Here is a 111,364-nt window from a genome sequence, read left to right on the forward strand (position 1 = left end):
GTCGTCTACAAGGGCGCGCTGCAGGGCCAGGACGCGCACGCCGTCTGGATCGGCGACGTCCTGATCCGAGCGGCGGCCACCGGCACCGACACCTACGAGCTCAACCGCAACCTCGTCCTCACCGACGGCGCGCGGGTGGACTCGGTCCCCAACCTGGAGATCGAGACCGGCGAGATCGTCGGCGCCGGCCACGCCTCGGCGACCGGCCGCTTCGACGACGAGCAGCTGTTCTACCTGATGGCTCGCGGCATCCCGGCCGACGAGGCCCGTCGGCTGGTCGTCCGCGGCTTCTTCGCCGAGCTGGTGCAGCAGATCGGCCTCCCGGACGTCGAAGAGCGTCTGATGAGCAAGATCGAGGCCGAGCTGGAAGCGTCGGCCGCATGACGTACGTACGCGCAGCGGCGCTCAGCGAGCTGGAGGAGGACACCCCCAAGAGGGTGGAACTCGACGGCACGCCGATCTCCCTGGTCCGCACCGAGGGCGAGGTGTTCGCGATCAACGACATCTGCTCGCACGCGAACGTCTCCCTCTCGGAGGGCGAGGTCGAGGACTGCTCGATCGAGTGCTGGCTGCACGGATCGAGCTTCGACCTGCGCACCGGCAAACCGTCCGGCCTTCCCGCGACGCGCCCCGTCCCCGTATACCCCGTAAAGATCGAAGGGGACGACGTGCTCGTCTCCGTCACCCAGGAGTCCTGAGTTCCCCATGGCAACGCTTGAGATCCACGACCTGCACGTCTCCGTCGAGGCCGAGAACGGCCCCCGCGAGATCCTGAAGGGCGTCGACCTGACCGTGAAGCAGGGCGAGACGCACGCCATCATGGGCCCCAACGGCTCCGGCAAGTCGACCCTCGCCTACTCGCTCGCGGGTCACCCCAAGTACACGATCACCGGCGGCACCGTCACCCTCGACGGCGAGGACGTCCTGGAGATGTCCGTCGACGAGCGCGCCCGTGCCGGCGTCTTCCTCGCCATGCAGTACCCGGTCGAGGTGCCCGGCGTCTCCGTCTCCAACTTCCTGCGCACGTCGGCGACGGCGATCCGCGGTGAGGCCCCCAAGCTGCGGCTGTGGGTCAAGGAGGTCAAGGAGGCCATGGAGCGCCTCTCGATGGACCCGGCGTTCGCCGAGCGCAACGTCAACGAGGGCTTCTCCGGCGGTGAGAAGAAGCGCCACGAGATCCTCCAGCTCGAGCTGCTCAAGCCGAAGATCGCGATCCTCGACGAGACCGACTCCGGCCTGGACGTCGACGCGCTGCGCACCGTCTCCGAGGGCGTCAACCGCGTCCGCGAGTCCGGCGAGGTCGGCACCCTGCTGATCACCCACTACACGCGCATCCTGCGCTACATCAAGCCCGACTACGTCCACGTGTTCGCGAACGGTCGCATCGCCGAGTCCGGCGGCGCCGAGCTCGCCGACAAGCTGGAGGCGGAGGGCTACGAGGCCTACACGAAGGGTGGGGCAACCGCGTGACACAGATGCCGGGCCTCCTCGACACAGAGGCGATCCGTAAGGACTTCCCCCTGCTGGATCGTGTGGTCCACGACGGGAAGAAGGTCGTGTACCTGGACAACGCGGCGACTTCGCAGAAGCCGCGCCAGGTCCTCGACGCGCTGAACGAGTACTACGAGCGGCACAACGCCAACGTCCACCGCGGCGTGCACGTGCTCGCGGAGGAGGCCACGGCGCTGTACGAAGGCGCCCGTGACAAGGTCGCCGCGTTCATCAACGCACCGAGCCGCGATGAGGTGATCTTCACCAAGAACGCCTCCGAGTCGCTCAACCTCGTGGCCAACATGCTCGGCTGGGCCGATGAGCCCTACCGCGTGGACCACGAGACCGAGATCGTCATCTCGGAGATGGAGCACCACTCCAACATCGTTCCGTGGCAGCTGCTCTCGCAGCGCACCGGTGCGAAGCTGAAGTGGTTCGGCATCACCGACGACGGCCGCCTCGACCTGTCCAACATCGACGAGATCATCACCGAGAAGACGAAGATCGTCTCCTTCACGCTGGTCTCCAACATCATGGGCACGATCAACCCGGTCGAGACGATCATCCGCCGTGCGCAGGAGGTCGGCGCGCTGGTCTGCATCGACGCCTCGCAGGCCGCCCCGCACATGGTGCTGGACGTCCAGGCGCTGCAGGCCGACTTCGTCGCCTTCACCGGCCACAAGATGTGCGGCCCGACCGGCATCGGTGTGCTGTGGGGCCGCCAGGAGCTGCTGGAGGACCTCCCGCCGTTCCTCGGTGGCGGCGAGATGATCGAGACCGTGTCGATGCACTCCTCGACGTACGCGCCCGCGCCGCACAAGTTCGAGGCCGGTACGCCCCCGATCGCCCAGGCCGTCGGCCTCGGCGCGGCCGTGGACTACCTCGCCTCGATCGGCATGGACAAGATCGCCGCGCATGAGCACGCGATCACCGAGTACGCCGTCAAGCGGCTGCTGGAGGTCCCCGACCTGCGTATCGTCGGGCCCAGCTCGGCCGAGGACCGCGGGGCGACGATCTCCTTCACGCTCGGCGACATCCACCCGCACGACGTCGGCCAGGTCCTCGACGAGCAGGGCATCGCGGTCCGGGTCGGCCACCACTGCGCGCGGCCGGTCTGTCTGCGGTTCGGAATTCCTGCGACCACCCGAGCGTCGTTCTATCTGTACTCCACTCCCGGCGAGGTCGATGCCCTGGTCGAGGGTCTGGAGCACGTCCGCAACTTCTTCGGATGAGGACGAGGACTGACTGAGTCGTGAAGCTGGATTCCATGTACCAGGACGTCATCCTGGACCATTACAAGCACCCGCACGGGCGCGGTCTTCGGGACGGCGACGCCGAGGTGCACCACGTCAATCCCACCTGCGGTGACGAGATCACGCTGCGCGTGCGGCTCGACGGCGCGACCATTGAGGATGTGTCCTACGAGGGGCAGGGCTGCTCCATCAGCCAGGCCAGCGCATCGGTGCTCAACGAGTTGCTGGTGGGCAAGACGCTCGGCGACGCCCAGAAGATCCAGGAGACATTCCTGGAGCTGATGCAGTCCAAGGGCCAGCTCGAACCGGACGACGCGATGGAAGAGGTGCTGGAGGACGCGGTCGCGTTCGCCGGTGTCTCGAAGTACCCGGCGCGTGTGAAGTGCGCCCTGCTCAGCTGGATGGCCTGGAAGGACGCCACGGCCAAGGCTCTCTCCGAGGAGGCGAAGACCGCATGACCGACACCCCCGAGAATACGATCACGACCACCAAGCCGGCCTCGGAGGAAGAGGTCCGCGAGGCGCTCTACGACGTCGTCGACCCCGAGCTGGGCATCGACGTCGTCAACCTGGGGCTGATCTACGGCATCCACGTCGACGACGCCAACATCGCCACCATCGACATGACGCTGACCTCCGCGGCCTGCCCGCTGACCGACGTCATCGAGGACCAGGCGAAGTCCGCCACGGACGGCATCGTCAACGAGCTGAAGATCAACTGGGTCTGGATGCCCCCGTGGGGCCCGGACAAGATCACCGACGACGGCCGCGAGCAGCTGCGCGCGCTGGGCTTCAACGTCTGAAGCGCGGCCCGGGGCATCTTCGCGACACGCCCCGGCCGCGCCGAAACGGCCATACCCGCCAGGCACACTGGCGGTATGGCCGTTTCGCTGTATCAGATCGCCGTGGACGCCCACGACCTCAAGGGGCTCGCCGCGTTCTGGGCCCGGGTCCTCGACTGGCGCGTGGTCTTCGAGGCCGACGACGAAGTCATCATCGGCGCCGACGAGCGCGCCTTGCCGGGGATCGTCTTCCTCCCCGTACCGGAGGAGAAGGCCGGCAAGAACCGTCTCCACCTCGACCTGGCCCCTGACGACCAGGCGGCGGAGGTCGAGCGGATCATCGCCCTCGGCGCCCGCAGGGCGGATGTCGGCCAGGGCGACGAAGTCTCCTGGGTGGTTCTCGCCGACCCCGAGGGCAACGAATTCTGCGTGCTGACGCCCAAGCGGACGTTGGTGGACTGACGGGGCGACTCTCGCGTTATGTACGACCGTACGCAACGTTGTGTACGATAGTACGCATGGTCTATTTGACGCTGGCCGGCGCGATTCTGTCCGAGATTCTGGCGACCACGGCGATGAAATACAGCGAGGGCTTCAGCAAGCTGTGGCCCTCGCTGGGGACCGCGGTGGGGTATCTCATCGCCTTCGCGCTGCTGGCGCAGACGCTCAAGTCGATGAGCGTCGGTACCGCGTACGCGATCTGGTCCGGAGCCGGCACGGCCGTGATCGCGGCGATCGGCATAATGTTCCTGGGGGAGAGCGCGAGTGCGCTGAAGATCCTCGGGGTGGGGCTGGTCATCGCGGGCGTCGTGGTGCTGAATCTTGGAGGGGCACACTGATGGCGCGGCGTTACGACCCTGACCGGCGGCAGCGGATCGTGGACGCGGCCATCGCCATCGTGGGCGAGCGGGGGATCGCGGCGCTCAGCCACCGCAGGGTGGCGGCCGCCGCTGATGTGCCGCTCGGCTCGACGACGTACCACTTCGCGACGCTGGACGATCTGCTGGTCGCCGCGCTGCGCCGGATCAACGCCACCTGCCTGGGCGACTTCGCACGCTGGGTCGACAGCATCGACCCGGCGGTGCCGCTCGTGGACGAGGTCACCCGGCTCGTCGAGGAGTCCCTGGGCGGTGACCGCGCGCGGATGGAGCTGGAGTACGAGCTGTATCTGGCGGCGCTGCGGCACGAAGCGGTGCGGCCGGTCGCCGCCGAGTGTCTGGACGAGATGGTGCGGCTGCTCGGTCGGCGGATCGGAGATCTGCCGACGGCACGCGCCGTCGTCGCGTTCGTCGACGGACTGGTGTTGCAGCATCTGCTCACCGGGCTGCCCTTCGAACGCCACACGGTACGAGCCGGGTTGGCCGGGGTGATGGGCTGAGCGCGGGGGCGGACGAGCGGGCGCTGTGGGGCCGCTCGCCGGACGCGGCGGGATCGCGCGCCCGGACCGATCGCTGAGACCGGTTCGCCTCGGCGGGCACCCTCCGGTTAGGTTTCGAACATGACCGATGCTGCTTCTTCCCGTCTCCAGACCGGCGCCGTTGCCGCCGGGCTCGCCACCGTCACGTCCGACGGCACTGTTCTCGACACCTGGTTCCCGGCCCCCGAGCTGGTCGCCGTGACGGCCGAGGGCCCTGGCCCCGCCGGCACCGAGGTGCTGACCGACGAGCGCGCCACCGAGCTGCTGGGCGCCGCATCGCTGAAGGCGATCGGCCCGGACCCGGTCCGCGACGTGGAGGTCGTGGCCGTCCGCACGGTCATCGCCTCCCTGGACGACAAGCCGCTGGACGCGCACGACGCGTACCTGCGCCTCCACCTGCTCAGCCACCGGCTGGTCAAGCCGCACGGGCAGAACCTCGAAGGCGTCTTCGGCCTGCTGTCGAACGTCGCCTGGACCTCGCTCGGTCCGGTGGCCGTCGACGAGCTGGAGAAGGTGCGCCTGAACGCCCGCGCCGAGGGACTGCACCTTCAGGTCACCAGCGTCGACAAGTTCCCGCGGATGACCGACTACGTCGCGCCCGCGGGTGTGCGCATCGCGGACGCCGACCGGGTGCGGCTGGGCGCGCACCTCGCCGCCGGCACCACCGTCATGCACGAGGGCTTCGTCAACTTCAACGCCGGGACGCTGGGCACCTCCATGGTCGAGGGCCGGATCAGCGCGGGCGTCGTGGTCGGCGACGGCTCCGACGTCGGCGGCGGCGCCTCCACCATGGGCACCCTGTCCGGCGGCGGCAAGCAGATCATCTCGATCGGTGAGCGCTGCCTGCTCGGCGCGGAGTCGGGCATCGGCATCGCGCTGGGCGACGAGTGCGTCGTGGAGGCGGGCCTGTACGTGACCGCCGGCACCCGCGTGACGCTGCCGGACGGCCAGATCGTCAAGGCGCTGGAGCTGTCCGGCGCCGACAACATCCTCTTCCGTCGCAACTCGACCACCGGCGCCGTCGAGGCCCGGCCGAACAAGGCGGTCTGGGGCGGTCTCAACGAGATCCTGCACAGCCACAACTGAGCGGTCACCGCTGCTCGCGCCGGCCTTGTGAACCGGTTGCGGGCGCGGTGCGCGAACGGCCCGGTGGGGAGACCCGCCGGGCCGTTGTCGTTGCCGTGAGCGGTGCGGTGAGCGGTGCGGTGAGCGGCGCCGCGAGGTGCGCGGGCGCGGGCCGGAGTGCGCCCGGGGCGCGGAAGCGGGGGCCGGTTTGCGCTGGTGCCAAGGGTGCTGCCGGTGGGCCACCATGGCGTGGACGGAGTCCAACGCACCGTACCGGGAGGCGTCATGAGGCTGGGCAAACCGCTCGCTGTCGGCATCGCTGAGGAGCGGGAAGCGGTCGGCCCGCCGCGCGAGGCCGGGGCAGCCGGCACGCCGGAACGGAACACGGCGCCGGCAGCGGTCACCGAGGCCGCGGACGCCGCCGATGCTGACGACGGAGCCACCGTCGACGCCGCGCTGCGGCTCGGCGTCGGGGCGGTGGCCGGCCCATGAGGAGGCTGCGGCTGCCGCACGAGCGCCCGGCGGAGCCGCCGCGCGGGTACAAGCTCGCCCACCCGGTGGTGTCCCATGACGACGGCCGGATCGGTTTCGCCGGGGTGTCGATCGGCGGCGCGTTGCCGTACGGCGTGCTGGACGAGGCGCGGTGCGTCTACGGCCGCCGGCACCGCAGCCCCGCTCTGCGCTGCGACTGCGGCTTCCACTGCCTGCACACCCTCTCCGACACCCTCGCCATGACCTGTGCGGGCGCGCACCGACGGGCGACGCTCCTGGAGGTCACGGTGCTCGGCGCGTACATCCGCTTCGAGCGCGGCATGCGCTACGCCCGCCAGCGGGTGCGGGTGGCGCGCGTCGGCCCGTGCGGCTGCGGTCTGCCGCCGGAGGTCTTCGTCGATGCGGGCTGGGGCCGGACCGGATGGCGGGCGCTGACCGGCGCGTGCGGAAGCTGCGCCGTGGGGCGGGGGCAGCTGAGCTTCGCCGAGTTCGCCCGGGTCGGTGGCGGCCGGCTGCGGGTGGTGGCCGGGCACCGCCGGGAGGTGGGCGAAGAGCCCGCTTCCCGCGCGGTGCCCCGTCCGGCCGCGGAGCCCGCCTTGATGCAGGCCAGACTCGACCGGCTCCAGGGGCGCTGGGCGAGGCTGACCGGTGAGCCGTGAGGGGACACCGCAACCTGGCATGGCCGTGTCACCGGCCGTGCCGTGCGCCGCTAGGCTTGGGGCCATGCGTGATCTTGCAGCGGGGCTGCGGTATCTGGGCAAGGGACAGCGGTGGGTCGCCGGACACGGCAGGTGGTGGGGCTTCGGGCTGATCCCCGCACTGATCACCCTGGTCCTCTACGCCGCGGTGCTCACCGCGCTGGCCATCTGGGCGGGTGACATCGCTGCCTGGGCAACGCCGTTCGCCGACGACTGGGGCTCGCCCTGGCAGGGCGTGCTGCGCGGCCTGTTCGTGGTGCTGCTGTTCGCCGGCGGGCTGATGCTGTCCGTCCTCACCTTCACCGCCGTCACCCTGCTGATCGGCGATCCGTTCTACGAGTCGCTGTCGGAGAAGGTCGAGGAGTCCGAGGGGTACTGCCCGCCGAGCCCGGACCGGCCGCTGTGGCAGGAGGTGTGGATCGCCCTGCGCGACAGCGTCCATGTGCTGCTGCGCGCCCTCGGCTTCGGGATCCTGCTCTTCGCCCTCGGGTTCGTGCCGTTCCTCGGGCAGACCGTCATCCCCGTGATCGGCTTCTGCGTCTCCGGCTTCTTCCTCGCCGTGGAGCTGACGTCGGTGGCGATGCAGCGCCGGGACATCCCCGTCCGCGAGCGGCTCCGGATGCTGCGCGGCCGCAAGGCGCTCGCCGTCGGCTTCGGCACCCCGATCGTGCTGCTCTTCCTCGTCCCGTTCGTCGCGGTGCTCCTGATGCCGGGGGCGGTCGCCGGAGCGACGCTGCTGGTCCGGGACTTGCTGCCCGAGGAGCAGCCGCCGGCCGCCGGCCTTGAGGAAGGTGACCGGCCGCAGGCTGCGGGGCCGTACGGGCAGGGCGCTCCGGGACAGGGCGGGTTCGGGCCGCCGCCGGCGCAGTTCCCCGCTACTCCGGGACCGCAGCGGCAGTCGCCGCCGCAGGCCGGCCCAGGGTCGTCCACAGCGCCTCCTTCAACCGGGTGGTGAGCTCCGGGCCGGCGTCCAGGAGCGGCCCGCGGACCGGTCCCGCGGGCAGCTCCAGATGATTCAGCAGCGCCTTCACGGTGACCGAGCCCGGAGCGTCCGAGCTGGTGTCCGCTTCGAAGAGGGGCACCAGTCCCAGATGGCGCCGGGCGGCCTCACCGGTGGCTCCGGCGTCATAGGCGTCCTGCACGGAGCGCACCGCGCGGGCCGCGACGTTGCCGGTGGTGGTGACGCAGCCGGTGCCGCCGATCGCGAGGAGCGGCAGGATCTGCTCGTCGCATCCCGCGTAGTAGGCCAGGTTGGTGGCGGCCAGCACCTTCGCCGACTTCAGCAGGTCGTATCCACAGTCCTTGACCGCCGCGACGCGGGGGTGGTCGGACAGGCGCAGCAGGGTCTGCGTGGTCAGCGCGAGGCCGGTGCGGGCGGGGATGTCGTAGAGCATCACCGGTAGTCCGGTGGCGTCTGCCACCGTGCTCAGGTGGTGCGCGACGGACTCCTGGGTGGGCCGTGAGTAGTACGGGGTCACCACCAACAGCCCGTGGGCGCCCGCCCGTTCGGCGCTGCGGGCGAGGGCCACGCTTTGCCGGGTGTCGCTCGTGCCGACCCCGGCGGTGATGCGCGCCCGGTCGCCGACGGCCTCCACGACGGCCCGGAGCAGCGTTTCCTTCTCGGCGTCAGAGGTGGTCGGGGACTCCCCGGTGGTCCCGCTCAGTACCAACCCGTCGCAGCCGCCGTCATCCACGAGATACGTGGCGAGCCGCTGCGCTCCGTCCGGGTCCAGCGCTCCGTCCGGGGTGAACGGCGTGATCATGGCAACTGCGGTGCGCCCGAAGAGTGGTGGGGCGCCGGGTGCCGCGATGGGCGGGGCTGCGGTGTCCATTCCGGGAGTGTGCTCCCGACCCACATTTCACGTCCACTTAGTTGTGCTCGCTTATCCGTGAAGCAGTGCTACTACCCGCTCGTTGCGGGGACGAGGAGAGGACGACGCGGAGCGGCCGCCGCGTCCAGCAGGGCGCGGCGGCCGCTCGGGCATCACAGGCCCATCACTCGCCGGTCAGGCCTTGCGCGACCGGGGCTTGAGGTCCTGGGTCCGCTCCGAGGCGGACTCCTCGGACCCCTGCGGCTTCCGCTCGCGGTCACTGCGCCGCTCGGCGGCGCGGTCCTTGCCTGGCTTGCGGTTCTGGCCCTTCGGCATGATGACTCCCTTGTCCGAGCCGATGTGCTTACCTGCCCAGTACCGCACTCTCAGGGGGAGTTGGCGATCCGGAGGTGGGCCAGGAGAGTGATGGCCCGGTCACGGCCGGATGCGCAGTACCTGCGGGTCGTGGTCGCTGGCCTGGTCCGCGTACTCGGCGTTGATGTGCACGATGTCGTAGTCGACGCGGGCCAGATGACGGCTGGTGAGCATGTGGTCCAGGACCTGCGAATTGCCGTTGTAGACGTAGCCGTAGCGCTCGGATCGCGGCAGCCGGCCGACGAGGTCGGTGAGGGCTCCGCCGCCCGTCAGCGTCTTCAGCGCGGGCGAGAACTGGTAGTCGTTGAGGTCACCGGCGACCACCACATCGGCTCGGGGGTCCTTGGCCAGCAGATCCTTGACGAAGGTGTTGACGAGTCCGGCCTGCGCGATGCGCTGGGTCTCCGAGCTGCGGGCCGGCGGCTGGAAGCGGCTGTCCAGGCCCTGGTCGCCGCCCTTGGAGTTGAAGTGGTTGGCGACCACGAACACCCGGCTCCCGGGGCGGCCCTTGAGCGAGAACTGGCCGACGAGCGGCTTGCGGCTGTCCTTCCAGGCCGGGTCGGCCGGCGCGATCCGGCCCGGTGAGGCGGAGAGGCCGGCCTTGCCGTGGTCGTCGACCACCTTCACCGGGGTGGTGGCGTCGCCGCCGGCGATGTCGGTGAAGGAGACCCGCTCGGGGTTGAAGAGGAAGGCGACCCGGATGTTGCCGCCGGGCTGCCCGCCGTCCTGGTCGTTCGCGGGGTCGATCTGCCGCCACTCGTACGCCGGGCCGCCCGCCGCCTTGATGGCGTCGGTGAGCTTCTTGAGGGTGGCGCCCGCGGACACCACGCCGTTGTCGGTGGCGCCGCTGTCGTCCTGCACCTCTTCCAGGGCCACGACGTCGGGGGCGGCAAGGTGGTCCACCAGTGCCGCCGCGAGACGGTCGAACTTGGCCTGCGGGGTGGTGGGCGCGAGGTTCTCGACGTTGTAGGTGGCGACCGCCAGCTCGCGGGCCGTCTGCTTGCGGGTGCTCTCGGGCGCCGGCCCGTGATCGGTGAGAGTGCCCAACTCGGTGGCCTGGAGGGAGTACCCGCCGAAGTTGTCGTAGTCCAGCGGGCCCGCGGTGGTGCCCGTCAGCTCGTCGCCGACATCGGCCACCGGGAAGGGCCGCTGCGCGAAGGGGATCAGCGAGGCCACTTTCACCCGGCCGGGGTTGGGGTCCTTGTAGGAGCCGTAGAGGACGCCGCCGCGGGCCGTGCGGTGGTGGCGGGGCTCCGCGGTGACCCACAGCTCGTGATGGGTGTTGGTCGCGCCGACGACCGGGGACCCGGAGACCGAGACGCGCATGCCCTCCAGGGATTCGTAGCGGTCCAGCGCGTACGAACGGGGGCGCAGCGGCAACGTCTCTATGTTCTCGCCGTCCGCGCGGGGCGCGTAACGGCCCGGTATGGAGGCGGGGTTCAGCCGGAAGGCGGCGGGCAGTGCGGCGCCGGAGGAGTCAACTGTCCACGTGGCGCCGGTGATCTCGGTGACGGACTGCAGGCCGGCGTCCTTGCCGCCCGGGTAGTACTCGCTGACCTTGCCGGCGACGGTGACCGTGTCACCGACGGCGACCTTCGGCGTCTGGCCGCCGGTGAAGACGAAGATCGCCTCGCTGGTCGCGGCGTCGTCGTCCGGATGCGGGTCCTGCACCCAGAAGCCGCGCGCGGAGCCGAACGACCGGACCGCGGTGACCGTGCCGGGCACACCGCTGACCTGCTGCCCGGCGAGCGGGGAGAGGCGGGTGCTGCCCTGGATGTCGTGGATCCGGGCACCGGCGGCGACGGCGGACTGGGGCGCGGTGAGCAGCCCGGTGGCGAGGGCGGCGCAGGCCACCGCACTGAGCGTGGCCGGTCTGCGGAGCGAACGGCGGGACGACATGAGGGCCTCCGGGGGTGGGGAAGAGGATGCGGGCGTCAGGCCGGCAGGCAGTGCGTGCGGAGCGGCCCGGCGCTCTCTACGCGCGTCAATCTCTTGTGTGGCCACGGGAGTTGTCAAGGTCCGTCGGGTGATCGGGCGCGGGCGGGTGGGTGAACCGCCCGAGATACGGAGAATTCCGTCTACGCTTGGGCGTCGCACGAGCCGTAGTCCGTTCGAGGAGCTGAGCCCCAGATGTCCGCAGACCGCCCCACCCTGCCGCCGGTGCGGCTGCACTCCGACGCGGAACTGGCCCGGGACGCGCTGAGTGCGCCGCTGATGGCCCGCGCCGCCAAGCTCGCCCGCTGGGCGGAGCGGGGCGTACCGGTCGGCGTCGGCGGCGAGATCCTCCAGGAGTCGCTGGAGGCCGCCACCGAGCACCTCGGCCTGAGCGCCGACGAGGACGGCCCCGGATACACCGCCGAAGCCTGGCAGCTGGCGGTGGACACCGGCCTGGTGGAGATCGAGGAATCGGCGGACGACGCCGAGGAGGCCGACCTCCCGGACGACGCCGCGGTCGGCACCGCCCGCCCCGGTGAGGAGCTGGGCATGCTCACCTCCGGCAGCCCGCAGGACATCCTCGACATCTGGCTCGGCGGCATGGAGACCGTGCTCGCCGACGCGGTCGCCCCCGACCTCTCCGACATCGCCGACCAGCTCGCCGAGGGCGGCGAGCTGGACCTGGACGCGATCGACTGGAACCCGGAGGAGGAGGCCGAGATGCTGGACGGCATCCTCGGCAACCTCTACCTGCTCACGGCCGTGAACGAAGGCGCCGATCAGGACGTCCCGCTCCCCGCCCTCGCCGCGTCCATGATCGTCCCGGACGACATGGAGGAGCCCACCGACGACATCCTCGAAGAGGTCTCCGAGGCGATGATGCGCCTGGACGACCAGTTCCGGGTGCTGGAGCCGATCGGGCTCGTCGCCTACACCCCCGTCGACGAGGCACTCATCGAGGAGCTGGACGAGGACGGCGAGACGGTCCTTCCCCAGGGGCCGGAGGGGACTCCCGGCGCCCAGCCGCCGGCCGACGCCGACGTCTCCCGCTACGGCCTGGTCCGGCTCACCCCGCTCGGTCTCTACGCGGTCCGCGCGCGGATGCTGGACGCCGGTGTCCACGCCCCCGCCGTCGGCGACCTCACGGACAAGGGCGCGGACGTCCTCCTCGAAGCGCTGCCCGAATACCCCGAGACGCTCGCCCAGGCCGAGTCCGAGCAGTGGCTCGCCGCCCGCACCCCCGCGGACGCCGCCCGCGACCTGCTCGCCGCCGCCCGCGGCGACGACGAGCGTGCCCCGCTGCGCCGCCTCGCCGCCCAGCAGACGCTCTCCCTGGTCTCGCCGGACGCCGAGCCCGCGCTCCGCGAGGTCCTCGACGACCGGCAGCTGGGTGGCCTGGCCAGGGTCTGGCTGGCCGAGCGTGCCGCATCCGGCATTCCCGAGCCGTCCCAGGAAATGATCTTCTGGCTGACCGTGGACACCATCGCCGCGCAGCTGGACAGCGCGACGGAGGACGCGGCGAACGAGCTGCGCGAGCTGGTCCGGAGCCTGACCGACCAGCACAGCGGGTTCTTCGACACCGCCTGGCGGGTGGATCACCCGGCCACCGCCGACGTCCTGGAGGCCATGGGCCGGCTGCACCCGGACAAGAAGGCCGCCAAGGAGGCCCGTAAGGCCGCCTTCAAGGCGCGCTCCCGGAAGGCGGACTGAACTCTTCTCTCCGCGGCTCCCGGGCCACCGGCTCGGGGCAGCCGTGGCCCTGCGGCGCGGCGGGGATACGGGCGGGGGCGGGCGCGGGCCGAAGGGCTCGCGCCCGCCCCCGCCCGCTGCATGCGGGCCAACTGCTTCCTGGATGTCGTGCCGCGTTCAACTGGAATTCGAAGGCGAGCGGGAACGTGTGCGGCGCAGGGGAGAAGAAACCGGCCATCCAGGAGATGACAATGCCGCTCACCCGGAGAGACTTCGCCAAGCGTTCCGCCCTCGCCGGCGCGGGGGTGACGCTGGCCGGCAGCGTCGGCGTGCTGGCCACCGCCCCCGGGGCCCTCGCGGGCGAAGCGCCCACCGGTGACGCCGACGGTACGGCGGACGGCACCACGCTCGGCTACGGCCCGCTGATCGCGGACCCGGACGGCATCCTCGCGCTGCCCGCAGGCTTCTCGTACCGGATCATCACGCGGACCGGCGTGACCACGCTCGACAGCGGCGAGTCCACGCCCTCCAACCACGACGGCACCGGCGCCTTCGAAGGCCCCCGGGGCACCACCCTGCTCGTCAACAACCACGAGCTGAAGGGCCCGCGCGCCGACTGGCCGCACCCGGTGCCGCTCGCCGACGGCCTGGTCTACGACCCGGCGGCGGCCGGCGGCTGCACCGTCGTGGAGGTCGCCAAGGACGGCACCCCCGTCGGTGAACGGGTCGGCATCGCCGGTACGTCCACCAACTGCGCCGGCGGGCATACCCCTTGGGGCACCTGGCTCACCTGCGAGGAGAACGAGGACAAGGCCGGCCAGAAGGGCATGACCAAGGACCACGGCTACGTCTTCGAGGTCGACCCGCTCGACACCCGGGCCGGCCGCGACCCCAAGCCCATCAAGGCGCTCGGACGCTACGCGCACGAGGCGGTGGTCGTCGACCCCAAGCGCGGCCACCTCTACCTCACCGAGGACGCGGACACCCCCAACGGCCTGCTCTACCGCTGGACCCCGCCGCACGGCTTCCGGCACGGCCGGGGGCAGCTGCGGACGCTGGCCGACGACGCCGGTGTGCTGGCCGCCCCCAAGTGCTACGACTCCGGCGGCCGGTTCGTCGACGACCTCTCGCGTGCCACGAAGACCGGCACCGTCTACGGCGTCGACTGGGTCGAGGTGCCCGACCGCGACGCCCGCGAGGTGTCGGTGCGGCGGCAGTTCGAGGACGGTGACATCACCCGCGCCCGCAAGCTGGAAGGCATGTGGTGGGCGGACGGCGGCGCGTACCTCGTCTCCTCCTTCGCCCGGGAGGAGAGCCCGGTCCAGCACGACGGACAGGTCTGGTTCTACGACCCGCGGCGGCGCACGCTGACGCTGAAGGTGCTGCTCGGTGTCAATCAGGACCCCGCGAAGGACGGTGCGCTCGACGGTCCCGACAACATCACCGTCTCGCCGTACGGCGGACTGATCATCGCCGAGGACGGCGAGGGCGTGCAGCATCTCTTCGGCGCCACCGAGGACGGCCGCACCTATCCGCTCGCGCGCAACGACCTCAACATCAAGACCGCCGACGAGCCGGAGTTCAGCGAGTTCACCGGGCCGGTCTTCTCCCCGGACGGGCGTACGCTCTTCGCCAACATCCAGGACCCCGGCATCATGCTGGCGATCACCGGGCCGTGGAAGCGGCAGCGCCGGCAGCGGTAGCGGCGGGGCCACCACCGCCGGGCGCCTCGGCGGTGAGGACGTAGTAGTCCAGCAGACCGGTCTCGTACGCCGTCAGGTAGCGGCGCGGCCACTCGTCGCGGAGTGCCGGCTGCTGGGACATGTAGCGGTCGTAGGACTCCCAGACCCGGTCGCCGATCGCCCGGACCCGGACGTCGCGGAGGCCGGCAGCGGCCAGCGTTGCGGCGGCCTCGTCGATGACATGGGGGACGTCCAGGCCGTCGGCGTACGGGGGCAGCAGTTCGGGCAGCGCGCGGGCGGCCTCCGGGCCGCGGGCGAAGAAGGTGGTCAGCGCCAGCCGGCCGTCCGCGCGCAGTACCCGGGCCGCCTCCCGGGCGAAGCCGGCAAGCTCACGGAAGTGCTGCGCGGCCTCGACGGAGTAGAGGCAGTCGACGGAGGCGTCGGGCAGCGGGATGCGGGCAGCCGCGCCGCGCACGAAGGTCAGGGCGCCGGAGGCGGCCGGAGGGGAGCCCGGGGCGGCGGGTGCCGGGCCGTTCGTGAGCAGGGTCGCGTTGGCCTCCCGGGCGCGGGCGATCTGGTCCGGGTGGGCGTCCAGGCCGATCACCGACCCGAGGCCGAATTCGCGCAGCGCCAGCGCACAGCCCAGCCCGCGACCGCAGCCCACCTCCAGCGCCGTACGGCCCGCCGGCCGGTCGAAGGCGCTCAGCACCAGCCGGTAGAGGTCCTCCTCGCTGCGGACCCGGTCGGCCACGGTCAGCGGGCGGTCGGCGCCGGGCGGCTGCGCCCAGTAGCCGAAGTTGATGAACCCGCCGGCGAACGCGGGGACGGTGCTCAGGTCGAAGTCGCCGTAGATCTTCGCGACGCGGTCGGGGAGTTCCGGCACCGCGGCGCCGTCCGGGCTGCCGGGCTGCTCGGGGTGGCCGGCGTCGCCTGCCGGGTGCGGCTGCTGCGTCATCGAACGCTCCTCGTACGTGCCGTGTATGGGCAGTGCGTGCAGTGCGTGCCGCGCGGGGCCGGAGTGGTCGCTCCCTTGCCGGTCGTGGGGTCCTTGCCCGCCGGGCGTGAGCCCATGGAGGTGGCGCGGAATCTTGAGCGGGCGCGGACGTTGAAGCAGAGGTGAGCTCGACGATACGGACGACACCATTCTCGATCCTGGACCGCTCCCGCACCAGAGAGGGTCACCCGGAGGGGGCCGCGCTGCGCGACACCGTGGATCTGGCACGGCAGGCGGAAGGGCTCGGCTACCACCGGTTCTGGGTCTCCGAGCACCACAGCGTGCCCGGGGTCGCCGGCTCCGCGCCGACCGTGCTGGCGGCGGCGGTGGCCTCCGCGACGTCCTCGATCCGGGTCGGCACGGGCGGGGTGATGCTGCCCAACCACCGGCCGCTGGTGGTCGCCGAGCAGTTCGGAGTGCTGGAGTCGCTCTTTCCCGGCCGGATCGACATGGGGCTCGGCCGGTCCGTCGGCTTCACCGGCGGCATCCGGCGGGCCCTGGGCACGGAGAAGGACGCCACCGAGGACTTCAGTGCCCAACTGAGGGAATTGCTCGGCTACTTCACGGGTACCCAGACGACCCATCCGCAGGTGCACGCCCGGCCCGCCGAGGGGCTGCGGGTGCCGGCGTTCGTCCTGGCGACGGGGTCGGGCGCACAGGTCGCCGCGGCTGCCGGCCTCGCGCTGGTCATCGGCGACCTCCGCGGCCGGGCGAAGATGCTCGACGCGATCGAGTCCTACCGCGCACGGTTTCGTCCCTCGCACCTGTGGGACCGGCCGTATGTGGTGATCTCCGGGACGGTCGCCGTCGCCGCCACGACCGAGGCGGCGCGGCGGCTGCTGCTCCCGGAGGCCCGGTCGATGGCGTACTCCCGGACGCACGGGGCCTTCCCGCCGCTGCGGCCCGCGGAGGAGCTGCCGCCGGCCGACGCGGGAGGCGCCGGCGAAGGGGCGGTGTCCGCGCGGGAGCGGGAGTTCTACGAGGAGGCTCTCCGGGGCCACCTCTACGGCACCGAGCAGGAGGTCGCCGAGGCCCTCGACGCCCTGATCGAACACACCGCGGCGGACGAGGTCCTGGTCACCACCAGCTCCTACGACCGGGCGGCGCTGCTGGAGTCCTACGAGCGGCTGGCACGGGTCGCGGGATCGGGCTGAGGCGGATGGGGGAGCGGTTGCCGCGCTCTGCGCCGCCCCCCCCAGGGCCCGCCGGTCACCCCGTCGCCCGCCCCGGCCTTGCGACGACCGGCGGTCACGCCCTGCCTCCCCTACGCCCCGCCGTCCGCCGCCGGCAGCTGTTCGACCTGCGCTCGGTCGTAGCGGTCCAGCGGGCCCGGGCACAGCCCGCTGCGTTCCGCGGTGACCTCGAACCTGCCCGGTGCCCACCCCAGCAGCGCGGCCGCTTCCTTGGCCGTGAGGCTCCGGGCGATCCATTCCTCGCGTTGCCTCACCACCGTGACGATGTGCTCCTCGGGGAGACCGTCGAGGCCGTCCAGGCCGTACATGGGATGGCCCCGGAACTCGCCGACGGGGCGGAGCAGGCCCTGGTCGGCCAGGGTGCGGACATCGGGCCGCTCGACCAGGAGGCCGGTGCGGGCGGCGAGTCGTGTCGCCGCGTCGATCGAACCCAGCCCGGGGTGGTCCCCCAGGACCTCGCAGATCTCCGGCACCCGGTCGTGCAGTGCCTCGACCACCTCGCGCGACCAGCGTGTGCCGTCCACGTCCGGCGGTGGGATCAGCCCGCGCTGCTCCGCCCTGCCGGCCTGCCAGCGCTGCAGACCCAGCTCTTTCGCCAGCTGGTGGGGGCCGAAGCTGTCCCGCTTGGACACCCGGCGCCGGGCGGTCCCCGCGGGTGCCTGGTGCACGGGATAGCGCTCGTCGTCCACGGCGGCCACGATCGTCTCGACGCGGTCCACGAGGGTCCTGGCGACGGATAACGACCACCGCTCGTCCGCCACGTCCGGCGGCGGGATCAGGCCGCGCGTCTCCGCGCGGCGCAGGTGGCGTGGTGCGATGCCGAGCCAGTTCGCCAGTTGCTGTGGGCCGAAGTCTTTCTCCCCTGTCATGATTCCTCCCCGTTCCGTAGCTGCCACCGCCCACCCTACGGGGCGGGTCTGACAATCAACTGTGGTGTGCAGGAGGGGTGTTGGGGGATGGGCGCGGGTTGCTCTCCGGCCACCTCGTGGGGCTTCGGGGCGACACCCGGAGGCGCTTCATCCGGTTGTCCGGGCCCGACTCGCGGTGGCGACGGCGTGCGCGGGAGCGCCCCGCCCGGCCGCATCGGTGACGCGGGCCGGGTGGGGCGGGGCGCCGGAACGGGTCGTCCGTGGGGTGGTCTGTGGGGTCAGAGTGCCTTGGCCGCGGGCTTCACCATGCCGCGCACCGTGCGGGAGTCGACGAACTCGCCCATGGCCGTCATCTCCCACTCGCCGGAGAACTGCCGGATGAGCTTGGCCATCATGACGCCCGTGCGCGGCTCGGCACCGGTGAGGTCGAAGCGGACCAGCTCCTCGCCGGTCTGCGCGTCGGCCAGGCGGCAGTACGCCTTGGCGACGTCCGAGAACTTCTGGCCGGAGAAGGAGTTCACCGTGAACACCAGACCGGTCACCTGCGGGGGCACGCCGCCGAGGTGGACGGTGATGACCTCGTCGTCGCCGGAACCGTCACCGGTGAGGTTGTCGCCGGAGTGCTGGATCGCGCCGTTGAGGATCGACAGCTTGCCGAAGAAGCAGTTGTCGATCTTCTTGCGGTCCGGGCCGTAGGCGATGACGGAGGCGTCCAGGTCGATGCTCTTGCCGCGGAAGGCGGGCTCCCAGCCGAGCCCCATGCGGACCGAGCTGAGCAGCGGCTGACCACCCTTGACCAGCGAGACCGTCTGGTTCTTCTGGAGGCTGACACGGCCCTTGTCGAGGTTGATCTTGCCGGCGCCGGCAGCCGGCGCCGCGGGCGCGGCGGGCTGCGGAGGGGCGGCCGGTGCGGCGGTCGGAGGTGCCGCAGGCGCCTGGGGGGCGGCCTGGGGGGCGGCGGGAGTCGGCGCCTGCGGGGCGGCCGGTTCCTCGACGCTCACGCCGAAGTCGGTCGCGATGCCGGCCAGGCCGTTGGCGTAGCCCTGTCCGACGGCGCGGACCTTCCAGACGCCGTTGCGCCGGTAGATCTCGACGAGCACCAGGGCGGTCTCCGTGCCGAGCTGCGGCGGGGTGAAGGAGGCCAGGACGCTGCCGTCGTCGGCGTTGCGGACCGTGCCGGTCGGTTCGGTGCCCGCGAAGGTGGCGCCGGGGGCGTCCAGGCTCGCGGTGACGACGACCTTCTCGATGCCGTCGGGTACCGCTGCGGTGTCCACCGTGATGGTGTCGCCGCCGCCGGGGGCCGCGGAGTGGGTCACGCCCGGGCCGTTGGGCTGGTTGTAGAAGATGAAGTCGTCGTCCGAGCGCACCTTGCCCTCGGCCGTGAGCAGCAGGCCCGACACATCCAGCCGCACGGGGGCGGTGACGTCCACCGCGACCCGCGCGGAGGTGAGCGGGAGATTCGAGCCAGGAGTCATAGCGGTCATGCCAGCAGTAACGACCGGCCGGCTTTTACGGTTCCATTACCCGCACCCGGTTGGCTGCCCGGCCCGGCGCCGGGCGCCTCCCGCAGCTCCCCGCCGCGTCCGCCGGGCTCAGCGGCGGTCGCGTGAGTTGCCGAAGAGCAGGCGGTAGGCGATCAGCAGGACCAGGGCCCCGGCGACGGCGGCCACCCACATCGACGGGTCGTAGAAGTCCTTCGGTATAGGACGGTCCAGGACGCGGGTGGAGAGCCAGCCGCCGATGAAGGAGCCCGCGATCCCGATCAGGGTCGTCCCGACGAGCCCGCCCGGGTCGCGCCCCGGCAGCAGGACCTTGGCGATGACGCCGGCGATGAGTCCCAGTACGAGCCAGCTGACGATGCCCATGATGCGTTTCCTCGTTCCTGCGGTGTGACAGTGGTGCGGGGCCTCGCCGTGCGTCTCCGCGCTGCTTGTCCGCCCCGCTTCGCTCTCAAGGACGCGAGGGGGCGGTGGCGAGTTCCGTACGGTGGCGGATCGGCCGTGGGAGGGAGCGGGTCCGTGCGCCGGTCAGTGCGGCCAGCGCGGCGGGTCGGTGCAGAACGCGCCGCCGAGATGAGCGTGCTCGGGGTGGTGGGCGTCGAGTTCGCCGTGGGCGGCGATCAGTTCGGCCGCGTAGGGCTCGGAGTCGTCCTGCGGGGCGTAGCCCAGTGCGCGGGCGCCCGAGAGGTCCCACCACAGGCGGGTGTTGGCCGACGAGGCATAGGCGACGGTATGGCCGACGCCCTCGGCGGTCAGTGCGGCGTGCAGCAGCCGGGCGGCGTCCGCGGGACTCAGCCAGATCGACAGCATGCGCACAGAGGTCGGTACGGGGAAGCAGGAGCCGATGCGCAGGGAGACGGTCTCGATGCCGTGCAGGTCCCAGTAGAGCGAGGCGAGGTCCTCGCCGAACCCCTTGGACAGGCCGTAGTAGGTGTCGGGGCGGCGGGGGGTGTCGACGGAGATCGCGCCGGAGCCGTCCGGCGGGCGGGGGGTGAAGCCGACGGCATGGTTGGAGGAGGCGAAGACGACGCGGCGCACGCCCTCTTCGCGGGCGGCCTCGTAGAGCTGGTAGGTGCCTTCGATGTTGGCCCGCAGGATCTGCTCGAACGGGGCTTCCAGGGAGATCCCCGCGAGGTGGATGATCGCGTCGACGCCGCGTACGGCCTCGCGCAGCGCCTCCTTGTCGGCCAGATCGGCGGTGATCGCGTCCGGTTCGCCGTCGATGGGCCGCTGATCGAAGAGCCGCAGGCGGTAGCCGTGGGGCGGCAGCAGCTCGCGCATCAGGGTGCCGAGCCCACCGGCGGCGCCGGTGAGCAGAACGGTGCGGGGTGCGGTCATGTGCGGGGACTCCTCCGGCTGCGCTGTGACGCTGGATGCGTGGACAGCATTCAGATGTGTGGACACGCTAAGGATCGGCCCGCAGGCGGTCAAGGAGGCCGGTGGAAGGGTCGAATCGGCTTGACGCGCCCGGGAATTCGCGCCCTTGACCCGCACGGGAGGGCTGTTCTAGCGTGGTCAAGTTCAGAAATATGGACACTGATCAGAAGCATGCACATGCGTGCCAGGGAGAGCCCGTGACCTCAGCCCCGCCGCTCGCCGACCGCCTCGACGGACTGCTGTTCTTCCCCGTGACCGCGTACGCGCCGGACGGCGCCCTGGACCTGGAGGTCTTTCGGGCGCATGTGCGCGGCGGCATCGACGCGGGCGCGGCCGCCGTCTTCGCCTGCTGCGGCACCGGGGAGTTCCACGCGCTCACCCCCGAGGAGTTCGGTGACTGTGTCGCCGCCGCGGTCGAGGAGGCGGCGGGCCGCGTCCCGGTCGTCGCCGGAGCGGGCTACGGCACCGCGCTCGCCGAACGCTTCGCCCGCATCGCCCACGAAGCCGGCGCCGACGGCCTGCTGGCCATGCCGCCCTATCTCGTCGTCGCGGAACAGGAGGGGCTGCTGCGGCACTACACCGCACTCGCCGAGGCCACCCCGCTTCCCGTCATCGTCTACCAGCGCGACAACGCCGTCTTCACACCCGAAACCGTCGTCCGACTGGCCAGGACCCCGGGCATCATCGGACTCAAGGACGGCCTGGGCGACCTCGACCTGTTGCAGCGCATCATCAGCGCCGTGCGCACCGAGGCCGCCGACGAGAGCTTCCTCTACTTCAACGGGCTGCCCACCGCCGAACTCACCGGCCCCGCCTATCTGGGCCTGGGGGTGCGGCTCTACTCCTCCGCCGTGTTCGCCTTCGCTCCCGAGATCGCCCTGGCCTTCCACCGGGCCCTGAACGCCGGTGACGACGCGACGGTGGCCCGGCTGCTCGACGGCTTCTACCGGCCGCTGGTCGACCTGCGCAACCGGGGCCGCGGTTACGCCGTTTCCCTGGTCAAGGCCGGGGTGCGGTTGCGCGGCCTTGACGTCGGGGAGGTCCGGCCGCCGCTCACAGAACCGGCCCCGGCGCATGTCAAGGAGCTCGCCGAACTGATCGAGCGCGGCCTGGCCCTGGCCGCTGACGCTCCGGAGAACGGTGCCTGATGCACACCGCCGCCTTCCTCTACCCCTGGGACGTCGTCGGTGACCCGGACGCCGCCGCCCGCCTCGCCGACCTCGGAATCCAGCAGGTCACGCTGGCCTCCGCCTACCACTCCACCCGCGCCCTGACCCCGCGCCACCCTCGCCACCGCATCGTCACCGCCCGGCACGCCGCCGTCCTCTACCCTCCGGACGCCAGGCGCTGGGCGGGGCGCACGCTGCGGCCGTACACCCAGGACTGGGTGCCGGGCGCGGACCCCTTCGGTGCGGCCCTGCAGTCGCTGACCGAGGCGGGTCTTGAGGTGCACACCTGGGTGGTGCTGGCGCACAACTCCCGTCTGGGCGACGAGCATCCGTCCGCCGTCGTCCGCAACGCCTACGGCGACGCCTACCCGTGGGCACCGTGCATCGCCCGCGGCGAGGTGCGCGAGTATCTCGTGGACCTCGCCGCGGAGGCGGCGGTACGCCCCGGCGCCCGGGGCACCGAGCTGGAGTCCTGCGGCTGGTACGGACTGGCCCATCTGCACGCCCACGACAAGATCGGCGGGGTGCCGCTCTCCGGCGCCGGGCAGTACCTGATGTCCCTGTGCTTCTGCTCGGTCTGCTCGGACGGATACACCGCGTCGGGGATCCCCGCGGCCGAGGTGCGGGCGGGGGTGCGGCGGGCGCTGGAGCCGCTCTGGGCGGGCCGGGAGGGCGCGGGAGGCCGGCCGGCGGCGGCGCCCTCGGGGGAGCGGGCGGCGGAGCGGGACCGGATCGAGGAACTGCTCGGAAGGGACCTCGCCGGCGTGGTGCGCACCTGGCGGGACCGGGCGGCTCGGTCCCTGCAACGCGCTGCCGTACGCGCCGTACGGGAGGCCGCGGCGGGGGAGTTCCGGGTGCTGTTGCACGCCGACCCGGCCGCGCATCGCTGCGGCGCCAACGCCGGGGTGGATCCGGCGGATGTCCTCGCGCACGCCGACGGGGTGGTCGTGCCGTGCACCGGTGACGACGCGGCCCGCGCCGACGCACTCGGGCCGTTCGCCGGCCGCCCGGCCACCGCCACCGTCGCCGCCAACCTCACCGTCGTCACCGGCATGGGCGGCAGCCCGGGCACCCTCGCCGCCGACGCGGCACACGCCGTCTCACTGGGCGCGAACGCGCTGCGGCTCTACCACGGGGGGCTCGCGAGCGACGGCGACCTGGCGGCCGTGCGGCACGCCCTGCGGACCACGGCGTCGGGCATCGGAGACTGAACACCCCGGATATCGGAGGAAGTTGGCGACGGGCCGCGACGGCGAGGTGTGCGTGTCACGGACCCTTGCTGCCGGTGAGATGGGCGAAGACGACGACATTGCCCAGGTACTCCTGGGTGGCCTCGTCGAAGCCGCCCCCGCAGGTGATCAGGCGGAGTTCGGGCCGGGCGGCCGGGCCGTAGACCTTGTCGTCCGGGAAGTCGTCGCCCTGATAGACCTCAACGGCGTCGACCGTGAAGAGCGCCGTCCGGCCGTCCTCGCGGCGGATCTCGATGGTGTGGTTCTTCTGCACGGAGCCGAGGCGGTAGAAGACGGCCGGCCCCGCGTGGTTGTCGACATGACCCGCGATCAGAGCGGTGCCCCGGGCGCCGGGCGCGGTGCCGGCCGCGTACCAGCCGGCCAGGTTCGTGTCCTTCTCCGGCGGTGCGGCCAGGCTCCCGTTCGCGGCCAGCCCCAGCCCTGTCAGCGGTGCGTCGATGCCGACCGACGGCACCGTGACGCGCACCGGCCCGGAAACCGGCAGCGGACGGGCCGCCGGGCCCGCGGGCGGCCCGGCTCCCGATGACGCCGCGGAGAACCCCTGGGCGGCGGACGGCTGCGGCGGGGCGGTGGTCTCGGCGCCATGGGCGACGAGCCAGATCCCGGTGCCCAGCGCGAGCAGCGTGCCGATGGCTATGACGGTCCTGTCCCCCCGCGCGCGGCTGCTGGTTCCCATGGCGGTGCGCACCCCTCCCGGGAAGCGGTGGATGGCTCCTGCCCCGGCCTCCCGAGCACGGCGGGTGCCCCGGGGAGGCGGGCGGCTCGTGGGTCACCGGCCGCGGCCGGCCCCGATCAGATCCGGTCTCCCGAGCGACGACGGCGCGATGCCCAGGCGCCACCCGCGACCGCGGCCAGCAGCACGGCCGCGCCCGCGGCGATTTCGGTGGTGTTGCTCTTCCCGCTGGTGGAGCCGACACCGGTCTCGACCTTGCCCTTGGGGGCGCCGGTGGGAGCGCTGCCCCGGCCGACGTGGACGGTGCCGGGGACCGTGGCACCGGCACCGGTCTTCACCTTGTCCTCGGGTGGGGAGGTGGCAACGCTCCCCCGGCCGACGTGCACGGTGCCGGTGATCTCCTTGCCGCCGGCGCAGGCGCCGCTGATGCCGTAGTTGCCGGGCCAGGTGCCATGCCGGATCGTCAGCTCGCCGACCAGCGAGCCCCGGGCGGCCCCCTGGGCGAGCTTGATGGTGCCCGTGCCCAGAGTGCTGGTGTCGACGGTCGCGGAACGGCTGTTCCCGCAGCCCGTGACGGCCAGGGAGATCGTGGAGCCGGGCCGGGCCGGGTTGGGTGACACCTCGATCACACCGAAGTCGCCGGCGTACGCCGCGGTGGCGGACAGGCCGAGCGCGGCCAGGGACAGCCCGGCACCGGTGAGAAGTCGAGTGGAACGCATGACACGAACCTCCACGAAGCACGGACGTGGCACACCACTGCGCCTGAGGGGAATCCCGCGCTTCCTGGTTCCGAGATAAGCGGTCCGGCGTCGAGAGAGCCTGCTGACGTGCTGTCAGATCACGGCCCCGCGGGCGCCATGACGCCGAGTCCGTCAGGAAAGGTGCAGGCCAGAGGGTGTTTCCTGCGGGCGCCTCGCGGCGGGACCCTTTGAGGTGAACGGGTGACCGGCCCGACCCGGCGGGAGGGTGACGCTCCGTGGCGGTGGCGGCAAGGTGGACGCGGTCACCCCGTGAGGTGCCCGGTAATGCCGGCCCGCGGTGCCCGCGGCCGGCCGGCCCATCACTTCACAGCCGGCGGGTGGCCAGCGTCAGGCGGTCCCGTGCGTCGAAGAGCGTGTCCTTGATCATCTGCTCGTGGGCCGGGGTCAGCCGGGCCACCGGCACCGAGCAGCTGATCGCGTCCCGCGCCGGCGTGCGGTAGGGGATCGCGATGCCGAAGCAGCGCAGGCCCAGCGTGTTCTCCTCGCGGTCCACGGCGTAGCCCTGCTCGCGCACCGCGTGCAGCTCCTCGATCAGCTTCTCGCGGTCGGTGATGGTGTGCTCGGTCAGCGGCGCGAGGGTCGGCGGCAGCAGCGCGCGCACCTGGTCGTCCGTGTAGGTGGCGAGCAGCGCCTTGCCCAGCGACGTGGAGTGCGCCGGCAGCCGGCGGCCGACGCGGGTGAAGGGGCGCAGGTAGTGCTGCGACTGGCGGGTGGCGAGGTAGACGACGTTGACGCCGTCCAACCGCGCGAGGTGGATGGTCTCGGTGGTGTCGTCGGAGAGCCGGTCCAGGGTGGGCCGGGCGGCGGCCACCACCTCGTCGCCGTCGATGTACGACGTGCCGACCAGCAGGGCGCGGACACCGATGCCGTAGCGCGTGCCGGTGGCGTCCGTCTCGACCCAGCCCAGGTCGACGAGGGTCCGCAGCAGCATGTAGAGACTGGACTTGGGGTAGCCGACGGCTTCCTGGACGGAGGCCAGGCTGTGCATACCGGGGCGGCCCGCGAAGTACTCCAGCAGCTCCACGGTACGCACCGCGGACTTGACCTGCGCTCCACCGGTATCGGCAGCTGACATCGCCCTTGACCCCTCTGTTCGGACACCCATAGAGTCCCAGAGATTCACCATCCGAGACAGTGTTCAGCATACCGAACACGGTCGGGTGTGCGGCAAGACTTCATCCGGAAGGAATGCACGGTGGCAGCAGCGGCAGCAGCACCAGTCTGGAGCGTCGACCCCCGAAGCGGGAAGCAGCGCGAGCAGGTTGCGGTGGAGGCGACAGCGGCCGAGGTGGATGCCGCCGTGAGTGCGGCGCACGCCGCCCGCGCCTCGCTCGCCGACCGGGAAGTGCGCGCGGCCTATCTGCGCCGCGCGGCCGAGGTGCTGGAGGAGGCCGGCGACCGGGTCATCGAGGCCGCCGACGCCGAGACGGCACTCGGCCCCGGCCGCCTCACCGGAGAACTCGGCCGGACCACCTACCAGTTGCGCGCCTTCGCAGACATCGTCGCCGAGGGCGCGTTCCTCGACGTACTGATCGACCACGCCGACCCCGCCCTCGCCCCGCCGCGGCCCGACCTGCGCCGCTACAAGATCCCGCTGGGCGTCGTCGCGGTCTACTCCGCCAGCAACTTCCCGCTCGCCTTCTCGGTGCCCGGCGGCGACACCGCCAGCGCCCTGGCGGCCGGCTGCCCGGTGGTGGTCAAGGCCCACCCCGACCACCCCGCCACCTCCGAGCTGTGCGTCGCGCTGCTGCGCCGGGCCGCCGCCGACGTCGGCCTGCCCGAGGGCGTGGTGAGCCTGGTGCACGGCTTCCAGGCCGGCGTCGACCTGGTACGCCACCCACTCGTCACCGCCGCCGGCTTCACCGGCTCGGTACGCGGCGGCCGGGCCCTCTACGACGCGGCCGCGGCCCGCCCCCGGCCCATCCCCTTCCACGGCGAACTCGGCAGCCTCAACCCCGTCGTGATCACCGAGGCCGCCGCCGCCGAACGCGCCGAGGAGATCGGCGCCGGTCTGGCCGGCTCGGTGACCCTCGGCGTCGGACAGTTCTGCGTCAAGCCCGGCCTGGTCCTCGCCCCCGAGGGGGAGGCCGGCGACCGGCTGCTGAAGTCGCTGACCGCCGCGGTCAGCGACAGCGAGGCAGGCGTCCTGCTGGACCACCGGATGCGTGACGCGTTCGTGGACGGCGTCCGGGCCCGCGCCGAACTCCCCGATGTCCAGGCACCGGTGACCCCCGGCGCGGGCGGTGAGCACAGTGTCAGCGCGGGCTTCCTCGCCGTGCCGGCCACCCGCCTCGCTGCCGAGGGCCCGCACGACCTCCTCCTGGAGGAGTGCTTCGGCCCGGTCACCGTCCTCGCCCGCTACGCCGACGAGTCCGAGATCGGCGCGGTCCTCGGCCGGCTCCCCGGCAACCTCACCGCGACCCTGCAACTCGGCGACGAGGAGGGCGCCGGCACCGACGGCGAGGGACGCGGCGCCCGGCTGCTGGCCGCTCTCACCCCGCTCGCCGGCCGCGTCGTCGTCAACGGCTGGCCGACCGGCGTCGCGGTCGCCCCCGCCCAGCACCACGGCGGGCCCTACCCGGCCACCACCTCCACCTCCACCTCCGTCGGCGGCACCGCCATCGAACGCTGGCTGCGGCCGGTCGCCTACCAGGACTCCCCGCCCGCACTGCTCCCGCCCGAGCTGCGGGAGGACAACCCGCTCGGGCTGCCGCGCCGCGTCGACGGCCGTGCCGAAGGCGCGTAGGGCCAACGGCGCCTTGCGCCCCGACAGCGGGGGACCCGCCCTCCAGGTCCGCGCGGCGCACACCGCGGACCTGGAGGCGATCGCCACCCTGCACAGTCGCGCCCGCGCCGCGTACCACCGCGGCCGGGCGCCCGGCGTGCCCTTCGACCTGCCCGCCGAGCACACCCGCTGCCAGGCGGTCTGGGCACGCGCCCTGGAGCGCGAGGACACGCTCTGCGCCGTGCGGCACGGCACGGTCCTCGGCGCCGCCTCCTACGGGCGCCCCGCCGGACCGGGAGCCCCCGAAGCCGTCACGCTGCACCAGCTCCAGGTCGACCCCGACCACTGGAGGACGGGCGTCGGCCGCGCCCTGCACACCGCCTGCCTGCACGCCTGGCGCACCGCAGGCTTCTCCCGTGCCGCCCTGGACGTCGTCTGGCACAACCGGCGCGCCCGCGCTTTCTACACCGGCCACGGCTGGCGGCCGGACCCGCGCCACCGCCCCGCCCCCGACGCGACCCACCTCACGCTGACACTGTCCCTCGCGGTGACGCCTTTGGGCGGGGACCGCGACGCAGCCGCCGACCGCGCGTGCGGCCCCCGGCGGTCAGGCCGGGACCGAGCCCCGGAATAGCGCGCCGCTCCCGCCTGTTCCTCCTGGTGCCCACCCGCGACAGAAGGAAAGTCAGCCACTCCATGCGCGTCGAAATCTGGTCCGACATCGCCTGCCCCTGGTGCTACATCGGCAAGGCCCGCTTCGCGTCCGGGCTCGCCGCCTTCGCCCACCGCGACGACGTCGAGGTCGTCCACCGCTCCTTCGAACTCGACCCGAACGCCCCGGCCGCCGACGACATCCCCGTGCTGGACATGCTGGCCCGGAAGTACGGCGTCACCCGCGAGCAGGCCGAGGCCATGGAGGCCCGGGTCGCCGGTGCGGCGGCCGAGGAGGGGCTGGACTACCGCTCCGACCGGATCCACGGCAACACCTTCGACCTGCACCGCCTGCTGCACCTCGGCCGGGCGCACGGCGTCCAGGACACCCTGCTGGACGCCTTCTACCGCGCCAACTTCGCCGAGGCCCGGCCGCTGGGCGACCCCGCCGTTCTCGCCGGGATCGCCGTCGGCGCGGGACTGCCCGCCGACGAGGTCGCACGGGTGCTGGCCGACCCGGACGCCTACGCCGACGCCGTCCGCGCCGACGAGCGCGAGGCGGCGGAGCTGGGCGCCACCGGCGTGCCGTTCTTCGTCATCGACCGCCGGTACGGCATCTCCGGCGGACAGCCCGCCGAGGTCTTCCGCCAGGCGCTGGAGCGCGCCCACGCCGACGGCGTCGTCCAGCTCCTGCCGGCAGGCGACGCCGAGGTCTGCGCGGACGACGGCTGCGCCGTGCCCGGGAAGTGATGCTCCGCGCTGGTCGTGCGGCCCGCCCGCACGCACCGCCACCAGCGCGGACGAGTGCCGCTCGCGGACCGGATCGGCACAAACGGCATGGACGTGGCGCGGATCGCCCCGCACAGTGGGGGCATGCAGCGACGAAAGCCACTAGGCGGGGCCGAATTCGCGCCCGAGACGATCTACCTGAACTCCGCGTCCAGCGGACTGCTTCCGGCCCGTAGCGCAGCCGCCCTGCGCGCGGCCCTCGACGAATCCGCCTCCTACGGCACCATGGGCCGCGACTACTTCGCCCCCGCCGCGGCCTCCCGGGCCGCCTTCGGCAGGCTCCTCGACACCTCCCCGGACCGCGTCGCCATCGGCAGCTCGGTCGCGGTGCAGTCCGCGTTCGTCGCCGCCACGCTCCCCGCCGGCTCCGAAGTGCTGGTGCCCGAAGGTGACTTCAGCTCCCTGGTCAACCCGCTCGCCGCACGCCCCGGCATCAAGCTGCGCAGCGTTCCGCTCGCCGACCTCGCCGAGGCGGTACGCCCCGGCACGGCCCTGGTGGCGTTCAGCGCCGTGCAGTCGCTGGACGGCAGGATCGCCGACCTGGAGGCGGTGCGGACCGCCGCCAGGGCCCACGGCGCACGTACCTACCTCGACATCACCCAGGCAGCCGGCTGGCTGCCGCTGCGCGCCGCCGACTTCGACTTCGTCGTCTGCGGGGCCTTCAAGTGGCTGCTGTGCCCGCGCGGCACCACCTTCATGGCGTTCGGCGGTCCGGACCGGGAAGAGGAGGCATGGCCCGCCGCGCTGCACGCCGGCTGGGTGGCCGGTGAGGACACCGGCGCCTCCAGTTACGGACCCGTCGTAGCGCCGGCCGCCACCGCCCGACGCTACGACGAACCGCACGCCCACTACTCCTACGTCGGTGCCGAGCAGTCCCTCGCCCTCATCGAGGAGCTGGGCGTCGCCACCGTCCACGCCCACAACACCGCGCTCGCCGACCACTACCGCGCCGGACTGGCCGCCCGCGGACTCACCCCTCGCCCGGCCCCCGGCTCGGCGATCGTCTCCACCCCCGGGATCGCGGACGCGGAGAGCCGGCTGACCGAGGCCGGCGTGCGGATCTCGGTGCGCGGCGGGCTGCTGCGCGCGGCCTTCCACCTCTACAACTCCACCGACGACGTGGACCGGCTGCTGGCGCTGCTGGCCTAGAGGTCAGGCTGCCGAGGGGAATGCCGGGGCCGTTTCGGCTGCTGAAACCATGGTCAACACCTCAACTCGCCCCCGGGTTGAGGTCCCGTGGCCCAGCAACGGAAAGGCCCTCAGTGACCACCGCCTTCGACCCCGTCGACCTCGCCGGCACCCCGCTCGCCAACCGCATCGTGATGGCGCCGATGACCCGCAACCGCGCCACGCAGGGCGGTGGCGTACCGACCGACTCGATGGTCACGTACTACGCCCAGCGCGCCACCGCCGGCCTCATCGTCACCGAAGCCACCCAGCCCTCCGTCGTCGGCCAGGGCTACCCCTTCACCCCCGGGCTGCACACCGCGGAGCAGGTCGCCGGCTGGCGCCGGGTGACCGACGCCGTGCACGAAGCGGGCGGACGGATCTTCGCGCAGCTGTGGCACGGCGGCCGGATCGGCCACCCGGACGTGCTGCCGGACGGCCTGATACCGGTGGCGCCGTCCCCGGTGGCCGCCGGCAGCCAGGTCTTCACCGAGGACGGCATGAAGGACTGCGTCACCCCGCACGAGCTGACGGACAGCGAGATCCGGGCGACCGTCGCCGACTTCGCGGAAGCCGCGCGCAACGCCATCGAGGCGGGCTTCGACGGCGTGGAGATCCACGGCGCCAACGGCTATCTCCTCCACCAGTTCCTGGCCCCCAACAGCAACTTGCGCACCGACGCGTGGGGCGGCACGACCGAGGGCCGGATCCGCTTCGCGGTGGAGGTGACGCGGGCGGTGGCCGACGCCGTCGGGGCCTACCGCACCGGCCTGCGGCTCTCGCCAGGCAACCCCTTCAACGACATCGCCGAGCCCGCCCCCGAGCCCCTCTACACGGCTCTGCTCCAGGCGGTGGAGCCGTTCGGCCTGGCCTACCTGCACGTCTGCGACGTCCCCGACCACGAGCTGCTCGGCCGGCTGCGCAAGCACTTCACCGGCACCTTCGTCCTCAACCCGGCGGGCGACGGGCGCCCCGCGGGACCCGAGGACCTGGCGCTCATCGAGGACGGCACCGCCGACCTGCTGGCCTTCGGGCGGCAGTTCCTCGCCAATCCCGACCTGCCCCGGCGGCTGGCGCTCGGCGGGCCCTTCAACTCGCCCGACCGCGCCGCCTTCTACGGCGGTGACGACACCGGCTACCTCGACTACCCGGCCCTGCCGGCCTGATCCCGAAACGGCCGCGGCGGGGTGCCATCGACACCCCGCCCGCCGTTCACACCTCGCCGCGCACGGTCCGGATCAGCCGGTCGAGCACCGCGCCGTCGCTCACCCGAAGGCCGTCGTGCTCCCACTCGTTGGTCACCCACACCCGCAGGCCCCGGATGCGTTCCGCGGTCCGCAGCGCCTGCGCGGTGTCGACGTACATGTCGTCGAAGTAGACGGCCGCGGCGGCCGGCACCGTGTTGGCGGCCAGCCGCCCGGCGTCATACAGGTCCGGCCAGTCGGTCCGCTCCGCGAGCGCCTGCGCGGTCTCCTTCAGCGGAACCAGCGCGGGGTCGCTGTCGAACAGCCACGGATACATCATCTCGCCGGTGAAGTGCAGCGGCCCGTCGCCGGCCAGCGCCGCGTCCACATCGAACTCCGGGAAGTCGGGGCGGACGCGCTGTGCCGCCCAGCCGGTGGGGCCCGGGTCGACCGAGCGCTGCCCGTAGATCGTCTCGTGCAGCACCGCGAACAGCGGGGTGGTGGCATGCGAGAGATGGCCCTGCACGGCGTGCAGGAACGCGTCGGCGAGCTCGGAGCCGCCGGGTCCTGTCACCCAGGCCTCGGTGACGAGGTGGTGCAGCGTGTGCGAGCCCGTGCCGCTGCCCAGCATCAGGCCGAGCGCCTGGAACGCCTCGGCCGTCAGCAGCCCCCCGCCCGGCAGCCGTACCGTCCGCTCCCGCAGGTGCGCCGCGATCCGCTTCGCCGCCGCCACGTCCTGCGGATAACGGGCGTAGTGGTCGGCGTTCTTGCGCGCGACCCTCGGATAGGCAGCCCGGTAGACGTCCTCCGCGCTCGCGTCGATCCCGGGCAGCCCGCCGGTGACGTACGCCGCACGCAGACCCTCCGGCGCCCGGGAGAGGTACGCGACGGTGCAGAACCCGCCGAAACTCTGGCCCAGGACGCTCCACGGCGCACCGTCCGCCACCAGCCGGCGCCGGAACAACTCGGCGTCCCGCACGATGGCGTCCGCGCGGAAGTGCGCCAGGTAAGCGGCCTGTTCGGCCGGGCCCCCGCGCAGTGGCAGGGTCTGCCGGTTGGCCGGCGTCGACCGCCCCGTGCCGCGCTGGTCCAGCAGCAGCACGCGGTGGTCCTCAAGTGCCCGGGACAGCCAGGAGTCCCGGCCCAGCGGGCGCGGTGCGGGACAGCCCGGCCCGCCCTGGAGATAGACCAGCCAGGGCAGTGCGTCCCGCTCGCGGCCCGCGGCCACCACCTCGCGTCCGTAGACCGTCAGGTGCTCCCCGTCCGGATCGGCGTGGTCCAGCGGCACCTCCAGCAGATGGTCCGTCAGCACCACCCCGGGCAGCCGGTCGACAGCCATGCGCTCTCCTCGCTCCTCGTCGCCACCATGAAACCGCAGGTCAGGCTAGCGTCGCGAGCCTCGCAGCCCAGCGGGGCCCGGCACGCCCCGTAACGCAGCGCGGCCGCCGCACAGTCGATGCTGTGCGGCGGCCGCGCCACCCGTGCGTGCCGGTGAACCGCGGGAGGAGACCGCAGGCCCGGAGAGATCCGCTACTTCACCGGCGTGAAGTCGCGGGCGCCGATGTAGTCCGGGCGCCGGATCGGAGCCGCGAACGGGTCCACCGCGGCGTTCTCCACGCTGTTGAAGACGATGAAGACGTTGCTGCGCGGGTACGGCGTGATGTTGTCACCGGAGCCGTGCAGGGCGTTGCAGTCGAACCACGTCGCCGAGCCCGCCTTGCCGGTGAACAGCCGGATGCCGTGCTTGTCGGCCATCTTCGTCAGCACCTCGTCCGACGGGATGCCCGCGTCCTGCATCTGCAGCGACTTCTTGTAGTTGTCCTTCGGCGTCTCACCCGCGCAGCCCACGAAGTGCTCGTGGGAGCCCGGCATGATCATCAGGCCGCCGTTGGTGTCGTAGTTCTCGGTCAGCGCGATCGAGACCGACACGGTCCGCATGTTCGGCAGACCGTCCTCTGCGTGCCAGGTCTCGAAGTCCGAGTGCCAGTAGAAGCCCGAGGCACCGAAGCCGGGCTTCACGTTGATCCGCGACTGGTGGACGTAGACGTCCGATCCGAGGATCTGCCGGGCGCGGCCGACCACACGCGGGTCGGCGACCAGCTTGGCGAACACCTCACTGATCTTGTGCACCTCGAAGACGGTCCGTACGTCCTGGGACTTCGGCTCGACGATCGAGCGCGGGTCGGCGCGCATCGTCGGATCCAGGACGAGTCGGTCCAGCTCGGCGCGGTACACCGCGACTTCTTCCGCCGTAAGCAGTTCCCCGATGGCGAAAAAGCCGTCGCGTTCGAAGTCGCTCAGCTCGGACGGCTCGAAAGGTCCGGCCGTTCCGGGCTGCGACCACACCACCGGGTCCCTTCGCGGAGTGATCACCTCAGTGGATCCGCGGGTCGGGTACAGGTCGGCGGTGCGCTCGGGTGCGGTGGTCATGGTGTTGCCTTCCTCTCCTCTCGAAGTGCTCTTGGCTACCTGCTCGTGTGCGTGCCTTCCTCAGCTGCCGGACGGGGCAGGCGGGATACGCCTCAGACCGTCTCAGGTTCGGTGAGCAACGGGTAGACACCGTTCTCGTCGTGGTCCTCGCGGCCGGTCACCGGAGGGTTGAACACACAGACGCAGCGGAAGTCCGTCTTGGGCCGCATCGTGTGCTTCTCGTGGCCGTTGAGCAGGTACATCGTGCCGGGCGCGATCCAGTGCTTCTCGCCGGTCTCGTCGTTCGTGAGCTCGGCCTCGCCCTCTACGCACAGTACGGCCTCGATGTGATTCGCGTACCACATCGACGTCTCGGTTCCGGCGTACAGCGTGGTCTCGTGCAGCGAGAAGCCGACGCGCTCCTTGGCGAGCACGATGCGCTTGCTCTCCCACGTGCCGGACGCGGCCTTGACGTGGCGGTCGGTGCCTTCGATGTCCTTGAAGGATCGGACGATCACGGTGAGTCGGTGCCTTTCTGTGAAACGGTAAGGAGCTCTGGGCTGTTCAGGCGCAGTCGCGGACCGCGCGGGCGAGGGTACGAAGACCCTCGTCCAGCTCCTCGGGGGTGGTCGTCAGTGCGGGGAGCAGCTTGACGACCTCGCTCTCCGGGCCGGAGGTCTCGATGAGCAGACCCAGCTCGTAGGCGCGCTTGGCGATTTTGTTGGCGAGGCTCTTCTCGATGCACTCCAGGCCCCACACCAGGCCGCGGCCGCGGTACTCGGCGATGGCTTCCGGGTGCTCCTCGACGATGGCCTTCAGGTGGGCTTCCACGATCTCACCGCGGGCGAGAGTCTGCTTCTCCATCTGGCCGTCGGCCCAGTAGGTGTCCAGCGCGGCGGCGGCGGTGACGAACGCGGGGTTGTTGCCGCGGAAGGTGCCGTTGTGCTCACCCGGCTCCCAGACGTCCAGCTCAGGCTTGAACAGCGTGAGCGCGAGGGGCAGGCCGTAGCCGCTGATGGACTTCGAGACGGTGACGATGTCCGGCACGATGCCCGCCTCCTCGAAGGAGAAGAAGGCACCCGTACGGCCGCAGCCCATCTGGATGTCGTCGACGATCAGCAGCATGTCGCGGCGCTCGCACAGGTCGGCGAGGGCGCGCAGCCACTCGACGCGGGCGACGTTGATGCCGCCCTCGCCCTGGACGGTCTCGACGATCACCGCGGCGGGGGTGTTGAGGCCCGAACCCTGGTCCTCGAGCAGCCGCTCGAACCACAGGAAGTCGGGGTAGGCGCCGTCGAGGTAGTTGTCGAACGGCATCGGGGTGCCGTGCACCAGCGGTATGCCGGCGCCGGCGCGCTTGAAGGCGTTGCCGGTGACGGCCAGCGAGCCGAGCGACATGCCGTGGAAGGCGTTGGTGAAGGACACGATCGACTCGCGGCCCTTGACCTTGCGCGCCAGCTTCAGCGCGGCCTCGACGGCGTTGGTGCCCGTCGGGCCGGGGAACATGACCTTGTAGGGCAGGTCACGCGGCCGCAGGATGATGTTCTGGAAGGACTCCAGGAACGCCCGCTTGGCCGTGGTGGACATGTCCAGGCCGTGGGTGACGCCGTCGCGCTCGATGTAGTCGATCAGCGCGCGTTTGAGGACCGGGTTGTTGTGGCCGTAGTTCAGTGACCCGGCACCGGCGAAGAAGTCCAGGTAGGTGTGGCCGTCCTCGTCGAACATGCGGCTGCCCTGCGCACGGTCGAACACGGTCGGCCAACCGCGGCAGTAGCTCCGCACCTCGGACTCAACGGTTTCGAAGACGCTCAGATCGGGCTGGGAGATGGTCACAGCATGCTCCTGGGAGATGAGTGGCGAAAGGGGGAGAAGTCTTGGTGGCTGGGGCGGGAACGGCGATTTCAGGGGGTGTGCCGGACCCGCGTGGCGCACGCGGCACAGGGGCCGCGCCGTGGCCCGGAGGCCGTCAGCGCCCGGAACCCGGTGGAGGGTCGAACGGGCCGATGAGGTGCAGGACCTCCGGCTCGTGGCCCTGCTCCGGGAACAGCCCCGCGTCGAAGAGCACCTCGCGCTTCAACGGCACCTGGTGGCGCTCGGCGAACGAGGAGAACAGACGGTTCGACGCGGCGTTGTCGGGCGTGATGGTCGTCTCTACGAGGCGGATGCCCAGCTCACGTGTGGCGCGGGCGGTCAGCCCGTCCAGGAGTGCGGCGGCCAGCCCCTGGCCCCGGTGCGCGTCGTCGACGGCGACCTGCCAGACGACGAGCGTGTCGGGGCGATCGGGGCGGATGTAGCCGGTGACGAAGGCGGCCGGCTCGCCCTCCGCGTCACGTGCGACGACGGAGGTGGCGGCGAAGTCGCGACACCACAGGAGGTAGCTGTACGAGGAGTTCAGGTCCAGTGCCTTGGAGTCGCGAGCGATACGCCAGATCGCGGCCCCGTCCTCTACGCGTGGGGTGTCGAGCTTGAAGCCCTCCGGCAATTCTCTGATATCGCTGCGGGCACCTGCATGGTCTGCTTGTGCGGCGGTCATAGAAATTAAATTTACCCAGTGAAAAAGGAAATTGCATCGCGAGGAGGGGTTACGGAACGGATCGTTTTATGGTATCGCGCGGGGGTGCCCGAGCGCGCGATCCAGCCGAGGGATGTCCCGATTTGACCAGGAAGTTCGGGGCGAAACGGACACGGTGTGTAGTCGGTCACAGGTCCGTAACGTCCATGAGACGGGTCCGAATTACGGTACTTGCCGCTTGCAGAATCGTGGCGTTTGAGGAGCGGAAAAGCGGGCAGAAGAATACGGAAAGCTGTGTTGCCGAGGAATTGGGAATTCGCCGGTAGAAGGTGTACCGAGCGTACGCGGGCGCCTCACCGCGCGACACACGAGAAGATGTGCGAGATGATGGGCGAGAACGCCCGCGAAGGAATGCGTAACGCGCAGTCACGTTTCCGTGATGGGGCGCGGAAAAATGCCTTCGAGCGCGAGCGGAGACCGCCCGCGCATCCGCCGTGGCACGCCGCTTAAAGTGCCGCTATGACGTCCATGAGCGAAGGTGCGGCGCTGCACCTCAAGGGGAGGGTCCTGGCGGGCCCGGACGACGTGCGTGACGAGCTCTGGGTCGTCGGCGGGCGTGTGACGTTCCAGCCGCCGACCGGGACACGGGACATCACCACCGTCGAGGGCTGGGTCCTTCCGGGTCTGGTCGACGCGCACTGCCATGTCGGTCTCGACGCCCACGGCCCGGTCGACGCCGGGACCGCGGAGAAGCAGGCGCTCACCGACCGGGATGCCGGCACCCTGCTGATCCGCGACGCCGGGTCACCCTCGGACACCCGCTGGATCGACGACCGCGCGGACCTGCCGCGGATCATCCGCGCCGGCCGCCACATCGCGCGCACCCGCCGCTACATCCGCAACTACGCCCACGAGATCGAGTCCGAGGACCTGGTCGCCTACGTCGCCCAGGAGGCCAGGCGGGGCGACGGCTGGGTCAAGCTCGTCGGTGACTGGATCGACCGCTCGACCGGCGATCTGGAGTCCTGCTGGCCGCGCGGCGCCGTCGAGGCGGCCATCGCCGAGGCACACCGGCTGGGTGCCCGGGTGACCGCCCACTGCTTCGCGGAGGACTCCCTCGCGCCGCTCGTCGAGGCCGGAATCGACTGCGTCGAGCACGCCACGGGCCTCACCGAGGACACCATCCCGCTGTTCGCGGAGCGCGGTGTCGCCATCGTGCCGACCCTCGTCAACATCGGGACGTTCCCACGCCTCGCCGCCGGCGGGGAGTCGAAGTTCCCGCGCTGGGCGGACCACATGCGGCGACTGCACGCGCGCCGCTACGACACCGTGCGGGCCGCGTACGACGCCGGCGTGCCGATCTTCGCCGGCACGGACGCGGGCGGCTCACTGGCGCACGGTCTGATCGCCGAGGAGGTCGCGGAGCTGCGGAAGGCCGGGCTGCCCGCCGTGGCCGCGCTCTCCGCGACGACCTGGGGCGCCAGGGACTGGCTCGGCTGTCCCGGCCTCACCGAGGGCGCTCCGGCGGACCTGGTCGTCTACGAGGCCGATCCGCGCGCGGATGTGCGGGTGCTCGCGGCGCCGCGCCGGGTGGTGCTGCGCGGGCGGGTGATCGGCTGAGGCCCGCCCCTGGGTTCTGATCGTGGCCGGGAGGGCGGCCGTACGCGGCTCTCCCGGCCTGTGGGGCCATGTGGGTGACTCGGGGGCCCGGTGGCCGCCGGGAGCCCGCCACGCCGCCTGTCCGGCTCGCGAGAGCCCGGACGGTGCCGCGCCGGGCCGTGTGGACCGGTGCCGGACGCGGCCTAGCCCTGCCGGCGTGCGGACCGTGCCATCCAGGCGGCGACCACCGCGCCCGAGACGTTGTGCCAGACGGAGAAGACCGCGGCGGGCAGTGCCGCGGCCGGGCTGAAGTGGGCGGTGGCCAGGGACGCCGCGAGCCCGGAGTTCTGCATGCCGACCTCGAAGGCCATCGCCCGGCTCGCCGGGCGGCCCAGCCGGGCCAGCTTGCCGGACGCGTAGCCGAGCGCGAGGCCCAGCCCGTTGTGCAGGACCACCGCGAGCATGACCAGGGCCGCCGCGTCCTTGATCGCCGCGGCGCTGCCGGACACCACGGCCAGCACGATGGCCGCGATGGTGACGGCGGAGAGCCAGGGCAGGGCGCCGAGCACCTTGTCGACCCAGCGGCCGGCGACCACCCGCACCACCAGCCCCGCGATCACCGGGAGCAGCACCGTCTTGAGGATGTCGGTGACCATGACCCCGGCGTCCACGTCGAGGAACTGCCCGGCGAGCAGCAGTGTCAGCGGGGGCGTGATCAGCGGCGCGAGCACCGTGGAGACCGTGGCCACCGAGACCGAGAGGGCGACATCGCCACGCGCCAGGTAGGTCACGACGTTCGAGGCCGTACCGCTCGGGGCGCAGCCGACGAGGATCACGCCGGCCGCGAGCTGCGGCGGCAGGTCGAGCACGGTAGCGATCAGCCAGCCAAGACCCGGCATGATCACGTAGTGCGCGACCAGGCCGAGCCCGACCGCCCACGGCCGCTTGGCGACCGCCGCGAAGTCGGGCGGGGTAAGCGTCAGGCCCATCGAGAACATCACCACGCCGAGCATCCACGGCACGGCGGGCGCCCAGCCGGTGAAGTGTGCGGGCCACAGGAGGCCGACCGCCCCGGCGGCGAGCACCAGCAGGGGGAAGACCGTGACCGCCCGGCGGGCCGCGCGGTCGGACGCGGGAAGGTCGCCGGTGGGCGCGGGCGGCTCCGGTATGCCGGATTCCGCGGCCGGTTCGGGGCTCTGGTTCGTCTGCTCGGTTGACACGGCGGCACCCTAGCTCCCGCATGCGTGTACGAGGCACCGGATTCCGGATGGTGGACGTCGGGGCTCCGCGAGGCCGCGTCAGGGCCTCGTGTGTGTGGGGGGAGCCGATCCCCGTGTGTCACCCGTGAAGTGGGACGGCTGGGGCACCGGAAGCGCGCTGCGTCGCAGAAATTCGAATACAGACGCGGAAACCACCCATTGGGATGAACTCACCTCGCGTGGCTGCCCGTTCACCCTCGGTGCGTCCACGATGTGCGGGTCGAGGTCGTCGGCCCGCGTGATGTCCCCCATTGGCGCGGCCGGCGGCTCCACTTCTCTTGTGGGGGTTCCACACACGTGTCCACCAGACCCACCAGCTTCTTCGGCGTGCCCGTACGCGGCGGAGCGGCCGGTCCCGCCGTCCCGCTGCCGGCCCGCCGGCCCGGCCGCCGGCTCGCGGCGACCTTCGTCGCCACCGCCTTCGCCGCCGGCCCCGCCGTCCTGCTCGGCGCCGTCCCGGCGCACGCCACCGGTGACCACGGTGGCGGCGGCACCTCCGGCGCGGCCGTGCTGCGCACCGGCCTGGACGTCGGGCTGCTCAACAAGACGGTCAAGGTGCCGCTGCGGGCCACGCTCAACGAGGTGCGTGCGCCGGCCTCCGCGGACAAGACCGCGCTGACCGTCAACCTGGACGGCATCAACAACGGCAGGCCGTTCAGCGTGCTGCGGGCGGACGTCGCCACCGCGCGGGCCACCGCCGACCGCCGCAGGACCGAGGGCTACGCCAACGTCGCGCACGCGAAGGTGCATGTCCCCGGCCTTCCGCTGCTCTCCCTGATCGAGGTCCAGCAGGTCACCTCCAAGGCCGTCTGCGAGGCGGGGAAGCGGCCCCGGGCCGAGTCGAACGTGCTGGGCACGGTGCGCGTCCTGGGCAAGAAGGTCACGCTGAGTTCGAGCGGCACGACCGACGTCAAGGTGCCGGGCGTGGGGGAGGTGCGGCTGGACCTGTCGAAGAAGAGCGTCACGTCCAGGTCCGCCGCGGCCACCGCCCTCGACCTCAAGGTCTCGGTCAACCCGCTGAAGCTGAACGTCGCCGAGGTCAACGGCCGGGTCACGCTCGCCGAGGCCACCTGCACCGCGCCGCGGCCCACCCCGCCCGAGGACGGCTCGGGCGGCACCGGCACCAGCGGTGGCGAGGGCTCCGGGGCGAGCACCCAGACCGGCTCCCGGCCGAGCACCCAGAACCTCGCGGAGACCGGCGGGAGTTCCACCACGCCTTACCTCGTCGGCGGCGCGGCCCTGCTGCTCGCCGCGGGTGCCGGATCGCTCGGCTTCGTCCGCCGACGCCGGAGCGCCGCGCCGCAGGGCGGCCGCGGCTGACAGCCCCGTACACCGCGCTCGGTGCCGTGGGGGCGCCGGGCGCGGTGTACGGCCCGAGGTGTGCCGCGCGTGGCCGGTGACGGCCCGCGCGGTACGCCTCACCCCGTCGGGGTCCCCGTAGAAGCGTGGTTCACGGGGAACCCGACGGGCCCCCGGTCAGCCGGCGTGGCCGGCCGCCGGGCCGGTGGCGAGTACCTCCGCGAGGGCCGTCACGAAGCGGTCCGTCGTGGCCCGGTCGCGGACCGCGAGCCGGAGCCAGTCCGGCCCGAGGCCCGGGAAGGTGTCGCCACGGCGCGCCGCGAAGCCGCGCTCGCGCAGGCCGGCCCGTACCGCCGCCGCACGCGGCAGCCGGATCAGCACGAACGACCCTTCGGCCGGGCCGACGGCTCGTATCCCGGGGAACTCGCCCAGCCTGGCCAGCAGATGGTCCCGGTCGGCGGCGATCCCGACCGCCGCCGCGGCCGCCTCGTCGAGCGCGGCGGGCTCGCAGCACGCCTCGGCCGCGGCCAGCGCCGGGCTGGAGACCGGCCACAGCGGCTGGGCCCGCTCCAGGGCGGCGATGGTGTCGGGATCGGCCAGCACATAGCCGACGCGCAGCCCCGCGAGCCCCCACGTCTTGGTGAGGCTGCGCAGCACCACCAGGCCCGGCAGGTCCGTGCGCCCGGCCAGCGACGCCCGTTCACCGGGCACCGCGTCCATGAACGCCTCGTCCACGACCAGCGTGCGGCCGGGACGCGCCAACCGGGCCAGGACGTCCGCGGGATGGAGCACCGAGGTCGGGTTGGTCGGGTTGCCGACGACCACCAGATCGGCGTCGTCGGGCACCGCCGCGCCCGCCAGCCGGAAGCCGTCGTCCTCGCTGAGCAGTACCCGCTCCACCGTGTGCCCGGCGTCCCGCAGGGCCGCCTCCGGCTCGGTGAACTGCGGGTGCACCACGACCGGCCTGCGGGCTCCCACCGCACGGGCGATCAGTACGAACGCCTCGGCGGCCCCCGACGTCAGCAGCACCCGTTCGACGGGCAGGCCGTGCCGCGCCGCGACCGCCCGGCGCGCCGCCCGGCCGTCCGGGTACGCGGCGAGACCGTCGAGCGACGCTGCGATCCTGGCCTTGAGCCAGGCCGGGGGAGTGCCGGCCCGGACGTTGACCGCCAGGTCGGTCAGTCCGCCCTCGGCGCCCCGCACTTCGGCGTCGCCGTGGTGGCGCAGATCGGGCTCCTGCGATGGCGGGGAGGACGGCCGCGCCACCTGCCGCCGCACGGACTCAGCCGGCGCTGACATGGCCACCCCGCTCCCCGGTCGCCGGAACTCCCGGGCCCGCCCGGTCCGGTGCGCACGCCGTCCCCCGGCCGTCCTCCGCCGCCACCGGGCACGCGGGGTCCCCGTCCCGCAGCAGCGGATCGCCGGCCACCGTCTCGCGGTAGCGCTCCATGACGACGTCGGCCAGTTCCGGCTCGGGACCGATCACGCCGGCGCCGAGCACCTCGGTGCGCGGGTGCGCGGCGGCCCAGCCCTCGGTCTGCATCCGCAGCCGCTCCAACAGGTCACCGCGGAACAGGAAGTAGGGCAGCACCACGATGCGGGACGGGCCGCCGAACCCCGGGGCCGCGGCGGCCAGCACGTTGCACCGCTCCAGTCCGGCCGGCACATCGGGTGCCGCGTGCGAGACGAACGCGGTCTCCACCCCGGCGAAGCCGCGGCCCTCCCACAGCAGGCGCGCGGCCCGCGCCACCTCGGCGTTGGCGTGCGGGTCGGCGGCGCCCCGGCCCACCAGCAGCACCGTCGTACGGGCCCGGTCCTCGGGCCTGCGGGCGCTGCCGCCCAGCGCCTCGTCCAGCCGCCGCTCCAGCACCGCGAGCAGCTTGGGGTGCGGCCCGAGTTCGGCGCCGCAGGCGTAGCCGAGACCCGGGTGGCCCTCCACGGCCCGCGCCAGCGAGACGGGAAGCGCGTCGGGCACCGGTCCGCTCGGGTCGAGCAGCAGGGGTACGGCGGCGATCCGGGTAGCGCCCCGCTCGACTAGTTCCTCGACCGCGTCGCCCAGCGGCCGGGCCGGCGAGGAGCCGAAGAAGCCGCCGGCGACGGGCACGTCGGGGTGGCGCTCGTCGAGCGTCCGCACCAGGGCACGCAGGGCCTCGGCCCCGCTGGCGTCCCGGGTGCCGTGACCGGCGATGAGCAGAGCGGGAGGGGTGGTCACAACGTCTCCTTGGAGCCGGGGTTTCGCTGTCGTGCGCGGCGGTGCGGACGCCGGCCGCTGCGGGGCGTGGGGGGAGGTCATGACGATATCCGCCGGGCGCAAGGGGGCGGCGGGCACTCCCCGCGTACTGTCGGTAAGGACCGAGGTGATCGCTCCGGCCCCGACGGCGAGCGCACAGGTCGCCCGCGCCGGTCGGCCCTGCGGCGCCGACTTCCGCTTGCCCGTGACCAGTTCGGCCCCCGGCCCGGCGGCCAGCAGTGCGGCGGCCTCGGCGACGCTCGGAGTCCCCACGGCGGCCGCCACGGCCGCGGACGGCGCCGGCACCCGCACGGCCGCCAGAACATGTGCCGGGAAGGCTCGCAGGGGCACCCCGAGCCGCCGTGCCGCTCCGACCAGCCCCGGCTCCGCGGCCTTGGCCGTCACCGTCGCCAGCGCGGTCAGCGCATCGGCCGGCCGTCCCGCGGACGCGAGGGCGGCCGCGATGAGTTCCAGCACCTCCGCCACCGGCACGCCCCGGCTCGCTCCGACACCGACGACCAGCGACGCGGCGGGCGGCCGTGACACTTCGCTCTCCGGCGCCGGCGGACCTGTGGCACTTCCCTGGCCGGTCCGCGGTGCCTCACCGGTGCCGTCGCGCGGCCCGTTTTCCGCCCGGTCCGTCATACCGCGACGGCTCCTCGGCCGAAGGCCACCGGCCCCTGCCGGCCTGCCAGGACGGCGGTGAGCCCGCCGGGCCCGGCGGCGAGCGGGAGCCCCGGCCACCGGACGCCGAGCGCCGCCAGCCGTACGGCGAGGGCTTCGGGCTCGGGGTCGCTCGCGGTGAGCGAGATCAGCGGCAGCTCGGGGAGGGCGGCGCCGGAAGGGTGCGGTGTGTCGCCCCAGTCGAGCAGGAACGGCGTGCGGCCGCCGCCCGCGCCCGGTGGCGTCAACTGCCAGGCGATCCGGCCGCCGTCCGGGGCCCGGCGGCTCATCGCGACCGCGTCGCCGGGGTCGTAGCCGTGGGCCCGCGCGCGGGCGACGGACGCCGCGACGTCGGTGACCCGGACCGCCCAGGTGACCAGCTCCGGTCCGGACAGCGCATCGATGCCGAACCACCGCGGCCCGTCCGGCGCGGGCTGCTCCGGATCCGGCCCGATGATCTCGAAGTAGGCCCCACCGCCCAGCCCCAGCAGGTGATTGCGGGTGCCCCGGCCCGGATGGCTGCCGCCCGGAGCCGGGCGCACACCGGTCAGCTCCGCCACCTCGGCGACCGTACGGTCCAGGTCCGGGGTGGCGTAGACGAGATGGTCGAGGACGGCGGCCGGACCGCCGGTGCCCCGGCCGCCGGTCACCCGGCACCGCCCGGCACGGCGGACGGCGTGCTCCGCGCGGCGCTCTCGACCAGGCGGCCGGCCAGCGAGGGCTCGGCAGCCCAGTGCACATGCAGATACGAGGCGTGCACGCCGCCGCTGACGAAGCCCTCGACCCGGCGCTCCGGGTGGGTCAGGCCCCACGCGGGCGACGCCCCGGCGCCCGGCTCCAGCGCCGTGCGGTGGAACTCGTGGCCGCGCACCCGCGTCCCGGCGGTCGCCAGCGCGTTGTCCTGGAGTGCCACCGCCTCCCGGTAGCCCAGGGTGAGCCGCTCGGTCATCCGGGCGTCGGCGGGCAGCACCCCGCACATCGGCTTGCCGTCTATGGAGCGAGAGAGATAGAGCAGCCCGGCGCACTCGGCGGACACCGGGGCCCCGGAGGCGGCCAGCGCGGCCACCGCCGCCCGCAGCGGCGCGTTCGCCGACAGGTCCGGCGCGTAGACCTCGGGGAAGCCGCCGCCGATCACCAACCCCTGGGTGCCGGGCGGCAGTTGCTCGTCGTGCAGTGGATCGAAGGGCGCCACCTCGGCGCCCGCGGCGGCCAGCAGCTCGGCGTGCTCCGCGTACGAGAAGGTGAAGGCGGCGCCTCCCGCGACGGCGATCAGCGGCTTTCCGGCGCCCGCGGGAGCCGCAGGAGCCGGGGGAGCCGGGGGAGCCGGGGGAGCCGGGGGAGCCGCCACAGCCGGTTCGCCGGCGACGGGCGTCACCTCGACGGCCGGATCCCAGGGGGCGTCCGTCAGCTCCGGCACGTCGTGCGCCAGGGCCAGCAGCGCCTTGAGGTCGCAGCCCTCGCGTACCCGCGCGGCGAGTTCGCGCACCGACTCCACCGCGTCGGTCCGGCGCTCGGCGACCGGCACCAGGCCCAGATGCCGCGACGGGGTACGGGCCTGCTGGGTACGCCGCAGGGCGCCCAGCACCGGCACCCCGGAGGAGTCCATCGCCTCGCGGAGCAGCTCCTCGTGGCGGTCCGAGCCGACCTTGTTGAGGATCACCCCGGCCAGCCGGACCTCCGGGTCCCAGGAGGCGAAGCCGTGCACCAGCGCGGCCACCGACCGCGATTGCGAGGACGCGTCCACGACCAGCACGACCGGCGCCCGCAGCACCTTCGCCACCTGCGCCGTCGACGACAGCTCACCCTGGCCCGACGCCCCGTCGAACAGGCCCATCACGCCCTCGACGACCGCGAGGTCCGCGCCCGCCGCGCCGTGCAGGAACAGCGGGGCGATCCGGCCGGTCCCGCAGAGGTAGGCGTCCAGGTTGCGGCCGGGACGGCCGGTGGCCAGGGAGTGGTAGCCGGGATCGATGTAGTCGGGGCCGACCTTGTGCGGGGAGACCGCGAGGCCCGCCTCGGCGAACGCCGCCATCAGGCCGGTGGCCACCGTCGTCTTGCCCGCCCCGGAGGCGGGCGCGGCGATGACCAGCCGCGGGATCGTCACTGCGCTCACGCCGCACTCACCATTCGATGCCCCGCTGGCCCTTCTGGCCCTCGTCCATCGGGTGCTTGACCTTGGACATGTCCGTCACCAGATCGGCGAAGTCCACCAGGGGCTGAGGGGCGTTGCGGCCCGTGATGACGACGTGCTGCGTACCCGGGCGGTCGCGCAGCACCGACACGACCTCCTCGGTGTCGATCCAGCCCCAGTGCATCGGGTAGGCGAACTCGTCCAGCACCAGCAGCTTGTAGGTCTCGGCGGCGAGGTCCCGCTTGACCTGCTCCCAGCCCTCGCGCGCCGCGTCCTCGCTGGAGGCGATGTCGCGCTGCACCCAGGACCAGCCCTCGCCCATCTTGTGCCAGGCGACGCTGCCGCCCTCGCCGGTCGCGCCGAGCACCTTCAGCGCGCGCTCCTCGCCGACCTTCCACTTCGCCGACTTCACGAACTGGAACACCCCGACCGGCCAGCCCTGGTTCCAGGCGCGCAGCGCCAGACCGAAGGCGGCGGTGGACTTGCCCTTGCCGACGCCCGTGTGGACGAAGACCAGTGGCCGATTGCGGCGCTGGCGGGTGGTGAGTCCGTCGTTCGGTACGACGGACGGCTGTCCCTGCGGCATTACGCGACCCTCCGGGATCCTTGAGTGTGATCAGTGGTGCGGGCGGTCCTGCCGCCGGTCACTTCCTGCATACCGGCCCGGCCGCGGCTGCCCGGGCCCGACCGCGCGGCGTGCCCGCCATGGCTTCCCTGCACCTCGCGGACGAGCGCCGAGACGCTGTCCGCGCGCAGCTCGTCGAGGGTGACCGCGGTGCCCTGGAGTGCCCGGGCCAGCTCGCCCGCCAACCCCAGCCGGACCGGCCCCGACTCGCAGTCCACGACGACCGACGCGACGCCCTCCGAGGCCAGCAGCCGGCCCGCGCGGGTGGCCCGCGGCAAGGGCTGGTCGCCACCGGTGGCGCGGCCGTCCGTGACGACCACGAGCAGCGGCCGGCGCGAGGCGTCCCGCATCCGCTCCACCCGCAGCACGTCATGGGCCTTGAGCAGACCCTCCGACAGCGGCGTACGGCCGCCGGTGGGCAGCTGCTCAAGCCGCGCCGCGCCCGCCTCCACCGAGGAGGTCGGCGGCAGCGCCAGCTCTGCGCCCTTCCCGCGGAACGTGATCATGCCGATCTTGTCGCGGCGCTGGTAGGCGTCGAGCAGCAGCGAGAGGACCGCGCCCTTGACCGCGCTCATCCGCTGCCGGGCCGCCATCGAACCGGACGCGTCCACGACGAACAGCACGAGATTGCCCTCCCGGCCCTCGCGCACCGCCTCGCGCAGATCGTCCCGGCGCACCACCAGGCCCCGCCCGCTGCGCCCGCGGGCACGCTGGTGCGGCGCCGCGGCCTGCACGGTCGCGGCCAGGTGCAGCTTGCTCAACGACCCCTGCGGGCGCCGGGCGCCGGTGGTCCGGCCGTGCGCGGTACGGGCCCGGGACCTGCGGCCGTCCGCGCCCTCGCCCAGTCCGGGAACGTCCAGCCGCCGCGTGGTGAACGGCTCGGCCGCCCCCACCGCCGCGCGCTGCGCGCCGGGGCTAGTGGGGGGCTGTTCGGCGGACTGCTCGGGGGCCGGGGCGCCGGTGTCGGCCGGGTCCGCCGCGCCCGACTCCGGCTCCGGGCCGGCGGGGGGCGTCCGATCGTCGCGGCCGTCGGGCCCGCCGTCCTGCGGCGGCTGCCCACCGGGGCCGTCCGGGCCGCCGTCAGGGCCGCCCTCCGGGCCGTCGGGTCCGCCGTCGGGCCCGTCGTCCGGACCGTCCGGCTCCGGGTCGTCGTCGCCGTCCGACCCGCCGAACTCCTCCAGCGTCTCGTCCAGTTTGTCCTCGTCCAGGCCCGGCGCGTCGAAGGGGTTACGGCGCCGGCGGTGCGGCAGCGCCAGGAGCGCGGCCTGCCGGACGTCCTCGGCCAGTACGTCGGTCCGCCCCGCCCAGGCCGCCAGCGCGGTCGCGGTGCGCGCCATCACGATGTCCGCGCGCATCCCGTCCACCTCGAACGCGGCGCAGGTCGCGGCGATCTGCCGGAGCGCCGCGTCCCCGAGTGTCACGGCGGGCAGCAACTCCCGTGCCGCCGTGATGCGCAGGCGCAGCTCGTCCTCCTCGTCCGCCCAGCGCGCCGCGAAGCCCGCCGGGTCCGCGTCGTACGCCAGCCGGCGCCGGACGACCTCGACGCGCCGCTCCGGCTCACGGGAGGCCGCGACCTCGACGGTCAGGCCGAAGCGGTCCAGCAACTGCGGCCGCAGCTCGCCCTCTTCGGGGTTCATGGTGCCCACGAGCAGGAAGCGCGCCGCGTGCCGTACCGAGACGCCCTCGCGCTCCACGTAAGAGGCGCCCATCGCCGCCGCGTCCAGCAGCAGGTCCACGAGGTGGTCGTGGAGCAGGTTGACCTCGTCGACGTAGAGCACGCCGCGGTGCGCGTCGGCCAGCAGTCCGGGCTCGAAAGCCTTGACGCCCTCCGACAGCGCCCGTTCGATGTCCAGCGCGCCCACCAGCCGGTCCTCCGAGGCGCCGACGGGCAGTTCGACCATCCGCGTCGGCCGGTCCTCACCCGCACCCGTCTCGTGCGGCCCGTCCGGGCAGGCCGGGTCCGGTGAGACCGGGGCGCAGGAGAAGCGGCAGCCGGTGATCACGTCCACGGGCGGCATCAGCGACGACAGGGCGCGCACCGCCGTGCTCTTGGCGGTGCCCTTCTCGCCACGCACCAGCACACCGCCGACCGCGGGGCTGACCGCGTTCAGCAGCAGCGCCAGCCGGAGATCGTCCATGCCGACTACCGCGGTGAAGGGATAGTTGGGGGTCGTGGTCATGCGTTGATGCCTCCTGCGGGCGCAATACGCCCGCGCACGTGATCTGCCACCGCGGCCCCGGCCGCCATGGCGCTGTGGCCCCCGCTTCCACGGGGGTGGTACGTCCTTGTCCGCCGGCTCCTCACGGCGCGCCCGGAGGGACGAACGGCAGCCCCTGCGGCACCCCCTCCTCGATCAGCCGCAGCAGCGCGTCGGTGTCCGCGTGCTCCTCGATCAGATCGCCGAGCCGGTCCAGCTGCTCCTCGCGCAACGTGCCGAAGCTGGTGTCCGGGGCCGGCACGAAGGCCCGGCCCGCGTCCGCCGCGACCTGCCGCAGAAAGGCCCGCCGGAACGCGTCGCTCTCCAGCGAGCCGTGCCAGTGGGTGCCCCACACCGAGCCGACCCGGCACCCGTCCAGACTCTGCCCTCGGCCATCGGAGATGAACGTCTGCCCGCCGTTGACTTCGGCCACCCCGTGGTGGATCTCGTACCCCTCCACGGGCTCGCCCAGCGCCTGCCCGACCGGGCGTGCCAGCGTCTTCTCCACGGCGAAGCGCACCCGGACGGGCAGCAGCCCGAGGCCGGGCACCGCGCCCGCCCGCGACTCGACCTCGTCGTCGATGTGCTCACCGAGCATCTGGAACCCGCCGCAGATGCCCAGCACCGGACGGCCCTCGGCGGCCCGGCGTGCGATCGCGTCCGCCAGACCTCGCTCGCGCAGCCACGCAAGTGCCCGGACCGTGCCCCGGGTGCCGGGCAGCACCACCAGGTCCGCGTCGGCCAGCTCCTCGGCCCGGTCCACGAAGCGGACCACCACGCCCGGTTCGGCGGCCAGCGCGTCCACGTCCGTGAAGTTGGACATCAGCGGCACCGCGGCGACCGCGACCCGCAGGACGTCGGCGCCGTGCGGCGGCGCCACCACGCTCTCGCGGACCGCGCCGCGCAGCGAGACCCGCAGACCGTCCTCCTCGTCGATGCCGAGCCCGTGGGCGAAGGGCAGCACGCCCAGCGTCGGCCGGCCGGTGAGGCCGCGCAGCATCTCCAACCCCGGCTCCAGCAGCGTCACATCGCCGCGGAACTTGTTGACGACATAGCCGGCGATCAGCGCCTGGTCCTCCTTCGACAGCAGCGCCGTGGTGCCGAAGAAGGAGGCGAACACCCCGCCCCTGTCGATGTCCCCGACCACGACGACGGGCAGCCGGCCGGCGCGCGCGATGCCCATGTTGACGATGTCGGTCCGCCGCAGATTGATCTCAGCGGGGCTGCCCGCGCCCTCGCAGATCACCGCGTCATGGGTGCGCCGCAGCTCCTGGAGGCAGTCCGTGACCGTGCCCAGCAGCGCTTCGCGCCGCCCCGCGTACGGTCCCTCGCCGCCCGGCGTCCCGCCGTCGGTCGTCCGCCCGCCGGCCGGGGCCCCGGGGTGGCCGAAGTATCCCGTGGCGCTCAGCTCGCCGACCGGCTTGCCCAGCAGCACCACCTGGCTGCTGCGGTCGCTGCCGGGCTTGAGCAGCACCGGATTCATCAGCGCCGTCGGCTCGACCCGGGCGGCCGCCGCCTGCATCGCCTGCGCCCGCCCGATCTCCGCGCCCTCGCGCGTCACGAACGAGTTCAGCGACATGTTCTGCGCCTTGAACGGCGCCACCCGGACGCCCTGGCGGACCAGCCACCGGCAGATGCCGGCCGTGACCACGCTCTTGCCCGCGTCGGACGTCGTACCGGCCACCAGCAGGCCACCGCCGATGGCGCCGCCGGACACCTCGAACCGTCCCGTCACCGGGTCCTCCTCATCTGCCGGGGCATCGCTGTGCCGTGAGCCGTGCCCTACCCGCCGCCCGGCCGCGCGCCCGCGCCGCCCGGACCGCGCCCACCGCGAGCCGGCCCGCGACCGTCGTCGCCAGCGCCAGCACGCTCACCCGGCGCGAGAGCCGGACCGCCCGCTCGATGTCGGGCACGCCCACCGGGCGCGCCGCACCGTTGAGCACCGGACGGTGCTCCACCCGCCCGCCGTACGCCAGCGTGCCGCCCAGCCGGACTCCCAGCGCGCCCGCGAACGACGCCTCCACCGGGCCCGCGTTGGGGCTCGGGTGCGCGCCGCCGTCGGCCCGCCAGGCGTTCAGCGCGCCGCGCCGGTCGGGGCCCGCGAGCACCGTGAGGGCGGCGGTCAGCCGGGCCCCGGGCCAGCCGGCCACGTCGTCGAGCCGGGCCGATGCCCAGCCGAACCGACGGTAGCGGGGCGATTTATGACCCACCATCGCGTCCAGGGTGTTCACCGCCCGGAACGCCACCAGGCCGGGCACACCGCCCAGCGCACCCCATACCAGGGCGCCCACCACCGCGTCCGACGTGTTCTCCGCGACCGACTCGACCACCGCGCGCGCCATCTGCGGCTCGTCCAGAGCCTGCGGGTCGCGCCCGCACAGATGCGGCAGACGCTCCCGCGCCAGGTCCGGATCGCCCGCGGTCAGCGCGCCGCCGATGGCCCGCGCCTCCCGGCCCAGCGAGGTGCCGCCCAGCACGGCCCAGACCGTCGCCGCGGTGAGTGCCACGCCCGCGGCGGTACGGGCGCGGACGCCACCGGCGGGAGGAGCTGAGGCGGAAGGAGGCGATGACAGGGGGCCGCGTACGGCGCGCTGCAAGAGCGCGGCGCCGACGGCCGTGCCGCCCGCGCACAGCAGGGCGTGGGCCGCTCCGTTGCCACGGTGGTCGCGCCACAGCCGGCGCTCGACGGCACCCGCGGCCCGGCCGAACGCGGCCACCGGATGGCCGCGCCGGGGATCCGCCGCGATCAGGTCGCCGAGAAAGCCGAGGGCCGCGCCGCACGCGTACGTGGCGTGTTCGGCACGCATCGGATCAGGCCGCCGTCAGTCCTCGAAGGGATGCTGCGGCGTAGCTCAACGGGGATCTCGAACTGCGGCCGGGCATGGCGGTATGTCCTCACTCAGGGTCCGCGCCCTGGCTCGACGTGACGGCGACGAGAGTCTCCTGGCTCCCGGATCGGCGTCTCCCCCGGCCTTCCAGCCCGTACGCACGCGACCTGACGGGTCTGCGCGTGACGGGCCGTGACCTCTCCTGGAGGAACGCTCCCCGGTGACAGTGGCGGGACCGCGCCGGATTCTCACCGGACTTCCTCATCTGTCGCCGAATGGCTCCGGCAGTCCACCACGCCCCACGAATGCCCGTCAACTCACTCTTGACCTGCGACGCAGCCCTGTGGCAGGCACTGTGGCACACACCACAGGGTGCTCCGGGGGTCACGGACGGTTGCCCCCGCACCTGATCCCACGTCACTATCTGGTGGCACGGCGGGCGATGGCGCCGCCGGAAGGGGGTCGGGGGATGCCGGACAAGGCTGACCGTCACGAGATCCGCATCAGGGTCACGGGCACGAACAACGCACATCAGGACATCGAGGATCTCAAGGCGTGGCTGGAGCGTGAGCCGTGGCTGGCGCACCAGCGACACGACTGGACGCTGCGGCCGCGCCCGACCGACGGCGACGGCGCCGCGGACGAACGCGACCTCGGGGACATGGCCATCGGCATCGACGATCTGGTCCTGGTCCTCATCGGCACGGTCGCCGCCGAGGTCACCAAGAGCCTCAGCATCGCCCTGCGGGAGTGGCTGCGGCGCCGCAGGGAGGAACGGGCGGCGGGGGAGCAGCCGGCCGTGGCCGTCGGCGGTGACGGCGGGCTGGCACCGGTCGGTGACCCGGGCCCGCGCGGCACGGCCCCCGAACGCCCCGACCCCGCAAGCCGGTCGACCGAGGGCGGCAGCGCCGGCGAGGACTGAGCCGGATGTCCCTCTACGACGCGCGGGGCAAGATCAACCGGGCGCTGCTGATCTGTGTCAGCGACTACAAGAATTTATCCGCACTCCCCGCAGTGGAGGCGAACGCAGAGGAGCTCAAGCGTGTCCTGATCGACCCGGGCACCGACCTGTTCACCGACGAGGAAGTCGTCATCTGCCGCCCGCAGGAGCCCTGGGAGCTGGAGCAGGCCCTGGACGCCGTCACCGACGAGGCGCGCGGCCTGCTGCTGGTGCACTTCTCCGGCCACGGGTGGGTCGGTCGCGACGGCGGCGACCTGCAGCTCATGGTCGGTATGTCGGACACCCGCCAGCGTCACAAGGCGGTGTCCTGGCAGGACATGGTGCTGTCCTACCTCGACAGCGCACGCGCCGACCGGATCGTGATCCTGCTGGAGTGCTGCTACTCCGGCAACGCCGACGAGACCTTCCACTCCCGTCGCAAACCCATGTCCCTGCTGATGGCCGCGCAGCCCAACCGCCGGATCTTCAGCGGCGACGAACCGGCCGGCGGCTCCCTCTTCACCCGCGCCGTCGTGCAGATCCTCGAACGCGGCATACCCGGCGAGCGCTTCGTCACCTTCGAGGACCTCGTCCGGACACTGCGCGAGCGGCTCGCCCACGAGCGGACACCGATGGGCGACGTCTGGGAGCCCCGCTCGGCCAAGCAGAACACCGTCGACGACGTCATCCTCTCCTTCGCCACCCCCGAGGTCCGGCCCCCTACCCCGCTGCGCATCCGATGGCGCAGGTGGCTGAAGCAGCGTCTCAGCCGCTGGCTGCGGGTCATCGTCGCCCTGGTGGCCGTCCTCGGACTCTCCGCGGCCGGTCTCGTCGCCTTCCAGCTCCTGCGGACGGACCCGGCCTGCCCGCCCGCCCTCGAACTGCGCCTGCTCACCGCCCCCGAATCGGAACCGGCCCTGCGCCAGGCGGCCTTCGCCTACGAGATGTCCGACCTCAACACCCGTCCGCTGCACGGCGAGGACGACGTCCCAGACGGCTGCCGGCGCGCCCAGATCACCGTCTACTCCGCGGCCAAGGATCAGGTCGACCAGGGCTTCGCCGCCGCCGACCGCTGGCAGGGCGCGGCTCACGGAACCGGCAAGGGCAAGCCGTCCACCAAGGGCACCGACCCCCTCAACAGGCCGGGGCCGCAGCCGGACCTGTGGATCCCCGAATCCAGCGCCGACTACGAGGAGGTCCGCCGCGGCATGCCCGCCACCGGTTCGCCCGTGACCCTGCACCACACCGGCCCGGTGGCCTACACCCCGCTCGTCGTCGGCATCCCGGCGAACCAGCGGCTCGACGACGTCGAACAGGTCGGTGCGTCCTGGCAGGACATCCTCACCGGCACCGACAGCGACCACCGCGACCTTCGACTGCTGCGCCCCAGCCCCGTCCTGTCCGGCACCGGCCTGCTGCACACCATCGGCCTCTATCTCGCCAACGACGGCTCTCGGATCGGTCCCGCGGGTGGCCCCGACCCCACCCTCGCCCGCGACGCCGAGCGCCGGCTCTCCGCCCCGGGCAGCCAGTACGCGGGCAGCACCGAGCTGCTGTGCTCCCTGCGGCCCACCGGTCAGGACGGCCGCCCCGGCACCGGCCGTGGAAAGGGGGCGGCACCCCTGGTCTCGGAGAAGTCCCTCGCCGACTTCAACCTCGGCCGCGCCGTCGGCAGCTGTCCCGCCCTGGGGAACGCGCTCGCCCCCGGTGACCGGTACGCCGCCTACTACCCCAAGAACGTCCCGGCGCTCGACCACCCGCTGATCCGGGTGGACTGGCAGGGCGCCGCCGACGCCGCGCCACGCCAGGACGCCGTCGGCCGCTTCGGCGACTGGCTCCGGGACCCCGAGGGCGGCCGGCGCATCCTCAGCAGGCAGGGTTACCGCGCGGTGCCCGGCAAGGACGGCAAGGCGCCGGACCCGGTACCGGACTCGCCGCTGACCGACCACCGCGCGGACGCCGACCTCGACGCGCCGGTCACCCCTTTCACCGCGGGCGGCGATCAGGTGACACGGGTGCTGGACGGCTACGACAAGGCGCAGAAGTCCAGCCGGCTGCTGATTCTCATGGACACCTCCACCTCGATGGCGGAGGGCGGAAAACTCCCGGTCGCCCTCAGCGCGGCCGGCCGCGCCCTGGAGATGGTGGGCACCCACCACACCTACGGGCTGTGGACCTTCCCCGACGGCGCGCACCCCACCGATCCCGGCGCGGTACGCCGGACCGTCCCGCTGGGCACCGCCGACCCCGCCCCGGGCAAGGCCGCCCTGGACCGCATCGCCAAGGGGGAGCTGGTCGAGCACGGAGCGGCCATGCAGGAGGCACTGACCGCCGCCGTACGGGAGATGAAGAAGTCGACCGGCACCAACAACGCGATCGTGCTCATCCTCGACCAGGACGACGGCGCCGCACGGCGGGCGGCGGGCGTGGAGCAGACCCTCAACACACTTCTCAAGAAGGGACCCGAGGTGCCCGTCCTCACCCTCGTCATGGGCAAGGCAGGCTGCGACTCCTTCGTCCTCCAGGGACTTGCCGGTGCCTCCAGGGGCCAGTGCGTGCCGGGCGGTCCGGACGCCCCCGACCTGCTGGCCGGACTGGTCGCCTCCGTCGGCACGGCCGGAAAGGACGGCCGGTGAGGGCCCGGCGCGCCGGGCTGCCCACCGCCCTGGCGTGCCTGACGCTGACGGCGGCGGCCAGTGGCTGTACGTCCGGGCCGCAGCCCACCCCGGAGAAGGGCGCGATCGTCCTCGCCACCGGCAGCGACCTCAGCAGCTCCGGTGTGCGCCAGGACCTCATCCTCGACTGGGAGCGGCGCACCGGCCGCACCGTGCGGATCGTCAAGCTGCCGGACACCGCGGACGGCCAGCGCAGCCAGCTGCTGGCCTCCGGCCAGTCCGGCAACAGCGGCTACGACGTGCTGAACCTCGACGTGGCCTGGACCGCCGAGTTCGCCGAGGCGGGCGTCATCCGGCCCTGGGGCGCGAGCCTCGACGCCGATTTCCTCGACAGCGTGGTCAAGACCGTCGAGCACGCGGGCAAGGTGTGGGGCGTGCCCTTCAACACCGATGCCGGGCTGCTCTACTACCGCAAGGACATCCTCCACGACTACGGCTACGACCGGCCCCCCACCAACTGGGGCGAGCTGAAGAACGTGGCCGCCCAGGTCGCCGACGCCTACAACCGCAAGGCCGCGAAGGACGCGAAGGCCGCCAAGAAGGCGGGGGAGGACGCCGAGGCCGTCCCGGAGATGTACGGCATGGTCGCCCAGTTGCGGCCGTACGAAGGGCTGACGGTCAACACCCTGGAGTCGGCCTGGGCCAACGGCGGCGCTCCGGAGGCGACCAGCTTCACCAAGGGCGAGCAGGTCGGCGCGCTCCAGCAGGGCGTCGCCGACGTCAAGGACCGGCTCGATTCGATCATGCCCCACGAGGCCACGACGATGGACGAGACCGAGAGCCGCCGCTGGTTCGCCGACGGCCGGGCGCTGTTCATGCGTAACTGGCCGGTGGAGTACGCCTCGGTCGCCGAGAAACTTGAGGCGGGCGTCCAGTTCGACGTCGCCGAGCTGCCCGGCCGCCCCACCGACGGCAAGCGGATGTCCGTACTGGGCGGGCAGAACCTCGCGATCTCCGCGACCAGCTCCCACCCGGAAGGCGCCCGCCGGCTGATCGAGGCACTGACCGGTCCGGGCAGTGAGCGCTGCCTCCTGGAGCGGGGATTCGCCGCGACCCGCGACTCGGCCTACCGCGCTCCCGAGAAGGCGCCCGACTGCCCCCTGCCGCCCGGGGACGCCGAGCGCGCGGAACACGGCGCCACCCGGCAGCCGGTGCAGCGCCCCGACCAGGAGCCGCCGTACACCCGGACGCTGTACGCGGCGCTACGGGCCGCCGAGCCGCGCCCGCGCTCCGCCCACTACCAGACCTTCAGCAAGGTCGTGCAGCTGCGGGTCTCCGAATACCTCAACAGCCGCGGCGGCACCGCCATCGCCGATGCCCTGGCCAGAGAAGCGGACGAGGCGCTCAGCGGCCGCGGCTGATGCCGCGGTCCGCCGAACGCCTCGTCCGGTGGAATCCCTCGTCCTGCCGGGTCAGCCGGCGACGATGAGGTAGATGCCGTAGGACACGGCCGCCGCGCACAGTGCGAAGGCGACCACCGCGCCGGCCCGCGCGCCCACACCGGGCGCGGAGGCCACGGCCGCCCCGCCCTCCTGGCGCGGCTTGCGGGACGTACCGACGATGCCGACGGTGAACAGGCCCACGATCCCGACCGTCACCACGAGGCTGACGCCGAAGACCTGGCCGAGAGCTGCCCATTCGATGTTCATTGCGTGTTCCTTAGGTGAGGGCCGCTAGCGGCTGGCTGCGGTCGCGGCCGCGGCACGGTGGGCGGCGGTCGGGACCGCGGCGGTGCCGTGCTCACGTTCCTCGGCGAGGGGGGCCGGCGTGCTCGCCGGGGGAGGGGAGACGCTCTGCAGCGCCGCCGTCACCACGCCCACCGGCTCCGCGGCGGGTGCCTCGTTGACGTTGGTGTGGTCGACCGGCTTGCGCCGGGAGGCGACCCAGATCGCGCCGCAGACGGTGAGTCCGAGGACCGCGACCGTCGCCACGCCCCAGTCACCCTGCACGGCCAGGAAGGCGGCGCCCGCCGCGACCAGACCGGCGGCGGGCAGCGTCAGGCCCCAGGCCAGCACCATCCGGCCGGCGGTGGACCAGCGCACCACGCCGCCCTTGCGGCCCAGGCCCGAGCCCATCACGGAGCCGGAGCAGACCTGGGTGGTGGAGAGCGCGAAGCCGAGGTGGGAGGAGGCCAGGATGGTGGCCGCGGCGCCGGTCTGGGCGGCGAAGCCCTGCGGCGGCTGGATGTCGGTGATGCCCTTGCCCATCGTGCGGATGATCCGCCAGCCGCCCAGGTAGGTGCCGAGCGCGATGGCGACACCGGCCGAGGCGATGACCCACAGCGGCGGGTCGGCGTGCGGGGCGACCACACCACCGGTGATCAGCGCGAGGGTGATCACGCCCATCGTCTTCTGCGCGTCGTTGGTGCCGTGGGCGAGCGAGACCAGGGCGGCCGAGGCGATCTGGCCGGCGCGGTAGCCCTTGGCGGTGTCCGCCTCGTCGCGGTTGCGGGCCAGCCGGTAGGTGAGCCGGGTCGCGGCCGTCGCGGCGAGACCGGCGACGACCGGGGCGGCCACGGCCGGGATGAGGACCTTCATCACGACGGCGTCGGCGTGCACTCCGCTGGTGCCGACGGACACCAGGGTCGCGCCGATCAGGCCGCCGAACAGGGCGTGGGAGGAGCTGGAGGGGAGCCCGGCGAGCCAGGTCAGGAGGTTCCAGACGATCGCGCCGACCAGGCCGGCGAAGATCACTTCAGGTCTGATGCCGGCACCTTCGTCGATGATGCCGCCGGAGATGGTCTTGGCGACCTCCACCGACAGGAATGCTCCGACGAGGTTGAGCACCGCCGACATCGCCACCGCGGTCTTGGGCTTCAGTGCCCCGGTGGAAATGGTGGTGGCCATCGCGTTGGCCGTGTCGTGGAAGCCGTTCGTAAAGTCGAACACCAAGGCCGTGACGATCACGATCCCGATGAGAAGCGTGATGTGTTCCATTCACCCAGGCAATCAGCTCGATGGTCAGTGACGCTCGGAAACGTACGGAGGGCGGGTGAACGGAAAGTGAACTGGGGCGGGCCGAGTGATGACACCACCGCAGGGTTCACGGGGAGGTACCCCAGGCGTCACTTCCGCATCACCCTCTGGCGAACTTCTTGAGCTGCCCCAGTGTGCCGTTCCAGCGGTCCTGATCCCCCGGAAGCGGCCCCGTGTCGGCGTACTGCCAGAGGGTGGGGATCGACCAGCCGGCGGGCAGCGGGCCGGGCACGTCGTGCCAGTTCGCCAGCCACAGCGGGTGGGTCCTGAAGGAGCGGCTGCTGCCCGTGCAGTCGTTCCACCAGCGGGTCGTCGTGTAGATCACCGGCCGGCGGCCGGTCTCGCGCCGGACCTCCTTGCTGAAGGAGCGGATCCAGCGCACCATCGCGCCCTTGCTCAGCCCGTAGCAGGGTTGCCTGGAGTTGTAAGGGTTGTGCTCGATGTCCAGGGCGGGCGGCAGCGTCCAGCCGTCCGACTTCCAGCGGCCGCCGTTGCGCAGGAAGTAGCGCGCCTGCCGCGCGCCGCCCGACGCGCTCGGCACCGCGAAGTGGTAGGCGCCGCGCAGCAGACCGGCCTCCCGCGCGCCGTCGTACTGCTCGCGGAAGGCCGGGCTGCGGTAGCCGTGCGACTCGGTGGCCTTGACGTACACGAACCGTGCGCCCTCCTCCCGGGCTTCTGCCCAGTCGACGTTCTTCTGGTGCGAGGAGACGTCATGTCCGCGCGGCGGGCCGTCCGCGGTGGCGGGCGTCGCGGGTCCGACGAGCGCCACGCCCGCCAGTGCGACCACGGGCAGCGTCGCGGCCAGCAGCCGGCGCGGACGGCCGGAGGGCCGAGGGGCCCGGGAGCGGGCGGGGTGGCGGGGACGGGGGCGGGGGAGCCGCGAGTGGCGGTGCACGGACCGCGGCAGGGCGTCGGCGGGAATGCGGTGGGAAGCGCGCTCACTGGCCAATGGATCCCCTTGGTCGGCGACGTCTGGAGACCTTCCCGACAGTAGTTGGCCGCTTACCCGGAGTGGCGGATTTAACGGATAATCATTTTGGGAGTGTCGTTATCCTTCGTTATCTGCCGATACCGGATGCCGGGAAGCCGGTCCCACGCCCTGCCCCGAGGCGGCCTGCCCGTACGGTGGCGCGCGCCGCATCCGCTTTCGCCGCCACCGCGCCGGAGGACCCGTGAAGGATCAGCCCGACTCCGCTCCCCGCCTGGCCGCCGCCTGGCAGGAACTGGTCGCCACCGCACGGCGCACCGTCACCGACGGCCTGGTCGTCGGGACCTCGGGCAATGTCTCGGTCCGCGTCGGCGACCTCGTCCTGGTCACCCCCAGCGGCGTCCCCTACGACCGGCTCGGCCCGGACGACCTCACCGCGGTCGACCCGGACGGCCGTCAGGTGGCTGGCGACCTGCGGCCCACCAGCGAACTCCCCATGCACCTGGCGGTCTACCGCACCACCGCGGCCACCGCCGTCGTCCACACCCACGCCCCGCACGCCACCGCCGTCTCCACACTGGTCCCCGAACTCCCGCCGATCCACTACATGGCCGCGGCGCTCGGCGGCCCCGTCCGGGTCGCCCCCTACGCCCTGTACGGCAGCGACGAACTGGCCCGGCACATGCTGGACGCGCTGCGCGACAGGACCGGCTGCCTGCTGCGGAACCACGGCACCATGGTCCACGGCGACAGCCTCGGCCAGGCACTGGACCGCACCGCCCAGCTGGAATGGATGTGCCGGGTCTGGCTCCTCGCCCGCTCCGTTCCCGGCCACACCCCCGGCCTGCTGTCGGCCGGTCAGCTCGACGAGGCCGGCGCGCGGCTGAGCGGCTACGGCCAGGAGTAGGCCCGGCAGCGCTGCACCACGCCGGGGCCCGGCATCCGTCACCCGCCCGCTCCCGCCCACTGGCCCCGCCGCCCTCCCCTCCGCACACTGGGATGGTGCGCCTGGGTACTGCGGCGGCTGTCGCCGCCACCACCGTGATCGGTGCCGGGGCGGCCGCGGTGGCGGTCGGCCGGTACGCCAGCGATGTTGCCCTCAAACCGTCCCCGGACCACCCCCTGCCGGGCGACCCCCGTCTCACGGTCCACTCCGCCACGGACCAGCTGATCACCCTCACCCGCACCCTCGCCTCCCTGCGGCCCGGAACCTACGGGCTCGCCGGCGCGGGCTGCCACGCGGTGGTGGGCCCCGTCGTCCGCGGCGTCCCGCACCCCGCCGACACCGTCGTACGCCGACTGGAGCGGGTCACCCACGGAATCCTGGCACCGGGCGCCCGGATGCTGCTGACCCCGCAGGTGCACATCGGCAACCCCCGCGACGCCCTCGGGATCGACTACGCCGACGTCGACATCCCCGGCGAACTCGGCGCGCTGCCCGCATGGTTCGTCCCCGGCGTCCGCGACACCTGGGTCATCACCGCCCACGGCCTCGGCACCACACGCGAGCACCCCATGGTCGCCATGCCGTTCCTGTGGCGCCATCAGATCCCGGTCCTCGACCTCGCCTACCGCAACGACGTGGGCGCCCCGCGCACCACCGACGGCATCAGCCATCTCGGCGACTCCGAATGGCGGGACCTGGACGCCGCGATCCGCTACGCCATCCGCTACGGCGCCCGCGACGTGGTTCTCTACGGCTGGTCCACCGGCGCCACCATGGCCCTGCGCGCCGCCGTCAACTCCGCGCTGCGCGACCGGATCAGCGGCCTGGTACTGGACTCCCCGGTCCTCGACCGGCAGGCCGCGGTGCGCGCGCTGGCCGCCGGCCGACGGGTCCCGCGCGCCCTGCTGCCGCTGGTCGTGCGCGCGGCGGAAGGCGCCACGGGACTGCCTCTGGACCGCCCGGCCGACGCCGTGGATCCCGCCGCGCTGACCGTCCCGGCCCTCCTCTTCCACGGACCGGACGACACCGTCGCGCCCTGGGCCGCCTCCCGCTCCTTCGCCGCCCGCCGCGAGGACCTGATCACCCTTCAACCGGTCCCGCACGCGCCGCATGCCGCGATGTGGAACGCCGACCCGGACAGCTACGACGAGGCCCTGCGCCGCTTCCTGACCCCGCTGATGTAGCCACCGGGAGGGACGGGGGAAGCCGGGGAGCGTCCGAGCACCCGGCAGCGCCGCAGGCACAGGCCACCGGGCCCACGGCTAAGAGGGGCCCGCCCCGGCCGGCCCGCCCGGTGGAGCCCCTGACCGGGTGACGTCCGGACGTACAGGGGGACAACTCCCCACATCCGGGATGGGTCGCCGAGGTGGCGCCGCGTGCGCGGAGCGCTACCCGGGTTCCGATTGGGCTTTCGGGCCGTCAGCGGCAAGACTGCTCCTGTGACGTCCCGTACTCCGCGCGACTCCCGGCTCCGACTCGTCCCCCGCCAACCGATTGCGGCCGCCCGCCGGGCGGTGAGCACCCGGGCCGCCCGCCCGGCGCCGCGCCCTCCCGAGGGCACCCCGCCGCCGGCGGAGCTGGCCCGGCAGGCCCGCGCCGTCCTGGCGGGCGCGGCCCGCCTCGCCCGCTGGGCGGACGGCGCCGGCGGCACCGGCGCGGGACTGCGGGCCGGGCCGGACGGAGCGCTGCCCGCGCCCGACGTGGAGCGCGCCGCCGAGGCCCTGCGGCTCACCGCGCGGCAGGTCCGCGCAGACTGGGACCGTGCCCGGCTCGCCGGCCTCATCGAGCTGCACGGCGGCGTGGCCCGCCCCGGCTGGCGGCTGCGCGCCTGGGACCGCGACGACACGGCCGCCCTGCGCGGCTGGGTCGCGCTCTTCGACGCCTGGTCGCTGGCCCGCCCCGCGCCGGCCGGCGCCGGCCCCGCGATCGTCGCCGAAGTCGTAGAAGCCGTACCGCAGTTGCTGTCGCTGCTGCATCTGTCGGCCGGCCCGGTACGGCTGCCGGTCCTGCTGGACATGCTCGACCAGCGCGTCGCCGAGCTGCGCACGGAGCGCTGTGAGGTCCCCTACGGACAGGACAAGGCCCCGGGCCGGGCGACGCAGACGCCCGTACCGGGCCCGCGCACGGGCGCCGGCGCGGAGGCCGGGGCAGCGGTGGTCGAGGCCGCCGGTGCCTCGCTCGCCGAGTTGCTGGACTGGGCGCTGGACTCGCTGACCACCGTCGGGGCGCTGTTCCCGCAGGACGGTGCCCCCGGCGAGCACCGTGACCGCGACGAGGCGCAGCTGACGCCGCTCGGGAACTGGTCGGTGTGGGTCAAGCTGGAGCAGATCTGCGTCGCCGCGCAGAGCCCGGCCGGCCATATCGAGCAGTCCGCGGAGGCGATGCTGCGCGGCTGCGCCCGGCTGACCCCCGGCCCCGCCAGGACCGAATACCGGGCGTGGCTCGCTGCCCGCTCCGTCGGTGCCGCGGTCGAGGAACTGCTGACCGTCGCCCGCGGCGAGGACGCGCTGCTGCGCGGCCTGGCCTTCGAGGCGCTGCGGGCCGTCGGCGCACCCGCGGAGTCCGCCGTGCGCGCCGCGGCCGATGAGCCGGCGCTGCGGCCGTACGCCCTGCTGTGGCTGGTCGAGCACGAGGGCGGGGACCCGGAGACCGCACCGGACGTGCTCACCCGGGAGGAGTCGACCTGGCTCTGGGTGGACACCGCCGCGGCCGTCGCCGACCACGGGGAGACCCAGTTGTTGGTCCGTCACCTCGACTCGGCGGTGCAGGGCTCGGTGCCTCGGCTGCTGGACGAGGTGCGTGCGGTCGGGCACCCGCGCACCGTGCAGGTGCTGGTCGCGCTCGCCGCCGCACACCCGGACCCGGCGCTCGCCAAGGCCGTACGCCGCGCGGCGTTCCAGGTCCACACGGGCGGTGTCTGAGCCTGCGCGGCGGCACATCGGTGTGCCCTCGCGGGCACACCGCCGCCCGGCGGGCTCGCCCCGTCCTGGTGGCTCCCTCAGGCCGAGGCGCCGGGGACGTACGTCCCGAAGCTCCAGATGTTGCCCTCGCCGTCCCGGGCCATGTAGTCGCGAGAGCCGTAGTCCTGGTCCTTGGGCGGCATCAGGATCTCCGCCCCGGCCGCCTCGGCCCGTGCGAAGTGCGCGTCGGTGTCCTGGACGACGACGTAGACGCCGGTGGGGCCGGCATCGCCCATCGCCGTGTCGAAGACGCCGCCGTGGCCCTTGGACCCCAGCATCACCTTGCCGTTGCCGTACGACAGCTCGGCGTGCAGCACCGCACCGCCCTCGCCCTCGTACACCGCGTCCTGGGTGAAGCCGAAGGCGTCGGTCAGCAGCCGGATCGCCGCCCGGGCGTCGCGGTAGAGCACGGTCGGGTAGATCGTCGGTGGCCCGGTGGGGGCTGCGGTCATGGTCGTTCACCATCCCTGCGGTAGGGCCGCGGAACTTTTTCCGAGACCTGCGTCACAGTCTTCCAGCCGGGTCCGACACCGCACCCCAGGACCGCGCCGGCCCTGCCGCGACCACCGCCGCGTGACCTGCGGAGGGCGTTCCGCCGCCCGGTCCTCTCCGTACGCCCCACGGCGCGACCGCGCCCCACGGGGCGGCTCCTGCCGCTGCCGGCCGGGAAAATGCCTTGCGCAGCACCGTTAGACTGCCCGTATGGCAGTTCTCCTTTGGGTTCATTAGACGGCGCAGACCGCTCTCGGACCGTCCGTCCAATCCGCCGTCTTCCTGCCCTGGAGTTTTTCCGTGATCACCGCTTCCGGCCTTGAGCTGCGCGCCGGCGCCCGAATGCTCATCGAGTCCGCCTCCTTCCGTATCGCCAAGGGCGACCGCATCGGCCTGGTCGGCCGCAACGGCGCCGGCAAGACCACCCTCACCAAGGTGCTGGCGGGCGAGGGCGTCCCCGCCGCCGGCTCGGTCACCCGCTCCGGCGACGTCGGCTATCTGCCGCAGGACCCGCGCACCGGCGACCTGGACGTGCTCGCCCGCGACCGCATCCTCTCCGCCCGCGATCTGGACTCCGTGCTCCGCAAGATGCGGGAGAACGAGGACCGGATGGCCAACGGCAAGGGCGCCACCCGCGACAAGGCGATGAAGAAGTACGAGCGCCTGGAGACCGAGTTCCTGACCAAGGGCGGTTACGCGGCCGAGGCGGAGGCCGCGACCATCGCCGCCAGCCTCGGACTGCCCGACCGCATTCTCGGCCAGCCGCTGCACACGCTCTCCGGCGGTCAGCGGCGCCGTGTCGAGCTGGCCCGGATCCTCTTCTCGGACTCCGACACCCTCCTCCTCGACGAGCCGACCAACCACCTCGACGCCGACTCCGTCGTCTGGCTGCGGGACTACCTCAAGACCTATCGCGGCGGCTTCATCGTCATCTCCCACGACGTCGACCTGGTCGAGACCGTTGTCAACAAGGTGTTCTACCTCGACGCCAACCGCTCGAACATCGACATCTACAACATGGGCTGGAAGCTCTACCAGCAGCAGCGCGAGGCCGACGAGAAGCGCCGCAAGCGTGAGCGGCAGAACGCCGAGAAGAAGGCCGCGGCCCTCAACTCCCAGGCCGACAAGATGCGGGCCAAGGCGACCAAGACCGTCGCCGCGCAGAACATGGCCAAGCGCGCCGACCGGCTGCTCGCCGGTCTGGACGCGGTGCGGGCCTCCGACAAGGTCGCCAAGCTGCGCTTCCCGGACCCGGCACCGTGCGGCAAGACGCCGCTGACCGCCGAGGGCCTGTCGAAGTCGTACGGCTCCCTGGAGATCTTCACCGACGTCGACCTCGCCATCGACAAGGGCTCCCGGGTCGTCATCCTCGGCCTCAACGGCGCGGGCAAGACCACCCTGCTGCGGCTGCTGGCCGGCGTCGAGACCCCGGACACCGGCGAGGTCCGACCCGGCCACGGCCTCAAGCTCGGCTATTACGCCCAGGAGCACGAGACGCTGGACCCGGACCGCACGGTCCTGGAGAACATGCGCTCGGCCGCCCCGGACATGGACCTGGTCGCCATCCGCAAGACGCTGGGCTCCTTCCTCTTCTCCGGCGACGACGTCGACAAGCCCGCCGGAGTGCTCTCCGGTGGCGAGAAGACCCGTCTGGCCCTGGCCACGCTGGTCGTCTCCTCCGCCAACGTCCTGCTTCTCGACGAGCCGACGAACAACCTCGACCCGGCCAGCCGCGAGGAGATTCTCGGCGCGCTGCACACCTTCACGGGCGCCGTGGTCCTGGTGTCGCACGACGAGGGCGCGGTGGACGCGCTGGAGCCGGAGCGCATCATTCTGCTGCCCGACGGCGTCGAGGACCTGTGGGGCCAGGACTACGCGGATCTGGTCGCGCTGGCCTGATCAAGGTCGTCTGGATCATTCGGCCGACGGGTGATCCATCATCTGAGTGAGAACGGCTCGTACATCGGCGAGCCTGCGGCGGAAGGCCGGGCCCCTCGGGCCCGGCCTTCTCCCTTTCGATCACATACCTCCTGACCTGCCGCTTCTCCCCGCCGGCGGTCGCCGGCGGGCTCGCGCGACGGGCGGAATGAGGAATTCCGTCGGCGGTGACCGGGCGCCGGAGGCCAAAGGATGTCGTACCGACCTTGCGGAATGGGTGGCCAGGAAGCCGAAGAGGGGTGATCATGAGAGTCCAGAGCGCACTTCCCACGAGGAGGCACGGGTGGCCGAGACTCTGAAGAAGGGCAGCCGGGTAACCGGCGCCGCGCGCGAGAAGCTCGCGGCAGACCTGAAGAAGAAGTACGACTCCGGTGCGAGCATCCGGGCGCTGGCCGACGAAACCGGTCGCTCCTATGGATTCGTGCATCGGATGCTCAGCGAATCCGGTGTGGTCCTGCGCGGTCGTGGCGGAGCCACGAGGGGCAAGAAGGCCGCCTCGGCCTGACGACCGCGACTCCGGGTGCAAGCGGTGTCCCCCCGGTCGATCGAGCAGTCGACCGGGAGGTTACCGTTCAGTCACTTACGCACGCAGGTGCGGCTGGCTGACTCGGAGGCGCCCTATGACTCTGCTCGACAAGGACGGTGTGCGGCTCACCGTGGACGACGCGATCGCCACGGTGACCCTCGCCAACGCGGCCAAGCGCAACGCGCAGTCGCCTGCCATGTGGCGGGCGTTGGCCGAGGCGGGTTCGCTGCTGCCGGGAAGCGTACGGATCGTGGTGCTGCGGGCCGAGGGCCAGTCCTTCTCCGCAGGGCTCGACCGGCAGGCGTTCACGCCCGAGGGATTCGACGGCGAGCCGTCGTTCCTCGACATGGCGCTTGGCCCGGACAGTGAGCTGGACGCCACCATCGCCGAGTACCAGGAGGCGTTCACCTGGTGGCGGCGCAATGACGTGGTCTCCATCGCCGCCGTGCAGGGGCATGCCATCGGTGCGGGCTTCCAGCTCGCTCTGGCCTGCGACCTGCGGGTCTGCGCACAGGATGTCCAGTTCGCCATGCGCGAGACCAGCCTGGGGCTGGTACCGGACCTGACCGGCACGCACCCCCTCCTCGGCCTCGTGGGCTACGCCCGCGCACTGGAGATCTGCGCCACCGGACGCTTCGTGCACGCCGAGGAGGCGGAACGGGTGGGCCTGGCCAACCTCGTGGTGCCCGCCGACGAACTGGACGCCGCGGTGGCCGATCTCGCGGCGGCCCTCACCGCCGCCCCGCGTGACGCGGTCATCGAGACCAAGGCACTGCTCGCCGGCGCCGCGGACCGTACGTACGAGGAGCAGCGCACCGCGGAGCGGGCGGCTCAGGCACGTCGGCTGCGCGATCTCGCGGGCATCGGGGAGTAGCACCCGAGACAGTGCGTACGGGAGCACCCGGTCGGCGAAAGAGTCTCAGCCCGCCGGCCGGGCGCTTCTGGAGAAGTCCCCCTCCACGCCCGTGACCAGCACGGAGACCGTCAGGGCCGAGGGCGCCGCGGCCGTCACCGCCGCACGCACGGCCCGGGCCACCTCCACTGCCCGGTGTCCGGCCAGGGTCGTCAGCTGAACGAACGCATGCCCCTCGGCGAGCCGAGCCGGCCGGGCGCCGAGCGTCGGGGTGAGCCGGGCGACGCCGGGGACGGCGCGGGCGACGGCGGCGATCCCCTCAGGGCCGTCCTGCGTGGCCCCCTCGCGGGCCTTCGGCGGCGTCGTCGGTGTGCCGGAGGTCCCCGCGGCCGTGACCCGGTCGGTCCGCTCCGCGTCGCCCGCCTCCAGGAGGTCGTCGGCCCGCAGATCCACCGCGCTCACCACCAGCCCCAACTCCCGCTCCGCCGCGTCCAGAAGAGCGCCGCGCAGCAGCTCCGCGACGGCGGGCAGCGGCCGGTCGGCGTACGCGGCGAAGCCCGCCTCGATCCGCAGCGGGCCCGGCGGCAAGGCGCTCGGTGGCGCCGGGACCTCGGGACGCGGTGCGCTCTCGGGATCCGCGAGGGACAGCCGCAGCGTCCCCCATCGCACCCCGGCCGGTGAGCCGACGGCAGCCCGCAGCGCGTCGGCGGCCGCCCGCTCGGTGATCCAGGACCCGTCCGAGGGCCCGCCGAGCGGCAGCACCCGGCCGATGCGGAGCTGCTCGCTCACCACTTGCGCCAACTGGTATGCGGGCACCGCGTCACCTCTTTCCCGCTGTCCGTGATTTCCCCGGCTCCCCGGTCTTCCCAACTGTGCCCCCAGCCTGCCGCAGAGCTGCCCGTACGGCAGGGCGGTGCGCCGAATGGAGCCATATGGAGCAGGCCCCCCGGCATCCCCGAAGCGGGGTGCGGGAACCGCACTTACTGTGGAAATCGGAGCGGGCAGACCGCTTCTCCCCTCCGAAAGGGACGAACGGCGATGAGCGAGAGCCAGCAGTATTCGGACAGTGGAAAGACGCTGGGCGGCAGGCGGGGCGGCGGCGATCCCGCTTCCCGTGGACGTACCACCATCGCCGACGGCGTCGTCGAGAAGATCGCCGGCCTGGCGGCCCGTGAGGTGGTCGGCGTCCACGCCATGGGCAGCGGCTTCGCCCGCACCTTCGGCGCGGTCCGGGACCGGGTACCCGGCGGCGGCAAGTCGGCCACCGCGTCCCGCGGCGTGAAGGCGGAGGTCGGCGAGGTACAGACCGCGCTGGACCTGGAGATCGTGGTGGACTACGGCGTGGCGATCGCCGATGTCGCGCGGGCCGTCCGGGAGAACGTCATCTCCGCCGTCGAGCGGATGACGGGCCTGGAGGTCGTCGAGGTCAACATCGCGGTCAGCGACGTCAAGCTGCCCGAAGAGGAAGACGAAGAAGAGGAATCGGAGTCTCGGCTTCAGTAACCGAGTCCGCCCGGAGTGGTAGCGAAGGAGCGCATGATGAGCATGGCCGTGGTCGGCCTCTTGGCCGGTATGGCGCTGGGCTTCGCCGGATACTTCGGCGGCTTCGGAGCCTTCGTCCTGGTAGCGGCGTTGGGTGCGATCGGATTCGTGGCGGGCAGGTTCCTCGACGGCGACCTGGAGCCCGGCACCTTCTTCCGTACGCGCAACGGCGACCGCTACGACCGCTACGACCGGCGGGGGTGACGCCGGGTGACGACGGTTTCCACGGCCCCCGCTGTCACCGTCGTTCCGGCGGGGGAGCGGGGCGCGACAAAGATCGCTGACCGGGTGGTGGCCAAGCTCGCCGCGCAGGCGGCGCGCGAAGCGTTGCGCACGGCCGCTGCCGGCTCGACCACCGACGCCCACGCCTCGGTGACCGTCCACCGCCGGGACGGCCGGCCGCACTTCGGCGAGGCCCGGGTGCGCGTGACCGTGGAAGTCGGCTACCCCTCGGACATCGGCGCGCAGTGCGGCGCGGTGCGCCGCCGGGTCACCGAGCGGGTCAGGACACTGGCGAACATGGAGGTGCCCGACGTCGCGGTGGAGGTCGAGCGCCTGCACTCCCCGCTGCTGGACACCCCCGGCAGGGGAAGGGTGCGATGAGCGAGGACGAGGAACTGTCGAACACCCGGCGGCTGCCCACGCTCGACAAGGAGCCGGACGCCTCCGACCCGTCGGAGCCGTCTCCCGACGCGAAGGACGCCAGCGCCACCGCGGACGGCGAGCAGGCCGGCCGCTTCTGGTCGGAGCGACGGGTACCGGTCGCCATCGTCGCCCTGGTGCTGCTCGGCGCGACGGGGCTGATGCTCTACGACGTCGTCGCGGTGCGCGCCGACCACCCGGCGATGTCCTGGCGCCGTCAGCTCGCCGACCACCTGGCCACCCGCCCCCTGGACAGCCCCTGGGTACTGGGAATCGCGGCGGCCGCCGCGCTGATCGGGCTGTGGCTCCTCGTGCTGGCCCTCACCCCGGGGCTGCGCGAGGTGCTGCCGATGCGGCGCACCACCTCCGGTATCCGGGCCGGACTCGACCGTTCGGCCGCCGCCCTGATCCTCCGCGACCGGGCCATGGAGGTGCCCGGCGTGCAGTCCGTGAAGATGTCCGTCACCCGCCGCAAGGCCAAGGCGCGCGCGTTCTCCCACTTCCGTGAGCTGGAAGAGGTCCGCAGCGACCTGGACGCGGCGCTCGGTGACGGTCTGCAACAGCTGGGGCTCTCGCACCGGTTGCGGCTCTCCCTCAAAGTCCGGCGCCCGAAGAAGAGGTGAGCGCGACATGCGCAAGGTGCGAAGAACCGTCAACAGGGTGCTGCTGGGACTGGCGGGCGCGGTGCTCTTCGGGGCCGGGGCGTCGGTGCTGACGGCCGGACTCGACCTGCCCGCCAAATGGCACTTCACGCTGCCCGACCACTGGCCCTGGACCGCGCCCGACGACGTACTGCTCTCCGAGAAGAACCGCACCCGGTGGACGGACAGCGGCTGGTGGTGGCCCACGGTCATCGCGGCCCTGGCCGTACTGCTCCTGCTTCTGCTGTGGTGGCTGCTCGTCCAGTTCCGGCGGCACCGGCTGAACCATCTCCTGGTCGACAGCGGCGACGGTGAGGGCGCCCTGCTGCGCGGCCGGGCGCTCGAGGTCGCGCTGACGGCGGAGACGGAGGCGCTGGACGGCGTGGACCACGCCACCATGCGGCTGACCGGCCGGCGGACCGAGTCCAAGGTGCGAGCCCAGCTGGCGCTCACCCCGCACGCCGACCCGGGCACGGTGGTGCGGCGTCTGGCGGACGACGCGCTGGACAACGCGCGCCGCTCGGCGGGACTGGACGAGCTGCCGGCGGATGTCCGGCTGCGGGCCGTCCGGCACCGCGCGGAGCGGGTCAGCTGACACCATGGCGACGGCACGAAGCGGCGAAGCGCCCCGATTGGCCGGCGAGACCGGCCACCCGGGGCGCTTCGCCGTGTGTGCGACGCGTCAGAAGCCGTGCCGTGCCCCGCCGTCGACCGGCACCATGACGCCGGTGACATAGGAGGCGGCCGGCGAGAGCAGGAACGCCGCGGCCCGGCCGAACTCCTCGGGGTTGCCGTAGCGGCCCAGCGGAATCGACGCGGAGTTGCGCGCGCGGGAGCCCTCCGGGTCCCCGGAGAGCGCGTCGAGCTGGGTCATCCGGTCGGTGGCGATCCGGCCCGGCAGCACGCCGACGACGCGGATGCCGCGCGGGCCCACCTCGTCGGCCAGCGACTTGGCGAACCCGGCGAGACCCGGGCGGAGCCCGTTGGAGATGGTCAGGCCGCTGATCGGCTCGTGGACGGAGCCGGACAGCACGAAACCGATGACGCCGCCCTCGTCCAGTTCGGCGGCGGCGGTCCTGGCCAGCCGTACCGCGCCCAGGAAGACCGCCTCGAAGGCCGACTGCCACTGCTCGTCGGTGTTGTCGGCGGCCGAGCCGGGCGGCGGGCCGCCGACGCTGATCAGGATGCCGTCGAAGCGGCCGAAGCGCTCACGGGCCGCCGTGACCAGGCGCGCCGCGGCGTCCGGATCGGCGTTGTCGGCCGCTACCCCGAGGGCGCGGTCACCCAGGGAGGCGGCCGCCTTGGCCGCGCTCTCCTCGGTGCGCCCGGTGAGCACGACGTTGGCGCCGTCGGCGATCAGTTCACGGGCGGTGGCGAAACCCAGGCCGCGGGTCGCTCCGGTGACGATGTACGTCCGGTCGGTGAGTCCAAGATCCATGGCCCTAGTCTGCCCCCGGCCCGTCCAGCAGCGCGAAGGCGGTCCCCACCAGCCCGATATGGCTGAACGCCTGCGGGTAGTTGCCCAGCTGCCGCTTGGCGACCGGGTCGTACTCCTCGGCCAGCAGTCCGACGTCGTTGCGCAGCGACAGCAGCCGCTCGAACAGTGCGCGGGCCTCGTCGCGGCGGCCGATCGCGTGCAGCGCGTCGGCGAGCCAGAACGAGCAGACCAGGAAGGCGCCCTCGCCGCCCGGCAGGCCGTCGACGGACACACCGTCGGTGGTGCTGTAGCGGCGTACCAGCCCGTCGTGCGTCAGCTCCCGCTGTACCGCCTCCACGGTGCCGACGACCCGCGGGTCGGTCGCAGGCAGGAAACCGACGCGGGGGATCAGCAGGGTCGCGGCGTCCAGTTCCGTCGAGCCGTAGTACTGGGTGAAGGTGCCGCGCTCCGGGTCGTAGCCCTGCTCGCAGACCTCGCGGTGGACCTCGTCGCGCATCGCCCGCCAGCGGGTGAGGTCGCCGCCGCTCTTCGAATACGCCTCCAGCGCCCGCACCGCGCGGTCCGCCGCGACCCAGGCCATGACCTTGGAGTGCACGAAGTGGCGGCGCGGCCCGCGGATCTCCCACAGCCCCTCGTCGGGGTCGCGCCAGTTGGACTCCAGGTAGTCCATCAGGGCGCTCTGGATCCGCCAGGCGTGCTGTTCCGAAGGCAGCCCCGCGGTGCGCGCGATGTGGAAGGAGTCCAGCACCTCGCCGTAGACGTCGAGCTGCCGTTGCTCGACGGCGGCGTTTCCGATCCGTACCGGCGGGGAGTCGGCGTACCCGGACAGCCACGGGAGTTCGGCCTCCGGGAGCCGCCGTTCGCCGGAGAGCCCGTACATGATCTGCAGGTCCTGGGGGGCGCCGGCCACCGCACGCAGCAGCCAGTCCCGCCAGGCCCCCGCCTCGTCCAGATATCCGGCGGCGATCAGGGAGTTCAGGGTGAGACTGGCGTCGCGCACCCAGCAGTAGCGGTAGTCCCAGTTGCGGACGCCGCCGAGCTCCTCGGGCAGCGAGGTGGTGGGGGCCGCGACGATGCCGCCGGTGGGCGCGTAGGTCAGCGCCTTGAGGGTGATCAGCGAGCGGATCACGGCGGCGCGGTACGGGCCTTCGTAGCGGCATCGGGCGGACCAGTCCTGCCAGTCCTCCAAGGTGGCGTCGAGTGCCTCGAACGGCTCGATCTGGTTCGGCCGGGGCTCGTGGGAGGGGTGCCAGGTCAGCACGAATGCGGCGCGTTCGCCCTCGGAGACGGTGAAGTCCGAACGGGTGCTGAAGCCCTTGCCGTAGGTGGCGCCCCGGGAGGGGGTGCGCAGCCACACCGAGTCCGGTCCCGCGACCGCGACCCGGCAGTCGTTGGAGTGCCGCACCCAGGGCACCACCCGCCCGTAGTCGAAGCGCAGCCGCAGTACACCGCGCATCTCGACGGTGCCGCGGATGCCTTCGACGATCCGTACGACATCGGGCGCGCGGTCGCGCTGCGGCATGAAGTCGGTGACCTTGACGGTGCCGGTGGGGGTCTCCCACACGGTGTCCAGCACGAGGGAGTCACCGCGGTAGGAGCGCTCGGCGCGCGCGTCGGCGTCCCGGGGGGCCAGTCGCCAGTGTCCGTTGTCCCTGGTGCCCAGTATGGCGGCGAAACAGGCGGCCGAATCGAAGCGCGGCAGGCACAGCCAGTCGATGGATCCGTCGCGGCCGACGAGTGCGGCGGTCTGCAGATCGCCGATGAGCGCGTAGTCCTCGATGAGTGGGTGCACTCAGCGCACCTTCCCGCCGAGGGGGCGGGCTACTCGGTCGGGGCGGCTGTCCGGGCTACGGCTTCCGCCGGGGCCGCTGCCGGGTCCCGGTCGGCCGCGGTGGGCGCTGCGGATTCCGCGTCCGTGGCGGAGCGCTCGGCCTCCTGGGGGGCCGGGGGACCGGCCGCGCCCCGGTCGTCCTTGGCCGCGGCCTCGGCCCGGTCGCGGCGCTCGCGGCGTACCAGGACGACCCAGCCGACCGGTACGGCCGCCGCGAAGAGCCACCACTGGATGGCGTACGCCATGTGTGGCCCGATGCTGTCGTGATCCGGCTCCGGGACCTGCTCGGGCTTGCCGCCCGCCGGCTCGGGCCCGGTCTGCTCGAGGTAGCCGCCGAGGACCGGCCGGTCGAGCCGCTCGGCCTGCTGCGCGCTGTTGATCAGCATCACCTGGCGGGCCGGCAGCCCCTTGGTGTTCTTGATGCCGCTCTCGGCGGTGGTCTCGTCGGCCATCATCCGGCCGGTCACCGTCACCTGGCCGCGGGGAGCGGCCGGGACGTCGGGGAACTTCGTGAGGTCGTTGCCCGCCGAGATCCAGCCCCGGTTGACCAGGACGACGTCGCCGCCGGGCAGGAGCAGGGGAGTCAGGACGTAGTAGCCGATGCTCTGCTCGTCGGCGGCGGTGCGCTGGCGGACGACGACCTCGTGCCGGGTGTCGTACCTGCCGGTGGCGGTGACCGTGCGCCACATGTCGTCCCGGGGCAGTGGCCGGCCCGGCGCGGTCAGATCGGTGACCGGGACCGGCTCGGCGGCGAGGCTGTCCGAGATGAGCTGGTTCTGCGCCACCTTGTGTTCGTGCCGGTGGAACTGCCAGAAGCCCAGCTTGATCATCGTTGGGATCAGGACCAAGCCCAGGAGGGTGAGGATCACCCACTGCCGGGACAACAGGAAGCGGTACACGCATTGACGGTACCCGGAGTGCGGCTGCCCCCGAGCAGGGGGTCCTGCCGGGGGCCGAAAGCCGCTTCGGGGGACGACGGCCGGGTCAGACTCTGTCGACGATGCCCACCTTCCCCTCCGCGCGGGCGCAGTGGGCGCCGCAGAACCACTGGTCCCCGACCTCGACGCCCTGACCGATGATCTGGCATCGGCAGTGCTCGCAGATCGGTGCCATGCGGTGGATGGCGCAGGAGAAGCAGTCGAAGACGTGCACCGCGCCCTGCGCGTGCACCTCGAATGTCATGCCGTAGTCGTTTCCGCAGACCTCACAACGTGCCATGCGCCACAGGGTGCGGGCGGGGCCTGCGCGGGGCGAGGTGCCGACGGGTGTGTTGGGCGCGCTTCACCCGGAAGCAGGCGCCGAGGACGCCGGCACGACGTCCTGCAGCAGCTGCATGAAGGCCGCCTCGTCGATCACGACCGTGCCGAACGAGGCCGCCTTGGCGGTCTTGGAGGTCTGCGCACCGGGGTCGTTGGTCACCAGCAGACTCGTCAGCCGGGACACGCTCGTGGCGACATGCAGACCGGCCTCGATCGCGCGGTCCTCCAGCAGCTCGCGGTCGACGGAGGTGTCGCCCGAGAACGCGACCCGCATGCCCTGGACTAGCCGGCCGCCGGCTTCGTAGCGCCCCGGGTTGGGATACGGGCAGGCCGGGCGCTTGCGGGCCGGCCGCCACGAAGTGGGGCGGTAGGAGGACGCGGAGTGCTGCCGGGGCGCGGGGGCGTCCGACCACTCCGTCAGCGGCTGGCAGTTCAGCAGCGGGAGCCGAAGATTCTCCTGCGCGGCGCGGCGCAGACCGGGGCGGAACGCCTCGGCGAGCACCCGGGCGTCGTCCAGGGCGTGGTGGGCGCGCTCCTGCACGACGCCGTAATGGGCGGCGAGGGACTCCAGCTTGTGGTTGGGCAACGGCAGCGCCAGCTCCTTGGCGAGCGCGATCGTGCACAGGCGCTGGCGGACCGGCGCGGTGGCCGCGGCGCGGGCGTACTCCCGGGCGATCATGGACCAGTCGAACATGGCGTTGTGCGCGACCAGCACCCGGTCCTCCAGGCGCTTGGACAGCTCCGGGACGATGTCCGGGAAGAGCGGGGCATCGGCCAGCACCGCGCTCGTCAGGCCGTGGATCCAGACCGGGCCGGGGTCCCGCTGCGGGTTGACGAGGGTGTACCAGTGGTCCTGGACCTCGCCCTGTGCGTCGAGTTGATACACGGCGGCAGAGATGATGCGGTCGTCCCGGGCCAGGCCGGTGGTCTCCACGTCGACCACCGCGTATCCCTGGGGATACGAGGTCGGCCAAGGAGCCGGCGGCGTCTGCGGGCCCGGCTGCTGCCCGATCTTCGGGGCGATCGAGGGGGCTGCTGCCATGCGGTCTTCGAGCATGGTCAATGAGGATACGGGCCGCCACTGACAGCCACCGCACCGCCGTCGCGCGCGTCGGCCTGTGCGACGCCCCTGTCGCCGCCGGTGCGGAGGTCACCTGCGGCGGTCGCAAGGCCGGGCGAAAGCACCGTCAGCAGCCCCTGGGCAGCGCGGATGGAGCTCGCCGCCAGGTCGCGGGGGACCGCGCCGCGGCTTCCCGAGACGGACCCGTCGCGTGCGGATTTACGCAAGCCGGACGGTACGTCCGCAGTTCGCCCCGCACTTCCGCGTTGTCGCCCGTGCCGAAGCGTCAGGTCTTCGGGGCGAGCTGCCGCGCGTCCCACGGTGTCTCGGCCACCGCGCCCCCCTCGCCGACGCTCACCCGCCGCAAGGTGGCGCCCGGCCTGCGCGTCACGACATCCACCGGGCGGCCGTCCGTGAACACCCCGGCGGCACCGTCGTCGATGGCCCAACCGCCTGGCAACGCGCCGCTGTTGACGGCGGCCCGGTATCCGGGACGGCGTGCCGGTTCGCTGTCGTAGTGCGGGCAGACGCTGCCCGGAAGCAGTCCCAGCCCGTCGGAGAGCGGCGCCGGGGGACCGAAGGAGTCCGAGAGCGCGCTCTCGAACCAGCAGCAGGCCCCCGCGCTGATGCCGCAGAGCAATACCCCGGCCTCGTACGCCTCGCGCAGGACGGCGTCCAGGCCGTGCAGGCGCCAGACGGCGAGCATGTTGGCGGTGTTGCCGCCGCCGACGTAGACGATGTCCTGGGCGAGTACAAACGTGCGCAAGTCGGGCTCGGTGCGCCGGAACAGCGCCAGATGGCTCGGCTCGCAGTCGCGCGCGCCGAAGGCGGCGTGGAACGCCTCGATGTACCCCTGGGCGTCGCCGCTCGCGGTGGGCAGAAAGCAGATCTTCGGCCGTGGGCGCCCGGCCGTGGCGAGGACGTGGTCATCGATCAGGGTGTCGTCATCGTCGGAGAAGCCGCCGCCCAGCAGGGCGAGGGTGCGTGCCGGGGCCATCCGGTCCTCGATTCTTCCGATGCGCGCGCTGGGGGCGTGCCGGCGGGCGGGCGAGGCTGTGCGGTGGGACGCCGCCCGCACTCCGCAACGTAGGAGCCTCGGCCGCCGATCGCGACCGATTTCTCCCGGAGCGGCAGCAGCAGCTGACAACACGTCTTACATACTTCTCGGTAACAACCTCTAGCGGGGGCCCCACTGCCGCCTTTATGGTGCGGGGCATGCCGCACCTGCCCGATGTCGTGTTGTGGTCCGTACCGGCCTTCGTCCTGCTCACCGTCGTGGAGATGGTGAGCTATCGCCTGCATCCCGACGAGGACGCGGAGGGCTATCAGGCGAAGGACGCCGCCACCAGCGTCGGTATGGGGCTCGGCAGCCTCGTCTTCGACGCCCTGTGGAAGATACCGATCGTGGCGATCTACGCCGCGATCTACGAACTCACCCCGCTGCGCGTCCCCGTCCTGTGGTGGACGCTGCTGCTGATGCTGCTGGCGCAGGACTTCTTCTATTACTGGTCGCACCGCGGGCACCACGTCATCCGCGTCCTGTGGGCGTGCCATGTGGTGCACCACTCCAGCAAGAACTTCAACCTGACCACCGCGCTGCGGCAGCCCTGGACGACGTGGACCGTCTGGCCGTTCTACGTCCCGATGATCGCCCTCGGGGTGCATCCGGCGGCCGTCGCCTTCTGCTCGGGGGCCAACCTCGTCTACCAGTTCTGGGTCCACACCGAGCGGATCGGCAAGCTGCCGCGCCCGGTGGAGTTCGTCCTGAACACGCCCTCCCACCACCGGGTCCACCATGCCTCGCAGGGTGGCTACCTCGACCGGAACTTCGGCGGGATCCTGATCCTCTGGGACCGGATGTTCGGCTCGTTCGTCGCCGAGACCGAGCGGCCCGTCTACGGCCTCACCAAGAACATCGAGACCCACAACCCGCTGCGGGTCGCCACCCATGAGTACGCCGCCATCGCGCGCGACGTACGGGCGGCCGACACCTGGCGCGAACGCGCCGGACGGGTCTTCGGCGGGCCGGGATGGCAGCCGGCGGGCGCGGCCGTGCCCGGCCGGGCCGTGGTGGACGGCGCCGAGCCCCCCGTGGAAGCGGGCGGTTCACCGGGGCCGGCCGGGAAGAAGAAGACCCGGCGCGAGAAGAAGAGCGCCACGGTCAAGGAGCCCGCCGCGTGACCTTCCCAGTGCCCGGCCCCCGCACCGCGCGGATCCTGGCCGGCGCCTTCGGCGCGCTGGCCGTCGTCCACCTCGCCGCCCTGCTGACCCGGGCGGCCACCGGCACCGCCGACGGGCTCGGCGCCGCAGCGGACCTCGCCGTCCACGTCACCAAGCCCGCCCTGATGCCCGTGCTCGCGGGATTCGTCCTCGCCCGTGGCGGCCCGCCGCTGCTGGCCGGCGCGCTGCTGTTCGGCTGCGGGGGCGACACCTTCCTCCAGATCGGCGGGGACACCCTCTTTCTGCTGGGGATGGGCTCGTTCGCCGCCGGGCACGTCTGCTACCTGGTGCTCTTCGCCCGCCACGGCGCACCCGACGCGCGACGGGGGCGCACCGCAGCGGCTGCCGCCGCGTACGCCGCCGTGCTGACCGGCACCGTGGCTCTGCTGTGGCTTGACCTGCCGCCCGAGCTGCGGATCCCCGTGGCGGGCTACAGCCTGCTGCTCACCACGATGGCGTTCGGCGCCCTGCGGGCAGGGCCCTGGGCCGCGCTCGGCGGGCTGCTCTTCCTGCTCTCGGACACCCTGATCGCGACCGGTATCGCCGAGTGGCCGCAGCTGCCGGGCCCGCAGTTCTGGATCATGCTCACCTATATTGCGGCCCAGTGCGCGCTGGCCGGCGGTGTGCTCCGGGCGGTCGCCGCCCCGCGCGGACCGCGTGCCGCCGCACAGCCCACCCGTACGGCCGGCTCGGCCGTCTGAGCCGCTGGGCAGCCGAGGGCCGACCGTGAGGCCGGGCGGAGCGTGGCGTGACCGCGAGCCGCCCGGCCCTCGCGTCGGCCCGTTGCCGCCCCCGGACAGCGCAACGGGCCGGGTGGCGAACCACCCGGCCCGTCGGGGGAGTTACTTCTTCACCGCGTCCAGCGCGTCGACGATGCCGTAGCCGAAGTGGCTGTTGACATGCTTCGTGCCGGTGCAGGTGGCGTCACCCGTGGGGCAGCCAGGGTTGTCGGCCTGCTCCTTGAGCAGCCACTGGATCTCCTGCGGGCTCGCCTTCGGGTGGGCGCTCTTGACCAGCGCCGCGACGCCCGCGACATGCGGCGACGCCATGGACGTGCCGGCCAGGTAGGCCCAGTCACCGCCCGGCATCGTGGAGAGGATGTTGCCGTTCTTGGCGGGCAGCTCGGGCACCTGCCGCGAGTCGCCGCCCGGGGCCGCCACATCGATCTGGCCGAGGCCGTAGTTCGAGTAGTACGACTTGAGCTTGTTCACGCCGGTCGCCGCGACCGTCACCGTGCCCGGGATCTGGGTCGGGACGTCCCAGCAGGTCTTCGGGTCGATGGTGCGCTCGACCGGCGTCGAGTCGTTCGGGCTGCTGTTGTCGGCGATCTTGGCAGCCGCGAGGTCGAAGCTGGAGTTGCCCGCCGCGGCGACGTTGATCGCGCCCTTGCGCTGGGCGTACTTCGCGGCCCGGCCGACCGCGTCAATGATGGCCGCCTGGTCGGCGTCATCCTTGCAGTTGAACATCCACGGGTCGACGTAGTAGCTGTTGTTCGTGACCTCGACGCCGTGGTCGGCCGCGAAGACGAAGGCACACACCACGCTCTCGGCGAAGAAGAGGCTGGTGTCGGGCTCGCTGACCTTGATGGCCGAGAGCTTCACGCCCGGGGCGACACCCGCCACGCCCACGCCGTTGCGGGCCGCGGCGATGGAACCGGCGACATGCGTGCCGTGGTAGTCGTTGTCCGGGTCGTACGGGCGCCAGGCCCCCGCGGAGGTATCGGCCACGCCGCCCACGCAGTTGGCGGACTGCTTCGCCGAGAAGTTCGCCTTCAGGTCCGGGTGGGTGTCGTCCACGCCGGTGTCGATGACGGCGACGGTGACCTTCTTGCTGCCGGGGTTCACCTGCGCGGCCTTGTCGGCCTTGATCGCCGGGATGTCCCACTGCAGGGGCTCCAACGGCTCCTCGCCGCTCGCCTTGGCCGCCGCGGCCGCCTTGAGCTGAGACTTCGGCAGCGCGACCTTCTGCGGCTTGCCGATGTCGGTGGTACCCGACGCCTTCAGCGGCGCGGTACGGGTGGCGCCCGCAGACTGCACACCCTGCACGGTCCGGATCGACTCCGAGAACCGGGGGTTGGCCGAATGGACGACGATCACACCGATCTGCTGATGAGCGGTGACCACCTTCCCCCCGGCCTTGGCTATCTCCTTCGTCACCCTGCCGACCGTGGCCCGGTCCGGGGTGGTGTTCACGACATACGACAGCAGCGGGCCGTCGGTCGAGACGGCAGCGGCCGGAGCGGTGTCCTGCGACGCGGCGGTGGCCGCGTTCGGGAGGAAACCGAGGGATGCCGTCAGAGCCAGTCCGAGCGGGACGGCCAACGCCCGCACCCGTCTGGATCGGGGATGCGCCATGGGTACTCCACATCATCCGTGAGACCGCCCGTGCACGGGTGTGCGCACGGGCGGATGCAATGACTCGTGAAGCTATCGGCGATCACCGGAGAACAGCAATGGACTCGGCCGAAAACCTGGCAGATATGGCATATTGACGCCGCGTCACATGAATCGGCAGGAGCCGTTCACGGGCCGCGCCGCAAGGATCCGATGCTCAGCGGCGGCAGGGCGACGCGTGAGCCGTACCACCGGCGCTGCTCCCTCCCGGCCGGCCGCGGCGCCGTGGGCGGGACGGCGAGCGGGGCCGGCAGCCGGACGCTGCCGTAGGGGCGCCGACGGGGGCCGAACGGCTGCGGGGCCTGCGTGGGAGGCGGTTTCACAACCGTCTCAACGAAGCGGCCCTCGAGCGGTGGCGGCCCCTCGGGCCATTCCTCTGGAATTCAACCAACAGCCCCCTGTCGCATCGTTTGCCACGGCTCTACCATGCGTGATCCGGATCACTTACATGACTCTTACCGTCGGCCGTCCCACCAGCAACTACGCGTCAGGAGATTCCGTGAGCACCGCACCGCCCTCCGCCCCGGGGCCGCACGAGCCGCCCGACTACGCCCAGGAGCAGTCGAGCGCGGAATTCGCCGCACTACGCCACTCGTACCGCTCGTTCGCCTTCCCGCTCACCATCGCCTTCATCCTCTGGTATCTCGCGTACGTGCTGCTGTCGAGCTACGCGGGTGACTTCATGGCGCTGAAGGTCTTCGGCAATGTCAACGTCGCCTTCGTCCTCGGCATCGCCCAGTTCGCGACCACCTTCCTCATCGCCTGGTGGTACGCCCGGCACGCCGCAGCCAAGCTCGACCCCAAGGCCGAGGCCATCAAGTCCCGCCTGGAGGGCGACGCATGAACCTCATCCAGCAGCCGCACACGCTCCCGCTCGCGGCCGGCGGCGCGGGCGAGCACCGGCCCCTGATCATCTCGCTCTTCGCGGTCTTCGTCCTGGCCACCCTCGCCATCACCGTCTGGGCGGGCCGCCAGACCAAGGGAGCGGAGGACTTCTACGCCGGCGGCCGGCAGTTCAGCGGCTTCCAGAACGGCCTGGCGATCTCCGGCGACTACATGTCCGCCGCGTCCTTCCTCGGCATCGCCGGCGCCATCGCGCTCTTCGGCTACGACGGCTTCCTCTACTCCATCGGCTTCCTCGTCGCCTGGCTGGTCGCCCTGCTCCTGGTCGCCGAACCCCTGCGCAACTCGGGCCGGTTCACGATGGGTGACGTGCTCGCCTACCGCATGCGCCAGCGCCCGGTCCGCACGGCCGCGGGCACCTCCACCATCGTCGTCTCGATCTTCTACCTGCTCGCCCAGATGGCCGGCGCCGGCGCCCTGGTCACCCTGCTCCTCGGCATCACCAGCGAAGCGGGCAAGATCCTGGTCGTCGTCATCGTCGGCATCGTGATGATCCTCTACGTCACCATCGGCGGCATGAAGGGCACCACGTGGGTGCAGATGGTCAAGGCCGTCCTGCTGATCGCCGGCACTCTGCTGATCACCTTCCTGGTGATGCTCAAGTTCAACTTCAACATCTCCACCCTGCTGGGCGCCGCCGCCGAGAACAGCGGCAAGGGCGCGTCCTTCCTGGAGCCCGGCCTGAAGTACGGCGCCACCGCCACCTCGAAGATCGACTTCATCTCCCTGGGCATCGCCCTCGTCCTGGGCACCGCCGGCCTGCCCCACATCCTCATCCGCTTCTACACGGTGCCCACGGCCAAGGCCGCCCGTAAGTCGGTGAACTGGGCGATCGGCATCATCGGCATCTTCTACCTGATGACCATCGCGCTCGGCTTCGGCGCCGCCGCCCTGATCAAGCCCGCCACGATCATCGCGTCCAACAAGGCGGGCAACACCGCGGCCCCGCTGCTCGCCCAGGAGATCGGCGGCGGTGCGGACTCCACGGGCGGTGCGATCCTGCTCGCGGTCATCTCGGCGGTGGCCTTCGCGACGATCCTCGCCGTGGTCGCGGGACTCACCCTGGCCTCGTCCTCGTCCTTCGCGCACGACCTGTACGTCAACGTCATCCGCAAGGGCAAGGCCACCGAGAAGGAAGAGGTCCGCGCGGCCCGCTGGGCGACGGTGGGCATCGGCTCCGTCGCCATCGCCCTCGGCGTCCTCGCCCGCGGCCTGAACGTGGCGGGCCTGGTGGCCCTCGCCTTCGCCGTGGCGGCGTCCGCCAACCTCCCGACGCTCCTCTACAGCCTGTTCTGGAAGCGGTTCACCACCAACGGCGCCCTGTGGTCGATCTACGGCGGCCTGGCCTCCTCGGTCCTGCTGGTCCTGTTCTCGCCCGTCGTCTCCGGCAAGGAGACGTCGATGTTCCCGGGCGTGGACTTCGCCTACTTCCCGCTGGAGAACCCCGGCCTGATCTCCATCCCGCTGGGCTTCCTGCTCGGCTGGCTGGGATCCCTGCTGTCCAAGGAGGAGCCGGACGTGAAGAAGTACGCCGAGCTGGAGGTCCGCTCCCTCACCGGAACCGGAGCGCACTGAGACATCCGTACACCCCATGGGCGGGGCGCCCTCGTAGAGATCTACGAGGGCGCCCCGCCCACCTCGTGCTTCTCAGGGCTGCTCCGCGGCGAACCCATCACGTAGGCTCGAAGCGTACTGATCCGGACTCTCGGGGAGGGGACCTCGTGCTCATCGACACCTACGGTCGCGTGGCCACCGACCTGCGCGTCTCGCTGACCGACCGCTGCAATCTCCGTTGCACCTACTGCATGCCGGAGGAGGGCCTGCAGTGGCTCGCGAAGCCGGATCTGCTCACCGACGACGAGATCGTCCGGCTGATCCGCATAGCCGTGACCGACCTCGGCATCGAAGAGGTCCGCTTCACGGGCGGCGAGCCGCTCCTGCGCCCCGGCCTCGTCGGCATCGTCGAGCGCGTCGCGGCGCTCACCCCCCGCCCCCAGATGTCGCTCACCACCAACGGCATCGGCCTGCAGCGCACCGCGACCGCGCTGCGCGACGCCGGCCTGGACCGTGTGAACGTCTCCCTGGACACCCTGCGGCCGGACGTCTTCCAGACCATGACCCGCCGCAAGCGGCACGACGACGTGCTGCGCGGCCTGGAGGCGGCCCGCGACGCCGGCCTGACCCCGGTCAAGGTCAACACCGTCCTGATGCCGGGCCTCAACGACGACGAGGCCCCCGACCTCCTCGCCTGGGCCGTGGAGAACGACTACGAGCTCCGCTTCATCGAGCAGATGCCCCTCGACGCCCAGCACGGCTGGAAGCGCGACGGCATGATCACCGCAGGTGACATCCTCACCTCGCTGCGCACCCGCTTCGAGCTGACCGCCGAGGGCCGGGACGAGCGCGGCTCCGCGCCCGCAGAACGCTGGATCGTCGACGGCGGCCCGCACCGCGTGGGCGTCATCGCCTCCGTCACCCGCCCGTTCTGCCGGGCCTGCGACCGCACCCGCCTGACCGCCGACGGCCAGGTCCGTACGTGCCTGTTCGCCACCGAGGAGACGGACCTGCGTGCCGCCCTCCGCTCGGACGCCCCCGACGCCGAGATCGCCCGCATCTGGAAACTCGCGATGTGGGGCAAGAAGGCCGGCTCCGGCCTGGACGACCCGACCTTCCTCCAGCCCGACCGCCCGATGTCCGCGATCGGCGGCTGAAGCCTCTTCGCGGGGCGGCGGCCGGACGCCGTGGTGGCTGCCGGGGCCTCCGGCTCAGGCCCCAGGGCCCGGGAGGAGGCTCCGCAGATACCGCGTGCGGCGGCTTTTCACCATGACCCGTCCCACCGCTGCGGAGACGTACGCGGTGACCGCGAGGAGAACCGTCGCGGCGGTACCCACGCCACAGGCGATGACGGCCAGGGCGAGCACGCCTATCAGCAGTGCCCATAGGCCCGCCGCGTGGATGCGCGGATTCCAGACCGGGCAGGTGCGGATCGCACGCAGCTTCTCCCAGTCGGGGAGTGCGTCGGAAGCGGACACGACGGCGCCCTCAGGCAGTTGCGCACCCTCCGCGGTGTCGAACCAGCCTCGTACGCACCGGCGGCCCTCCAACACCAGGGTGGCGAAGGCCTTGTGACCCTTCGCCAGGTATTCCGGGGAGGGCACGATCCAGAAGAGCCCTGCCTGAAGGCCGGTGATCTGCCGGTCAAGGCCCGGCGGGTCGATGGCGGGGTCCAGGAAGATCTCCAGAGGCTCTCCAGCGGGACCCGTCATCCGGATACGGGGATGCGGCCGCCGTGGCACGTCCGGCTTGGGAGGCTCCCGGTCCAGCGTCACGTCCACACCGGTCACGGTGACGGCGACCGAGCGGCCACGGCCATTTTCGCCGAGTACTTTCAGCTTGCGCCCGGCCCGGGCGAAGCCGCCGAAGAGGGCGCCCAAGGACAGAAAGAGACCGGTGACGAGCAGTACCAGAGCGTAGGTGGCCGGTTGCGCAGAGCCTCCGCTCTCCTCCTGCAAGACGTCCCGGTCACCGTCGGCGAGAGCTCCGAGTTCAACTGCGGAGGGGGCATAGAGGGCCCACACCTTGTCTCCGCGATCCACCCGGTAGTCCGAGTCGAATTCGGCCGTGACGGCTTCGCTACCGGTGTCGAACGGAACAGAAACCCGAGCCTTGTACTCGTAATGTCCGGAGTGCTTGCTCCGGACATACTCGGACGACAGCACATCCTGGACTGCTACTGCCCGAATGCCTCCCCCCGCCTCAACGATCCGAGTGGCTTCGGGGGAAGGGGAGAGGGCGGCGTAGCCGAACAAATAGATGGGCACGATGATCCCGAAAAAGAGCGCGGCAGAGATCCACGCCCCGTTCCGATCGGGCCACCAATACCTGCTGGTCTCCTCCCGGCCTGACGCAGGGAGGTGATCACGTCGCAGCAGGAGCAGGGCGCCTGCGATACCGGCGGATGTCAGCGCGAGACACGCGAGGAGATCCCACCGCGGCAGCGCCGCGGCGGGTTGCATCAACACCCGCACCATGGCCGCCAGTATCCCGGCACCGGCTGTCGCCAGGCAGACGTTCATCGCACGGGATCGAGTCATCCGAATGTGTCCTTTACGCTGCGTTCTTGAGGAGTCGATCTGGCTTCGGGCTTTTCCTTCGAATCGTCATCGCCTTGCAGCGAAGCCTGCCCGAACCCCGCTGCAGCGCCGCCAAGCCCACCGGTTACTCCGTCGATCGACATGTGGGGGCCGGTCCGCGCAGGAGCCGGTGTAAAGCCTGCATCCGGCACGAAGCCTTCAGTTGGCTTACCGAGATGCCCCGCTCCCGCCCCGCCTACGCCGCCCAGTCCCCCACCAACGAGGTTGGCGCCTGTGCCCCACAAGAAATCACTCTTATTGAATTCCTCGCCGGTAGCGGCTTTAACGCCCTCGGTTGCCCAGCCACCTACGACGTTGCCCGTGGCGCCTGCCGCAACTCCGCCTGCTACGTCGCTAATGAATCCAGTCCCGACACGCGAAGCAGCCTTTCCTGCCACCAGCCCGGCACCGGTTCCGGTGACGGCTCCCAGCCCCCCCTGCCAGGTCGCTTCCCATAGCCCCGCGCCATCGATTCCTTCCCCGGACATACCTTGACCGAGGAGTGTACCTCCTGTGTTCCCGGCCCAGTTAATGGCAACGTTTGAGAGGAATTTATGCGTTTTCGCCAGCTGCGCAATACGCCGGAATGCCGAGGCAATGCGCGTAAGGATTGAGGCGAGGCGAGCTGAAACGCGGCCGGCCTGGGCTGCGAGGCGGGTTGCGTTTGCTGCTGCGGCAGCCCCACCGAAGCCCATGGTTACGAAGGAAAGGGCGACCCCGACGGCGATTGAGGCTCCGATCTCCAGATAAATGCCGTGGATTTCATCGTTCACCTCTTCGATGGAGTCGGCTGCATCATCAAGGCCCTTGGCGGCCTGAGTGAAGGTGGGTTCCGTTTTATGGATACCCTGCTTCAGCTCGTTCCAATGCGCTTCGAACGCGTCGGCGGAATCACCTCGCCAATGCTCCCCGAGGGTGGCCTGGATCTTTTTGTCAAGGGCATCGAAGGCTTCCTCCAGTTCTGAGCCCATGTTGCGCCACGAGGTGGCTGCAGCGCGCAGGACGTCGGGCCGTCCTCCGGGGTTTATCAGCTCGAGCCCTGCCTCGACGATCTCCTCGCCGACTCCTTCGTTGCTCACTTTTCCCCCTGCTTGAAGGCAGCCGCGATTTCCTCGTCCGAAGCTTCGCTGTTTTTTACATTTTCCCGGAGGAGCTGACCCATCGCATCAAGGTGCTTGTGGAGTTTGGCGAGGGACTCCGACATGTTCTCAGAGAGTTCGATGTAGGCGGAAGTAACTTCCTCGGACTCGGTGAGGAGGCCGAAGCCGTCATGGATCGCCTCTGAATCGGTTTTTGTCTTGAATCCCTTTAGCGCACTCTCGATGTCGTACGCATAGCTGGCGAAGCTTTTGCCTAGCTTCTTGATTTCCTCCGGTTCGATATGAAATTCTTTTGCCACCAAATCCCCCGATGTACCTTGCTCCGTAAAGGCGCGCACCGATGGTGCGCAGCTGCGTCTGAAAAAGGACCAAGATCACGCTACAGGAACTTCGGGGAGCGGGGTGACCGAGTACATGCAGCTGGTCATTCTCGGTCAAGGTATTTAGTGGCAATGTCGGTTTTTGCCCACGGGTCAAACAGTGCAAAGGTGGTCCGAGGGCATCAGTTGCCGACTTCGGAAGGCTCGTTCTTTTCGGTCTGGGTGCGCCTTGCGCCCCCGGGGCGCAGACCGGGAGGATGCCTCGCCGCTTCGGCCAGGCGGGTCGTCCGCTCAGCTCCCGGACGCCGACGCCTCCCACTCCTCCAGTGTCACGACGTCCTTCAGGAAGCCGCGGACGCCGAGGAACTGGGAGAGGTGCTCGCGGTGTTCCTCGCAGGCGAGCCAGGTCTTGCGGCGCTCCGGGGTGTGCAGCTTCGGGTTGTTCCAGGCCAGTACCCACACGGCGGCGGCGCGGCAGCCCTTGGCGGAGCAGATGACGGCGTTCTCGGGGGAGTTCGGGGAGATCACGGTCTCAACCCTACGTCGCGCATCCGGGCCCGGACATGGCGACGCCGGGCAGCCACGGGGGGAGCCGCCCGGCGTCGGTCCGTCGCTCCGACGGGGGATGCGGAGCGCGTACGCAGTATGTCACGGGCACTGGTTCCAGGTGCACCGGAACCACATGATTGATCTGAGCTTTTCTTGAGCTTTGCAGACAGGTCCGAGGGGTCAGGTTCCCGTGGTCCGCGGCTCCGACGCGTCCGCTTCGGGAGGACCCGAAGGTTCCGTTCCCGACTCCGCGGGCGTGGCCGGACTCCCCGCCGTCAGCATCGGCCGGGTCGGCGCGGCGACGAACGTCGAGGGCAGTGAAGGGGCGTTCTCCCGGCCCGCGTTGGCGATGACGACCGCGATATAGGGGAGCGCGATGCCCAGTACCAGCGTCGCGATGGCGATGGGCCGCTGGACGTTCCAGAGCACGGCGGTCAGGATCACGGCCACGGTCCGCACCGACATGGAGATCACATAGCGGCGCTGCCGGCCGCGCACGTCCTCGGACAGCCCCTGGCGCGCACCGGTGATCCGGAAGGCCTCGGTGCTGCTGTGCTTCCGCATCACATTCCACCACCTGGTCAGTTGTGCCGGATGCTCCGCTTTCCGGGCGGATTCCACGGTACGCCGCGTCTGCGTCGCGTTCGAGACCGGGTCCTGCCGTGGTGCGTCCCTGTGACCTACGCCGTTGTGCCCACTCCCTGCTCCGGCGTGCGCCGTAGCACGCACGGAGCGACACTGGCGTGGCACGGGTACGTGCTCCGCGCCCCACGAGGAGGCGACATGAGTTGGTTGTGGGCGATCATCCTCGGTCTGGTCCTGGGTCTGATCGCGAAGGCCATCATCCCGGGCAAGCAGGCGATCCCCCTCTGGCTGACCGTGATCTTCGGCATGCTGGGCAGCGTCCTGGGAAACTGGGCGGCCACCGGTATCGGAGTGAACGAGACCGAGGGCATCGACTGGATGCGCCACTTGCTGCAGCTGGTCGGTGCGGTCCTCGTCGTCGGGGTGGGCGACCGTGTCTGGGCCGGCCTGCGCTCGCACAGGAGACGGACCACCTAGGTACACACATACGAGCGGCCGGTGCGTCAGCGCACCGGCCGCTCGTCATGTCATGCCCGGTGCGTCAGCGCCCTTCGAGCTGAGCGAGCTTGCGCCCCGCCTTGAGGTACGCCGCCCCGGTCGTGCCGGCCAGCTTCTCGGCCAGTACCTCGGCCAGCGGGCGCACCGACTCGGCCTCGGCGAGCACCACCGTCTGCTGTCCGTCCTCGCCCTCCACGACCAGCCGCAGCGCGTTCTGCTTGGCCAGCCGGCGCGCGGCCGAGGCGCTCGGCGTGAACTCCAGCACCTTCGTCAGCACCGCGGCCACCGTCTCCGTGCCGTGCGCGGCGACATCGACGACCGGCAGCGAGTCCACGTCGGCGAACGACTTCTTGGAGAACTGCGCGACGAACCCGGCCCGCGCCGCCATCGCCGCGTCCAGGCCGTACAGCGCCGTCACGACCTCACCGGCGAGGATCTTCTTGAGATCCATCGGGTGCAGCGACCGGTCCGCGACGCGGCCCAGGGCGAGGGTGATCTCCTCGTCCGTCCACTCCGTCCAGGCCTTGAGGTACGGCTCGATCAGCCGGTCGGGCACCGACATGATCTTGCCGAAGACATCGTCGGCGGGGGAGTTCAGCCCGACGTAGTTGCCCTTGGACTTGGACATCTTGGCGCCGGTGCCGTCGGTGCCCTCGATCAGCGGCATGGTCACCACCAGCTGCGGCTGCTGCCCGCGCAGCTCCATGAGCTTGCGGCCCATCTGGAGGTTGAGCAGCTGGTCGGAGCCGCCCAGCTCGACGTCGCACTCCAGCGCCACCGAGTCCAGGCCCTGGGCGATGGGGTAGAGCAGCTCGGTCATCGTCAGTCCCGAGCCGGCGGCCAGGCGGTTGCGGAAGTCCTCGCGCTGCAGCAGCTGGGACGCCGGCACCTGGGAGAGCAGCGAGAGCAGCTCGGGGAAGGTGTAGGGCGCCAGCCACTCGCTGTTCTGCCGGAAGCTGACCTTTTCGAAGTCGAAGAAGGGGCGTACCTGTTCGCGGTACGTCGCGAGGTTCTGCGCGATGTCCTCGTCGGTCAGCGGGGGACGCTCGGCGGTACGGCCCGACGGGTCGCCGATCTTGGCGGTGAAATCACCGATGATCAGCGTGACGTCGTGCCCGAGCCGCTGGAACCGGCTGAGGATGATCAGTGGTACGGCGTGACCGAGGTGCACGTCGGTCGCCGTCGGGTCGATGCCCAGCTTGATGTGCAGGCCCCGCCCGGACGTCCGGCGCTCCTCGATCCGCTCGGCCAGCTTGTCCACGCCCGGCAGGACCTCGACGGTCCGGCTCGCGATCAGCTCGGCCTGCTCCTTGGCGGGCAGGTCCGTCAGGTCGAGATAGCGCCGCGCGCCCGTCTCCTGGAGCAGCTCCTGGACGGTCGCGTCCGCGGAGAGGTCGGTGGAGAGCAGGGTCGTGGCGCGGGCGACGGATTCGCCGAGGCGTGTCATGGCGTTCCTGATCGATCGGTGTTCCCACAAGGGGAGGACAGGCGCACAGTCTATTCGCCCGCCGGCCGGTGATCGCCCGGCCGGGCCAGGGGCACCGGCCGGGCTGCGGCGCTCACACGCCGCGGCTGACCGAACTCATGTTGAAGTCCGGGATGCGCAGTGCCGGCATCGCCGCCCGCGTGAAGTAGTCGCTCCACTCCCGTGGCAGCGTCCGTTCCGTGCGGCCGGCCTCCACCGCGCGGGAGAGCAGGTCCACCGGCGACTCGTTGAAGCGGAAGTTGTTGACCTCGCCGACGACCTCGCCGTTCTCGACCAGGTAGACGCCGTCCCGGGTCAGACCGGTCAGCAGCAGCGTCGCCGGGTCGACCTCGCGGATGTACCACAGGCAGGTCAGCAGCAGGGCCGGCCCGTCGTGCCCGCTCGCCGCCACCATCTCGTCCAGGGAGCGTGAACCGCCCGCGTCCAGCAGGAGGTTGTCGATACCGGGGGCCACCGGGAGTCCGGTCAGCGCGGCACTGTGCCGGGTGGTCACCAAGCGGTTGAGCACTCCGTCGCGCAGCCATTCGGTGGGCGCCAGCGGCAGCCCGTTGTCGAAGACCGACGCGTCGTCGCCCGAGGTGTGCGCCACCACGAACGGCGCGCACTCCAGGCCGGGTGCCCGCGGATCGCTGCGCAGCGTCAGCGGCAGCTCCGAGAGCCGCTCGCCCAGCCGGGTGCCCGCTCCGGGCCGGGACGCGTCGTCGTTGTCCTTGCCCGCCTTCGAGAAGACCGTACGGCCCTCGACGGCGTCCCGGGCGGCGGACGACCACATCTGGTAGATCAGCAGGTCCGCGACGGCGGTCGGCGGCAGCAGCGTCTCGTACCGCCCGGCCGGCAGCTCGACCCGCCGCTCGGCCCAGCTCAGCCGCCGGGCCAGCTCCGCGTCCAGCTCGCGCGGGTCGACATCGGTGAAGTCGCGGGTCGCGCGGCCGGTCCAGGCGGAGCGGGCGGCGGCCGCGGTGGTGCCCGCCGACTTGGCGTTCAGCTCCAGCGTCCCGGTGGGCTGGTCGTGCCGCAGCCGCAGCCCGGTCGAGGTGCCCAGGTAGGTCGAGACGACCTCGTGGTGGGCGAAGCCGTACAGCTCGCGGCCGCCGTCCCGGGCCTGCCGGAAGGACTCCCCGAGGGCCGGCGCGAACTCCGCGAAGACGTCCGAGGAGGTCTCGGCGGGCGCGTCGGTGAAGTCGGCGGACGCGGCCGGGCCGCCGACCAGCGGCTGGGCGTCCTCGGCCGGCCCCGCCTCGCGGGCGGCCGCCTCCGCGGCCCGTACCAGCGGTTCCAGATCGGCCGCCGTCACCGCCGACCGGGAGATCACTCCGCACGCGGTGCCCTGCTTGCCGTCCACCGTCGCCACGACGGTCAGCGACCGGCCGCGGGTGACGCCGTTGGTGGTGAGCGCATTGCCCGCCCAGCGCAGATTGGTGCTGGAGTGCTCGTCGGCGAGGACCGCACAGCCGTCGGCCCGCGACAGCTCAAGGGTCCGCTCGACGATCTCGTGCGGGGTGCTGGTGCGAGGGCTCATCGGCCGGCCTCCTGCGTGGTGTTCAGGATGTTGACGCCCTCGAACAGGGCCGAGGGGCAGCCGTGCGAGACCGCGGCGATCTGCCCCGGCTGGGCCTTGCCGCAGTTGAAGGCGCCGCCCAGGACATAGGTCTGCGGTCCGCCGACCGCGCTCATCGAGCCCCAGAAGTCGGTGGTGGTCGCCTGGTAGGCGACATCACGCAGCTGCCCGGCCAGTCGGCCGTTCTCGATGCGGAAGAACCGCTGGCCGGTGAACTGGAAGTTGTACCGCTGCATGTCGATCGACCAGGAGCGGTCGCCGACGACGTAGATGCCGCGCTCCACCCCCGAGATCAGCTCCTCGGTGGACGGCCCGTCCGGCGCCGGCTGGAGCGAGACGTTCGCCATCCGCTGGACCGGCACATGTCCGGGCGAGTCCGCGAAGGCACAGCCGTTGGAGCGCCCCAGGCCCGTCAACCGCGCGATTCTGCGGTCGAGTTGATAGCCGACGAGAGTGCCGCCGCGGATCAGGTCCCAGGACTGCGCGGCCACCCCCTCGTCGTCGTAGCCGACCGTGGCGAGGCCGTGCTCGGCGGTCCGGTCGCCGGTGACGTTCATGATCTCGGAGCCGTACGCCAGCTTCCCGAGCTGGTCGAAGGTGGCGAACGAGGTGCCCGCGTACGCCGCCTCGTAGCCCAGCGCGCGATCAAGTTCGGTCGCGTGCCCGATCGACTCGTGGATCGTCAGCCACAGGTTGGAGGGATCCACCACCAGGTCGTAGGTGCCCGCCTCGACGCTCGGCGCGTGCAGTTTCTCCGCGAGGTACCCGGGGATCCGCGCCAGCTCGCCGTCCCAGTCGTAGTGACCGCCGGTCAGGTACTCCCAGCCGCGGCCCACCGGCGGCGCGATGGTGCGCATCGAGTCGAACTCGCCGGTGACCGGGTCCACCGCGACCGCCGTCAGCTGGGAGTGCAGCCGCACCCGCTGCTGGGTGGTGCTGGTGCCCGTGGTGTCCGCGTAGAACTTGTTCTCCTGAACGGTCAGCAGCGACGCGTCCGCGTGCGCCACCCCCGGCGCCGCCAGCAGCCGCCCGCTCCACTCCGCCAGCAGCCCGGTCTTGTCGGCGTCCGGCACGTCGAACGGATTGATCTCGTACGCCGACACCCACGTACGGTCCGGATGCGCGGGCTCCGGCGCCAGCTCGACCCGCTCGTCGGACCCGGCCGCGTCGATGACCTTGGCCGACAGCTTGGCCATCGCCACCGCGCGGGACGCCACCCGCGCCGCCGCGTCCATCGTCAGATCCACACCGGACGCGAACCCCCAGGCCCCGCCGTGCACCACCCGCACCGCGTACCCGAGGTCGGTGGTGTCCGACGTCCCGGCCGTACGGGCGTCCCGCAGCCGCCAGGCCGCGCTGCGCACCCGCTCCAGGCGGAAGTCGGCGTGCTCGGCGCCCAGCGCGCGGGCCCGTGCCAGCGCGGCGTCGGCCAGCGCGTGCCGCGGCAGCGCCAGAAAGGTCTCGTCAGGGGCATGGGGTGAAGCAGGCACGGCATCCTCCCGTAGTCGGCGCATGCATCATGCCCTGCGCGGCGCGCCCGGCCCAGACCGCGCCGGGCGCGCCGCGGTGCTTCGGCCCGCCGGGGAGGGGGCCGCGTAAGGGGCGTGCACCGCGGTTCTGTGGGGACCCCACAGTGCGCGGGGCGCGCCCCTGTCCGGGCTCGATTCCCCGTCCGGGCCCCGCTACCGATAGTTTCGTACCGAACTCAGGACGGACAGGAACAAGAAAGGGTGATCTCTTGAGCCGCTCGGTTCTGGTCACCGGAGGCAACCGCGGCATTGGCCTTGCCATTGCCCGAGCCTTCGCCGAGGCAGGCGACAAGGTCGCCATCACCTACCGCTCGGGCGAGCCCCCCGAGGGCTTTTTGGCCGTGAAGTGCGACATCACGGACAACGAGCAGGTCGAGCAGGCATACAAGGAGATCGAGGAGAAGCAGGGCGCGGTCGAGGTGCTGGTGGCGAACGCCGGTGTCACCCGCGACCAGTTGCTGATGCGGATGTCCGAGGAGGACTTCACCTCGGTCCTGGAGACCAACCTCACCGGCACGTTCCGGGTGGTCAAGCGGGCCAACCGCGCGATGCTGCGGGCCCGTAAGGGGCGGGTGGTGCTCATCTCGTCCGTGGTCGGGCTGATGGGTGGCCCGGGGCAGTCGAACTACGCCGCCTCCAAGGCCGGTCTGGTGGGCTTCGCCCGCTCGCTGGCACGGGAGCTGGGCAGCCGCAACATCACCGTCAACGTCGTCGCCCCCGGCTTCGTCGACACCGACATGACCCGTGTGCTCAGCGACGAGCAGCGGGAGAACATCGTGAAGCAGGTCCCGCTCGCGCGCTATGCGCAGCCCGAGGAGATCGCCGCCTCGGTCCGCTTCCTGGCCTCGGACGAGGCCGCGTACATCACCGGAGCCGTCATTCCTGTCGACGGCGGATTGGGCATGGGTCACTGATCAGCATGAGTGGAATCCTTGCAGGCAAGCGCATCCTGGTCACGGGTGTTCTGACCGAGTCGTCGATCGCGTTCCAGGCGGCCAAGGTCGCCCAGAACGAAGGCGCGGAGGTCATCCTCACCGGCTTCGGCCGGCTCTCTCTCGTCGAGCGGATCGCCAAGCGGCTGCCGAAGCCCGCGCCGGTGATCGAGCTGGACGTGACCAACCAGGAGCACCTCGACACCCTCGCCGACAAGGTCCGCGAGCACCAGGGCGAGGGCGCCCGGATCGACGGCATCGTCCACTCCATCGCCTTCGGCCCGCAGGGCGCCTTCAACTTCCTGGAGGCGGAGTGGTCGGACGTGGGCACCGCGGTGCAGGTCTCGGCGTACTCCTACAAGTCGCTGACCATGGCCTGCCTGCCGCTCATGGAGCACGGCGGCGCGGTCGTCGGCCTCACCTTCGACGCGCAGATCGCCTGGCCGAAGTACGACTGGATGGGCGTGGCCAAGGCGGCGCTGGAGAGCACCAACCGCTACCTCGCGCGTGACCTGGGCCCCAAGGGCATCCGCTGCAACCTGGTCTCGGCCGGCCCCATCAAGTCGATGGCCGCCAAGTCCATCCCCGGCTTCGAGGAGCTGGCGGACGTGTGGAACCACCGCGCCCCCATCGGCTGGGACCTCGCCGACCCGGAGCCGGCCGGCCGCGGCGTCGTCGGCATGCTGTCCGACTTCTTCCCCCGGACGACCGGCGAGATCGTCCACGTCGACGGCGGCGTGCACATGATGGGTGCCTGACGCCGAAAGCGCATCCGTACTGCCCGTCCCGGTCCGCCGGGGCGGGCAGAACGCGTTTTCGAGTCGAGAAGCGGCGGCGCTCCCCACACACTGGGTGAGGTGTCCGGGACCCGCCCGGCGCATCGTGGGGAGGAGGTACCGGCGTGCCCGCATCACGACGCCGTACGGCAGCCCTGACGATCGCCCTGGCCGCCCTCACGGCGGTCACCGCACCGGCCGCACGGGCCGTGCCGCCCGTCGCGTCCGACGATCCGCAGGAGGTGCCGCACGCACAGTGCCGCACCACCGTGGTCCGCAGCAGCGGCACCGCCACCTGCTTCAACCCCCACGGCAACATCAGTCACGTACGCCTGCACATCGAGTGCAAGCGGTGGTACGACCCCGACGTGGACTCCCTGGCCGAAGCGGTCGGCCCCGCTCAGCGCGTCACCCTCGCCGGCCGCTGCTGGCAGGAGATCGAGGACATCTGGGTCAGCCACGATCCAGCGGGGTGAGCCGGCAGCCGAAGGGGTGCGCGCTCGCCTCCGCGGCGGCCAGGTCGCCGTCGCCCGCGCGGATCGCCTCCACCAGGCGCGCGTGATCCATGTGCGCCTCGGGCCGCAGTACGGTGCCGACATCGGCGCGCAGGAAGTCGCGCAGCACGCCCCCGAGGTCGGCGTAGATCTCGGCCAGTACGTCGTTGTGCGAAGCCGCCACGATCGCCATGTGCAAGGTGGCGTCCGCCTCCACGAAGGCTTCGGCGGCACCGGACTCCCAGGCGTCCTCGCGCCGCTCCAGCAGCGTGTCGATCTGCCGCAGGTCCTGCGCGGAGCGCCGGCGGGCGGCGAGCCGGGCGGCTTCCGCCTCCAGGGCGCTGCGCAGCTCGGCGACGTGCACCGGGTCGGCGTCGGCGAACCTGCGGTTCATCACCCCGGCCAGCTCACTGGTCGCGACGACGTACGTGCCCGAGCCCTGCCGGATGTCGACCAGCCCGTTGTGGGCCAGGGCCCGGACGGCCTCGCGGACGGTGTTGCGGGCCACCCCGAGCTGCTCGACGAGTTCCGGCTCGGTCGGGATGCGGGATCCCACGGGCCACTCCCCGGAGGTGATCTGACCGCGCAGCTGCGCGATCACCTGGTCGGCCAGCGCGGACCGGCGGGGCGAGGTCAGGGGCATGGCTGAGCTCCGGAGGGGTGTGACGGGCGGAGGGCGGCGCGGGGGCCGGGCGGAGCTTTTGGTCGCCCTTGGCGCCGCCCGGGACAGCAGAGGCTACCGACAACGAGTGGACACACATTCATCCCATGATTCTATGATGGTGCACATGGCAGACGAAGACCTCGCGACCCTCGGCCCGGCGGCCGAGCCCAGGACCACCCCCGCACCCCGCTCGCCGGACGGCTCCGGGCAGCCGCAGCCGGCGGTACGAGAAGCCGGACCGGAGGGCGCCCGCGCCACCTCCCGGGCCGCCCGCTGGCTGCCGGGGACCCTGATCGCCGGCCTGGTCCTCGCGGCGCTCAATCTCCGGCCCGCCATCACCAGCCTCGGCGCTCTCCTGGAGGAGGTCCGCGTCGGTCTCGGCATGTCCGGCACGGTCGCCGGGCTGCTGACCTCCGTGCCGGCCCTGTGCTTCGCCGCCTTCGGCCTCACCGCGCCCCGGCTGGCCCGGCGCTGGGGGGCAGGCACCATCGTCTGCGTCGGCATGGCCGCGATCGCGGTGGGGGTCGCGGTGCGGCCGTTCGCCGGCGGCACCGCCGGCTTCCTCGCCGCCAGCGCGCTCGCCCTGGCCGGAATCGCGGTCAGCAACGTCCTCATGCCGGTCGTCATCAAGACCTGGTTCCCGGACCGGGTCGGTTCGATGACCGGCCTGTACTCCATGGCCCTGGCCCTGGGGACCTCGCTCGCCGCGGCGCTCACCGTCCCCATGACGGCCGCGCTGGGCGGCAGTTGGCGTACCGGCCTGGCGGTGTGGGCGGCGCTCGCCGCCGTCGCGGTGGTGCCCTGGCTCGCGGTGGTCCGCCGGCGCGGGACCGCGGGCGACGCGCACACGGGAAGTACGGCGGGCTCCGCCACACCCCCCGTACGGATCACCTCGTCGCCGACCGCCTGGGCGCTGGCCGTCTTCTTCGGCCTGCAGGCCACCGCCGCCTACATCACGATGGGCTGGATGCCGCAGATCTTCCGCGACGCCGGGGTCTCTGCGGGCACCGCGGGCGTTCTGCTCGCCGTCACCATGGTGATGGGCGTGCCGCTCTCGTTCGTGCTGCCGCGGCTGGCCTCCCGGATGCGGCACCAGGGCCCCCTCGCCGTGGTGCTCGGCGTCTGCGGCCTGGCCGGCTACGCCGGACTGTGGCTGGCCCCGGCCGCCGGCGCCTGGGCCTGGGCGCTGCTGATGGGCATATCGAACTGCGCCTTCCCGCTCGCCCTGACGATGATCGGGATGCGGTCGAGCAGCTCCGCGGGCGTGGTGAAGCTGTCGGCCTTCGCGCAGTGCGTCGGCTACCTGATCTCCATCCCGGGGCCGCTGCTGGTCGGCACGCTCTACCAGCACAGCGGCGGCTGGGGCCTGCCGATCGCGCTGATGGCCGGGCTCATGGTGCCGCAGATCGTGGTCGGTGTGCTGGCCGGCCGGGACCGCCGCATCGAGGACGAGACCTGAGTGGGAGACTGGGCGCATGCCAGTGCTCGAACCGAATCCGCAGGGCGGCCAGAAGAAGCTGCTCCTCGTGCTGGGCGCCATGCTCGGCGTGACCGTCGTCGTCGCGATCATCGCGAGTATCGCCGCACCCTGAGCCCGACCGGGGCCGTGTGGCGGACGGGGGCCGTGGCCGTGGGCAGAGCTCTGTGACGTCCCTCCCGGGCCCGTGGGTGGGGAAAACCCCACCACCCCCTAGGGGGTCGGGCTCAGGGGAAAGTAGGTGGCTTCCCGGGTAGGAACGGGCGCCCAAGATCCGTAGCTTCGAAGCACACCGCACCGCAGCGGTGGGCGCCCCGCAGCCCGCGGCCGCGCAGCCCTTCGATCGCCACGGAGGCGATGGCATGTCCGCCGTGTTCCGCCGGCCGTCCCCACCCAGGACCCGGGGCCTGCGGATACCGCTGCCGTGGTGGGCGCTGGCCCTGCCGGTCGCCTCGTTCGCCGCCCTGCTGGTGCTCATGGCGAGCTCCTCCCCGGCGACCGCGGCGAGCGCCCGGGACGGCCTGGCGCCGCTGCTGGAATTCCTTGCCAGGGTCGTCAGCCTCGGTTCCTCATGACCGCCGGTGAGCGGTTGTCACCCTGGCGGGGGCAGCCCTCCAACACCCCGCGCCCCGCGCCGCCTTTCGTGCGAAGCTGGGACTCATGAGCGCCGATACACCCCGCCGGATTGTCCTCCTCCGACACGCCAAGGCCGAATGGTCGGACAGTTCCGACCACGAGCGTCCGCTCGCCGATCGCGGCCGCCAGGACGCCCCGGCCGCCGGTCGCAGGCTGGCCGGAGCCGGGATCACCCCCGACCTGACGTTGTGCTCGACGGCCACCCGCACCCGTGAGACCTGGAAGCTCTTCGTGACCGAGCTCGCGCACCGCCCCAAGACGGTGTATGAGGAGCGGCTCTACGAAGCCTCCCTCGGCGACCTCATCGCCCTGCTGAACGAGACCTCCGACGACGTGCACGACCTGCTGGTCGTCGGCCACAACCCGGGGGTGCACGCCCTCGCGGACGCGCTCGCCGGCGACGCCGACGACGACCTCCTGGCGCGCATGAACCGCGGTGGCTTCCCGACCGCGACGATGGCGGTGATCGCCTTCAACGGCTCGTGGAAGTCCGTCGAGCACGGCGTCGGCCGCCTCGTCGCCTACCTGCCGCCGCACGAGTGAGACCCCCGACCAGCGCCGCCGACTGACGCACCGGTCCACCGACCGGCCCGCTGACGGCCGCACCACATGCGACAAGGGCTCCGGCGTGTGCCGGAGCCCTTGTCGTATGTCTGCCGTTGCCCCCGGAGTGCCCGTCCCGCCGGCCCGGCGAGCGGGCGAGCGGTGCGGCCTCAGCCGAGGTGCGTGTCCGCGGCCTCGACCTCTTCGCGGGTGATGCCCAGCAGATAGAGCACCGTGTCCAGGAACGGCACGTTCACCGCCGTGTGCGCCGCCTCGCGGACCACCGGCTTGGCGTTGAAGGCGACGCCGAGACCCGCGGTGTTGAGCATGTCGAGGTCGTTGGCGCCGTCGCCGATCGCGACCGTCTGCGCGAGCGGCACCCCGGCCTGCTGGGCGAAGCTGCGCAGCAGACGGGCCTTGCCCGCCCGGTCGACGATGTCGCCGGTCACCCGGCCGGTGAGCTTGCCGTCGACGATCTCCAGGGTGTTGGCGGAGGCGAAGTCCAGCCCGAGCTCTTCCTGGAGCGCGTCGGTGACCTGCGTGAATCCGCCCGAGACCACACCGACTTGGTAGCCGAGCCGCTTGAGGGTCCGCACGAGGGTGCGGGCACCGGGGGTGAGCCGCACCTCCTTGCGTACGGACTCCACGACGGAGGCGTCGAGCCCGCCGAGCAGCGCGACGCGGGCGTGCAGCGACTGCTCGAAGTCCAGCTCGCCGCGCATCGCGGCGGCGGTCACCTCGGCGACCTCGGCCTCGCAGCCGGCGTGCGCCGCGAACAGCTCGATGACCTCGTCCTGGATGAGCGTCGAGTCGACGTCCATGACCACCAGCCGCTGGGCCCGGCGCTGGAGCCCGGCCGCGACAACAGCGATGTCCACTCCGAGCATCGCGGCCTCCGGCGCCAGCACCGAGCGCAGCGCGTCCGTCGCCGCACCCGACACCGCGAACTCCACGGCCGTCACCGGATACTTCGCAAGACGGAAAATACGGTCGATATTGCCGCCTGTGGACGTTATGGCGGCGGCGATGGCGGCCGTCGACTCCGCGGTCAGCGGGTGGCCCAGCACGGTGACATGGGAGCGGCCGGTGCCGCGTGGACGGTTGTCGCCCCGGCCGGAGATGATCTCGGCCTGGAGGTTCAGTGACTCCGCCCAGCTGTGGACGGTGGCCCGGAGGTCGCCCTCGAACGAGCCGGAGGAGCCCGCGGCCGGGGCCGGCGCCGTGACCAGCGCGCACAGCACGATGCGCCCTCGGGTCACGACCTGTTCGATGTCCACGACATCGACGGCGTAGGCGGCGAGGGTGTCGAAGAGACCTGCGGTGATGCCGGGCCGGTCCTTCCCGAAGATCTTGACGAGAAGAGTCGGTAGGTCATCGCCCGGTACGGCGGTGGCAGGCGGGATCTGCGATGCGCTCATGGTGCCCTTACGGTATCCGGCCGGAGAGCCCGACCGTACAGGTGTCCGTGGTTCGGACCGGCGCGTTCCGCCGTCTGCCCGCGGTGCGCCGGGGCTCCGGGGTGCGGGCGGACCCGGCTGATCGTTATCGAGTCGTGTCCACGCCGTCGGCCGGGCCGGCCAAAGGGGTGAGCTGAGTCGCCAACACCCTTGTTCTGTGCGGGAGTTCGCCTGGCCGGCGGCGGGCGCGGAGAGGTCGATCCCGCCGCGGTGACGGCGCTCCCGAACCCCGAACATCCCTCCGTCCCGCCTGCGCGGCCGTGGCGTCAAGGGTATTTTGGGTCGTTTCGCCCGGTAAGGCGAGGTCAGCGGCCTCGCGGCCGCCCCGGGCCTGCCGGGGGCGTGGCCGGTGCCGCCCCCTTCGGGCTCGCCGGGGACCGTACGCCGGCGGTCTCGTCGCCCGGAGGAGGGAGGTCCGCCGTCACGTCTCCCGTCCCTCGGAGGAAAAGCCAGCTCAACGCGGAGCCGACGGGTGGCGGCGGCGCGACCGGCGCGGGTGCGGGTGGCGCGGCGGGAGGTACCACCGACGCACTGTCAGGCGTGCGGCCATCCGTAATGAGCCCGTTCCTCGGAAATCTCCGCATCCGCTCCTACTTCCCGCTCTCCGGGGGAGTTTGGCGCACCCCGACAAGAAGGCCCCGCGCCCCGGCCCTCTCCCGGTTACCGGTTGAAGGGCCGAGCCTGAAATAGTTCCTCACGATGTTCGCCATCCCTAGACTTCCCATACAGGGCGTCACTCGGGGGACTATGTAATGGGGCATGGAGTGCCTGAACTCGTACTCGAATTGAACGGAAGGACCTGGACGCTCGATCCGTCCCGGTCCTACAACGTGGGCCGCGATCCGCAGGGCGACATGGTGCTCGACGACGCCAGGGTTTCCTGGCGGCACGCCACCGTGCGGTGGGCGGGCCGCGGCTGGATCATCGAAGACCACGGCAGCACCAACGGCACGTACAGCCAGGGACAGCGGATCCACCAGCTGGAGATCGGCCCCGGCTCGGTCGTCCACCTGGGCAACGCCACCGACGGCCCCCGGGTGAGCCTCTCGGCCGCCCCGGCAGCTGACGTCTACAACGCGCAGGCCGCGATGGCGCCGCAGCAGCAGGGCGCGCAGGGCTGGCAGGCGCCGCCCGCGCATCAGCCGCCGCACCACCAGCCGCCGGTCCAGAACCAGCCACCGGTCCACCAGAACTGGCAGGCTCCGCCGCAGGCGCAGCAGCCGCCGTACATCCCGCCACAGCAGGCCCAGCAGCCCCCTCAGGCGGCCGCGCCCTCGCAGGGCCCTGCCCAGAAGGTGGGTGGCCAGGCCCCGCCGGCCCACGGCGACCGCAGCCCGACCACCTTCCACCGCCTCGACACCGGCCGAGTGATGCGCATCGGCCGTGCGCTGGAGAACGAGCTGGTCGTCTCCGACCTCCAGGTCTCCAGGAACCACGCGGAGTTCCGGGCCACGCCCGACGGCCGCTTCGAGATCCGCGACCTCGGCAGCCACAACGGCACCTACGTCAACGGTCAGCCGGTCGCCAAGTCCGGCACGGCGCTGATCGGCCCGAACGACATCATCGGCGTCGGTCACTCCACCTTCCGGCTGGTCGGCGACCGCCTGGAGGAGTTCGTCGACACCGGCGAGGTCTCCTTCTCGGCCCGCCACCTCACCGTCACCGTCGACGGTGGCAAGCAGATCCTCAAGGACGTCTCCTTCGGCGTCCCGGAAAAGTCGCTGATCGCGGTCATCGGCCCGTCGGGTTCCGGCAAGTCGACGCTGCTCAAGGCGCTGACCGGCTACCGCCCCGCCAACCAGGGCGACGTCCTCTACGACAACCGCAACCTCTACAAGCAGTTCGCCGAGCTGCGCCAGCGCATCGGTCTGGTCCCGCAGGACGACATCCTGCACAAGGAACTGACCGTCGCCAAGGCTCTCAAGTACGCCGCAAAGCTGCGGTTCCCCGGTGACACCGCGGAGTCCGAGCGTGAGGCGCGGATCGACGAGGTGCTGCGCGAGCTGAAGCTCGACATCCACAAGGACAAGAAGGTCACCTCGCTCTCCGGTGGCCAGCGCAAGCGCGTCTCGGTGGCCCTGGAGCTGCTGACCAAGCCGTCGCTGATCTTCCTGGACGAGCCGACCTCCGGCCTCGACCCGGGCATGGACCGCGATGTCATGCAGCTGCTGCGCGGCCTCGCCGACGACGGCCGCACGGTTTTGGTCGTCACCCACTCGGTGGCCGAACTCGGCATCTGCGACAAGCTGCTGGTGATGGCTCCGGGCGGTGGCGTGGCCTACTTCGGCCCGCCCGAGGAAGCGCTGAACTTCTTCCAGTACGACACCTGGGCGGATGTCTTCTCGGCCTTCGAGAACTACCGGGACTACGACTGGATGGGCCGCTGGCGCGGCTCGCCGCACTACCAGATGTACGCCGCGGACATCGACGCCGTCGCCCCGCAGTCGGTGACGATCCAGCCGCCGCCGGCCCGGATGCAGAAGTCCCAGAGCTGGGGCTCGCAGCTGTGGACGCTGATGCGGCGCTACGTCTCGGTGCTCGCCTCCGACCGCGGCTTCCTGGGCCTGATGGTGATCCTGCCTGCGGTGCTCGGCGTGGTCTCGATCCTGATCCCCAGCGACTACGGCCTCGGATACGGGCCGCTCAACAAGAGCAGGACCAACCGCGACGCGAGCACGATCATGCTGATCCTCGCGGTCGGCATGTGCTTCTCGGGCGCGGCCAACTCCGTCCGCGAGTTGATCAAGGAGCGGGTCATCTACGAGCGCGAACGGGCCACCGGCCTGTCGCGGTCGGCGTATTTGATGTCCAAGGTGATCGTGCTCGGCGTGGTCACGGCCTTCCAGGGCGTGATCATCGCGGCGATCGGCTTCTCACCCCGCAAGCTGCCCACCGAGGGCCTGCTGTTGGAGAACGCGCCGGCCGTCGAGATGGCGCTGGCGATCATTGCGCTCGGCTTCACCTCGATGATGTTCGGCCTGATCATCTCGGCGCTTGTCAAGACGGCCGAGAAGACCATGCCGCTCCTGGTCATGTTCGCCATCGTCCAGGTCGTCTTCACGGGCGTGCTCTTCCAGCTCTTCGACACCGTGGGGGTCGGGCAGTTCTCCTGGCTGATGCCCTCGCGCTGGGCCGTCGCGGCGATGGGCGCGACCGCCGACATGAACACGCTGCTGCCGTGGGAAGCGGGCAACCCCGACCCGCTGTGGAAGCACCAGACCGGCGTCTACGTCATGGACATGATCATCCTGATCGGCCTGGGCGTCGCACTCGCCTTCGTCGTCGCGCGGCTGCTGCGCCGCCACGAGCCGGAGGTCATGCGCAAGTAGCGCGCCCCGCACCCACGCCCGAGGGGCGGCACCCGGAATCGGGTGCCGCCCCTCGGCGGTGTCGGTGCGTGAACCGGCTTCTCAGTAGGCCGAGTTCACGTTGTCCATCGAACCGTACATGTCGGCCGCGTAGTTGCAGGCGGCGGTGATGTTGGCGACCGGGTCGTAGAGGTCCCACGAGGTGCCGTCGACGTGGTACGCCTCGAAGGTCGGCTGGATCACCTGGAGCAGGCCCTTGGACGGGACGCCGTTCTGGGCGTTGATGTCCCAGTTGTTGATGGCCTTCGGGTCACCGCCCGACTCCCGGATGATGTTCCGGTGGATGCCCTCGTACGTGCCGGGGATGCCCTTCTTCGCCATGATGTCCAGCGACTCCCGGATCCAGCCGTCCAGGTTGTCGGCGTACGTCTTGGGGGCCGGCTTCGGGGCGGGAGCGGCGGCGCGCTCGGCGGACCGGCTCGCGGCCTGCTGCTCCTTGCGCTCCTTCTCCGCCCTGGCCTTGGCCTCCGCCTTCGCCTTCGCGGCTGCCTCCGCCTTCGCCTTGGCCTCGGCCTCGGCCTTCTTCTTCGCGGCGGCGGCCTCGGCCTTGCCCTGTGCGGCCGAGTCGTCGGCCTGCTTGGTGATCGTCGTCTGCTGCGTCTTGGCGGCGGTGTCGACCGCGCTGAAGGCAACAGGCTTCGCGTTCTGCGCGGCGGCCTTGGGCTCGCCCTCCTGGGCGTCGGTGCCCGGGACGACGGAGAAGGCCAGGGCGGCGGCGGCGGCCGCTGCGATGCCTACGACGGAAAGCTTATGGGTCCGCTTGAGGCGGGAAAATCCAGAAACAGCGTGCTTGGGCATGGCGGAGTCGACCTCTTCCAATGGGGGGCCGTCGCGAGGGCCGTGGTAGCGAAGAACGCCGATTTCGATTACGGCGCCGAGCGACGGGAGCCATTCTTAGCGGCCGGAAATTAACCGGGCAAAGGTGTGACGTACGATCCCGGTTAGTGGAACCAGGGGGTCTCGAATTGCGTCGCAGGTAGTCGATTCCCAGCTCACAGCACCTTTATAAGGCCACTAACCCGGGTCGTAAGTGACTTGCGTCCTATGTGCGGCGTCACATTGAAGAGGTGTTTACCTCGCCGGGTGTAATTGCGAACGCACGGCCTGTGCGGACGGTGCTGCCATGCCGGCCAAGTCAAGAGACTTTCGGACCAAATCGGGCAGTTAGCGTGCGATATAGGGCAACTCGCTGAAACCACCGCGAAAGCCTCCTTGTTGGCAGGCCACCCGAGCGCCTCCCGGCGCAAGTGCATCCGGCGCAGCGCGGCTACCAGCGCTATCGGACTGCACAGGCGCGGCGCGGACAGCAGCGTGCGGACCGCGACACCTGTCGACTCGTCCGCGTAGTACTCGCCCATGTAGTAGTCGAAGCCCGGCCGGAACGAAAGTCCGCGGCTGCTGATGCGCGCGCCCGACGACCGATGCGCTCGACGACCCGGGTGGCGGCGCGGGCCTCAGGACGGCAGCAGCAGGTGGAGGTCCCCGAATTCGTGCCACAGGTAGCGGCGCTCCACCGCCGCTGCGTACGCGCGCCGCAGCGCCTCCCCGTCCGCCACCGCCGACGCCACCGCCTCAAGCATCAGCAGATGCGAGGCCGTGGGCTCGTGCAGCCCGGTGAGCAGGCCGTTCACCACCCGCACCCCGCGCTCCGGCGTCACCACGAGATCCGTCCAGCCGGACGTCGCCCGCACCCGCCCGTCCGGCCCGGCGGCCGACTCCAGTGCCCGCACCGCCGTCGTCCCCACCGCCACGACCCGCCCGCCCGTACCGGCGCCGCGCCCAGCCCGCCCGGGGCGCACCGCGTTCACCAGCCAGGCGGTGGCGGGCGGCACCGCGAACCGCTCCGGATACGGCGGCTCGAACGCTTCCGCCGACGCCACCCCGGTGTGCAGGGAGATCGGCGCGAACAGCACGCCCGCGCTCACGAGCCGTGCCACCAGCGAGGCCGTGAAGGGCCGGGCCGCACTCGGCATCTCGGCGCTGCCGCCGTCGGCCGCGTCCGTCGCGAACACCGTCTGATAGGCGGCCGGTGGCTGATCCCGGTCCGTGTAGCCGTACCGGATCGGCCGCCCGTACCGGCGCATCAGCTCCGGGACCGTGCCGCCCGACACTCGCGCCCACCACAGCCGTGCGCCCCCGGGGTCCACCGGCGCCTCCACGGTCAGCCGCGCCCCGCCCGGCAGCCGCACCACTCTGCCGACCGGTCCGCCCGCCCGCGGCCGGGTGCTGCCCAGTCCGTCCGGGCGGCGCAGTTCCACCGCCCAGCAGCCGGCCACCGCGCGGCCCGCCGGGTGCCTGCGATCCGCCCGCGTCGAGAAGTGCACCACCACCGGCTCGCCGCGCCCCCGGCCGTCCCCGATCCGGCCGTCGACCGCAGCCGACAGCGTCCGCGAGGTGTTCACCACCAGCACGTCTCCGGCCGCCAGCAGTTCCGGCAGCTCACCGAAGGCGTGGTGTCCGACCTCCTCCGTGCCCCGGCTCACCATCAGCCGTACGGCATCGCGGTCGAGGCCCGGGCCCCGCTGCTCCGCCGGGACCCGGGCGGAGAGCTCCTCCGGGACACGCAGTGCCTCCGCGATCATCGTGCGCCCTCCGGGGTGGGCGACGATGCGTCCCCAGGGGCCACCGGCCCGGCCGGAAGGTCCACCGCCCGGTACCGCCCCGAGGCCGCCCGGCCGTCCAGGAGGCCCAGCAGCGCGGGAACAACGGTGTCCGGCAGCGGCCGCCCGGAGTCGTCGTCGGTGGGGACGGCGGCCGCGTACAGATCGGTGCGCATATCGCCCGGGTCCACCCACCACACCCGCAGCTCCGGCTCCTCCTCCGCCAGCACCGCCGACAGTTGATCGAGCGCCGCCTTCGAGGCGCCGTAGCCACCCCACGTCTCGTACGCCTCGACGGCAGCATCCGAACTTATGTGAAGAACCGCCCCGCCTGTCCCTATATATGCGTCTCCTTCTGTCCCTGTATAAGGGGACGAATCCCTATTGGCTGCACCCTCTGCGGGAAGGGAGAAGTGCAGGGACTTACGCAGCAGCGGCAGCGCCTCTTGAACCAGACCCAGGGGCGCCACGACATTCACCTCCAGGGCATCCCGCAACCCCGTCAGCGGATGCTCCGCCAGCCGCACCAGCGGAGCCGCCCCCAGGACGCTCGCGTTGTTCACCAGCAGATCGAGCCCGCCCAGCTCGCAGGCCGCGGCCACCAGCTCCGCCCGGTGCCCGCTGTCCGCCACATCGCCGGGCAGCGCAACAACCCGCGTCCCGCTCCCGCGCAGCCCCCGCGCCGCCTCTTCCAACGGCCCCGCCGACCTGGCGTCCACCACCAGATCCCAGCCCCGCGCGGCCAGCGCCGTGGCCAGCGCCCGGCCCAGCCCCTTCGACGCCCCCGTGATGATCGCCACCGGCATGATCGCGTCCCCTTTCCGGGCCGGGCCCGCGCCCCGCGCCCTCGCCCTCACCGTAGGAACGCCGCGGCCGGGGAGGCGTCGGCCGCCGGGCGGGCCGCCGCAGGGCATTGGGCCTAGGGCGGCAGGCGGAGGCCGGGGGCGCCGGAGGACCGATACGGGCCGGTCAGCGCGCCGGTACGGTGAAGCCATGACCAACGGAGCGGGAGCCGGCATCCCCGCGGTGAGCACCGCGATCCTGGCGATGAGCAGGCACCTGGAGGTGCGCGACGTCCTCAAGACGATCGTCGCCTCGGCCCGCGAACTGCTGGACGCCGAATACGCCGCACTGGGCGTGCCCGACGACCACGGCGGCTTCGCGCAGTTCGTGGTGGACGGCGTGAGCAGCGAGCAGTGGAAGGCCATCGGCCCGCTGCCCCGCCAGCACGGCATCCTCGCCGCGATGCTGCACAACGCCACCCCCGAGCGCCTCGCCGACGTGCGGCAGGACCCCCGCTTCGGCGGCTGGCCCGCAGCCCACCCGGACATGTCCGATTTCCTCGGCCTGCCGGTCGCGGACGGCGACGAAATCCTCGGCGCCCTCTTCCTGGCCAACAAGCGCTGCCCCGAACCCCGGCCCGCCCGCGGGGCCCGTTGCGGCTTCACCGAGGACGACGAGCGACTGCTCGGCATACTCGCCCAGCACGCCGCCATCGCGCTGACCAACGCCCGCCTCTACGAGCGCAGCCGCGAACTCACCATCGCGGGGGAGCGCGCCCGGCTCGCCCACGAGCTGCACGACGCGGTCGCCCAGAAGCTCTTCTCCCTCCGGCTGACCGCGCAGGCGGCCACCGCGCTGGTCGACCGCGACCCGGCCCGCGCCAAGGACGAACTGCACCAGGTCGCCGCGCTCGCCGCGGAGGCCGCCGACGAACTGCGTGCCGCCGTCATCGAGCTGCGGCCCGCGGCCCTGGACGAGGACGGCCTGGTCGCGACCCTGCGCTCCCAGGCCCAGGTCCTGGACCGCGCCCACTCCGCGCGGGTCACCTTCACGGCCCACGGGGTCCGCGCCCTGCCGGCCGCCCAGGAGGAGGCGCTGCTCCGCGTCGCCCAGGAGGCGCTGCACAACGCCCTACGGCACTCCGGAGCGGAGCACGTCGACGTCAGCCTCGCCCGGCACGGCCAGGGAGCGCTGCTGCGGGTCGCGGACGACGGCTGCGGGTTCGACACCGGCCGGGTCCGCCGGGCCGGCCGCCACCTCGGGCTGGTCTCGATGCGTGACCGCGCCGGCGGAGTCGGTGGAAAGCTCACCGTGGAGTCGGTGCCCGGCAAGGGGACCGCTGTCGAGATGGAGGTACCCGGTGGCTGATATCGGAGGGGGCGGCGCCATGGGAGCGCCCGCGGACGGAACCCGGGGGAGCCGGGACCGGCCGCCGGGTGACGGCCGGGCCATTCGCGTCCTGCTCGTCGACGACCACCAGGTCGTACGCCGCGGGCTACGGACCTTCCTGGAGATCCAGGACGACATCGAGGTGGTGGGGGAGGCGTCCGACGGCGCGGAGGGCGTCGCCGCCGCCGAACAGCTGCGCCCCGACGTCGTGCTGATGGACGTCAAGATGCCCGGCATGGACGGCATCGAGGCCCTGCGCAAGCTGCGCGAACTGACCAACCCCGCCCGGGTGTTGGTCGTGACGAGCTTCACCGAGCAGCGCACCGTCGTCCCGGCCCTGCGCGCGGGCGCCGCCGGGTATCTCTACAAGGATGTCGACCCCGACGCGCTGGCCGGCGCCATCCGCTCCGTGCACGCGGGGCACGTGCTGCTCCAGCCCGAGGTCGCCGGCGCCCTGCTCTCCCAGGATGAGGGCAACACCGGGCAGGGACGCGGTACTTCGCTGACCGAGCGGGAGCGCGAGGTGCTCGGCCTGATCGCGGACGGGCGGTCCAACCGCGAGATCGCGCGGACGCTGGTGCTCTCCGAGAAGACGGTCAAGACGCATGTCTCCAACATCCTCATGAAGCTCGACCTCGCCGATCGCACCCAGGCCGCGCTGTGGGCGGTGCGGCACGGCATCGGAGCCTGAACACGCCGCCGCCGGACGGGGGGACGGCCGACCTGCTCCTCGAAACGATTCTGCTCCGGTTTCCCGGGGTGACGGGGCGAAAAAAGCGGAGCGTCGTCTTCCGGTGCGAGATTCATACTGTCGTGTAGACGTCGCCCATTCGGCGTATCCGCCCTCGGGGTCGGGCCGTTTCCCAGTGCAGTCGTGACGGCTGGTCACGGCAACGGCAACGAGGAGCATGAGAAGTGAAGAACATCAAGCGGGTAGCGGCTCTCACGATGATGGCCGGCGGCCTCGCCGTCGCGGGTGCCGGTATCGCCTCCGCCCACAGCGCGCCGCTGGCCCAGGGTACGGCCGTGAAGTCTCCCGGCATCGGCTCCGGCAACCTCGTGCAGGTGCCCGTGAATGTCCCCGTGAACGCCTGTGGCAACACCGCCACCGTCATCGGTGCCCTCAACCCGGTCTTCGGCAACCCCTGCCTCAACCCCTGATCCGGGCGCTCCCTCCCGGCACGGCATCCCGGCCCCGCAGGCAACCACCTGCGGGGCCGGGCCTGTTGCGGCCCGCAGCCATCGCGCCAAGCCGGCGCTGCTGACGGCGGGACCTACCCCGGCCAGGCGCACCGGGCCGATCCCTGACGGAACGAACAGCTGACGCCCATTCCCCGGCGGCCCATTCCCCGGCGGCCGATTCCTTGACGGCCGATTCCTTGACAGGGTTGACGGTCCCCCCCCCGCGTCCCTGTCGGAAGTCCGGGCCTCGCCCTCCGGGCACAACCTCCGGACCACCGGGGCTCTGTTCCCCGGGCCTCGATCAGCCCTCCCTCACCCTCGCCGCTCCCGCTCCTCCACCGCGGCGTTGTACGCCGCCACCTGCGCCCGCCGGGCCGTACGCTCAACCGGCCGCAGCGCCTCGGCCCGGGCCGCGATCTCCGATGCGCTCACCGCTCCGCCGTGCTCCCCGTCGCCGCCGGCCTGCCGCGCGATGTCGATCAGCGCGCCCACCCGCTGGGCCAACTCCAGTACCCGCACCGCACGGGGCGGGTACCCCGGCGCGAGCACCTGCCGGCCGGCCTCCGCCCGCGCGCGGTACGCCTCCAGGGCCGCCTGCGCGACGGGACCCGAACCGGCCACATCCAGCGTCGAGAGCGCCTCGGTCGCCTCCCGCAGCGCCTCCGCCAGCTCCCGCTCGGCCTCGCCCAGCGACGGCACATCGGCCGGCGGCCCCTCTCGCACCGGCAGGCAGTTCCAGACCACCTCCACATGCACATCGGGGCCGCTGCCGCCCTCGGGGCCGGCCTCGTATATCTCCGGCACCAGGCCCAGGCCGGCTCCCACCGCGAGCACCGCCTCCTCGGCCTCCAGCGCCCGCGCGTTGAATTCCGGCGGACCGCTGAGCCCCAGCGGATGCCCCGCAACTGGCAACGCGACCCGCAGGCCGACCGCCCCCAGCGTGCGCAGCCGCCCCAGCGCGAGCGTCAGCCCGACCGGCGACGCCTCCCCGGGCAGGCCCTCCACGCGGTGCACCGCGTCATCGTCCGCGATCCGGTGCGCGGCTTCATCAGGTGAGACAAGTCCGGCCAAGAGGGCATTTCCCCATGACGCCAGCCGTCCCGAACGAGGTTCATCGAGCATGCTCCCCAGCCTAGGCAACAGCTCTGACAACGAGTGGCGTAGGTTTGCTGGGGGGCTGCGCCTACAGGTGCACGCGACGACCGAGAAGCAATGGGAGACAACGCGCTCATGAGCGATGTGCTGGAGCTGGTGGACGTATCCGTGGTCCGCGAAGGACGGGCTCTGGTGGACCAGGTCTCCTGGTCGGTGAAGGAGGGTGAGCGCTGGGTGATCCTCGGTCCGAACGGCGCCGGCAAGACCACCCTCCTCAACGTCGCCTCCAGCTACCTCTACCCGACCACCGGGACGGCCTCGATCCTCGGTGAGAAGCTCGGCAAGGTCGACGTCTTCGACCTCCGCCCGCGCATCGGTATGGCCGGCATCGCCCTCGCCGACAAGCTGCCGCGCAGCCAGACCGTCCTGCAGACGGTCCTGACCGCCGCCTACGGCATGACCGCGAGCTGGCAGGAGAGCTACGAGGAGGTCGACGAGCAGCGCGCCCGCGCCTTCCTCGACCGCCTGGGCATGACCGCGTACCTCGACCGGAAGTTCGGCACTCTCTCCGAGGGCGAGCGCAAGCGCACCCTGATCGCCCGCGCGATGATGACCGACCCCGAGCTGCTCCTCCTGGACGAGCCCGCCGCGGGCCTCGACCTCGGTGGCCGCGAGGACCTGGTGCGCCGTCTGGGCCGCCTGGCCCGCGACCCCTACGCGCCCTCGATGATCATGGTCACGCACCACGTCGAGGAGATCGCCCCCGGCTTCACCCACGTCCTGATGATCCGCCAGGGCAAGGTGCTGGCCGCCGGCCCGCTCGACCTGGAGCTGACCTCCAGCAACCTCTCCCACTGCTTCGGCCTGCCGCTGATCGTCGAGCAGCGCGGCGACCGCTGGACCGCGCAAGGTCTGCCCCTTTCCTGACCGATCGTGCCCTGTCCCGGGCCGTCCCGCGGATCTACCATGAAGCCGTGGACGCATGGGTGTGGTGGCTGATCGCCGCCGTAGGGCTGGGTATTCCTCTCGTCGTGACCGCGATGCCCGAATTCGGGATGCTCGCGGTCGGTGCCGTCGCCGGTGCCGTCACCGCAAGCCTCGGTGGCGGCGCCGTTCCGCAATTCCTCGTCTTCGCCGCCGTATCGGTCGCGTTGATCGTGGTCGTACGCCCCATCGCCAACCGCCACCGCGGCCAGAGTCCGCGCCTGGCCTCGGGAGTTGACGCCCTCAAGGGCAAGAGCGCCACGGTTCTCGAACGCGTCGACTCCGGCGGCGGCCGCATCAAACTCGCCGGTGAGGTCTGGTCCGCCCGCGCTCTCGACACCGACCAGGTCTACGAACCGGGCCAACAGGTCGACGTCGTCGAGATCGAAGGGGCCACGGCGGTCGTCATCTGACCTGAACCCGCTGCGCCGCGCGCCTCGACTCTGAAAGACTGATCAACCGCCAAGCCGGTCAGACGGTCGGCACGGACCAGCAACGAAGGGCACGGGAGCCGCAGTGGAACCGATCATCATCGTCCTGATCATCCTGGTGGTGCTCGTGTTCATCGCACTCATCAAGACGATCCAGGTCATCCCACAGGCCAGCGCCGCCATCGTCGAACGCTTCGGGCGCTACACCCGTACGCTCAACGCCGGGTTGAACATCGTCGTCCCGTTCATCGACTCCATCCGCAACCGCATCGACCTCCGCGAACAGGTCGTGCCGTTCCCGCCGCAGCCGGTGATCACCCAGGACAACCTGGTCGTGAATATCGACACCGTCATCTACTACCAAGTGACGGACGCCCGCGCCGCGACCTACGAAGTCGCCAGCTACATCCAGGCGATCGAGCAGCTCACCGTCACCACCCTGCGCAACATCATCGGTGGCATGGACCTGGAGCGGACCCTGACCTCCCGCGAGGAGATCAACGCCGCGCTGCGCGGCGTCCTCGACGAGGCCACCGGCAAGTGGGGCATCCGCGTCAACCGCGTCGAGCTCAAGGCCATCGAGCCGCCGACCTCCATCCAGGACTCGATGGAGAAGCAGATGCGCGCCGACCGCGACAAGCGCGCCGCCATCCTCCAGGCCGAAGGTGTCCGGCAGTCCCAGATCCTCACCGCCGAAGGCGAGAAGCAGTCGTCGATCCTGCGCGCCGAAGGTGACGCCAAGGCCGCGGCGCTGCGCGCCGAGGGCGAGGCCCAGGCCATCAGGGTCGTCTTCGAGTCGATTCACGCCGGAGACCCGGACCAGAAGCTGCTCTCCTACCAGTACCTCCAGATGCTCCCGAAGATCGCCGAAGGCGACGCCAACAAGCTCT

The 111,364-nt window shown here is 72.0% G+C and carries 110 protein-coding genes, 1 pseudogene and 1 riboswitch (2 of these 112 running past the window's edge); of the genes and pseudogenes, 59 read left to right on the forward strand and 52 right to left on the reverse strand.

Annotation, left to right across the window (positions count from 1 at the left end; all coding sequences use genetic code 11):
• The 13 genes from sufD to ACH4FH_RS15425 form a co-directional block, all read left to right on the forward strand.
• Positions 1–384 carry the final stretch of a Fe-S cluster assembly protein SufD gene (gene sufD / locus ACH4FH_RS15365; RefSeq protein ID WP_398556301.1) on the forward strand. The gene continues 801 nt to the left of window position 1, outside the view, so the window shows 384 of its 1,185 coding nt (coding positions 802–1,185); its start codon lies beyond the left edge, outside the window; its stop codon occupies positions 382–384.
• Positions 381–698, forward strand: a complete 318-nt coding sequence (locus tag ACH4FH_RS15370; RefSeq protein WP_326621575.1) for a non-heme iron oxygenase ferredoxin subunit — start codon at positions 381–383, stop codon at positions 696–698. Before sufD ends, ACH4FH_RS15370 begins: the two co-directional genes overlap by 4 nt.
• A gap of 7 nt (positions 699–705) precedes the next feature.
• The gene (gene sufC / locus ACH4FH_RS15375) at positions 706–1,470 is read left to right on the forward strand and encodes a Fe-S cluster assembly ATPase SufC (protein ID WP_398556302.1); all 765 of its coding nucleotides are present in this window, start codon (positions 706–708) and stop codon (positions 1,468–1,470) included.
• Positions 1,467–2,723, forward strand: a complete 1,257-nt coding sequence (locus ACH4FH_RS15380) for a cysteine desulfurase (protein ID WP_398556303.1) — start codon at positions 1,467–1,469, stop codon at positions 2,721–2,723. Before sufC ends, ACH4FH_RS15380 begins: the two co-directional genes overlap by 4 nt.
• A gap of 20 nt (positions 2,724–2,743) precedes the next feature.
• The gene (gene sufU / locus ACH4FH_RS15385) at positions 2,744–3,202 is read left to right on the forward strand and encodes a Fe-S cluster assembly sulfur transfer protein SufU (protein ID WP_398556304.1); all 459 of its coding nucleotides are present in this window, start codon (positions 2,744–2,746) and stop codon (positions 3,200–3,202) included.
• The gene (locus tag ACH4FH_RS15390) at positions 3,199–3,546 is read left to right on the forward strand and encodes a metal-sulfur cluster assembly factor (RefSeq protein ID WP_398556305.1); all 348 of its coding nucleotides are present in this window, start codon (positions 3,199–3,201) and stop codon (positions 3,544–3,546) included. Before sufU ends, ACH4FH_RS15390 begins: the two co-directional genes overlap by 4 nt.
• Positions 3,547–3,621: 75 nt before the next feature.
• Positions 3,622–3,987 (forward strand): VOC family protein, encoded by a 366-nt coding sequence (locus tag ACH4FH_RS15395; protein ID WP_398556306.1) that lies wholly within the window; start codon positions 3,622–3,624, stop codon positions 3,985–3,987.
• A 56-nt stretch (positions 3,988–4,043) separates the two neighbouring features.
• The gene (locus ACH4FH_RS15400; protein WP_398556307.1) at positions 4,044–4,364 is read left to right on the forward strand and encodes a DMT family transporter; all 321 of its coding nucleotides are present in this window, start codon (positions 4,044–4,046) and stop codon (positions 4,362–4,364) included.
• On the forward strand, positions 4,364–4,903 hold the full coding sequence (locus tag ACH4FH_RS15405) for a TetR/AcrR family transcriptional regulator (RefSeq protein ID WP_398556308.1): 540 nt from the start codon (positions 4,364–4,366) through the stop codon (positions 4,901–4,903). Before ACH4FH_RS15400 ends, ACH4FH_RS15405 begins: the two co-directional genes overlap by 1 nt.
• Before the next feature lie 120 nt (positions 4,904–5,023).
• Positions 5,024–6,028 carry a 2,3,4,5-tetrahydropyridine-2,6-dicarboxylate N-succinyltransferase gene (dapD, locus tag ACH4FH_RS15410; RefSeq protein ID WP_398556309.1) on the forward strand — a complete coding sequence of 335 codons (1,005 nt, stop codon included), beginning with the start codon at positions 5,024–5,026 and terminating at the stop codon, positions 6,026–6,028.
• A gap of 264 nt (positions 6,029–6,292) precedes the next feature.
• The gene (locus ACH4FH_RS15415) at positions 6,293–6,499 is read left to right on the forward strand and encodes a hypothetical protein (protein ID WP_398556310.1); all 207 of its coding nucleotides are present in this window, start codon (positions 6,293–6,295) and stop codon (positions 6,497–6,499) included.
• Positions 6,496–7,158, forward strand: coding sequence for a hypothetical protein (locus tag ACH4FH_RS15420; RefSeq protein WP_398556311.1), 663 nt, complete (start codon positions 6,496–6,498; stop codon positions 7,156–7,158). The genes ACH4FH_RS15415 and ACH4FH_RS15420 overlap by 4 nt, the downstream gene beginning before the upstream one ends.
• Before the next feature lie 64 nt (positions 7,159–7,222).
• Entirely contained in the window at positions 7,223–8,152 is a 930-nt protein-coding gene (locus ACH4FH_RS15425; RefSeq protein ID WP_398556312.1) for an EI24 domain-containing protein, read from the forward strand.
• Here the strand turns inward: ACH4FH_RS15425 and dapA are convergent.
• The 3 genes from dapA to ACH4FH_RS15440 all read right to left on the reverse strand — a co-directional run bounded on the left by dapA (position 8,073) and on the right by ACH4FH_RS15440 (position 11,282).
• Complete coding sequence (gene dapA / locus ACH4FH_RS15430) at positions 8,073–9,029, reverse strand: 4-hydroxy-tetrahydrodipicolinate synthase (RefSeq protein ID WP_398556313.1); 957 nt, start codon at positions 9,027–9,029, stop codon at positions 8,073–8,075. The genes ACH4FH_RS15425 and dapA overlap by 80 nt on opposite strands.
• Before the next feature lie 174 nt (positions 9,030–9,203).
• Positions 9,204–9,344 (reverse strand): hypothetical protein, encoded by a 141-nt coding sequence (locus tag ACH4FH_RS15435; RefSeq protein ID WP_398556314.1) that lies wholly within the window; start codon positions 9,342–9,344, stop codon positions 9,204–9,206.
• Positions 9,345–9,443: 99 nt separating this feature from the next.
• Entirely contained in the window at positions 9,444–11,282 is a 1,839-nt protein-coding gene (locus tag ACH4FH_RS15440) for an endonuclease/exonuclease/phosphatase family protein (protein WP_398556315.1), read from the reverse strand.
• Between the two features lie 231 nt (positions 11,283–11,513).
• Between ACH4FH_RS15440 and ACH4FH_RS15445 the strand changes: the two genes are divergently transcribed.
• Together ACH4FH_RS15445 and ACH4FH_RS15450 are read left to right on the forward strand one after the other, a co-directional pair.
• Positions 11,514–13,028 carry a hypothetical protein gene (locus ACH4FH_RS15445; protein WP_398556316.1) on the forward strand — a complete coding sequence of 505 codons (1,515 nt, stop codon included), beginning with the start codon at positions 11,514–11,516 and terminating at the stop codon, positions 13,026–13,028.
• Between the two features lie 230 nt (positions 13,029–13,258).
• Positions 13,259–14,710: an alkaline phosphatase PhoX gene (locus tag ACH4FH_RS15450; RefSeq protein WP_398556317.1), complete on the forward strand. Its 1,452-nt coding sequence runs from the start codon at positions 13,259–13,261 to the stop codon at positions 14,708–14,710.
• Here ACH4FH_RS15450 and ACH4FH_RS15455 read toward each other — a convergent pair.
• On the reverse strand, positions 14,673–15,644 hold the full coding sequence (locus tag ACH4FH_RS15455) for a class I SAM-dependent methyltransferase (RefSeq protein ID WP_398556318.1): 972 nt from the start codon (positions 15,642–15,644) through the stop codon (positions 14,673–14,675). The two genes, ACH4FH_RS15450 and ACH4FH_RS15455, sit on opposite strands and share 38 nt — an antisense overlap.
• Positions 15,645–15,805: 161 nt before the next feature.
• Between ACH4FH_RS15455 and ACH4FH_RS15460 the strand changes: the two genes are divergently transcribed.
• Positions 15,806–16,837 carry an MsnO8 family LLM class oxidoreductase gene (locus tag ACH4FH_RS15460; protein WP_398556319.1) on the forward strand — a complete coding sequence of 344 codons (1,032 nt, stop codon included), beginning with the start codon at positions 15,806–15,808 and terminating at the stop codon, positions 16,835–16,837.
• Positions 16,838–16,947: 110 nt separating this feature from the next.
• Here the strand turns inward: ACH4FH_RS15460 and ACH4FH_RS15465 are convergent, their stop codons facing one another.
• From ACH4FH_RS15465 to ACH4FH_RS15480, 4 genes are all read right to left on the reverse strand, one after another.
• Positions 16,948–17,745, reverse strand: coding sequence for a hypothetical protein (locus ACH4FH_RS15465; protein WP_398556320.1), 798 nt, complete (start codon positions 17,743–17,745; stop codon positions 16,948–16,950).
• Positions 17,746–18,023: 278 nt separating this feature from the next.
• Positions 18,024–19,220 carry a TerD family protein gene (locus tag ACH4FH_RS15470; protein WP_398556416.1) on the reverse strand — a complete coding sequence of 399 codons (1,197 nt, stop codon included), beginning with the start codon at positions 19,218–19,220 and terminating at the stop codon, positions 18,024–18,026.
• Positions 19,221–19,337: 117 nt separating this feature from the next.
• Positions 19,338–19,610, reverse strand: coding sequence for a GlsB/YeaQ/YmgE family stress response membrane protein (locus ACH4FH_RS15475; RefSeq protein WP_393895925.1), 273 nt, complete (start codon positions 19,608–19,610; stop codon positions 19,338–19,340).
• A gap of 162 nt (positions 19,611–19,772) precedes the next feature.
• Entirely contained in the window at positions 19,773–20,582 is an 810-nt protein-coding gene (locus ACH4FH_RS15480; RefSeq protein WP_398556321.1) for an NAD-dependent epimerase/dehydratase family protein, read from the reverse strand.
• Between the two features lie 191 nt (positions 20,583–20,773).
• Here ACH4FH_RS15480 and ACH4FH_RS15485 point away from each other — a divergent pair, with 191 nt between their 5' ends.
• Positions 20,774–21,769: a 5-dehydro-4-deoxyglucarate dehydratase gene (locus tag ACH4FH_RS15485; RefSeq protein WP_398556322.1), complete on the forward strand. Its 996-nt coding sequence runs from the start codon at positions 20,774–20,776 to the stop codon at positions 21,767–21,769.
• Entirely contained in the window at positions 21,769–23,001 is a 1,233-nt protein-coding gene (locus tag ACH4FH_RS15490) for a hypothetical protein (protein ID WP_398556323.1), read from the forward strand. The genes ACH4FH_RS15485 and ACH4FH_RS15490 overlap by 1 nt, the downstream gene beginning before the upstream one ends.
• Before the next feature lie 55 nt (positions 23,002–23,056).
• On the opposite strand, the gene ACH4FH_RS15495 is transcribed toward ACH4FH_RS15490, so the two are convergent.
• From ACH4FH_RS15495 to ACH4FH_RS15505, 3 genes are all read right to left on the reverse strand, one after another.
• Complete coding sequence (locus ACH4FH_RS15495) at positions 23,057–23,716, reverse strand: class F sortase (protein ID WP_398556324.1); 660 nt, start codon at positions 23,714–23,716, stop codon at positions 23,057–23,059.
• Positions 23,717–23,832: 116 nt separating this feature from the next.
• Entirely contained in the window at positions 23,833–24,432 is a 600-nt protein-coding gene (locus ACH4FH_RS15500; protein WP_398556325.1) for a hypothetical protein, read from the reverse strand.
• 346 nt (positions 24,433–24,778) lie between these two features.
• A complete protein-coding gene (locus ACH4FH_RS15505; protein ID WP_393895919.1) occupies positions 24,779–25,549 on the reverse strand; it encodes an IclR family transcriptional regulator in 771 nt (256 codons plus the stop codon).
• 120 nt (positions 25,550–25,669) lie between these two features.
• Between ACH4FH_RS15505 and ACH4FH_RS15510 the strand changes: the two genes are divergently transcribed.
• The 5 genes from ACH4FH_RS15510 to ACH4FH_RS15530 all read left to right on the forward strand — a co-directional run bounded on the left by ACH4FH_RS15510 (position 25,670) and on the right by ACH4FH_RS15530 (position 30,972).
• Entirely contained in the window at positions 25,670–27,220 is a 1,551-nt protein-coding gene (locus ACH4FH_RS15510) for an aldehyde dehydrogenase (NADP(+)) (protein WP_398556326.1), read from the forward strand.
• Positions 27,204–27,833 (forward strand): GNAT family N-acetyltransferase, encoded by a 630-nt coding sequence (locus tag ACH4FH_RS15515; RefSeq protein WP_398556327.1) that lies wholly within the window; start codon positions 27,204–27,206, stop codon positions 27,831–27,833. Before ACH4FH_RS15510 ends, ACH4FH_RS15515 begins: the two co-directional genes overlap by 17 nt.
• Before the next feature lie 62 nt (positions 27,834–27,895).
• A complete protein-coding gene (locus ACH4FH_RS15520) occupies positions 27,896–28,600 on the forward strand; it encodes a DsbA family oxidoreductase (protein ID WP_398556328.1) in 705 nt (234 codons plus the stop codon).
• Positions 28,601–28,723: 123 nt separating this feature from the next.
• On the forward strand, positions 28,724–29,788 hold the full coding sequence (locus ACH4FH_RS15525) for an aminotransferase class V-fold PLP-dependent enzyme (RefSeq protein WP_398556329.1): 1,065 nt from the start codon (positions 28,724–28,726) through the stop codon (positions 29,786–29,788).
• Positions 29,789–29,901: 113 nt separating this feature from the next.
• On the forward strand, positions 29,902–30,972 hold the full coding sequence (locus ACH4FH_RS15530) for an alkene reductase (protein ID WP_398556330.1): 1,071 nt from the start codon (positions 29,902–29,904) through the stop codon (positions 30,970–30,972).
• Between the two features lie 46 nt (positions 30,973–31,018).
• Here ACH4FH_RS15530 and ACH4FH_RS15535 read toward each other — a convergent pair whose 3' ends face one another.
• The 5 genes from ACH4FH_RS15535 to ectA form a co-directional block, all read right to left on the reverse strand.
• Positions 31,019–32,329 (reverse strand): alpha/beta fold hydrolase, encoded by a 1,311-nt coding sequence (locus tag ACH4FH_RS15535; RefSeq protein WP_398556331.1) that lies wholly within the window; start codon positions 32,327–32,329, stop codon positions 31,019–31,021.
• 191 nt (positions 32,330–32,520) lie between these two features.
• The gene (gene thpD / locus ACH4FH_RS15540) at positions 32,521–33,420 is read right to left on the reverse strand and encodes an ectoine hydroxylase (protein ID WP_398556332.1); all 900 of its coding nucleotides are present in this window, start codon (positions 33,418–33,420) and stop codon (positions 32,521–32,523) included.
• Between the two features lie 92 nt (positions 33,421–33,512).
• Positions 33,513–33,917, reverse strand: coding sequence for an ectoine synthase (locus tag ACH4FH_RS15545; protein ID WP_398556333.1), 405 nt, complete (start codon positions 33,915–33,917; stop codon positions 33,513–33,515).
• 46 nt (positions 33,918–33,963) lie between these two features.
• Positions 33,964–35,232, reverse strand: coding sequence for a diaminobutyrate--2-oxoglutarate transaminase (gene ectB / locus ACH4FH_RS15550; protein ID WP_398556334.1), 1,269 nt, complete (start codon positions 35,230–35,232; stop codon positions 33,964–33,966).
• A 133-nt stretch (positions 35,233–35,365) separates the two neighbouring features.
• Positions 35,366–35,932, reverse strand: coding sequence for a diaminobutyrate acetyltransferase (gene ectA, locus ACH4FH_RS15555; RefSeq protein WP_398556335.1), 567 nt, complete (start codon positions 35,930–35,932; stop codon positions 35,366–35,368).
• Between the two features lie 507 nt (positions 35,933–36,439).
• Here ectA and ACH4FH_RS15560 point away from each other — a divergent pair.
• Positions 36,440–37,531, forward strand: a complete 1,092-nt coding sequence (locus ACH4FH_RS15560; RefSeq protein ID WP_398556417.1) for an amidohydrolase family protein — start codon at positions 36,440–36,442, stop codon at positions 37,529–37,531.
• A gap of 182 nt (positions 37,532–37,713) precedes the next feature.
• Here the strand turns inward: ACH4FH_RS15560 and ACH4FH_RS15565 are convergent, their stop codons facing one another.
• Positions 37,714–38,679 carry a bile acid:sodium symporter family protein gene (locus tag ACH4FH_RS15565; protein WP_398556418.1) on the reverse strand — a complete coding sequence of 322 codons (966 nt, stop codon included), beginning with the start codon at positions 38,677–38,679 and terminating at the stop codon, positions 37,714–37,716.
• Positions 38,680–39,135: 456 nt separating this feature from the next.
• Between ACH4FH_RS15565 and ACH4FH_RS15570 the strand changes: the two genes are divergently transcribed.
• Complete coding sequence (locus ACH4FH_RS15570) at positions 39,136–40,089, forward strand: SCO1860 family LAETG-anchored protein (RefSeq protein WP_398556419.1); 954 nt, start codon at positions 39,136–39,138, stop codon at positions 40,087–40,089.
• A gap of 156 nt (positions 40,090–40,245) precedes the next feature.
• Here the strand turns inward: ACH4FH_RS15570 and cobC are convergent, their stop codons facing one another.
• The 9 genes and pseudogenes from cobC to ACH4FH_RS15615 form a co-directional block, all read right to left on the reverse strand.
• Positions 40,246–41,367 carry an Rv2231c family pyridoxal phosphate-dependent protein CobC gene (cobC, locus tag ACH4FH_RS15575; protein ID WP_398556336.1) on the reverse strand — a complete coding sequence of 374 codons (1,122 nt, stop codon included), beginning with the start codon at positions 41,365–41,367 and terminating at the stop codon, positions 40,246–40,248.
• Complete coding sequence (locus tag ACH4FH_RS15580) at positions 41,351–42,280, reverse strand: sirohydrochlorin chelatase (protein WP_398556420.1); 930 nt, start codon at positions 42,278–42,280, stop codon at positions 41,351–41,353. Before ACH4FH_RS15580 ends, cobC begins: the two co-directional genes overlap by 17 nt.
• 177 nt (positions 42,281–42,457) lie before the next feature.
• Positions 42,458–42,943, reverse strand: a pseudogene (locus tag ACH4FH_RS15585) (cobalamin biosynthesis protein); the annotation flags it as partial.
• Entirely contained in the window at positions 42,940–43,611 is a 672-nt protein-coding gene (locus tag ACH4FH_RS15590) for a VOC family protein (RefSeq protein ID WP_398556337.1), read from the reverse strand. The gene ACH4FH_RS15590 and the pseudogene ACH4FH_RS15585, both read right to left, overlap by 4 nt.
• On the reverse strand, positions 43,608–45,074 hold the full coding sequence (locus tag ACH4FH_RS15595; RefSeq protein WP_398556338.1) for a cobyrinate a,c-diamide synthase: 1,467 nt from the start codon (positions 45,072–45,074) through the stop codon (positions 43,608–43,610). The genes ACH4FH_RS15590 and ACH4FH_RS15595 overlap by 4 nt, the downstream gene beginning before the upstream one ends.
• Before the next feature lie 7 nt (positions 45,075–45,081).
• Positions 45,082–45,678 carry a cob(I)yrinic acid a,c-diamide adenosyltransferase gene (gene cobO, locus ACH4FH_RS15600; protein ID WP_398556339.1) on the reverse strand — a complete coding sequence of 199 codons (597 nt, stop codon included), beginning with the start codon at positions 45,676–45,678 and terminating at the stop codon, positions 45,082–45,084.
• Complete coding sequence (locus ACH4FH_RS15605) at positions 45,678–47,897, reverse strand: putative cobaltochelatase (protein ID WP_398556340.1); 2,220 nt, start codon at positions 47,895–47,897, stop codon at positions 45,678–45,680. The genes cobO and ACH4FH_RS15605 overlap by 1 nt, the downstream gene beginning before the upstream one ends.
• 121 nt (positions 47,898–48,018) lie before the next feature.
• Positions 48,019–49,617 carry a cobyric acid synthase gene (locus ACH4FH_RS15610; RefSeq protein WP_398556421.1) on the reverse strand — a complete coding sequence of 533 codons (1,599 nt, stop codon included), beginning with the start codon at positions 49,615–49,617 and terminating at the stop codon, positions 48,019–48,021.
• 43 nt (positions 49,618–49,660) lie between these two features.
• A complete protein-coding gene (locus tag ACH4FH_RS15615) occupies positions 49,661–50,722 on the reverse strand; it encodes a cobalamin biosynthesis protein (RefSeq protein WP_398556341.1) in 1,062 nt (353 codons plus the stop codon).
• Between the two features lie 129 nt (positions 50,723–50,851).
• Positions 50,852–51,008: riboswitch (cobalamin riboswitch) on the reverse strand.
• A 204-nt stretch (positions 51,009–51,212) separates the two neighbouring features.
• Between ACH4FH_RS15615 and ACH4FH_RS15620 the strand changes: the two genes are divergently transcribed.
• From ACH4FH_RS15620 to ACH4FH_RS15630, 3 genes are read left to right on the forward strand one after another with little or no spacing between them, the layout of a single operon-like run.
• Positions 51,213–51,665, forward strand: a complete 453-nt coding sequence (locus ACH4FH_RS15620; protein ID WP_398556342.1) for a hypothetical protein — start codon at positions 51,213–51,215, stop codon at positions 51,663–51,665.
• 5 nt (positions 51,666–51,670) lie between these two features.
• Positions 51,671–54,319 (forward strand): caspase family protein, encoded by a 2,649-nt coding sequence (locus ACH4FH_RS15625; RefSeq protein WP_398556343.1) that lies wholly within the window; start codon positions 51,671–51,673, stop codon positions 54,317–54,319.
• Positions 54,316–55,719, forward strand: coding sequence for an extracellular solute-binding protein (locus ACH4FH_RS15630; protein ID WP_398556344.1), 1,404 nt, complete (start codon positions 54,316–54,318; stop codon positions 55,717–55,719). The genes ACH4FH_RS15625 and ACH4FH_RS15630 overlap by 4 nt, the downstream gene beginning before the upstream one ends.
• A gap of 51 nt (positions 55,720–55,770) precedes the next feature.
• Here the strand turns inward: ACH4FH_RS15630 and ACH4FH_RS15635 are convergent, their stop codons facing one another.
• From ACH4FH_RS15635 to ACH4FH_RS15645, 3 genes are all read right to left on the reverse strand, one after another.
• A complete protein-coding gene (locus ACH4FH_RS15635; protein ID WP_398556345.1) occupies positions 55,771–56,007 on the reverse strand; it encodes a hypothetical protein in 237 nt (78 codons plus the stop codon).
• A gap of 24 nt (positions 56,008–56,031) precedes the next feature.
• Positions 56,032–57,294: an anion permease gene (locus ACH4FH_RS15640; protein WP_398556346.1), complete on the reverse strand. Its 1,263-nt coding sequence runs from the start codon at positions 57,292–57,294 to the stop codon at positions 56,032–56,034.
• Positions 57,295–57,433: 139 nt separating this feature from the next.
• Positions 57,434–58,228: a lysozyme gene (locus tag ACH4FH_RS15645; RefSeq protein ID WP_398556422.1), complete on the reverse strand. Its 795-nt coding sequence runs from the start codon at positions 58,226–58,228 to the stop codon at positions 57,434–57,436.
• Between the two features lie 277 nt (positions 58,229–58,505).
• Here ACH4FH_RS15645 and ACH4FH_RS15650 point away from each other — a divergent pair, with 277 nt between their 5' ends.
• The 3 genes from ACH4FH_RS15650 to ACH4FH_RS15660 all read left to right on the forward strand — a co-directional run bounded on the left by ACH4FH_RS15650 (position 58,506) and on the right by ACH4FH_RS15660 (position 62,128).
• On the forward strand, positions 58,506–59,168 hold the full coding sequence (locus ACH4FH_RS15650) for a class II aldolase/adducin family protein (RefSeq protein ID WP_398556347.1): 663 nt from the start codon (positions 58,506–58,508) through the stop codon (positions 59,166–59,168).
• 95 nt (positions 59,169–59,263) lie between these two features.
• Entirely contained in the window at positions 59,264–60,391 is a 1,128-nt protein-coding gene (locus ACH4FH_RS15655; protein ID WP_398556348.1) for an alpha/beta hydrolase, read from the forward strand.
• 255 nt (positions 60,392–60,646) lie between these two features.
• On the forward strand, positions 60,647–62,128 hold the full coding sequence (locus ACH4FH_RS15660; RefSeq protein WP_398556349.1) for a hypothetical protein: 1,482 nt from the start codon (positions 60,647–60,649) through the stop codon (positions 62,126–62,128).
• Positions 62,129–62,205: 77 nt separating this feature from the next.
• On the opposite strand, the gene ACH4FH_RS15665 is transcribed toward ACH4FH_RS15660, so the two are convergent.
• Complete coding sequence (locus ACH4FH_RS15665; RefSeq protein WP_398556350.1) at positions 62,206–62,619, reverse strand: VOC family protein; 414 nt, start codon at positions 62,617–62,619, stop codon at positions 62,206–62,208.
• Positions 62,620–62,959: 340 nt separating this feature from the next.
• On the opposite strand from ACH4FH_RS15665, the gene ACH4FH_RS15670 reads away from it, so the two are divergent.
• The 3 genes from ACH4FH_RS15670 to ACH4FH_RS15680 all read left to right on the forward strand — a co-directional run bounded on the left by ACH4FH_RS15670 (position 62,960) and on the right by ACH4FH_RS15680 (position 65,997).
• Positions 62,960–64,558 (forward strand): ABC-F family ATP-binding cassette domain-containing protein, encoded by a 1,599-nt coding sequence (locus ACH4FH_RS15670; protein WP_398556351.1) that lies wholly within the window; start codon positions 62,960–62,962, stop codon positions 64,556–64,558.
• Positions 64,559–64,880: 322 nt separating this feature from the next.
• Complete coding sequence (locus ACH4FH_RS15675; protein WP_052854540.1) at positions 64,881–65,102, forward strand: helix-turn-helix domain-containing protein; 222 nt, start codon at positions 64,881–64,883, stop codon at positions 65,100–65,102.
• 115 nt (positions 65,103–65,217) lie between these two features.
• On the forward strand, positions 65,218–65,997 hold the full coding sequence (locus tag ACH4FH_RS15680; RefSeq protein WP_398556352.1) for an enoyl-CoA hydratase/isomerase family protein: 780 nt from the start codon (positions 65,218–65,220) through the stop codon (positions 65,995–65,997).
• Positions 65,998–66,042: 45 nt separating this feature from the next.
• On the opposite strand, the gene ACH4FH_RS15685 is transcribed toward ACH4FH_RS15680, so the two are convergent.
• Positions 66,043–66,792 carry a hypothetical protein gene (locus tag ACH4FH_RS15685; protein WP_398556353.1) on the reverse strand — a complete coding sequence of 250 codons (750 nt, stop codon included), beginning with the start codon at positions 66,790–66,792 and terminating at the stop codon, positions 66,043–66,045.
• Between the two features lie 222 nt (positions 66,793–67,014).
• On the opposite strand from ACH4FH_RS15685, the gene ACH4FH_RS15690 reads away from it, so the two are divergent.
• From ACH4FH_RS15690 to amaP, 5 genes are read left to right on the forward strand one after another with little or no spacing between them, the layout of a single operon-like run.
• Positions 67,015–67,479 carry an Asp23/Gls24 family envelope stress response protein gene (locus ACH4FH_RS15690; RefSeq protein ID WP_398556354.1) on the forward strand — a complete coding sequence of 155 codons (465 nt, stop codon included), beginning with the start codon at positions 67,015–67,017 and terminating at the stop codon, positions 67,477–67,479.
• Positions 67,480–67,515: 36 nt separating this feature from the next.
• Entirely contained in the window at positions 67,516–67,722 is a 207-nt protein-coding gene (locus ACH4FH_RS15695) for a hypothetical protein (protein ID WP_398556355.1), read from the forward strand.
• Positions 67,723–67,728: 6 nt separating this feature from the next.
• Complete coding sequence (locus tag ACH4FH_RS15700; RefSeq protein WP_398556356.1) at positions 67,729–68,121, forward strand: hypothetical protein; 393 nt, start codon at positions 67,729–67,731, stop codon at positions 68,119–68,121.
• Complete coding sequence (locus tag ACH4FH_RS15705; RefSeq protein ID WP_398556357.1) at positions 68,118–68,783, forward strand: DUF6286 domain-containing protein; 666 nt, start codon at positions 68,118–68,120, stop codon at positions 68,781–68,783. Before ACH4FH_RS15700 ends, ACH4FH_RS15705 begins: the two co-directional genes overlap by 4 nt.
• Before the next feature lie 7 nt (positions 68,784–68,790).
• Positions 68,791–69,396, forward strand: coding sequence for an alkaline shock response membrane anchor protein AmaP (gene amaP, locus ACH4FH_RS15710; protein WP_398556358.1), 606 nt, complete (start codon positions 68,791–68,793; stop codon positions 69,394–69,396).
• Positions 69,397–69,483: 87 nt separating this feature from the next.
• Here amaP and ACH4FH_RS15715 read toward each other — a convergent pair whose 3' ends face one another.
• From ACH4FH_RS15715 to ACH4FH_RS15740, 6 genes are all read right to left on the reverse strand, one after another.
• The gene (locus tag ACH4FH_RS15715) at positions 69,484–70,239 is read right to left on the reverse strand and encodes an SDR family oxidoreductase (protein ID WP_398556359.1); all 756 of its coding nucleotides are present in this window, start codon (positions 70,237–70,239) and stop codon (positions 69,484–69,486) included.
• Positions 70,240–70,243: 4 nt separating this feature from the next.
• Positions 70,244–72,031, reverse strand: coding sequence for a glycoside hydrolase family 15 protein (locus ACH4FH_RS15720; RefSeq protein ID WP_398556360.1), 1,788 nt, complete (start codon positions 72,029–72,031; stop codon positions 70,244–70,246).
• 29 nt (positions 72,032–72,060) lie between these two features.
• Positions 72,061–72,969: an SURF1 family protein gene (locus tag ACH4FH_RS15725; RefSeq protein ID WP_398556361.1), complete on the reverse strand. Its 909-nt coding sequence runs from the start codon at positions 72,967–72,969 to the stop codon at positions 72,061–72,063.
• 85 nt (positions 72,970–73,054) lie between these two features.
• On the reverse strand, positions 73,055–73,288 hold the full coding sequence (locus ACH4FH_RS15730) for a hypothetical protein (protein WP_398556362.1): 234 nt from the start codon (positions 73,286–73,288) through the stop codon (positions 73,055–73,057).
• A 63-nt stretch (positions 73,289–73,351) separates the two neighbouring features.
• The gene (locus ACH4FH_RS15735; RefSeq protein WP_398556363.1) at positions 73,352–74,386 is read right to left on the reverse strand and encodes a DEDDh family exonuclease; all 1,035 of its coding nucleotides are present in this window, start codon (positions 74,384–74,386) and stop codon (positions 73,352–73,354) included.
• A 289-nt stretch (positions 74,387–74,675) separates the two neighbouring features.
• The gene (locus tag ACH4FH_RS15740; RefSeq protein WP_398556364.1) at positions 74,676–75,386 is read right to left on the reverse strand and encodes a Type 1 glutamine amidotransferase-like domain-containing protein; all 711 of its coding nucleotides are present in this window, start codon (positions 75,384–75,386) and stop codon (positions 74,676–74,678) included.
• A gap of 218 nt (positions 75,387–75,604) precedes the next feature.
• On the opposite strand from ACH4FH_RS15740, the gene ACH4FH_RS15745 reads away from it, so the two are divergent.
• On the forward strand, positions 75,605–76,570 hold the full coding sequence (locus ACH4FH_RS15745) for a sterol desaturase family protein (RefSeq protein WP_398556365.1): 966 nt from the start codon (positions 75,605–75,607) through the stop codon (positions 76,568–76,570).
• Positions 76,567–77,310 carry a lysoplasmalogenase family protein gene (locus tag ACH4FH_RS15750; protein WP_398556366.1) on the forward strand — a complete coding sequence of 248 codons (744 nt, stop codon included), beginning with the start codon at positions 76,567–76,569 and terminating at the stop codon, positions 77,308–77,310. Before ACH4FH_RS15745 ends, ACH4FH_RS15750 begins: the two co-directional genes overlap by 4 nt.
• A 141-nt stretch (positions 77,311–77,451) precedes the next feature.
• Here the strand turns inward: ACH4FH_RS15750 and ACH4FH_RS15755 are convergent, their stop codons facing one another.
• The gene (locus tag ACH4FH_RS15755) at positions 77,452–78,963 is read right to left on the reverse strand and encodes a S8 family serine peptidase (protein WP_398556367.1); all 1,512 of its coding nucleotides are present in this window, start codon (positions 78,961–78,963) and stop codon (positions 77,452–77,454) included.
• 538 nt (positions 78,964–79,501) lie between these two features.
• Between ACH4FH_RS15755 and ACH4FH_RS15760 the strand changes: the two genes are divergently transcribed.
• The 3 genes from ACH4FH_RS15760 (at position 79,502) to moaA (ending at position 82,616) form a co-directional block, all read left to right on the forward strand.
• On the forward strand, positions 79,502–79,846 hold the full coding sequence (locus tag ACH4FH_RS15760; protein ID WP_398556368.1) for a DUF485 domain-containing protein: 345 nt from the start codon (positions 79,502–79,504) through the stop codon (positions 79,844–79,846).
• On the forward strand, positions 79,843–81,480 hold the full coding sequence (locus ACH4FH_RS15765; protein WP_398556369.1) for a cation acetate symporter: 1,638 nt from the start codon (positions 79,843–79,845) through the stop codon (positions 81,478–81,480). The genes ACH4FH_RS15760 and ACH4FH_RS15765 overlap by 4 nt, the downstream gene beginning before the upstream one ends.
• 146 nt (positions 81,481–81,626) lie before the next feature.
• Positions 81,627–82,616 (forward strand): GTP 3',8-cyclase MoaA, encoded by a 990-nt coding sequence (gene moaA, locus ACH4FH_RS15770; RefSeq protein ID WP_398556370.1) that lies wholly within the window; start codon positions 81,627–81,629, stop codon positions 82,614–82,616.
• Positions 82,617–82,670: 54 nt separating this feature from the next.
• Here the strand turns inward: moaA and ACH4FH_RS15775 are convergent, their stop codons facing one another.
• From ACH4FH_RS15775 to ACH4FH_RS15795, 5 genes are all read right to left on the reverse strand, one after another.
• On the reverse strand, positions 82,671–83,999 hold the full coding sequence (locus tag ACH4FH_RS15775) for a hypothetical protein (protein ID WP_398556371.1): 1,329 nt from the start codon (positions 83,997–83,999) through the stop codon (positions 82,671–82,673).
• Positions 83,996–85,117, reverse strand: a complete 1,122-nt coding sequence (locus tag ACH4FH_RS15780; protein ID WP_398556372.1) for a WXG100 family type VII secretion target — start codon at positions 85,115–85,117, stop codon at positions 83,996–83,998. The genes ACH4FH_RS15775 and ACH4FH_RS15780 overlap by 4 nt, the downstream gene beginning before the upstream one ends.
• Positions 85,114–85,437: a hypothetical protein gene (locus ACH4FH_RS15785; protein WP_398556373.1), complete on the reverse strand. Its 324-nt coding sequence runs from the start codon at positions 85,435–85,437 to the stop codon at positions 85,114–85,116. The genes ACH4FH_RS15780 and ACH4FH_RS15785 overlap by 4 nt, the downstream gene beginning before the upstream one ends.
• Before the next feature lie 312 nt (positions 85,438–85,749).
• A complete protein-coding gene (locus ACH4FH_RS15790) occupies positions 85,750–85,986 on the reverse strand; it encodes a hypothetical protein (protein ID WP_398556374.1) in 237 nt (78 codons plus the stop codon).
• Between the two features lie 201 nt (positions 85,987–86,187).
• Positions 86,188–86,571 carry a DUF3099 domain-containing protein gene (locus ACH4FH_RS15795; RefSeq protein WP_398556375.1) on the reverse strand — a complete coding sequence of 128 codons (384 nt, stop codon included), beginning with the start codon at positions 86,569–86,571 and terminating at the stop codon, positions 86,188–86,190.
• A 219-nt stretch (positions 86,572–86,790) separates the two neighbouring features.
• Here ACH4FH_RS15795 and ACH4FH_RS15800 point away from each other — a divergent pair, with 219 nt between their 5' ends.
• Entirely contained in the window at positions 86,791–87,069 is a 279-nt protein-coding gene (locus tag ACH4FH_RS15800; protein WP_398556376.1) for a GlsB/YeaQ/YmgE family stress response membrane protein, read from the forward strand.
• Positions 87,070–87,133: 64 nt separating this feature from the next.
• Here the strand turns inward: ACH4FH_RS15800 and tyrS are convergent, their stop codons facing one another.
• From tyrS to ACH4FH_RS15815, 3 genes are all read right to left on the reverse strand, one after another.
• Entirely contained in the window at positions 87,134–88,537 is a 1,404-nt protein-coding gene (gene tyrS, locus ACH4FH_RS15805) for a tyrosine--tRNA ligase (protein WP_398556377.1), read from the reverse strand.
• A gap of 112 nt (positions 88,538–88,649) precedes the next feature.
• Positions 88,650–90,095, reverse strand: a complete 1,446-nt coding sequence (locus ACH4FH_RS15810) for a metallopeptidase TldD-related protein (protein ID WP_398556378.1) — start codon at positions 90,093–90,095, stop codon at positions 88,650–88,652.
• A complete protein-coding gene (locus ACH4FH_RS15815; protein WP_398556379.1) occupies positions 90,092–91,648 on the reverse strand; it encodes a TldD/PmbA family protein in 1,557 nt (518 codons plus the stop codon). The genes ACH4FH_RS15810 and ACH4FH_RS15815 overlap by 4 nt, the downstream gene beginning before the upstream one ends.
• A gap of 224 nt (positions 91,649–91,872) precedes the next feature.
• On the opposite strand from ACH4FH_RS15815, the gene fabG reads away from it, so the two are divergent.
• The 3 genes from fabG (at position 91,873) to ACH4FH_RS15830 (ending at position 93,847) form a co-directional block, all read left to right on the forward strand.
• A complete protein-coding gene (gene fabG, locus ACH4FH_RS15820) occupies positions 91,873–92,577 on the forward strand; it encodes a 3-oxoacyl-[acyl-carrier-protein] reductase (protein ID WP_393895863.1) in 705 nt (234 codons plus the stop codon).
• 5 nt (positions 92,578–92,582) lie between these two features.
• Entirely contained in the window at positions 92,583–93,353 is a 771-nt protein-coding gene (gene fabI, locus ACH4FH_RS15825) for an enoyl-ACP reductase FabI (protein WP_398556380.1), read from the forward strand.
• 143 nt (positions 93,354–93,496) lie between these two features.
• Complete coding sequence (locus tag ACH4FH_RS15830; RefSeq protein WP_398556381.1) at positions 93,497–93,847, forward strand: hypothetical protein; 351 nt, start codon at positions 93,497–93,499, stop codon at positions 93,845–93,847.
• Here the strand turns inward: ACH4FH_RS15830 and ACH4FH_RS15835 are convergent.
• The gene (locus ACH4FH_RS15835; protein ID WP_398556382.1) at positions 93,825–94,508 is read right to left on the reverse strand and encodes a FadR/GntR family transcriptional regulator; all 684 of its coding nucleotides are present in this window, start codon (positions 94,506–94,508) and stop codon (positions 93,825–93,827) included. The two genes, ACH4FH_RS15830 and ACH4FH_RS15835, sit on opposite strands and share 23 nt — an antisense overlap.
• 145 nt (positions 94,509–94,653) lie before the next feature.
• Between ACH4FH_RS15835 and ACH4FH_RS15840 the strand changes: the two genes are divergently transcribed.
• The 4 genes from ACH4FH_RS15840 (at position 94,654) to ACH4FH_RS15855 (ending at position 97,185) form a co-directional block, all read left to right on the forward strand.
• Complete coding sequence (locus tag ACH4FH_RS15840) at positions 94,654–95,988, forward strand: CynX/NimT family MFS transporter (protein WP_398556383.1); 1,335 nt, start codon at positions 94,654–94,656, stop codon at positions 95,986–95,988.
• Between the two features lie 16 nt (positions 95,989–96,004).
• Positions 96,005–96,121, forward strand: coding sequence for an SGM_5486 family transporter-associated protein (locus ACH4FH_RS15845; RefSeq protein ID WP_283113144.1), 117 nt, complete (start codon positions 96,005–96,007; stop codon positions 96,119–96,121).
• Between the two features lie 247 nt (positions 96,122–96,368).
• Complete coding sequence (locus tag ACH4FH_RS15850; protein WP_398556384.1) at positions 96,369–96,581, forward strand: hypothetical protein; 213 nt, start codon at positions 96,369–96,371, stop codon at positions 96,579–96,581.
• A gap of 85 nt (positions 96,582–96,666) precedes the next feature.
• Positions 96,667–97,185 (forward strand): SixA phosphatase family protein, encoded by a 519-nt coding sequence (locus ACH4FH_RS15855; protein ID WP_398556385.1) that lies wholly within the window; start codon positions 96,667–96,669, stop codon positions 97,183–97,185.
• Positions 97,186–97,355: 170 nt separating this feature from the next.
• Here ACH4FH_RS15855 and serB read toward each other — a convergent pair whose 3' ends face one another.
• Complete coding sequence (gene serB / locus ACH4FH_RS15860) at positions 97,356–98,603, reverse strand: phosphoserine phosphatase SerB (RefSeq protein ID WP_398556386.1); 1,248 nt, start codon at positions 98,601–98,603, stop codon at positions 97,356–97,358.
• A 791-nt stretch (positions 98,604–99,394) separates the two neighbouring features.
• Here serB and ACH4FH_RS15865 point away from each other — a divergent pair.
• Complete coding sequence (locus tag ACH4FH_RS15865) at positions 99,395–101,971, forward strand: FHA domain-containing protein (protein WP_398556387.1); 2,577 nt, start codon at positions 99,395–99,397, stop codon at positions 101,969–101,971.
• Positions 101,972–102,052: 81 nt separating this feature from the next.
• Here the strand turns inward: ACH4FH_RS15865 and ACH4FH_RS15870 are convergent, their stop codons facing one another.
• From ACH4FH_RS15870 to ACH4FH_RS15880, 3 genes are all read right to left on the reverse strand, one after another.
• On the reverse strand, positions 102,053–102,808 hold the full coding sequence (locus ACH4FH_RS15870) for a transglycosylase SLT domain-containing protein (protein ID WP_398556388.1): 756 nt from the start codon (positions 102,806–102,808) through the stop codon (positions 102,053–102,055).
• A gap of 656 nt (positions 102,809–103,464) precedes the next feature.
• Positions 103,465–104,592, reverse strand: coding sequence for an S-adenosylmethionine:tRNA ribosyltransferase-isomerase (locus ACH4FH_RS15875; RefSeq protein WP_398556389.1), 1,128 nt, complete (start codon positions 104,590–104,592; stop codon positions 103,465–103,467).
• Positions 104,589–105,416: an SDR family NAD(P)-dependent oxidoreductase gene (locus ACH4FH_RS15880; protein ID WP_398556390.1), complete on the reverse strand. Its 828-nt coding sequence runs from the start codon at positions 105,414–105,416 to the stop codon at positions 104,589–104,591. Before ACH4FH_RS15880 ends, ACH4FH_RS15875 begins: the two co-directional genes overlap by 4 nt.
• Positions 105,417–105,603: 187 nt before the next feature.
• On the opposite strand from ACH4FH_RS15880, the gene ACH4FH_RS15885 reads away from it, so the two are divergent.
• The 3 genes from ACH4FH_RS15885 (at position 105,604) to ACH4FH_RS15895 (ending at position 107,943) form a co-directional block, all read left to right on the forward strand.
• The gene (locus tag ACH4FH_RS15885) at positions 105,604–106,761 is read left to right on the forward strand and encodes a GAF domain-containing protein (RefSeq protein ID WP_398556391.1); all 1,158 of its coding nucleotides are present in this window, start codon (positions 105,604–105,606) and stop codon (positions 106,759–106,761) included.
• A gap of 19 nt (positions 106,762–106,780) precedes the next feature.
• Complete coding sequence (locus ACH4FH_RS15890; protein WP_398556423.1) at positions 106,781–107,473, forward strand: response regulator; 693 nt, start codon at positions 106,781–106,783, stop codon at positions 107,471–107,473.
• A gap of 224 nt (positions 107,474–107,697) precedes the next feature.
• On the forward strand, positions 107,698–107,943 hold the full coding sequence (locus ACH4FH_RS15895; RefSeq protein WP_398556392.1) for a chaplin: 246 nt from the start codon (positions 107,698–107,700) through the stop codon (positions 107,941–107,943).
• 333 nt (positions 107,944–108,276) lie between these two features.
• Here ACH4FH_RS15895 and ACH4FH_RS15900 read toward each other — a convergent pair whose 3' ends face one another.
• The gene (locus ACH4FH_RS15900) at positions 108,277–109,086 is read right to left on the reverse strand and encodes a hypothetical protein (protein ID WP_398556393.1); all 810 of its coding nucleotides are present in this window, start codon (positions 109,084–109,086) and stop codon (positions 108,277–108,279) included.
• Positions 109,087–109,176: 90 nt separating this feature from the next.
• Between ACH4FH_RS15900 and ACH4FH_RS15905 the strand changes: the two genes are divergently transcribed.
• The 3 genes from ACH4FH_RS15905 to ACH4FH_RS15915 all read left to right on the forward strand — a co-directional run.
• Positions 109,177–109,986 (forward strand): ABC transporter ATP-binding protein, encoded by an 810-nt coding sequence (locus ACH4FH_RS15905; protein ID WP_393895848.1) that lies wholly within the window; start codon positions 109,177–109,179, stop codon positions 109,984–109,986.
• Positions 109,987–110,045: 59 nt separating this feature from the next.
• Positions 110,046–110,456, forward strand: coding sequence for an NfeD family protein (locus ACH4FH_RS15910; protein ID WP_398556424.1), 411 nt, complete (start codon positions 110,046–110,048; stop codon positions 110,454–110,456).
• A 103-nt stretch (positions 110,457–110,559) separates the two neighbouring features.
• Positions 110,560–111,364 carry the 5' portion of an SPFH domain-containing protein gene (locus ACH4FH_RS15915; RefSeq protein WP_398556394.1) on the forward strand. Its footprint extends 131 nt past the window's final position, so 805 of the gene's 936 nt are visible here — the first part of the coding sequence; its start codon is at positions 110,560–110,562; its stop codon lies beyond the right edge, outside the window.

It is taken from the genome of Streptomyces sp. NPDC017993, from assembly GCF_044328065.1.
Classification (GTDB): Bacteria; Actinomycetota; Actinomycetes; order Streptomycetales; family Streptomycetaceae; genus Streptomyces.

Bases quoted from the DNA above. Each gene is read 5' to 3' on its own strand.
- ACH4FH_RS15370 (WP_326621575.1), top strand. From the start codon at position 381: ATGACGTACGTACGCGCAGCGGCGCTCAGCGAGCTGGAGGAGGACACC.
- sufC (WP_398556302.1), top strand. From the start codon at position 706: ATGGCAACGCTTGAGATCCACGACCTGCACGTCTCCGTCGAGGCCGAG.
- ACH4FH_RS15390 (WP_398556305.1), top strand. From the start codon at position 3,199: ATGACCGACACCCCCGAGAATACGATCACGACCACCAAGCCGGCCTCG.
- ACH4FH_RS15395 (WP_398556306.1), top strand. From the start codon at position 3,622: ATGGCCGTTTCGCTGTATCAGATCGCCGTGGACGCCCACGACCTCAAG.
- ACH4FH_RS15400 (WP_398556307.1), top strand. From the start codon at position 4,044: ATGGTCTATTTGACGCTGGCCGGCGCGATTCTGTCCGAGATTCTGGCG.
- ACH4FH_RS15405 (WP_398556308.1), top strand. From the start codon at position 4,364: ATGGCGCGGCGTTACGACCCTGACCGGCGGCAGCGGATCGTGGACGCG.
- dapD (WP_398556309.1), top strand. From the start codon at position 5,024: ATGACCGATGCTGCTTCTTCCCGTCTCCAGACCGGCGCCGTTGCCGCC.
- ACH4FH_RS15415 (WP_398556310.1), top strand. From the start codon at position 6,293: ATGAGGCTGGGCAAACCGCTCGCTGTCGGCATCGCTGAGGAGCGGGAA.
- ACH4FH_RS15420 (WP_398556311.1), top strand. From the start codon at position 6,496: ATGAGGAGGCTGCGGCTGCCGCACGAGCGCCCGGCGGAGCCGCCGCGC.
- ACH4FH_RS15425 (WP_398556312.1), top strand. From the start codon at position 7,223: ATGCGTGATCTTGCAGCGGGGCTGCGGTATCTGGGCAAGGGACAGCGG.
- dapA (WP_398556313.1), bottom strand. From the start codon at position 9,029: ATGGACACCGCAGCCCCGCCCATCGCGGCACCCGGCGCCCCACCACTC.
- ACH4FH_RS15435 (WP_398556314.1), bottom strand. From the start codon at position 9,344: ATGCCGAAGGGCCAGAACCGCAAGCCAGGCAAGGACCGCGCCGCCGAG.
- ACH4FH_RS15440 (WP_398556315.1), bottom strand. From the start codon at position 11,282: ATGTCGTCCCGCCGTTCGCTCCGCAGACCGGCCACGCTCAGTGCGGTG.
- ACH4FH_RS15445 (WP_398556316.1), top strand. From the start codon at position 11,514: ATGTCCGCAGACCGCCCCACCCTGCCGCCGGTGCGGCTGCACTCCGAC.
- ACH4FH_RS15450 (WP_398556317.1), top strand. From the start codon at position 13,259: ATGCCGCTCACCCGGAGAGACTTCGCCAAGCGTTCCGCCCTCGCCGGC.
- ACH4FH_RS15455 (WP_398556318.1), bottom strand. From the start codon at position 15,644: ATGACGCAGCAGCCGCACCCGGCAGGCGACGCCGGCCACCCCGAGCAG.
- ACH4FH_RS15465 (WP_398556320.1), bottom strand. From the start codon at position 17,745: ATGACAGGGGAGAAAGACTTCGGCCCACAGCAACTGGCGAACTGGCTC.
- ACH4FH_RS15470 (WP_398556416.1), bottom strand. From the start codon at position 19,220: ATGACTCCTGGCTCGAATCTCCCGCTCACCTCCGCGCGGGTCGCGGTG.
- ACH4FH_RS15475 (WP_393895925.1), bottom strand. From the start codon at position 19,610: ATGGGCATCGTCAGCTGGCTCGTACTGGGACTCATCGCCGGCGTCATC.
- ACH4FH_RS15480 (WP_398556321.1), bottom strand. From the start codon at position 20,582: ATGACCGCACCCCGCACCGTTCTGCTCACCGGCGCCGCCGGTGGGCTC.
- ACH4FH_RS15485 (WP_398556322.1), top strand. From the start codon at position 20,774: ATGGACACTGATCAGAAGCATGCACATGCGTGCCAGGGAGAGCCCGTG.
- ACH4FH_RS15490 (WP_398556323.1), top strand. From the start codon at position 21,769: ATGCACACCGCCGCCTTCCTCTACCCCTGGGACGTCGTCGGTGACCCG.
- ACH4FH_RS15495 (WP_398556324.1), bottom strand. From the start codon at position 23,716: ATGGGAACCAGCAGCCGCGCGCGGGGGGACAGGACCGTCATAGCCATC.
- ACH4FH_RS15500 (WP_398556325.1), bottom strand. From the start codon at position 24,432: ATGCGTTCCACTCGACTTCTCACCGGTGCCGGGCTGTCCCTGGCCGCG.
- ACH4FH_RS15505 (WP_393895919.1), bottom strand. From the start codon at position 25,549: ATGTCAGCTGCCGATACCGGTGGAGCGCAGGTCAAGTCCGCGGTGCGT.
- ACH4FH_RS15520 (WP_398556328.1), top strand. From the start codon at position 27,896: ATGCGCGTCGAAATCTGGTCCGACATCGCCTGCCCCTGGTGCTACATC.
- ACH4FH_RS15525 (WP_398556329.1), top strand. From the start codon at position 28,724: ATGCAGCGACGAAAGCCACTAGGCGGGGCCGAATTCGCGCCCGAGACG.
- ACH4FH_RS15535 (WP_398556331.1), bottom strand. From the start codon at position 32,329: ATGGCTGTCGACCGGCTGCCCGGGGTGGTGCTGACGGACCATCTGCTG.
- thpD (WP_398556332.1), bottom strand. From the start codon at position 33,420: ATGACCACCGCACCCGAGCGCACCGCCGACCTGTACCCGACCCGCGGA.
- ectA (WP_398556335.1), bottom strand. From the start codon at position 35,932: ATGACCGCCGCACAAGCAGACCATGCAGGTGCCCGCAGCGATATCAGA.
- ACH4FH_RS15560 (WP_398556417.1), top strand. From the start codon at position 36,440: ATGAGCGAAGGTGCGGCGCTGCACCTCAAGGGGAGGGTCCTGGCGGGC.
- cobC (WP_398556336.1), bottom strand. From the start codon at position 41,367: ATGTCAGCGCCGGCTGAGTCCGTGCGGCGGCAGGTGGCGCGGCCGTCC.
- cobO (WP_398556339.1), bottom strand. From the start codon at position 45,678: ATGCCGCAGGGACAGCCGTCCGTCGTACCGAACGACGGACTCACCACC.
- ACH4FH_RS15605 (WP_398556340.1), bottom strand. From the start codon at position 47,897: ATGACCACGACCCCCAACTATCCCTTCACCGCGGTAGTCGGCATGGAC.
- ACH4FH_RS15615 (WP_398556341.1), bottom strand. From the start codon at position 50,722: ATGCGTGCCGAACACGCCACGTACGCGTGCGGCGCGGCCCTCGGCTTT.
- ACH4FH_RS15620 (WP_398556342.1), top strand. From the start codon at position 51,213: ATGCCGGACAAGGCTGACCGTCACGAGATCCGCATCAGGGTCACGGGC.
- ACH4FH_RS15625 (WP_398556343.1), top strand. From the start codon at position 51,671: ATGTCCCTCTACGACGCGCGGGGCAAGATCAACCGGGCGCTGCTGATC.
- ACH4FH_RS15635 (WP_398556345.1), bottom strand. From the start codon at position 56,007: ATGAACATCGAATGGGCAGCTCTCGGCCAGGTCTTCGGCGTCAGCCTC.
- ACH4FH_RS15640 (WP_398556346.1), bottom strand. From the start codon at position 57,294: ATGGAACACATCACGCTTCTCATCGGGATCGTGATCGTCACGGCCTTG.
- ACH4FH_RS15665 (WP_398556350.1), bottom strand. From the start codon at position 62,619: ATGACCGCAGCCCCCACCGGGCCACCGACGATCTACCCGACCGTGCTC.
- ACH4FH_RS15680 (WP_398556352.1), top strand. From the start codon at position 65,218: ATGACTCTGCTCGACAAGGACGGTGTGCGGCTCACCGTGGACGACGCG.
- ACH4FH_RS15690 (WP_398556354.1), top strand. From the start codon at position 67,015: ATGAGCGAGAGCCAGCAGTATTCGGACAGTGGAAAGACGCTGGGCGGC.
- ACH4FH_RS15695 (WP_398556355.1), top strand. From the start codon at position 67,516: ATGAGCATGGCCGTGGTCGGCCTCTTGGCCGGTATGGCGCTGGGCTTC.
- ACH4FH_RS15705 (WP_398556357.1), top strand. From the start codon at position 68,118: ATGAGCGAGGACGAGGAACTGTCGAACACCCGGCGGCTGCCCACGCTC.
- amaP (WP_398556358.1), top strand. From the start codon at position 68,791: ATGCGCAAGGTGCGAAGAACCGTCAACAGGGTGCTGCTGGGACTGGCG.
- ACH4FH_RS15715 (WP_398556359.1), bottom strand. From the start codon at position 70,239: ATGGATCTTGGACTCACCGACCGGACGTACATCGTCACCGGAGCGACC.
- ACH4FH_RS15730 (WP_398556362.1), bottom strand. From the start codon at position 73,288: ATGGCACGTTGTGAGGTCTGCGGAAACGACTACGGCATGACATTCGAG.
- ACH4FH_RS15735 (WP_398556363.1), bottom strand. From the start codon at position 74,386: ATGCTCGAAGACCGCATGGCAGCAGCCCCCTCGATCGCCCCGAAGATC.
- ACH4FH_RS15740 (WP_398556364.1), bottom strand. From the start codon at position 75,386: ATGGCCCCGGCACGCACCCTCGCCCTGCTGGGCGGCGGCTTCTCCGAC.
- ACH4FH_RS15745 (WP_398556365.1), top strand. From the start codon at position 75,605: ATGCCGCACCTGCCCGATGTCGTGTTGTGGTCCGTACCGGCCTTCGTC.
- ACH4FH_RS15755 (WP_398556367.1), bottom strand. From the start codon at position 78,963: ATGGCGCATCCCCGATCCAGACGGGTGCGGGCGTTGGCCGTCCCGCTC.
- ACH4FH_RS15765 (WP_398556369.1), top strand. From the start codon at position 79,843: ATGAACCTCATCCAGCAGCCGCACACGCTCCCGCTCGCGGCCGGCGGC.
- ACH4FH_RS15775 (WP_398556371.1), bottom strand. From the start codon at position 83,999: ATGACTCGATCCCGTGCGATGAACGTCTGCCTGGCGACAGCCGGTGCC.
- ACH4FH_RS15795 (WP_398556375.1), bottom strand. From the start codon at position 86,571: ATGCGGAAGCACAGCAGCACCGAGGCCTTCCGGATCACCGGTGCGCGC.
- ACH4FH_RS15800 (WP_398556376.1), top strand. From the start codon at position 86,791: ATGAGTTGGTTGTGGGCGATCATCCTCGGTCTGGTCCTGGGTCTGATC.
- tyrS (WP_398556377.1), bottom strand. From the start codon at position 88,537: ATGACACGCCTCGGCGAATCCGTCGCCCGCGCCACGACCCTGCTCTCC.
- ACH4FH_RS15810 (WP_398556378.1), bottom strand. From the start codon at position 90,095: ATGAGCCCTCGCACCAGCACCCCGCACGAGATCGTCGAGCGGACCCTT.
- ACH4FH_RS15815 (WP_398556379.1), bottom strand. From the start codon at position 91,648: ATGCGCCGACTACGGGAGGATGCCGTGCCTGCTTCACCCCATGCCCCT.
- fabI (WP_398556380.1), top strand. From the start codon at position 92,583: ATGAGTGGAATCCTTGCAGGCAAGCGCATCCTGGTCACGGGTGTTCTG.
- ACH4FH_RS15835 (WP_398556382.1), bottom strand. From the start codon at position 94,508: ATGCCCCTGACCTCGCCCCGCCGGTCCGCGCTGGCCGACCAGGTGATC.
- ACH4FH_RS15840 (WP_398556383.1), top strand. From the start codon at position 94,654: ATGGCAGACGAAGACCTCGCGACCCTCGGCCCGGCGGCCGAGCCCAGG.
- ACH4FH_RS15845 (WP_283113144.1), top strand. From the start codon at position 96,005: ATGCCAGTGCTCGAACCGAATCCGCAGGGCGGCCAGAAGAAGCTGCTC.
- ACH4FH_RS15850 (WP_398556384.1), top strand. From the start codon at position 96,369: ATGTCCGCCGTGTTCCGCCGGCCGTCCCCACCCAGGACCCGGGGCCTG.
- ACH4FH_RS15855 (WP_398556385.1), top strand. From the start codon at position 96,667: ATGAGCGCCGATACACCCCGCCGGATTGTCCTCCTCCGACACGCCAAG.
- serB (WP_398556386.1), bottom strand. From the start codon at position 98,603: ATGAGCGCATCGCAGATCCCGCCTGCCACCGCCGTACCGGGCGATGAC.
- ACH4FH_RS15865 (WP_398556387.1), top strand. From the start codon at position 99,395: ATGGGGCATGGAGTGCCTGAACTCGTACTCGAATTGAACGGAAGGACC.
- ACH4FH_RS15870 (WP_398556388.1), bottom strand. From the start codon at position 102,808: ATGCCCAAGCACGCTGTTTCTGGATTTTCCCGCCTCAAGCGGACCCAT.
- ACH4FH_RS15875 (WP_398556389.1), bottom strand. From the start codon at position 104,592: ATGATCGCGGAGGCACTGCGTGTCCCGGAGGAGCTCTCCGCCCGGGTC.
- ACH4FH_RS15880 (WP_398556390.1), bottom strand. From the start codon at position 105,416: ATGCCGGTGGCGATCATCACGGGGGCGTCGAAGGGGCTGGGCCGGGCG.
- ACH4FH_RS15885 (WP_398556391.1), top strand. From the start codon at position 105,604: ATGACCAACGGAGCGGGAGCCGGCATCCCCGCGGTGAGCACCGCGATC.
- ACH4FH_RS15890 (WP_398556423.1), top strand. From the start codon at position 106,781: ATGGGAGCGCCCGCGGACGGAACCCGGGGGAGCCGGGACCGGCCGCCG.
- ACH4FH_RS15900 (WP_398556393.1), bottom strand. From the start codon at position 109,086: ATGCTCGATGAACCTCGTTCGGGACGGCTGGCGTCATGGGGAAATGCC.
- ACH4FH_RS15905 (WP_393895848.1), top strand. From the start codon at position 109,177: ATGGGAGACAACGCGCTCATGAGCGATGTGCTGGAGCTGGTGGACGTA.